This window comes from Actinomadura fulvescens (assembly GCF_039533225.1).
Taxonomy (GTDB): Bacteria; Actinomycetota; Actinomycetes; order Streptosporangiales; family Streptosporangiaceae; genus Spirillospora; species Spirillospora fulvescens.
Genome location: NZ_BAAATD010000022.1, coordinates 1 through 89253, shown reverse-complemented (window position 1 = coordinate 89253; position 89253 = coordinate 1). Strand labels below are relative to the sequence as shown.

Genomic DNA, 89253 nt, shown 5'->3' with positions numbered 1-89253 from the left:
CCAGCTCGGTCACCGGCTTCGGTCTGATCCTCGACCCCTCGGGGACCTTCTCCATCTCTCCCACGGTCGTCGGCAGGGTCTACGCCGCCGACTATGCCCCTCCCACTCCCGCCAATCTCCTGACCGGGGTGAACAACGAGGTCACTGCCTACAACGACGCGGCCGGCCGGGCGCCCGCCGACTCCCTCAACTACCTGGCAGGCGCGGTCACCGGGCCCCAGACCCTCACCCGCGGACTGTACAAATGGACCACCGCCGTGACCGTGTCGGGAACCATCACCCTCAACGGCGGCGTCAACGACGTCTTCATCTTCCAGGTCGCCGACACCCTCAACTTCACCGGCTCCGCCAACATCGTCCTGACCGGCGGAGCACGCGCATGCAACGTGATCTGGCAGTCAGCCGACCAGGTCACCCTGGCTGGAGGTGCCCAGGCCAAGGGCGTTCTTCTGGGCAAGAAGGCCATCGTCGGGCAGAGCGGAGCGCAACTCGCGCCCGGCCGCGCCCTGGCACAGACCGCGGTCACCATGATCGCCAACACCGTGCAGGCACCGACCTGCTGACCAACCCCGCCCACGACCTGACCGCACAAGCCAGGTAGGCCACCAACCCCTCACCCAGCTCTTGCCCGTTACCGAACGCGGTAACGGGCAAGACCCATCACTTGCACGTACCGCCACGGTCAGGTGAACAGCTCACGAAACCATCCCCGGCATTGCGCCGGTTGAGCAGCCCGGATGCTGGGCGCCGTGGCCAATCGGCTTGGCACCGGTGCAGCGGCCCGGTCTCGCGGGCGGGGGTGCGGCGGCGGTGTCCAGGTTTGCCGGCCCGCGCGTCTTGATGCGGGCACCGGCTTGTCGAGGTGCACCGAGGGGATGCCCGGTGCGTCAGGGGAAAGGCGCACCGGGCATCGTGTCGAGGGACCGTGCCGGCGTAAGGAAACTAGTGCGCGATGGCCGGGGTGCCCTGCGCCGGGGCGGCCAATAGGTCGGGGTGTGTGGAATCGGTTCGCCTGAGCTGGCGGGTGGGTCAGCCGGTGCAGGCGGGTACGGCGGGGACGCTGCCGACACAGTTGTTGAGGAGGTTGCCGCTGATCGGGGAGGTGGTGACCGTCATGGTGCCGCCTTGGCGATAGATGCCGCCGGCGGTGAGGGTCGCGGTGTTGGCCGAGACGGGGGTGCTGGTGGTGGAGAAGATGGCGTTGATGGAGGCGACTCCGCCGCCGCGCAGGCCCAGGTTGTTGCCGTTGATGAAGCTGCTGGTGAAGGTGGCGGTACCGCCCTGGCTGTAGAGGCCGCCGCCGTCACCTGCCGCGGCGGCGTTGCCTGACAGGGTGCTGCCGGTGAACGTGGCCGCGGCGGACGCGGCCGGGCCGCTGTAGATTCCGCCGCCGTTGCCCAGGACGGCGGTGTTGGCGACCAGGGCGCTGTTGGTCAGGGTCACCTCGCCGGTGTTGTGGATTCCGCCGCCGCCGCTGGTGGCGGCCAGGCCGCCGGTGACGGTGACCGACTTGAGGGTGAGGTTGCCGGTGGCGCCGATCTCGATGATGCGGAACGGCAGGGCCACCGCCGCTCGGGCGATGGTGTTGTTGTTGCCGGTCAGGGTGATGGCGGTGGTGATGATCGGGAGCCCGTTGGCGCCGTGAACGCCGATGTTGTCGGCGGAGGCGAGCACGTAGGTGCAACCGGGAGTGAGGGTGACGTTGCCGCCACCGGAACCGTTGGCGGTGGCGATCGCCGCGACCAGCGCCGGCCCGTTACAGGCCACGGCCGCGTGCGCGGTGGTGGGAACGAGCACGGCGATGCCGGCCGACAACACTGCGGCTCCGGCCAGGGTGGGCATCATTCGGATGCGACGCATGAGGTCTCCTTGTAAATGCGATGAGCCATTTGCGCCTGGCAGGATTCCGTACGGAACGGTTTCCCAAGACGCGGATCACGTTTTCTGCAGGAGGCATCGCCGTTGGTGGGCACCTGGAACGAACGCCTCGCCGCCAAAGGGCTAGGAGGCGGGCCGAGCCGGTGACCTGTTTCGCAGGTCAACGCCTCCCGGAGTGCACGCGGGTTCCAGACGGCCCACCAGGCTTCTTTCCTGCCTTCATTAGCGCACCGTTAAGCAATAACTGCAAATTCGACCAAGGTAGACGAAAGACAGAAATACACTGAGCATTGACCTAAAATGTTTCACTTAAATCTTGATTGGTCAGGCCTGGCGATTACCCATTGCCGGATATTCCCGTCCAATCGACACAAAGCGGCGCCGCCCCGGGGTCGGGCTCGTACCCGGTGTGCGGTGCGCTGCTGCCCGACCGGACCGGGCGACCGGGCCGCCCTCGGCTCGGTGTTCCAGGCCATGCCGCCAGGCCGCCTACCCAGGGCCGGCAGCGCGCGGGCGTCCATGAACGTCACGACGCTCAGGTCCAGCACCGGATCGAGCACGGAAGGTCAGACCAGCCGCTGGTGGACGTAGCACCATCGCCATCGCTTGCCTGGTCCCGTTCCGGCGGCCAGCGGATGGTCGGTCTCTTCGTAGTGGCCTTTGGAGTGCTGGCCGGGAGAGGAGTCGGAGCAGGCGACCCAGCCGCATGTCAGGCAGATGAGCAGCCCGGTCCAGTCGTTCGCTCGGGTCTGGCACTCCGGGCATCCCTGGGATCGGGGCACGACCGGCTGGATCTGATCGAGGTGCTCGCAGCGGGGCGCTGTCCCGTTCAGGTTGAACACGGCCCCGCCTGCGGTCCTGCTCCCGGATACCGCCATGATGCTCCTGTCCGGCGGTGCATGGTGCGCCGTCGGTTCTCAGCCAACGCTTCTGTCTGGACGGCGGAAAGGAGCAGTCGTCGCAAGCCCCATCACCGTTGTCGATGGCCGGTGGCCTGTGCGGACGTCAGATGCCGACGTCGGAGGTGGTCAGCCAGCCGAGCCGTTCGGACATGGCCCGCGCGCAGTCCACGATCGCGCGCACATGGTCGGATCTGTCCTCGGCACGCCACAGGATTGACCACGGGTAGCAGGAGGCCGGTTCGGTGAGCGGCCGCCAGATGGTGCCGGGCAGCGCGGCGATGCAGGAGGACGGCACGCAGTACAGGCAGCGGCCTTGGGCGACGAGGTCGGCGGCGGCGCGGATGCTCTCCACTGTCCCGGAGTGAACGGTGGGAGTGAACCCCGCCGTGCGGCACACCTCGACCGTGAATTGGTTGAACTCCGGTGCCTGGGCCTCCTCGGCGAGCAGCAGCGGCTCGCGGGCGAGTTCGGCGACGGGCACCGCGGTCATGGCGGCGAACCGGTGCCCAGTGGGCACCAAGACCCCCAGCGGGTCCCGGCGGAACAGAAATGAGGTCACCTGGGACGGGGCGTTGGCCGCACGGCCGATGCCGACGTCGAGGCGGCCGTCGGCGAGCTGCTGGTACTGCTCGGGGACGCCGACCTCGACCTGGTGGATGGCCAGGTCGGGATAGCGGGCCTGGACGTCGTGGAGAATCTGCGACATCGAGTCGTAGCTGGCGTCGATGATCCCGACTCGCAGCGTAGGGGCGGCGCCGGTCGTGCTGCGTGCCACCACGGTGGCCCGCTCGACCTGCGCGAGGATCTTGCGGGCCTCGACGAGGAACAGCGTGCCCGCGGCGGTCAGCGCGACGTGGTGGGTGCTGCGTTCTACGAGCCGGACCTCAAGTTCGCGTTCCAGCCGCTGGATCTGCTGGCTGAGCGCGGACTGCACGATGTGCTCACGTGCGGCCGCCCGCCCGAAGTGCAGCTCCTCGGACAAGCTCACGAAGTAGCGGAGCTGACGTATCTCCATACCGGTCCGCCTCAAGCCCGACGAGCCCGACGCCGCCGATCGCGGCACCGGAGGCCGCCGTGGTCCAGGGCGACGAATCCCCGCCCGCGCCCGGGGGCAGGAACAGGGATTTCACCCGGATTCTACGCCCGGAGAACGAACCGGCGACACCACCCGCGGGGGCCGGCCGTCCGCGGGTGGCCTACCCATACCATCGCGTCCGGTGTCACGCGCTCACATCAGCGGCGACGGTGCGCTGCGAAGCGTCCTCACCCTCCGCTGGGGGGACCCTGACCAGCACGGCTACCAGGAACACCTCAGCTTGATCCGCGTACCCGCGCGGGACCTCGGAACTCAGGCCAGCCCTTGAGGGACGTGCACCACCGCCACGGCGGACCGGCTCCATCGATGGGAGATCGGGACGTCGGCTATTGGGCTCGTTCATCTGAGGTCGGCTTCTCCTGGGCAGGTGAGGAGTGGAGGAAGCCGACGTCGATCTGCTCGAAGCCCTTGTGGCGTTCGGTTTCGGCGTAGGAGGTGTAGGCGCGCTTGTCGGCGGCGGTCAGGTCGACGCGGTCGGTGAAGCGAGTGAGGAGGCTGCGCGGCCACCTGCCGGGTCGTGAGGGGACGCGCGGTCAGGACACGGAAGGCGAAGGTGAACAGGCCCACGTTGAGCGCGACGGCGCCGATCTGGTCGCCGATGACGGGGAACTGGGCCAGGGCCGAGTCCAGCACCTGCTGCTGCAGGCCGATCTCCAGAACCGATCACCTCAACTGATGACCTCGCCCCACGGGCGCAGCACCGCTGCTCAGGCGCAAGTCCGCCCGGCGAACTGGTCGCGTTCGCCGACGCCCTCGCCCGCCTGGTCGGCCACGCCCGGCCGGGTCGTGCTGCTTTATGACCACAGGCCGGCGTTCTCCAGGTCCTGGCGTGCTCGTTGCAGGAGTTCGATGGCCGAGCCGGCGTTGTCTTCTGCGTCGTCTTCGGCGCTGGTGCCGGCCGAGTCGGGATGGACGTGCCGCAGCGCTGTCCGGAAGACGGCCGAGACGCTGCGGCCGTCATCGATGGTGTGGGCCGTCTGGAAGATGAAGGTGCGTGCCCGCGCGGCCGGGTCTTGGGCGGCCGGAGACTTCGCCGGTTGCCCGGCCAGTGTGTACCGCCCGACCGGGAGTGCGCCGGGAGTGCCGGTGAACAGCTTGCGGTGCCGGCGTTGGGCGAGCGTCCGCAGCCCCTGCCGGAAGGCGATCGAGTCGGCGCGGCAGTGTTGTTGCCAGGCGGCCGCGTCGGCGGCTCTGGCCGCCTGTGAGTGGTTGCGCTGGAGCATGTCAGCTCCACATCGATTCAGGTCTGGTTGGGCTGTCCGGGTTGGACCTTGCGCCAGCGCGCCTCGCACAGCGAGTAGGCGCCGAAGGTGATGAGCCCGGCGGCCACGGCGACCAGGAGCCAGGGACCGGCGGGGGTTGTGGCGATCTTGCGGAGGGCGCCGTCCAGGCCCTGGGCCTGCTCGGAGTCGAAGGTGGCGGCGGCGACGATCAGGAACGCCCCCAAGACGGCGAAGACGATGCCGCGGGACGTGGACCCCACCACGCCCAGGGCCTGGACGAGCGTGGTGGTGCGTGCGTTCATCTGTGCCAGATTCAGGTACTCCTCGAACTTGCGGCGCAGGCCGCCGATCGCCATCGCGATGCCCGCACCGGCAACGACCAGGCCGATCGCCAGGATCAGCCAGCGGCCACCGGCATGGGCCATCAATCGCGCGGTGACGTCCTTGGACTGGTCGTTGCTGCGCTGGGGGCCACCGGTGCCCAGCACGAACCCCACGATCCCGAAGCACACAAAGCCGTAGAACACCGCGCGCCCCAACGACGCCAGCCGTTTGGTCACCTTGTGCCCATCAGGGCCGGCCCGGCCGTAGCCGGCTTCGGCCAGCCGCCACAGCGCCAGCCCGGCGAAACCCAAGCCCAGCAGCCAAAGCACGGCCGCGCCACCGCGGTGTGCGGCCAAGGCGTGCAACGCGCCGGTGCCGTCGGCCTGCCGGACGGTGGTACCCAGCCCGATCTGGACGGCCAGGACGCCGATCAAGATGTAGTTGACGCCGCGGGCGATGAGCCCACCGCGGCCCAGCCCCTGCAACCATGAGCTCGTCGCGGCATCCCGTCCAGCGGACTGGACGCCGCGGTTCGCGCTCTTCACCGTCATCGGGTGCGCCTTGGGCAGGGAGCCATCGGCACAGGCTCATGGACCAGGCTCATGGACCGGGCGCGGGCACCCGAGGTCATCGGCGTCGTCTGCTGTACGAGCCGCGGTCGCGCCAGTTGAAGTTCGAACCCACCCCGGCCAGATGCAACGCCAGCACCAGCAGGCCCAGCACGGTCAGCCACTGCAGATTGAGGATTTCCGAACTGTAGTCGGCCAGGTCCAACAGCAGCGCCAGGCCGAACACCACGGCCGCGACGATGGCGAGCATCACTACCTCCAGATGCGCCACCGGTGTGCGGGAACCCCGCAGCTGACCGGCGACCCGAGCCACACGAGACGCGGGACCCTCATGCCCAGTGGAACCCAAGCGAGTGACTTCGGAAACCACCGATCCAAGAACGGCCCATCACCCAGGCCGAACAGCGCGGCTCCCGGCGGGCAGGATGAAGCGGTCACCGATCGGCCCGATTGCCAGCCCACTGCGAGCGCGGTGTCCCTCGGCAAGGCGCCGCGAATCCCCTCAACCGATCACATCGATATCGCCGCAGGTCGCGGCGGTATCCGACCGAAACTTCGTCGGCGCTACTGAGACCCCAACTGGGGACGATCCAGCCGTGCTCGCTCTGCCGCGTGACCTACAGTCCGACACGTTCGCCGCTGGCCCGATGTTCGTGAAGGGCAGCGCTGCCTTCCGCGTCCGTCCGACGCGAAAGGCAGCGCTCGTCCCATAGGGGGTCAGGGCGCGGTGGTGCCCCAGCGGTCGAGCGCCGCGTAGGCGGGCTGCCACTGGTTCTGGAACGCTGACCGGGCCGGTTCGGGAAGCGGCGCGAGCATGGCCGTCACGGTCTCAGCACTCGCGCCGTCCAGCAGCCACGGAACCAGGCGGGGGGCGTCGGGCCCGATCCGGCTGCCGTGGACCTGCCCGAAGTGCCGCCATTGCTTCTCGGTCACGGTGGCGTCGATCAGTGGCAGCGCCTCGCGTTCCTCGTGTTCGAGATGTGCGCGCAACCTCGTGACCAGGGAATCGAGCAGGTCACCGACGGGCTCCTCGCCGGCCAGGGCCGCGTCGATCGAGTGGATCAGCGGGTCGATGGCGGCGTGCTCCTCCTCCATTTCGGCCAGCAGGGCCAGCTCGTCCGGCTGATCGGCCAGGGCCTGGCGCATCACCGGCCAGAGCGCGTCGTCTTCGGTGGTGTGGTGGACGTGCAGCGACGTTTTGAACATCCGCCAGCCCGCGGCCGTACGCAGGATGCGCGCCGGATCGCCGGTGGAACCCGCCGAACCGGCGATCCTGGCGATGTGCTCCAGTTCACGCGGCAGCGCATCGTGCATCGCGTACATCGGGGTCATGTCGAGCTTGCCGCTCATGGTCTCTCTCCTCAGCCCTGCCACGAAGGTGAGCCCGCCACCTCGCGGACGGTGGCGTTGATCCGGTTGAACATGTTGGTGACGCCGATCGCCAGGACGAGCGCGGAAAGTCGCCGTTCGTCGAACAGGTCGGCGACCTCGTCGAAGAGCTCGTCGGGCACGGCCTCACCGGACTGGTCGGCGACCCGGGTGAGCCGCTCAGTCAGCTCAAGCGCGGCACGTTCGGCATCGTCGAAGAACGGCGCCTCCCGCCACGCCGCCACCGTGATGATCTTGTCGTCGTCGGCGCCGAGCTTGCCGAGGGCCTTCGCGAAGGCGGCAACGCCGAAGAGTTGATCGCCGACACGATGGCGCAGGCCATCGAGGTCGCCAAGCAGTTCCCGCGGTTGCGCACCCGGATCGAGACCGCCGATTACGCCGCGGCCCCCGACAGGAGCTTCGAGTTCGGCCTCGAAGCCATCTTCGACGGCCTGGAAAGCCGACTCGCCGCCCGCCACACGCCCCAGCAGGGCGTCGCCCAGGAGCGGTCGGACTGATCTTCGGCAACCCGGCCACGCGTTCGCAAACCTGCGGCACCGTTCATGCGGCCCGGTCTGGACGACCTGAACGCCGCATCATTAGGGGCGAGGCACCTGGAATCGATCGTCCGGCGGGCTGCTGGGGCCGTGCTGGAGTTCGGCTTGGAGGGTGTCGTAGGTGGGGGCAAGGGTGCGCAGGGTGCGGGCCGCGGTGCTGTTGTCGCCGGTGGCCAGCGCCTGCTGGAGTGACCCGATCAGCTGGGCCTGCCGGAACATGACGGCCGCCGCCTGGGTCCGCTCGATCTCGCGCAGGCAGGTGGCCGCGTCGGTCACGCGTCGTGCACCCACGCGGATCGCGAAGTGGACGAGATGCTCGTGCAGCCTCTCGTCGTGGCCGCTTTCCAGTGACGCCGCCAGGGCCTGGGCGGCGTCGCCATTTCCCGTACTTCCCGGCGGCATGGCGTGATCGGGCTCGGCGCGCAGCCAGTCGATCGCCTGGGGAATGGACGCGGTGAGCGCTTCTTTGACACCTACACGGCCGGCTCGCGCGAAATTCATACGCATCGTGAACGGCTCGCCGAAGTCGATGGTGTCGGCCTGCCATGCCTTGAGGAAGTCGGTCAGCGGGAGCATGGTGAAGGGATATCCCTGGGGATCGTGCGAGATCACCTGATCGTTGTGAATGCCAAGGACCGTGAGGTAGTGGTCTGCGCCTATCGGGCCGGTCATGCCCGGCTGGTAGCGCAGATATCCCATCTCGATGGGACCGACCATGACCGGGCCGTGGGCGAGGCAGGAGCTGAGACGCTCCAGCGCCACGTCGGACGGGCCTCCGCTGACGGTCTCCGCGTTCCAGCCCAGGGTGGCGAGCGCCTTCTCAATGCCGATCTCCGGGTTCCAGCCATAGGGGTCGAAGAACGGCAGCGTACCGCCGACCAATTGCATGCCGAACGGGCTGCCGGTCACCGTCTCGATGACCGCGACCGGCGGCGCCTCGGCGCCCAGCATCATGGCCAGACAGTTCGAGTAGCAATAAGGACCTGAGCCGATATAAGGAAAATTGATCATGAGATGACCCTCTCAATTTTTCGGCGAAAACGCCACCGATCGATATTCGCGTCCGCGCTGGGCGCCTGGGGGAGCAGTCGCCGCGGCACTGCCGGATCGCTGACGGCCGGCGTCCCGGAAAATTCTTCAAAGAAACCCGGGAGGCGGTGTCGGATCAGGGCCGTGGCGTTCGTAGCAGGGGTGAGGCCGCCCACAAGGGGCGGCACTAAGGCGATGGAACCGCGATCATGAAGCTGACGACCATGACTCAGGTCACCCTCGATGGAGTGATGCAGGGCAACGGCGCCGCGTCGGACGACCGCAGGGGCGGATTCGAGCGTGGCGGATGGGCCCGGGGGGCGGGTGACGACGAGACCAGGACGTTCATCACGCAGACCTACCAGCGCGCAGAGGCGTTCCTGTTCGGCCGGCGCACCTACGAGTTGTTCGCCGGCTCGTGGGGATCGATCGACCAGATGCGCGCGCATCCCATCGGCGTGGCCTTGAACGAGGCCCCCAAGTACGTTGCCTCGACCACGCTCACCACACCGCGCTGGGAGGACACGACCGTTCTCCGCGGTGACCTCGCGGCGGCCATCAGCGAGCTGAAGGCCAAGCCCGGGGGTGAGCTGCAGGTGCACGGCAGCGGCGCCCTGATCCGGTGGCTGCTGGAGAACGATCTGGTCGACGAGATGACTCTGATCGTGATCCCGGTGATCGTCGGCCAGGGCGCGAGACTGTTCCCGGCGAACGGTCCGGATCTTGCGCTCCACCTCGTCGAGTCGCACGTGGACTCGAAGGGCGTGACCATTCAGGTCTACCGGCCGGCCGGACGCCCGCGGTACGCAACCGCTTGAACTCCCTGACCACCGAGCCACCACAGGAGAAGATCTTCAGATGCGGTATCTGGTTTCCGTGATCGATGACAAGAGCAATCCCGGCAGCACGGACAGGGGGCCTGCCATCAGCGCGTTCAACGAACGACTGGTCGCCGAGGGCTACTGGGTCTTCGCGGGCGGGCTCGCGGACACCGACACGGCCACGGTCATCGACAACCGGGGCGAGCAGGCGGTGTTCAGCGACGGGCCCTTCGTGGAGTCGAAGGAGTATCTCGCCGGCGTCTGGGTGTGGGAGGCCCCCGATCTGGACGTGGCGCTCAGGCTCGGCGCCGAGGCGTCGAAGATCTGCGACCGGAAGATCGAGGTGCGGCCGTTCCAGTGAACGACGTGGAGGAGGCGATCACCCGGGTCCACCGCGACGAGTGGGCGCGGGTGGTCGCCGCCCTGACCAGGCGTTTCGGTGATCTCGACATCGCCGAGGAGGCGGCCGCCGAGGCGTTCGCGACCGCCGTCGAGAGGTGGCCGGCCGGCGGCGTACCACCCAACCCCGGCGCCTGGCTGACCACCACCGCCAACCGCAAGGCCATCGACCGGATCCGGCGCGAGAACAAGCGCGACGACAAGCACAAGGAGGCTCAGCTGCTGTACGACGACCCGCCCGAGCCTGTCGGCGCCATCGACGACGACCGGCTCCGGCTGATCTTCACCTGCTGCCACCCGGCACTGGCGATGCAGACCCGCTTGGCGCTGACGCTGCGCATGGTCGGAGGACTGACCGTGCCCGAGATCGCCCGCGCCTTCCTGATGACCGAGACCGCCCTGGAACGGCGGATCACCCGCGCGAAGGCCAAGATCAAGGCGGCCGGCATCCCCTATCGGGTGCCGTCCGCCGAGGATCTCCCGGCCCGCGTCTCCGGCGTACTCGCCGTTCTGTACCTGATGTTCAACGAGGGCTACCTGGCGACCGGCCCCGACACCGACCCGCTACGGCACGACCTGACGGCCGAAGCGATCCGGCTCACCCGCCTGATCCGTGCCCTCCTGCCGGACGACGGCGAAGTGGCCGGGCTGCTGGCGCTGATGCTCCTCATCGAGGCCCGCCGCACCGCCCGGGTGTCGGCTACCGGCGAACTGATCCCGCTCACCGAGCAGGACCGCGGAGCCTGGGACGCGGAGCTGGTCGCCGAGGGCCATCGGCTGGTACGCGAACGCCTCGCCGCTGCCGCCGCCGGGGTCGCTCCGGGCCGCTACCAGATCCTCGCCGCGATCAACGCCGTGCACACCGACGCCCGCGACATCCGCGACACCGACTGGTCGCAGATCGTCGCCCTCTACGACCAGCTCGTGCGCCTCGACCCCTCGCCGATCGTCGCCCTCAACCGGGCCATCGCGATCGCCGAACTCGACGGCCCGCAGGTGGCGCTGACCACCGTCGACCGCCTCGCCGAGGCATTGGCCGGCTATCACGCCTACCACGCCACCCGCGCCGACCTGCTGCGCCGGCTGGGCCAAAGCCAGCAGGCACGCGCGGCCTACGACCGGGCCATCGAGCTGGCCGGCAACACCGGCGAGACCGCCTACCTGACCCGCCGCCGCGACCAACTGCACTAGCGCCGCCGACCTCACCCCGCACACGGGACCGATCGTCATACGAGCCCGTAGAGCACCCGTTCATCGGACGCGATGGTTCCGCTGCTGACCGACTCCCATCGCGTCATCCGGATCGACCTGCTCGGGCACGGACAGTCGGCCAAACCAGCCGACCGCAGCTACGCGACCCGGGACCAGGCACGTCGGGTCGGCGCGGCGTTGGACCGGCTCGGCGTCAGGCGCGCCACCGTCGTCGGCCACTCCAGCGGCGGCGTGGTCGCCACCGCCCTCGCCGAGCAACGCCCCGACCTGCTGACCGCGCTTGCGCTCATCAACACCGGCCCCAGCCTGGACGCCTACATCGCATCGGCGTCCGCCACGATCGACCCCTCGCAGTGGCCACCGTCCGACGAGCAGATCCGCCGGTTCGCGAGCACCGGCTTCAGCCGCGCGGGCTACCAGATGCTGAAACATCTCCGAGAAGGTGGGCGTGCTCGCGCGCGTCCAGGAGCGGGCCACCGGCGCGAGCCGGATGACCCTCTACCGCGAGGGTGCGCGGCGGCCCGTCCGGGTGGACCTGTCCAAGGTCTTCAGCGCCACCGACCGGCACGTCGAGATCATGCGCGACGACCCGAGCGAGACCTAGCCGCTGGTCGGCGGCTCGACCTTCTCGCTCCGGCACCGCCGCAGCCGTCGCTACTGCCGTGAGACTCGGGATGCCGCGATGTCCGGCGTGGTCGGCCTAGGTGTCGTCGTTGGCTCGGGCGGTGAGGGCGGCCTCAGCGTGTAGGGCGCGTTGGAGGTGGGTGGTGGCTTCGGCGCGGGCGGCGGTGAGCGCGTCGATGGTGGCGGTCAGCCTGGCGGTGGCGGTGAGGTGGGTCTCGCGGGCGGTGTCGCGTTCTCGGTGGGCGGCGGCGACCGCTTCGGCGGCGGCGGTGCGTTCCCGCTGGGCCTGTTGTTCGGCGTTGTCGGCGCGGGCGGTGGCGGCCTGGGCGGTGTGCTCGGCTCGGGCCAGGGCCTGGCGGAGGGCGCTGATCTCGGTCTGCAGGGCGGTCAGCCGGTCGGTGCTGTCGGCAAGCCGGGCGCGGGTGGCGACGAGCTCGCCGGTGCGCTGGTCCAGGTCGGTGCGGGTGCGGGCGTGTGCGTCCTGGGCTCCGGTGAGGTCCTGACGGAGCCGGCGCAGGTCCTGTTCGGTTTCGGCCAGCCGCTGTTCGGTCTGTTCCAGGCGGTGCTGGGTGGTGTGTGCGGCGCGTTCGGCGGCCTGGCGAGCCTCGGCTTCGGTGCGGGCGGTCTGATGGGCGGCCTCGGCGGCGGCCCGGGCGGTGCGGGCGATCTCTTCGGCGGCCAGCGCGCGTTCCTCGGCCTGGTCGCGCGCGGTCTGGGCGGTGCCGGCGTCGACGCGCGCGGCGTCGGCGTCGAGTTCGGCGCGGTGCCGGGCCGCCTCGGCCTCGCGGGCCCGGGTGTCGGCCTGGGCGGCCTGTTGTTCCAGGGTCGTGTTGCGGGCCACGACGGTGTCGATGATCTCTTGCAGCCGGTCGGCCGCCTGGCGTTCGCTCTCGGCGCGTTCGCGGGCGGCGGCGGCCATCCCGGTCAGGACGGTGCGCAGCGCGGCCAGCGGCTCGGCGACGGCGGCGGCCGCCGGGCTGCGGTTGGCGGCGTGCGCCTCGGCCTGGCAGTCCTTGACCACGTTCTGGTCGGCGTCCAGCTGCGGCGGGCAGTACTCCGGGCGGCGTCCGCGGGCCTTGGGCGGCCGCGGCAGGGCCGTGTCGCAGTACTTGCACCGGCCCCACGGCGCCGCCGGGTCCGCGTCGCTCGGCGGCCGCCGTCCGCCCGTACCTCGCGCCGCGGGGATCACGCCGTCGATCGCCGGCTCAGTCGGCTGCGCTGGTGCGGAGCCGGGCTCTTCCCGGCCGTCAAGATCACTGCTCACCCCGCCATGCTCCCATTTCTTTTCTCTACAAGCAATGAAAGTCAGGTTGCTGATTTTCTGGACAAGAAAACTTGGCAGCGCATAATGACACTTATGCGCAAGACAGCTGGGACACCGGGAGGCGTCCCATCTCTCGCGCTGGACGGCGACCGCTCACCGATCCGGCCGCGCGCGACTGGGCCGCCCGTGACTACCGCGCCCACCTGCTGACGGTCCTCAAGCGCAAGCCCGCCACCGTCAACGCGCACCTGACCGCCATCGACGACTTCAACCACCGCATCGGGCTGGGACCGGCGGCCGCCAAGCGCTTGGATGTGCCCAACCTCGCGCCCCGCGCGCTCGACCCACGCGCCCAGGTCCGCTTCCTGCGTGAGGCCGAACGCAGTCCCGCCCGCGACCGCGCCATGGCCTACACCGCCTTCTACGCTGGCCCGCGCATCCACGAGCTGGTCGCCCTGAACATCGACGATCTGCGCATCTCCGCCCGCAAAGGCGTCCTGATCATCCGCATGGGCAAGGGCGGCAAGTACCGGGAGCTCCCCCTGCACCCCAAGCTCCGCGCCGAACTGCAGACCTGGCTGACCGAACGCGCCATGCTGCCCGCTTCGGGCACCGGCATCGACAGCACGGCGTTGTTCCTCAACATCCGCGGTGGCCGGCTGTCGGCGCGCGCCGCGACCGGCGTGCTCAACGGCGTCGCCGACCGGGCCGGACTCACGGTCGGCGCCGACGAGGACTTCACCACCCACGTGCTCCGCCACACCCTGGGCACCACCCTGGCACGGCGTGGCGTGGACGTCGTCACCATCGCCGAACTGCTCGGCCACTCCCTGGAGACCGCCCGCCGCTACACCCTGCCCACCCACGCCGACCGCCAGGCTGCCATCGACAGCCTCACCGTCGACGAGTAAATGTCACGGGTCGCAGCTGAGCGCCACTCAACGGCCGAGCCAGGCTGGTCGGGCGTTCTGGTCAGCCCGGTCGTAGGGCGCGGTCGCCGGTGGTCAGGGTGACGCAGTCGGTGCAGATCCACACGCCGGGTCCGCGGGCCACGGGCCGGTCGGGGTTGGTGCAGCCGCAGAATGAGCAGGCGTGGTCGCGTAGATCACCCTTGCCCTTGCGCTGGCGTCGACGTGGCCTGCGCGGGAACGGCGGGATCGCTTCGTTGAGCTGCTCTTGATCTGGCTGATGTCGATGCCGCGGTCGAAGGGAAGGGGTCCTTCGCCCGCTATGGCAGGCTCCCGCATGAGCCATCGTCGATGGCCGAGCTGGAGCGGTTCTTTCGGTTGAATCGGGCCGCGCGAGAGCAGGTGGACAAGCGGCGGCGGTCGGGGACGAGGCTGGGGTGAGCAGTTGCAGCGGGACATCGTGCTGATTGGGCAGCACCACGCTCAGATGGGCCAGCGGCGCGGTTTCATGGTTTTGCCGATGTGGTTGCGGGGATGAAGGGGCGAATCTTGCCGCCAGTGCTGATCTGTGGTCGCTCGCTGGCACGCTCTAGGCGGACGTGTCCGAGGTGGCGGCGGACCAGCAGCCCGCTCAGCCGCGCCCGGACGGTGTCCCACAGGTCATCGGGATCGATGCCGGGCGCCGGGGCCAGCCGCAGGCGCAGTGTGGCCGGGCCGGTCTGGACGATCTGGAACAGATCCAGGCCGGGCACCGTGTCCAGCACGATGGCCACCGGCCGTGTTGCCATCGTGACCGGCGTGCCGTCGGCGCCGGGGATGGTGAGCCGGTCGGCTGCACGGCCTTGGACGCGCAAAGCCGGGCCGGGAGTGCCGCAGGGGCACGGATCGGGCCGGACTGTGACGGCGTCGCCGAGGTCGTAGCGCAGGATCGGCTGGATGCGGTTGGCCAGGTTGGTCAGTAGCACGGTGTGGGACGCCTCACCCGGCGGCACCGGACGGTACCGCTCGTCGACGGGTTCGACGATGGCCCAGTCGGCGTTGACGTGCAGCCACCCCGCAGGGCAGCTGTAGCTGAGGAACGGGCATTCGTTGGCGTTGTAGGTGGCACGGACCTTTGCTCCTGCCAGCGCGCGGCCGATGCGCGCGTGCTCGGCCATCGGCAGGCCCTCGGCGCCCAGGCACACCAGAGCGGGGGCGATGCGCAGCCGCCCGGCTTCGGCCTGGCCGGCCAGCAGGACACCGAGACTGGCGGACGGAGCCAGCACCGCCGGGCGCAGATCGTTCAACGCCTCCACCAGTTCCTCCAGTGGCCGATGCACGCTCAACGCCGCCACCCGCGACCGGCCGCGAAGCCGGGCGGCCATCACGGCGCCGCCGACGTGCGCGTCGTCCGGCACCACCAGCGCCGTCCGGCCGCCGCAGGCCGCGATTCTGGCGGTATCCCGCACGGTCAGCCAGCCGGTCAGCATGCGTGTCGCCATCGCGCTGGTCACCGCCCACTGGCGGGCATCGTGCAGGAAGATGCCGCGCTTGCCGGTGGTGCCGGAAGTCGTGCTCAGCGAGTAGTGGCCGCCGAACGGCCGACCGATCAACGCAGGATCCTCAGCGAACGCCCGCGCCCGCTCCAGGGTGATCGCTGGATCGGTGACCCAATCGTCAAAGGCGGCCATCAGCTGCGACTTGTCCGTGACCGGCAATGCGGCCAGCTCGGTCACCTTACTGGGCAGACCGCGGTACAGGTGCCGGTAGTAGGGCGAGCGAGTCCGCGCGTAGGCGACCAGCTCGACCAGGCGGGCTCGGGCTCGCACAGCCATCGCCCGCTCGCCACCGCGCTTGGCCACCCAGGCATCAACCTGCAGCCGCGCCTCGGAGCTCTTCGTGCCGGCCCGCCCGCAATCGCTCGCCGGAACAGTGCTCATCCATCTCATACGCGCACTCCTTCTGCCGCCGCGCCGTCACGCCGGCAGCAGCGCGGCCGCCTGCCATGAGGTCCGGTGGACGCCACCGATCAGGAGGAGGACGTCGAGGTTCGGATTGCACTCCTTGGCGCGCACTGCCGTCCACAGCCCGGCGAAGCCGGCGCCGATCATGACCAGGCCCGCAGAACCCAACGTACTGACAGGGGGTCAGCCTGGGAACTTGCCTGGTAGTGGGGCTGTGCTCGCCGCCTTGCCATAGGCCTGTCGCAGCGTGACCGTCCCCTCGCTGTGCATCATGAGACGCTCATGATCGCGGACGGCGCCGCGAGCCGCCACCCACGCCAGCGACGCTTCCACGACCTAACGGCACGAGCAGCATCCACCACCAACCCCCTGGGCGGCGCGCGGCCGAGAGCACCTTGACTGCCGGGAAACGGGATGGTCGTGACGGCTATCCGGTGGCCTGGCGATCGGGCCGCGCTCCGTCAATGCCCCTGGCGGGCGCGGGTCTGCCGGGCAGCAGCGCGGCGATCAAGGCGGCGCCGACGGCGGCCATGGCGGCGGTGGTGATCATCACTACGCTCATGCCGTGCAGGTAGGAGGTGCGGGCGCCGACAGCGAGTGCGGCCGCGGGAGGCGGGTCGGAAAGACGGGCCGCTACGACCAGGGCGCCGGCAAGGGAGTCGCGGGCGGCCTCGGCCGCCGGGCCGGGCAAGCGGGCGGACTCCAGTACCGGTTGGAGTTTGTCGGTGTAGCCCTGGGACAGCACGCTGCCGAGCGTCGCCACTCCCAGCGCACCGCCGGTCTGCCGCAAGGTGATGGTGATCGCGATGCCGCCTCCGGCGTGTTCGGGTGGCAGGACGCCCAGCACGGCGTCCATCGCCGCGGACAGTGCCATGCCGATGCCCAGGCCCGCCACCGCCAGCCAGCCGGCCACCAGTCCATAACCGCTGTCGACCTTGGTGGTGGCGCCCGCGGTCAGCGCGGCGGCCAGAATTACCAGGCCGAGCGCGATCGGCACCCGGTAGGCGGTGCGGGCGGCCAGCCGCTCCCCGGCCGGCGCGCCGATGATCAGGCCACCGGCAAGGGGCAGCAGGCGTATCCCGGCGCCGAGCGCGTCATGGCCGGTGACCAGCTGAAGGTAGTGCGGGATGACGAACAACATGCCCAGCAGGCCGAAGCTGACCAGTCCTCCGGCTAAGCCGGCCCACAAGAACTGGGGCCGGCGAAACAACCGCAGGTCGATCATCGGCTGGCTGGTGCGCAGCTCCCACCAGGTGAATGCGGCCAGCAGCAGCGCAGCTATCGTCAGCGCGGCGATCACCGGACTGCTTCCCCAGCCGCGCTCAGGAGCCTCGATCAGCCCGTAGACCAGAGCGACCATGCCACCGGTGGACAGCAGACCACCGGGCAGGTCGAGGCGTGCTGGATTCGGGTCGCGGGTCTCGGGCATGGCCGCGGCGATCGCGGCCATCGCGACCAGAGCAAGGGGGATGTTGATGAGGAACATTGAACCCCACCAGTAGTGTTCCAGCAGGTAGCCGCCGATCAGCGGGCCGAGCGGGGCGCCTGCGGCGCCGGCCATCACCAGCACCGAGATCGCTTTGCCCCGCTCGTGCGAGGTGAACAGCGCGGCCACTGCGGCGAAGCCGACCGGCAGGAGGATCGCCCCGCCGATACCCATGGCCGCGCGGGCGGCGATGACCGTCTCGGCAGTGTCAGCCCATGCGGCGACCGCGGCCGCGGCGGCGAACACCGCCAGGCCGACCAGCAGCAGACGCTTGCGGCCGTACCGGTCGCCCAGCACGCCGCAGACCAGCATCAACCCCGCCAACGCCAGCACGTAGGCGTTGACCATCCACTGCAGCGCGCCGGTGCCGGCCCGCAGTTCGGTAGCGATGGTCGGCAACGCCACAGTCATGATCGTGACATCGAAACCCAGGGTGAGCGCCCCCAGCGCGAGCGCCGACAGCGCCCACCATCGACGTCGCGGACGCCCGAGGCCTTTCTGCCTGCTTCCTGCAAGGTCACGTGCTTGCACCTCGGCCTCCAGCCGAACAGCAATCTGAACGGAAAAGACCGTTCTCATCGTCACCCTCCGTCACGTTGGACGGGTTGGCGTACTTCATCTAACCGCTCTTAGGCCTGCCTGCCGTCTTCGACCACGCGGTCGTGGCCGAGGTGGGTGAGGAGGCGATGGGCGATTGCGGGCAGCGTTCCAAGGCTGAAGATCTCCATTCCGGACACTTCGCATTCGAAAAGTCGGCGAATTGCGGCGGCGAACTCCACGGTCAGCATGGAGTCGGCGCCGAGTTGGTCCAGACGGCGGGTTCGATCGATGTGTTCTGGGGTGGTCTGTAGGACCTTGGCCAGCAGGTCGGTCAGAGTGTCCTGCACGATGGTCGCCGCATCCTCAGCGGTCGCGGCCGCGAGAGTGTCCTTCAGGTGGACACGGCCGTTGTCCTCGTGCTGGGCCGAGGGCGTGAGAACCGTGGCGGTGCGCGGCGCGTCCAGGCGTGGCAGTGCTCGCCGCAGCAGATCGCCGTCGATGCGGCCGACCGCGACGATGTCGGCGCCGGGGTCAGCGAGCAGGTGGTTCAGTGCGGTCAGGGCATCGTGTGCGGTGAGGCGGCCGAGGCCGAGGCGGTGCATTTCGTCGGCGCGGTCGGCGCGGTGCACGTATCCGGCGTCGGCGATGGCGGCCCATTGCACGGCGAGTCCGGGCAGTCCGGCGCGGCGGCGGTCGCGGATGAGCCCTTCGAGCTCCAGATTGGCGGCGACGTACGCTGCCTGGGTGATGTTGCCGGCCAGTGCCGCCAGTGAGCTGTAGACGACGAAGAAGTCCAACCGCCGCTGCCTGGTCAGGCGATCCAGCAGCCGGGCGGCGGTCAACTTGGGTGCCAGCACGGCCTGGATGCGTTCGTCGGTCAGCTCGGTGAGCGGGGCGTCGGCGAGGACCATGGCCGAGTGCACGACTCCGGCCAGGCGGCGGCCGGTGGCGTCGATCTGTGCGAAGACCTGGCGCATGGCGTGCGGGTCGGTGGCGTCGGCGGCCAGGGCCAGCACGGTCGCATCGAGGCCGCGTAGCTCATCGATCAGCCTGTGTGCTTCGTCGGTGTTGGGGCCGCGGCGGCTGATCAGGGTCAGATGGCGGGCTCCGCAGGTGGCGAGGTGTCGGGCGGTCGCTGCACCGAATCCGCCCAAGCCGCCCACGACCAGGTAGGTCGCCGTCGGGTCCAGGGGCGGACCGGTGGGGCGGGGAAGAGGGACGGGTTCGCCGAAGGTGATGACGACCTTGCCGACGTGCCGCGAGTGCTGCAGGCAGTCGAAGGCTTGCCGCACCTGATGCGTGGGGAACGTCCGGTAGGGCAGGGGCCGGTAACGGCCGGTGCGCATGGCCTCGGTGAGTGCCGTCAGATGGGTGGCGGTCAGCTCCGTGGGAGCGGTGAGGAGCGCGGAGACGTCCACACCGAAGAACGCCAGGTTGGAGGAGAAGGCACCGAGCGGCAGCGGACGGTCGGCGAGGATGTCCTGCTTGCCCAGTTCGATGAATCGGCCATGGGGTTTGACCAGTTCCAGCCCCCGGGTCAGGGCCTCGCCGGCCAGCGAGTTGAGGACGACGTCGACGCCTTTGCCGCCAGTGAGATCCTTGACCTGTTCCAGAAAATCCAGGCCGCGCGAGTCCAGTACGTGGTCGACGCCGAGCAGGTGCAGCAGATCGCGTTTGGCCGGGGAGCCCGCGGTGGCGATGACGCGGGCGCCGACGTGGCGGGCGTACTGCAGGGCCGCCAGTCCCACACCGCCCGCCCCGCCATGGATCAGCAGCGTTTCACCGGCGGCGAGCCGGGCCAGATGGCCGAGGCTGTGGTGCACAGTGAGGAAGACCGTCGGCATGGTGGCGGCGTCGGCGAAGCCCAGCTCGGCAGGGATAGGGATCACCTGGGCCGCGCGGACGGTCATATGCGAGGCCAGACATCCGGTCGCCACGACGGCCACCCGGTCGCCAGGCGCCAGGCCGGTGACGCCCGTGCCCACGGCGGAGACCACACCGGCGCATTCCAGCCCCAGCGGCCGGGCCGGATCAGGGGCTGGGACGAGCCCGGTGGCGACCAGGACATCGCGGTAGTTCAGCCCGGCCGCCTCGACACAGACCGTGACTTCCCCCTCGTCCGGCTCGCGCACCTGCGTCGGCTGCCAGCTCAGCTGATGCTGCAGTCCGATGGTGTGCAGGGTCAGCGTGAGGGGCCCGTCCGAGGACGGGACCGACGATGCAGAGCGCGGACGGACGCGCGTTACGAAGCGACCCTCGCAGGTGAGCAGCACCTCGTCCTCATCCGAATTGGACGTCAGCTCCTGCGCCAGCTTCGCGGCCAGGCCGCGCGGATCGGATCCGGTGAGCGCGACCCGGCGAACCTTCAGCTGAGGGTGTTCGTTGCCCAGCGTCCGTGCGGCGCCCCACAGGCCCGTCCCGGACGCGGCGACCGGCACGTCCGATATGCCTTTGGTGACGATCCACACGGTGAGTCCCGGGAACGCCTCACCCGCTGCGGCGACCGCACGCAGCACCGCCAGATGCCGCACCGCCTGTTCGGTGGCGGGGTCGGTGGCGGGGTCGGTGGCGGAGTCGGCGTCCGGTGCATCGGCCACCAGGATGACACCGAGCAACCCTTCGGACAGGTGCGTGGCCCAACGGGCGGGATCGTCATAGGGGAGTACGGTTTGGGCACCCAGTACGCGGCTCACCTCAGTCGCCAGATGTCCGACGTTCTCCAGGTCGGCGACCAGCCACCGGCCGCCGCCCATGGCCTCGGCGTTCTTGGCCGTGACGTGCGAAGTGGAGGGCGGCGGCAGCTCTCTGGGCTGGCGTCCGGTAAGGATGACCGAGTGGGCGCCGCGTGCGGGTTCGGCATCGTCGCCTGTCTGCACCGTTCCGACGAAGCCGCATTCATGGAGCAGCGGCGCCCACTCCTCGCGAGAGAGCAGCGGCCGCGATCCGACCACCTCGAACAGTGGCGGCACCAGCGGCGCGTGGAATTCCAGGGCGAGCAGATGCCCGTGATCGGCCAGTAGGCCGGCCACCCGGCGCAGCGCGGCCGCCGGATCATGGCGGGAGCTCAGCGCGTGACCCGCGACGACAAGGTCATAGGAGCCGTCAGCAAAGCCCTGCTCGGCGGGATCGGCGTCCAGATCCAGGGTGCGGTAGTCGAGGAAATCGTAGAGGCCAAGGCGGCTCTGCGCCTGAGGGAAGCGGGCCGTGATGACGTCGGTGAAGGTGTAGCGGGTCAGCCGGGGCGGCAGATGCGCCAGTAGCGAAGCGGTGGTCGTACCGGTGCCCGCGCCTATCTCCAGCACCCGCAGCGGCCGGTCTGCAGGCCAGTCGGCGACCATCGCGCGCACCAGCCGACCGGCCAGCCGTCTGTGCGACCGCAGCAGCGGAAAGCTGTCGGCGAAACGCGCGGCAAGCTGATCCGGCATAGCGCACAGCAACTCCCCCGCGTCTTGTTCGCCGCGCAGTACCGCGGGCAGGTTACGGCCGCTGACACCCCAGATGTGCAGAGCCGTGCTCTGCTCGGGCAAGTCCCGCAGTGCGTCCCGGAACAGTTCGTCTGGCCGTGGCTCAGCGGCCATACGCCATTGCCCGAGTGCGGTCTGGGTCAGGACGTCACGCTCGGCCGCCGTGCGGATCAGGGTCTGCAGCAGAACGCTGTGCTCGGCGGAGACCCCGGCCGTGCAGAGATGATCGAGGGTGAAGGTGTCTCGGCCGGGCAGCAGGTCGGCGAGCGCCGCTGCAGTGAAGTGCGCGGTCAGATCCAGCAGCCGTTCGTGCACCTGGGCGTAGCCGTGGCTCCCCGCCGAGTCCAAGGCATCGTCGGACCGTTGGCGCGTACATGCGGCGAGCACGTCGGGGGGCGCGGGTAGCGGGCTAGCAGTCAGCGAAGGCAGCGACTCGGGCGAGGGAGCGGCTCGTAGGACTTCGGTCAGCTGGCTAGGTCCGGCGGGGCGAGCGGCTTCGTAGCGGCGTACCCGGCAGCCGAGGAGTTCCAGTACGACCTCGCCTTCCTGGGTGGTGACCGACACGTCCCACATCCCCTCCCAGGAGTCGGCCCGGTTGGCGCGCGCGTGCAGGAAGCCGCTGCGGGGCATCGGACTCCAGCACCGGATCGCTTCGATGGCGACCGGCAGGTAGAGCTTTCGCTCCTGCGTCAGTTCGGGCCACAGCGCGTAGAACATCTGGATCGCTGCGTCCAGGACGACGGGATGGGCCGCGTGGACGTCTTCGTAGTCGATCTGGGTGCTGTAGGCGGCCACGACAGTGCCGGAGGTGGCGTGAAGCGATCTCACGGCCTGGAAGGCGGGGCCGTGTCGTAGGCCGGTGCCGGCGATGGCGGGGTAAAGCCGTTCGGCTGCCTGCGAGCACGATGACGCCGGCGCCGGGGTCTCCAGCGCCGGAGGGGCGTCGCGCAGCAGGCGCCGGACGCGCCCGCGGGCGTGGTCGACCCAGTCACCGGCGTCGCCGTCCTTGGCGGCGATGGTGATCGTGCCGTCCTGCGCGAGCGTGGTGTGCAGGCGGACGGGTGCCTGCGTGTCATCGGGACGCAGTACCAGGGCGCGGTCGACGGCAAATCCAAGGAGCTCGACCGGGCCGTCGAGCACCTGGCGTCCGGCCGACAACCCCATGTCGGCGAATGCCGCGGCCGGCAACACGGCGTTCGGTCCGACATAGTGATCGGTCGGCCATGCCAACCGCCCGGCGTCCAGCTCCTGGCTCCAGGACGGGGTTGGATCGGCCAGCCGGCTGCCCAGCAGCTGATGTCCGGTGGGGCAGGCCTCCGGCGCCTCGTTCCACCAGTCCGGGGTACCGATGCAATGGCGTTCGCGCTGCCAGGGATAGGCAGGAAGCGCAACGGCCCGGCCTCGACGGGGGAAGACCACGTCCCAGTCGACCTGGGCGCCGTCGGCCAGCAGCTGCGCGTAGGCGGTTTCCAGGGCGTCCCTGCCGCTGTCCTCGCGCCTCATCGTTGCCACGATCGCCACCGGATCCGGTCGGCGCGAGCAGATTCGGCGCAGGTAGGCGGCGAGCACCGGATGCGGGCCGATCTCCACGAGCACGTCGCACTCCTGCGCGTCCAGCAAGGTGTCGACGGCGTCGGCGAACCGGACCGGCTCACGAACGTTGCGCCACCAGTAGTCGGCGTCCAGCTCCGTGCCTTCGATCACGTCGCCGGTGACGGTGGACACCAGAGGAGTCGCGCAGGCGGCCGGGGCCAATCCGTGCAGTGCCGAACGCAGCGGCTCGCGCATCGTCTCCATCGCCGGACTGTGGAAGGCGTAGTCCAGGCCCAGGTCGCGGAAGAACAGGCCACGGTCATCCAGCGTCGCGCCGAGAGCCGCCAGTGCCTGCGGATCTCCGGTCAACGTCACGTCCCGTGCGGCGTTGACCCCCGCGATGCAGATCTGGCCGTGATGTCCCTGCTCGGCGATCCATCGCTGGGCTTGGTCGGGGCTCAGTCCCGCCGCCGCCATGCGGCCCAGGCCCGCGGTGGGCGCCTGCGCCCGGCTGCGCTCGGCGATCACTCGGCACGCGGCCTGAAGGTTCAGCGCTCCGGCGCAGTAGGCGGCGGCCACCTCCCCGACACTGTGGCCCGCGACCGCCGACGGCCGCACCCCTCGTGCCGCCAGGGCGGCCACCAAGCCCGCCTGTACCGCGAACAGCAGCGGTTGGGCGACCTCCGTCCGCGCCCATCGGGCGGAATCGGTGGGCGCGGCGAGCTCGTCGCGCACCGACCAATCGAGCAGACCGCACAGCGCCTGGTCCACCTCGCCGACTTCGGCTGCGAATGCCGGGTCGGCGGCCAGGAGCTCAGCGCCCATGCCGGCCCACTGTGAGGCGTTGCCGCTGAATACGTACGCCACCCGGCCGCCCGGTACCGCGGTCGCCGACGCTGAGCGTACGCAGGGGCGTCTCTGGGCCAGCGACCGCAGCGCCGCGGCCGCCTCCTTCGGGCCGTCGGCCAGCATGGCTACACGGTGCTCGTGCCGGGCCCGGCGGCGGCACGAGGTGTAGGAGATGTCGTAGAACTCCTCCTCATCGGCCTTCTCCAGCCGCGCGGCCCAGCGTTCCGCCGCCTCGTCGAGCGCCTTGCGGGTACGAGCCGAGACCAGCACAGGAAGCCGCGTGGACGCGGCCTCAGCCGATTGCGCGTCCGCCTGTTGTGCTTCCGCCACCTTGGTCGCTGTCTCGGGTGGGGATGGGGACGGCGCGGCCACCACAACGTGGACGTTGGCGCCGCCGAAGCCGAACGAGCTGACGCCGACGACGCCGCGGCCGACCGCGTTCAAGGGTCGTGGCGTGGTGACTGGTTCCAGGCCGAGGCCGGTGAAGTCGATCGCGTCGCTGAGGGCCTCGGCGTGCAGATTCGCCGGAATCCGCCCTTCCCGCAGCACCGTGATTGCCTTGCACAGCCCCGCCACCCCTGAGGCGGACTCCAGATGCCCCATGTTGGACTTGACCGATCCGATCGGCAGCGGCCTCCCGCCCCGCCGCTGCCCCAGCACCTGCCCCAGAGCCCGGCACTCGGCAGGGTCCCCGGCCTGGGTGCCGGTACCGTGCGCTTCGACGTAGGCGACCTCCTCGGGCGTCACACCGGCCTGCGCGTACACACGTTCCAGCAACGCGGCCTGCGTGCGGGCGCTGGGCAAGGTCAGACCCATGGTGCGGCCATCGGCGTTGGCGTCGCTCGCCAGGATCACGCCCAGCACCCGATCGCCGTCACGTTCTGCCGCCCGCAGCGGCTTGAGCACCACCACCGCAGCGCCCTCCGCACGCACGTACCCGTCGGCGCGGGCAGAGAACGGGCGGCACCTGCCCGTCGGGGACAGCATGGAGGCCTGGGAGAAACCCACATAGGGATACGGCGACAGCAAGACGTTCACGCCCCCTGCCAGAGCCACCGGGCTACGGCCAGAGCGCAGTAGCGAGCAGGCTTGGTGCACCGCCAGCAGGGAGGACGAACAAGCGGTGTCCACCGTGTGCGAAGGGCCGTGCAGATCGAAGAAGTAGGAGATGCGATTGGCGAGGTTGCACATCGCCATACCGCTCATCGTGTAGGGCGTGGGCTGGACCCTGCGTGCTTGGAGAGTCTCGTAGTCATGCAGTGACGCCCCGGCGATGACGGCCGCGTCACTGCCCCGCAGGTCAGCGGGATCGATCCCGGCATCGTCGAACGCTTCTACAGCGCATTCGAGCATCAGCCGCTGCTGCGGGTCGATCTGAGCGGCCTCCTTCGGCGAGATCTCGAAAAACGCTGCGTCGAACGCCCGCACGTCGTCCAGAAAGGCACCGGACGTCGTGCATGATTTCCTCGCTTGCCTCCTGCCTGCGGTCGCCCAGAGCGAGGCGTCGAAGCGATCGGGCGGGATCTCGCCCACCAGATCCCGCTGGTCGGCGACCGCCACCCATAGATCGTCGAGTGACTGGATCCCTCCGGGGAAACGACATCCTGTTCCGACGATGGCGATGGCGGTGTCGGCGGCGGTGTCTGGCAGGTTCGTCCGCCCTGCGGGGAGGGTGTCATTGCTCATCTCGGTTCCTTACGCAGCGACCGTGGTCAGGGCCCGGGGACAGCAGTCGGCCAGTCGCGTCATGCACTCGGTGAGACGCCGGCAGGACGGTGTTCGGGGAAACATTCGAGGGAGGCGAGATAGGGCAGACCCTCGAGCGGTTGATCGGTGATGAACCGGCGCACGAGGTCGGCGACCTCGTCGATGCGTTCCAGATGCGCCATGTGATCGGCCTGCCGGATCGTAGCGAAGACCGACTGAGTGAGGGTGGCGGCGAATTCACGACATGCCTGGGGATGAGTCATGGCGTCGAGTTCACCGGTGAAAACCAGGGCGGGGCCGTCGTATCGCCCGTCAGGATCGCTGGAAAGAGCAGCGAGCGCCCGCCAGCGTCCAGTAAGACGCGTCAGCTCAGCGCGCGTCATCTGCCCGAACATCTCGGTCAGCCGATCCCGGACCACATCTCGCCCGATCACCGCACTGTCGGGTGCCTGATCCACCAAGAGCCGCAGGATCGCGTTCGCTTCGTCCTGCGTGAGCTCATGGTCCTCTCTCTTCAACGCAGCCGCCGGGCCCGGATTGAGTCGCAGCATGTCCGACGCCGACGCGACCGTGGCGACCAGCACCAGCCGACGCACCCGCTCGGGATATCGCCGGGCGAACTCATAGGCCAAGGGTCCTGTGGCCGACCCACCGACGAGGTTGACACGCGGCAACGGGACTTCATCCATCACCTGGAGCAATGCGCGAAGAAAGAGATCGGAAGTCACATCAGAGGGAAGATCGTCCGAATGCCCCGAGCCCGGCAGGTTCACCTGAACCTGGGTGGCAACGTCACTCAAGGGAATCGAAAGCCCCCGAGAATGCATCCGCGCGAACGCATCGTGCGTATAAAGCACAGGTACCGTTTGAGGATCGTCGTCATTCCACAGGATCCGGCAGGTGTAGCGCAGGCCGTCGACAGACAGGGTCAGAAGCTCGTCACGGGGTGGCGAAGGAATGTCCATCGAAGATCCCATCACTATCCGAAGCGGGCCTTTTCTATCAACGGCCATCGCAACGACAGATTCACCCGAAGACCGTTCTCGTTGACCGCCGGAAACTTGGATACCCAGCCATCACTACCCTAAGCGAGCGAGTGATCACAAACAGCAATATAACGCTGGTGTCTACTCAGCGTGGAACCACGCAGCGTCAAGAAGATCGGCCTCTGCCCAGGCCACACGTACCTTTACGGTCGCGGACGCGACCAAGCTCGGCGTGCGCGCGTTCAGGCACGTCGCGCCCTTCAGCACCGTGCACGCGTCCTCGACCGACGCCACCGCCGAGGACGCCGCCACACATCCCCGCGGCCCGCAGGCCCTGGACGCCCTGCGCGACGCGTGCGTGAACACCGTGCTCACCTGACCGAGGCCGGATGCGACTGTGCGGCGTAGCAGGTGGACGGTTGCGATCTTGATGCCGGGCACAGACAGCACCCGGCAGATCGACTCGACCCCGAATACCTTCTTTTGAACGCGTCGATGAATGCGATCAGTAATTGTGTGGCCGGTCAAGCTCGGCCGCGAAGAGGACCACCGAAGCCTTGAGGATCTCGTTCGCCCGGCGCAAGTCGGCGCTCTCGCCCTTGCGCCGCTTGAGTTCCGCCGACCCCTCACTCGTGGTGCCCCACCGGACACCGGCGCCGGCTTGATCCCGAATCGCCGGGTCCCGATCGACTGTGGGACAGGCGTCGGTTCCCCTTGCGCGCGTTCCGACTTCATCCTATTTGCACGTGAGCGCCGACCGGAGGACGCCGGAGAGGAAGGACACCCGTCCGCGGTTTATGGGCGTCCTGTGTCTCCTCGCACGGTGCCGCTCCTGGGAGCGGGCTCGGCTGCATCGTTTCCGCAGCTGATAAGCCGATTCTCTGGGTCGACAAGGACCACGCGCGGGAGGAGCTCCTCGACCTCCTCTCCCGAGCAGATCCCATACCCGAGGATGGTGACCAGGTCACCGGGTGCGAAGAGCCGGGCGCTGGCGCCGTTTACCCCGATGATTCTCGATTCGGACGGGCCTTCGATCGCGTAGGTCGACATTCGGGATCCGTTGTTGATGTTGGCGATGTCGACTCGTTCCCCGGGAAGCAGATCAGCGGCCCTCATAAGGTCGCGGCAGATCGTCAGTGAGCCGACGTAGTGGAGATTGGCATGGGTGACGGTGGCGCGGTGAATCTTGGACTTCAGCATGGTCCGGTACATGAGTTGTCCCGTCAGGTTCGCAGGGGGTCTGTCAACGGGTGGATCTCGAACTCGGAGCGAAAGTGGCATTGCGAAGGCAGCACCGTCGCTCCGGGTCCCCTTAGGCTCATCTAAGACCAGGAAGAGCGCCCCGAGGTCTTCTTTGCGGAGTCCTGGCGGACAGATCGGGCGCAGAGGGTGTGTTGTCTCGATTTGAGACGAAATGCACTGCGGGTGACTGGCCTCTGGTTGCGGTGCCAGTAATGATGAAAGCTTCACCCTCGATGTGTAGATGGAGATGTAATGGCCGATCTGTCTGCCGCTCGTACACTGGTCGTCGATAATGCGATCGTGCGGCATTACGCCGTTCTTCAAGGTCTACTTCGTGCACAGGTCGGTGATCGAGACGGCGCTAAGCATTTCTGTCCCGGGTGGGAGTTGCCACCGCTTTCTGCGGAGATGGTCGACTTCTTTTCCCCATCTAGTATGGCCGTGCATCACCTGCACGGCCCTGGCACGCAGAAGCTCCGCCGACATGCGGGTCATAGGCTTGCGTTGTTGGACATGATGCGCAATCCCGCTACGCGCACCACCAAGTCACTGGCCTCGCTGCTGATGGTGGCGCGGGCCGTGCAGTACGTGCGTCGGTCCGGGCGCCGGGTGATGCTGCTGACCCCGTCCTCAGGCAATAAGGCCACGGCCCTGCGCGATGCGGTGCTGCGAGCCATCGACCTGGAGCTGGTCGCGGCAGACCGACTTCACATCACCAGCCTCATCCCGGTGGGGTCGGCCGGCAAGGTGTGGTCGTCACGCCTGAGTACCGATTCCGATCTGCGCAAACGCAACCCGGTAGTGCTCTACCCAGGCCGAGAGCCCTCGGATGTCAGAGATGTGTGCCGGCAGGTCCATGCGCTGATCGCGGCTGAGCTGCGAGACGGTGCGCAGGTCGACGTCTGGTACACCACCGACGTCGACAACTACCGGTCTGCCGACGCACTGCGAGCCATGGTCGAGTACGAGGTCCACCCTCCGCCATCAGACCGGGGAAGACTGCACATCCAGGCCGTTTCCAGCGCCTATGGCCTGTTGGGGCACCAGCTGGGGTATCAGTCTCGAACGCATCCTGGTCACGGCCGGGCCCCCCGTTACTTCCTCGTACAGCAGCTCGGCGCGCCTGACATGGTTCTCGATCTGCTGCGCGGATCAGCGGCTGAAGAGGTGTTGCCCTCCTATGGCTACGACCCGGGCAGCGGCCTGTACCGCCAGGACACCGATCCGCGCTTTCCGGCCACCGCTTTTGACCCCGCTGAACGCGTCGACGCTACGTTCTACGCCAGGCGGCCGCCCACCGCCGCGGCGATGACCGAGGTGATCCGGCGTCAGGGCGGTGGTGGGATCGTGGTCTCCCTGCACGAATGCATGATTCGGTACGGTCAGGTACGAGACCTGCTCGCGCCAGCGATCGAGCTGCCCTCTGACCCACGCGACCTGCGCGAGTGGGCCTTGGTCATGGTGATGACCGGCCTGCTTAACGCTCTTGACCGCGGTCTCATCACCGATGATGACGTCTTGGTTCATGGCACCGGCTGCTATTCGGCGGACGACTTTCGCCCGATCACCGGCCTGGCGCCCTGCAGCCAACCGGAAGAATTGCGGCGGCTGATCATCGACGCCGCTCTGCCCTCTTCGTAGTGAGGTCGGCGAGAGCGGCCTGGGTGCCGTCCAAAGTCAAGGGAGACCGGAATGAGGCTGATACTGCTGCCAGGTAGCGACACGAGGTCACCCAACTGGCGGACGCCGAACCGGGGTCAGTGCGCCGCGCTGTGGGCACGGCAGTCATCGAAACAGGTCGCCGGCCTCGTTGGCGTCACGACCGGCCCCGGGCCGCACGCACCGACCGAACGGCACGATCGCGGGAAGCCGGGGACGCGGTGGGCGGCTAGAGACGGGAGTTCTCCCAGGCCACCCTGGCCCACCCCGCAGAGTAGCGGTGCCGTTCATGGCGCTATGCCCGCCGGGCTAGACGAAAACAGCCGCAGGGCCGGTCACATGCGCCATCAGCCTCAGGCATCGTGACTTTTAGTGAATTGCCAATCACGGGGAAGCGGTGGTGAAGAGGTTCGGTGCAGCCCGCGGCTGGGGCATCGTCACTCATCAGGCATGCCGGTGCGCTGCCGCGCGATCCGATGAGCTGGTTGGGGCGGTACTGGGGGCCCGATGGGCGCTGGAGGCGCGGGTCGCGGGCCAGCGGGCTTACCCCGGTCTGTGATCCTGAGGTGCTGAAGTCCACGATGACCGATCGGTTTCGCGCTTTTGACAGGGGCGGGCTTACGGTCGAACGCGCCTGGGGCCTGCTCGACAATGGGCTGGGCACCTGTCCGAACATCGAAGGCAGCGGCGGTTGGTGCAGCCGGCGTGCTCGCCGCAGCGGCTGGCGGAGGCTGGGGAGGTGACGGCTGAGGAGGCGTCCGCCGCAATTGCGGCCCGGCACCCCGGACGGCCGGTGCAGGCGACGGGCTGGATGAGTCGTCTAGCTCTCCGCGTCGCTATCCGTAGTCTGCTGCCGACACTCGGACTGGCCGAGGTCAAGCGGATGGCGGGGGCTTTCGACGTAGCGGCGTCTCGTACTGGTCGACGGCCTGATCGCTGCGCTCTGCCGGACCGCCGCCGCGCGTCCCCATACCGCAGCCGACCGCCTCGTCTACCAGCTGATGGTCTTCGGCTACGGCGTCAGCCTCACCGCCAGCACCATCCTGTGGGCTTGAGCGATGACCTGACCAGCCTGGCCAGGCGCCTGCGCCCACACCTGCCTCCCCTAGAGGACACATGCCACGGCCTCCCGCACCCGCGAAGCTTCCTTCCCTGACCGTGCTGCGGTTCCCTCTAGCCACGGCGGTACTGCTGTACCACACAGCCCTGTACTTCGCCGGGCCTGTCAGCACACTCACCTTCATGGCCTATCCACTGGCGTTCGGGGCCGTGAGCGGCTTCTTTGTGCTGTCGGGATTCATCCTCACCTGGGTATCCACCCCCCAGGACCGGCCCAGGGCGTTCTGGCGCCGCAGATTCTGGAAGGTGTTCCCCAACCACGCCCTCACCTGGACCGTGGCGGTGGTGTTCTTCGCGCATCTGCTCAACCCACCACTGGTCGAGGACAGCCCGCCCTATGCGAGCATCCTCGGCCTGCTCCTGCTGCAGAACTGGGTTCCCAGCGCAGAAGTCTTCCTGGCCTTCAACGGCCCGGCCTGGTCGCTGTCGTGTGAGGTCTTCTTCTATGCCTTGTTCCCCGCATTGATCGCCGCCGTCCGCAGGCTTCCCGCGCGACGCCTCCAACCCGTCTGGGCCGCCACCGCCGCGATGGTGCTGCTCATGCCCGCAGCGGCGGCCTGCATTCCCGGCCCCACGCTGGTGCCTGGGATACCGCTCAACGAGTACAGCTTGTGGTTTGTGTATGTTCTGCCGCCGGTTCGGCTGCCCGAATTCCTGCTCGGAATGCTCACCGCCCGACTCCTGCAGACCGGCGATTGGCCGCAACTCTCGCGTGTGACGATCGCCGTCGCCTTCGCCGTCGCCTTCGCCGTCGCCTTCGCCGTCGCCTTCGCCGTCGCCTTCGGCGCCGCGTGCGCAGCGTTCATGCTGCTTCCCTTCACCTATGCCTTGGGAGCCACCTTCGCCGTCCCCTTCGCCCTGGTGACAGCAAGACTGGCCAGAGCTGACTTGCACGGCCGCACGCATCAATGGGTCGGTCCCATGTCAATGAAACTGGGCGAGGCTTCTTATGCGCTGTATCTGGCGCACATACCCCTCCTGATGGTCGCTGCACCCGTGCTGGCGGCCAAGGACGCCTTCGCCCCCTGGTCAGGGATACTGCTCGCGGCGACGTTCGTGCTCGCGGCCCAAGCGCTGGCTCTGCTGCTCTACCGCTTCTATGAGCGACCTCTGATGAGAGCCATGGCCCGCCGGCGCACGCCCTGCAGCCCCCCGGTATCGACTCCGCTCGGCTCCGGGCCTCGGGAAGAACGACCGTGACGCGCCCGCGCTGTGGCGCAAGCGATCGCCGCCGCACTCCGATCAGCCCCGATTCCATCAAGATCGCGCTGCGCAGTGCCGCCAGCACGCTCTCGCGGCTCGGGAAGTCCGGCGTCACCGCCACACCGCAGATCGCGTCGGTCGCACAATCGATGAACCACGTCACCCACGGCCGGCGCAGCATCCCCCCGACATCAACCTGCACCGGAGCCTCGACATGGTCGCCCTCCCACACCAGATTGCGGTGGCTGTCGACCTGACCCAGCCCCTTGGCGCGCCGCAGATACACATCAAACGCCCGGCGGGCCTTCTCACCCTTACGCAGACCAGCCCGCACACCCGGGCTCAGATCACGACGCAGCGCCCGATGCAACGTCGCCAGGCTCGGCGCCGTCGGCCCACCGGCCCGCTCCGCCGCCACCAGTTCACGGTGCAGCCGGGAGGCATTACCGCCCAGCAACGCCAGCTGAACACGCAGCTCATCGGTGATCTCCAACCGCCGGCGGACCTTGCGTTCACACCGGCCGTCCAGCCGCGCCTGACTCAGCCACCGCCACACCGTCCGCTCCCCGGCGCCCAAACACGCCGCCAGCAGCCGCACATGCGCACCGGTCAGCTCACCCCGCTGATCAAGCGCCAGTAGCCGCCGGGTCGCCGGCCCCCGCACCTCATGCAGCGACCCCACCCCAGCACTATCGCCCCCAGGGTGCGCCGCAGTCCCGACCGGGGAATCAGGCATTGCTCCGCCCTCCGACCCGGCGGCGCAGCCCCCTTCAAGAGCCGACCCCGCCGTCCGTGGCCGCCGCCCAACGCCAATCCGTACAGTGAGGCAGGGCAGCCGCCGAGTAAGGCGCGACCAACCGATGGTAACTCCGCAAACTCACCTGGTTCCAGGAAGTAACAGGATGAAGTCACAGGACCCCGCCGACCCCGCCGACCACAACCCGCGGCTCCTCCTGCCCGAATCGGCCACCACAGCCTTCGAACTCCTCAGCCGCCGATGGGTCCTGCAACTGCTCTACCTGCTCTGCCAAAGCGAAGCACGCTTCAACGAACTCGCCCACGCCATGCCCACCATCTCCCACCGCGTCCTCATGGAACGACTCCGCACCCTCCAACACGAAGGTCTCATACATCGCAATGTCGACCCAGGACCCCTAACCCGCATCACCTACCGAATCACCGACCTGGGCAGCAGCCTGTGGCCCAGCCTCCAACACGCCAACACCTGGGGCGCCCAATACCTCACCACCAACCACCCCACCTGACACCTCCCCGGCCCAAACCACCGCCCACGCCGGCGCAAGTTGAGATCATCAGACCAGGGAGGAGAACCCCCGCGTGCCGAACACCCCCGCGTGACCAGCGCACTGCCACCCAATGACGAACCAGCACTGCCAGAGACTTGCAGAATCGCACCTTGCGGCTCAGCGGCGGCTGACGGCGCGGGCGACTCCGGCGGCGATCGTGGTGGCCAGAATCCAGCCGGCCGCGACGAACGTGTACGACAGCCACTGGTGGGCCCCGACGGGGTTGAACGCGAGTTCCTGCCCGAGGTTGATGAGCGGGATCATCAGGTCGAGCGTGTAGACGACCGGGTTGAACTGCGGAGCCTCGCCGGGCTTGAGCGGGGCCGGTGGGTGCAGCCCGTAGACCACGCTGCCGACGGTCAGCAGCACCGCCGACCACAGGAACGCCCGCCATGGCCGGTACCCGAACCCGGTGGTGAGGTCCTGCAACCGGCCCCAGAACCAGATGAGCGGGGTCTCACCGTCGAGCCGGTGGCGTTCCTTGGCGCACAGGACCGCGCGCGCATCGGCGTGCAGGCCCAGCGTGGTGTAGTGAGCCGCGAGCTGCTCGTACGGCTGCGACTCAAAGCCGTTGCGGTCGCCGTTCAGCCAGGCCAGCCGCTGCCTTGCCGGCAACCGCGGCTCCAGCGCCCGGTAGGTGAGGCCGTTGGCGTCCAGCACGGCCGGCCAGCGGTCCGGGTCGTCGCGGAGCAGACCGATCTGCGCGTGCGCCAGCACGATCGTGCCATCGAGCGGTGCGGCGGGCAGCAGCGACAGTTCACCGGCCACCAGCCCCTGCGCGTCCAGCGCCACGCCATCCCGCACCGACAGGCGCAGCCCGGTGAGATCCACGTGCTGGCCGACCCGTGTCCCGTAGAGCCTGAGCTCCCCGTCGATGAGCAGGTTGTGCGCGATCAGGTCGGCGCCGATCTCGCTGCCGGAGGCACGCAGCGCCGGGCCATGCGGGACGTGCAACTCGGCGTCCATGAGCAGCAGCCGGACGTTGATCCGTGTCGCGCGGATCATCACCTCGCCGTGCGCTCGCAGCCGGCACAGGGACACCAGGCCGAGCTCGGCGTGATCGACGGCGAGGGTGCGGTGGCCGCCGGAGTTACGCAGTTCCGCGTCGTCCAGGTCGACCCGCCCGGCGACCCGGGTGTTGCGCATGCTGATCTCGCCCGCCGTCACGGTCAGATTGACGCCGCTGACCTCGCTGCACGTCGCCGAGTCCAGGTCCAGGGCCTTGCCACCGGGGTGGTGCAGCCGGGCGTCGTCGAAGGTGAGGTTCCCGGTGATCTGCGTGCCGATCAGCCGGATCCCACCCTCGGCGCTGAAGCCGCTCCGGCAGAAGAATCCTCCGCCCACCGTCGCGCCGGCCGCGTTGAGCACGTCATGGCCGGGCGCGCTCAGCCGTGCCCGGTGGAACGCGATGGTGCCATCGATCTTCGCGCCCCGCAGCAGGACGGCCCCGGTGACCTCGACCTCCGCGGCCCGGAGCTGCCCGCCGATCGTGACCGCGTCGCCGTGCACGGCGGCTCGCTCGCCGGGATTGCTGAACCTCCCGCCCGCCAGGACGAGATCGCCGGTGATCTGGCCACCGCGCACGTTGAACTCTCCGCGCACCGTGATCGCGGCAGCGTTCAGCCTGCCCTGGATCTCGACGTTGTTCGCGATCACCTTGCCGGCCGTGACGTCGGCCAGCCGGACCTCGCTCTCCAGCCGTGCGTGGTCGAGCCGCACACCGCCGTCGATCGACGAGCCCTCCAGGGAGACCAGCCCGGCCGCGCGCAGCCGCGGTGCCTTGAACGCCCGGAGGCGGCTGTTCGTGATCCGCAGCGTGCGCAGGTCGGCCTCGGCGAGGCTGACCGTGTCCTCAAAGACGCAGCCAGCGCAGTCCAGCAGGGTGTCGAACGCGGTTCCGTCCAGGTCGAGCCGCCCGATGATCCGGGCTCCGCGCAACCGGACACCGGGATAGCGGCCGGGCGTGGGCTCGGCCGCGCCGAGCAGCAGCGCCGCGACCACCTCGGCGCGCACGGTCTCCCCACCGCCGAACGTCACGATCGCGCCGCTCGGATAGGCATCCCAGAGCCGCAGCTCCGCGCCGGTCAGCTCGTGTCGTTCCATATCAAGACCAGACGTGGTCCGGCTGCGGCCGGTTCCGCGCCGGCCCCGGCTGGAAGGGCTCCCGCCACTGACGTGCCGCGACGCAGCCGGTGACCCGAGAATCGGTCCTCCTCGCACGCCCTTGCCGGTTGCTCACAGGGCGTTTGGTCCTGCGGAGTCTGGTTGAGCTGAGGGGTCAGGTGCCGCGCCAGGTGGGGGTGGATTGACTGGTGAGGCGGCGGCTGAGCAGGTCGATCGAGGCGAGGTGGATCATGGCTTCGGAGCGGGCGGGCAAGGCTTCGTAGTCGCGGGCCAGGCGGCGGTGTTGCATGAGCCAGCCGAAGGTGCGCTCGATGACCCAGCGGCGGGGTAGCGGGACAAAGCCGCGGGTGGCTGGGTCGCGGCTGACGGTGTGGATGCGGATTCCCAGGTGGGCGGCGTGGTCGATGAACCGGGCGCGGTAGGCGCTGTCGGTCCAGGCCATGGCGATGGTCGGGTGCGCGGCGGCGGCGCTGGTCAGCAGCTGCATGCCGGCGGGTGCGTCTTGCACGCTGGCGGTGGTGACCAGTACCGCCAGCAGCAGTCCGAGGGTGTCGGCGGGTGATGCTGCGTTTGCGGCCGACGATCTTCTTGGCCGCGTCGATGCCTTGGGTGGTGGCGGGCACGGTGGTGGCGGTCTTGACGCTTTGGGAGTCGATGATGCACGCGCTGGGCTCGGCGTCGCGCCCCTGCTGCTGGCGGGCCAGACGGCGCAGCAGGCCGTTGAGCTGGGCGAAGACGCCGTCTTTTTGCCAGGCGGCGAAGTAGGAGTAGACGCTGGCCCAGGGCGGGTAGTCGTGCGGCAGGTAGCGCCAGGGAATGCCGGTGCGGTCCACATACAAGATCGCATCCATCAAGGCGCGCAGGTCGTGTTCAGGTGGCCGGCCGATGTCCAGGGCGTACTGGCGGCGCGCGGCGCGCCAGGCGGTCAACGTGGGTTCGATCAGCGCCCAGCGCTCGTCGGACAGATCGCTGGGATAGCGCCGTGATTGCCTCATGTCCTTGGCCTACGCCGTCCACACCGACATGCCCAGCGGTATACATCCACCCAGCCAGCAAGCCACGCATCAGACCCCATCTTGGGACCAGACAGGACGAAGTGTGCATGACAGGCAGAACGCAACGTGCTCACGCCACCGGACGCCCAGCCACCCCACCGACATCTCACGCCACTCGATAATTGCCCGGCAAGACACCACATAGCAGACGCAACCTGAACCAAACGCCCTGTCAGTGCGTGTTGAAGAACTGTTGATCTCGCAAACGGCCGGGGAGTGTCGGTCGGCATCGGGCTAAAGGGGTAAAGAGCCGATCATGATTGATGAGAGCAGGGTCGCCCTTGTGACGGGTGCGTCCCGGGGCCTGGGGGCCTCCATGGCCCGGCGCCTGGCCGCGGACGGGTGGACGGTCGCGGTCAACAGCCGCTCCGGCGGCGCGGCGGCCGATCAGGTGGTCGACGACATCCATGCCGCGGGCGGCTCCGCCGCGGCGTTCACCGCCGACGTCACCGATGAGGAGGCGACGGCGGACCTGGTCGCCCGGGTGACGCGGCGCCTCGGCCCGGTCACCGCCCTGGTGATCAACGCGACAGGCCCGCAACCCCTCGTGGCGATGGAGGACCTCACCTGGCAGACGCATCTGGACCAGCTGGCCTTCTTCGTGAAGAGTCCGACGCTGCTCGTGCAGGCGGTCCTGTCCGGCATGAAGGAGCGGAACTGCGGCCGGATCGTCCAGATCGGCTCCGACATCGTCGACCGTGCTCTGCCGGGAATGTCGGCCTACGTGGCAGCCAAGGAGGCCCAATTCGGACTGACCCGCACCTGGGCCCGCGAGCTGGGCCCTTCCGGCATCACGGTCAACCTGGTGGCGCCCGGCTGGATCCCGGTCGAGCGGCACTCGCAGGTCCCCGAGGAGGAGCTGCTCGCCTACCGGTCGGACGTCGCTCTCGGTCGCATGGGAAACCCCGACGAGGTGGCCGCGGTGGTGGCGTTCCTGGTCTCGGGGGCCGCCACGTTCATCACGGGGGAGCGGATCACCGTCAACGGCGGCCACACACTCCGCTGAGACTGGGCAGGCTCAGGCGGAGGCGGAATCGGGGGGCTTGATGCTGGCAAGAGTCGTTGATTCAGTGATCTGCATTCGGATCCGGCGTCCCAGCGTTGATCACTCAGAGTGGTCATGGGGAGCGTAGCGGTTCCAGATTCCGCCTGCCTGCAGAGCCAGGTACGGGTAGTTAATTCTGCAGAGCTGATCAGCGTGTTAGCTCTCGTGGAGCTTCCCTAGGACCGTTCGAAACGTCACCGACACTCGCCGACGGCGGGGAACTCGCCGGTCGGGGCCGGGGTCGGTCTTGCGTGCCGGGATGGCGTGCCGCCAGGTGAATCGAGCCGGGCCGGTCATGACGCACAAGCTGCCGGGTTCGAGGCGTACGGGCGCGCGGGTCTTGTCCTGTGGGTGGGTGAACTCCATGACGCACGCGGACAGCAGGCTGACCGAGGCGACGACCGGGCCGAAGGAGGGGACGCGGTCGACGTGAGCGCTGATGCCCTGACCGGGCAGGTACTCGTTCACGATGACCTGGTCAGGTTGTCGTTCGAAGTAGCCGTCCTCGTGCAGCCGCCGGGCCAGCGTCAGCGCCCAGCCGGGGAGCGGCGGCGCTGGGGCCCCGCTCATACCGCGACTGCCGTAGTCGTAGCGGTGCCCGTAGTGCTGGACACGCCGCCGCAGCTGCGACGACCAGGGCGCGGCGTCGATGTCCGCAGTCAGTCGCTGCTGGGTGTCCGTGTCCAGCCAGTGGTGGACGCACAGAAGACCCGGAACCATGATCGAAAACATATTCGATCACGCCTATCCGGTCCAGAGGCTCGTCGAAGCCACCACAACCCCGCACGTTTATCGGCTCTGTCGCTGATCTTGTGACGTGGAACGGTCCGGTAGTTGATCGTGTCCGGAGTGTGTTGAGGATCTTCTCCCGCATCTGGCCGGGGTCGTGGTGGAAACGGTGGAACGGACGCTGAGGGTCGTCACCCTCGATGCCCGTGTCCGAGCTGACGATGGGACGTGCCCGCACTGCGGCGAGTCGTCGGCCCGGGTGCATGGCCGCTACGTTCGGCGGCTGGCCGATGCCGCGCTCGGCGGGATGACGACGGTGCTGGCTTTGACGGTGCGCCGATTCAAGTGCATCAACGCCGGATGTGCGGCAGTGACGTTCGCCGAACAGGTGGTCGGGTTGACCAGCCCGCATGCCCGATACACGCTGCTGCTGCGCCGGATGCTGGGCAGGGTCGCGGTGGCAATGGCGGCCCGTGCGGGTGTCCGGCTGGCGGCCCGGCTCGGGTTGCCGGTGGCCAAGGACACGCTGCTGCGGATGGTCCGAGCGCGACCCGAGCGGCCCGCCGGTCAGGTGCGGGTGGTGGCGGTGGACGAGTTCGCACTGCGCAAGCGGGACCGGTACGCGACGATCATCGTGGACCTGGAGGCCCACCAGCCGATCGAGGTACTGCGTGGCCGGGAATCGGGCCCTGTGACCGAGTGGCTGGCGGGACATCCCGAGATTGAGATCGTCTGTCGCGATAGGGCTCGGGCGTTCGCCGAGGCCGCCCGTGTTGGTGCACCTCAGGCCCGGCAGGTGGTGGATCGGTGGCATGTCTGGCACAACCTGGCCGAGGCGGTGCAGAGAACCGTCGGCACCCACCACGGCTGTATCAAGACCGCCTACGCTGACCTGCCCGCCAGCCACGAACCACCCGAGTCGCAGGACGTGACGGAGCCCGACGACCATCTCGATGTTCGTGGCCGCCCGCGCAAGCTCGTCGCCCGGACCGCCGAGCGGTACGCCGCAGTGCAGGACCTGGTCACTCAGGGCCGATCCCTCAAGGGGATCAGCCGGGACCTGAACCTCGACTACTACGCCGTCCGCCGCTACGCCCGAGCCGCGAGCTTGGACGAACTGCCGGCCAAAGCCGCCCACCGCCCCAGCCTGCTCGACGCCTACAAGCCCTACCTCGCACAACGCGTCAACGACGGGTGCCACAACGCCCTACAACTGTTCCGGGAGCTGCAGACTCAGGGATATCGCGGCAGCTCGAGCACCGTCTACCTCTACGTTCGCCAGCTCAAACACGGCATCACGCCCCCGCCGCCACCTCGACCGGTCCCGCGCCCCCGCAGAGTCACCAGCTGGATCATGGCCAACCCCGACACCCTCGATCCCCGCGCCGCGCTGGACCTCAAGCAGATCCGGGCCGGCTGCCCCAACCTCGACGCCGCCGTCCGCCACGTCCGCACCTTCGCCGTGATGATGCGTCATCTACGCGGCGACCGGCTGCCCGCATGGATCGACCAGGTCGCCGATGATGACCTGCCCGCACTGCGGCAGTTCGCCGACGGGCTGCGCTACGACCTGGACGCCGTCATCGCCGGCCTGTCGCTGCCGTGGAACTCAGCCCAGGCCGAAGGCCAGAACACGAGAGTGAAGCTGCTCATGAGGCAGGGCTACGGCCGCGCCAACTTCGACCTACTCCGCACACGCATCCTCGAACGGTCGTAACCGCCCATCACAAGATCAGCGACAGAGCCCGTTAAGCCGTACTCACTTCTGCACTCCAAGCAGTACGCCGACAACCTGGCCATCCAATCCTGCTGGCCACCTTCATCGCCGACGAAACCGCCGCCCGCTCGGCCGTCAACGAAGTCATCGCGGCCGAGTGACCAGCCACAAACCCATCGTGATGGCAGCATCGACACCAGGGCCACTCCCGACCCCGGCTCCCTGCCCACGAGCCCCGTAGCCATCGAGCTGTTCCAGCTGACCTTCTACCTGCTGGACACGCTCGACGCACGAGCGCCCGCCATGACCCCCGCCGCTCGCTGCCAGCACACCGCCCACCGATGCCGGGAACTGGCCGACCGCGAACTTCTGGGCATCATGCCTCCCACCACCGCCGCATCATCGCCCAGATGGCCGTCCACCTGGCAGTCAACGCCGAATGGGCCACCGTGGTCTGCCAACCCCACATCACACCCCTCCACACCCTGAACTCCCAAGCGGCCGCAGCCTGGACCTCAGCCCGCGACGTGATGCGCTACACCACCTTGGGCATCACCCAAATGCTCACCCACCACGACCCCGGCCAACTCTGACCCACCCCGGCGACACGACGAACACCAAGCCGACACCCTGCACACCAAGGCCCTGCCAGAACCACCCGGCAGGGCCTGCCCACACCTACCCGTCCTCACCACCAACGACGCCGCCATCCTCATCCTGAGTGATCGCTAACACATGGTCCGGGGTGTCCGCCGTTGTCACCGGCGCGCGGCTGGCTGGGCTCATGGAGGCGGTGTCATTGCCCGTCGCGCCGCTGTGCGGCCGGCGCGGAAGGGGCTTATCCAATGCCGAAGTGTTCGCGAGTCCAGGTATCGATCGCGGTGCGGAACGCTTCGGGCTCTTCGAGATAGGGGTAGTGGCCGCTGTGGTCGAAGACGCGCAGTTGGGCGTGGGGGATTGCTTCGGCGATGCGCTGGCTGTTGGGCAGTGGACACATCGGATCGTGCCGTCCGACCAGCACCAGCGTCGGGCAGTTGAGCGTGCTCAGCCGGGGCTCCAGATCGAACTCGTCGAGCTCGGTCATGAAGGCGTTCAGGCGTTCAGGCGGAGTTATGGCCGTCCTCGCCCTCGGGCGGTTCGGGGGTGCGGTGCGGGTCGGCGACGCTGAGCCGGAACATCGCTGTGCGGAAGGCGGCCATGCCTTCGGCGCCTTGGGCGGCGGACGTCCGTGCCGCCGCTACTTCGGCGGCACGGGGGTGGGCGGGATCGGCGAGGCTTCCGGTGATGAACTGCCTGCTCGCCGCACTGCCGATGAGAACAAGGCCGCGAACGGCTTTGGGGTGGCGCAACGCGTGTAGCAGCGCGACCATGCCTCCAGTCGAACTGCCCACCACCACCCATGGCGGCAGGTCAAGTCGATAGCGGAAGTCCTCCAGGTCGTCGGCGAAGGACTCCATGGTCAGGTCGTGGCTCTCTCGCGGCGCGCTGGAGCCTCCGAGACCGACCGGATTGATCGCGTGCAACCGGAAGTGTGGTGTCAGGGCGTTTGCGAGGGGCCCCTTGGCGGTCACCTCCCGGTACTGGTGGATCAGGCACGCGGACGGTCCGGTCCCTTCTACGTCGTAGGCCAGTTCTCCGCGGGTGACCTTGACTGTCGACGGCATGCGCCCTCCCATGAGCAAATTACTGATCGTCAGTAAACTGACTATATGGGAGTCTGGGATGATGTCCAAGTGTCCGCGCATTCAGTTCCGCCCAGGCTCAGCTTCCTGCTCGTGGCGTTGCACGCCCGGGCGCGCAGTGGCGTCGAGCAGCAGGTCAGTGGCCTGGACGTCGCCCCCAAACAGGCCGCCTCGCTGGTCTGCCTCGGCGAGTACGGGCCGATGTCACAGCAGGAGCTGGGGCGCCGGATCGGCGTCGACCGCACCACCGTCGTCGCCGTGGTCGACGGCCTGGAACACGCCGGCCTCATCGAACGGCGCCGCAATGCGGCCGACCGGCGCGCCTACGCCCTCCATCTCACCGCCGAAGGCCGCCGTCACCAGCGGGCCGCCGCCGACGCGATCGACCGTGCCGAAGGGCAGCTGCTGGGCCCCCTGGGAGCCGAAGAACGCGACCAACTTCTTACGCTGCTCGCCCGCCTCGTCGACTGGGAGCCTGCTGAATAAGGGGTGATGCGGGGCGGGAAGAGCGCCGACAATGCCGTCTGTGTGGCGTGAGATTCGAGCCCTGTGGGCTGTCTCAGTGGTCGCTGTTCCCGCCGGTTTCCAGCTTGGTGGCGGTCGGCAGCGTGTGCAACTGGCCCTAGGGTTCGGTCCTGACCCACTGAGCAAAGTCCGAAGGCTTCACCGACTGCAGCGGGCGTCCCGCCGTTCCACGCTGTCGGCTCTGCCCGGCGTATTGGGCTTGACGCTGACGGTGCAGGCGACGTTCACCGTGTTGCTGGTGCTCGGCGCCTATCTCGCGCTCGGCGGGAACATCGGCGCGGCGAAGATCCTGGCCGCCCGCTGCGCGGACCCGCTGCTGTCGCTGGTGGACATGGGTGGTCGGCTCCGCGGCGCACGCTCCGAGCTGACCAGGCTCGACACGGTGTTGCGCACCCAGCCTTTGCCGGAGCCCAGCGACCCGCCAGCCGCAACACCATGATCTGGAGTTCGAGTCCGTCACCTTCCGGCATGGCGACCGCACGGTCATCGACAATGTGTCGTTGTCCGTGCCGGAGGGACAGCGGCTCGCCGTCGGGCGCTGGCAAGAGCACATAGCTGCAGTTGCTCGCGCGCTTCTGCGACGTGGGCGCCGCATAGGAGGTGTGGACGTGCACGCCATCAACACCGAGGTGGTGATGGCGCAGATCGCCATCGTCTTCCAGAGTGTCCATCTTCGACGGCACGATCGAGGAGAACGTGCGTCTCGGCCGTCCCGCGAGGTGCGTTCGGCCGTGACCGCGGCGCGGTTGGGCGAGGTGATCGAGCGACTGCCCGCCGGATGGATGGCGAATGTCGGCGAAGGCGGTGCACTGCCGTCGGGTGGTGAGCGCCAGCGCGTCTCGATCGCGCGAGCGCTGCTGAAGAACGCGCCCATCGTGCTCCTGGACGAGGTGGCCTCCGCGCTGGACCCGGTGAACGAGGCGGCCGTCCACGAGGGAATCGAGCGTCTGATGGCAGGCCGGACGGTGCTGATGGTCGCGCACCCGGACGCGGACCATCCAACGTGCCGATCACATCGCCTTTCTGGACGCCGGCCGGATCGTGGAGGAAGGCGGCCGCGACGACCTGGGGTGTCGGTAAGAGTCGTGCATTCAGGTACACGCGATTGAGTTCGCCCAGCTCAGCGGTGGCGCTTGCGGCCCGTTGGCGGATCTTTCTTCCGATCGGTGGGCGTCGGTGAGCGGGTCGCCGTCTGGGCCGCTTGCGTCCGGCCAGGCGCGGAGGGTCCGCACCCGGGTTTGTAGAGGTTTCCAGTAGCACAGAGAAGGGGTTGGTCGGATAGCGCCGTAGCTTGCGGTGATATCGCGATGTGGTGGTGCCGGATGGTCAGCTTCAAACGCAGGGCCATCGGGTCCGCGTCCAGCGCCTGGTTCGGCTGTCGCTGATGGTCAGCCGGCACCTGCGCAGGCGCCCGGGCCGGCCCGGCGATCTGGTTGGCTTTTGGCCGGGGGTTGTAGGTTGATCTGCGGTTGCTGAGGGGGCTTTGAGAGGCGGATGAGTGGGGTTGTCGGGGCGCCGGGCCGCGCTGGGTTCGGCGGTTCTGGACCGTTTCCAGCATCCGGCGCAGGTAATCGTTGGTGGTTTCGGGCTGGCGGTGCTGGTCGGCGCCGGGTTGCTGGCGCTGCCGGTGGCGACCGAGTCGGGTGAGTCGGCGGGGCCGTTGACCGCGTTGTTCACCGCTACGTCGGCGGTGTGTGTGACCGGTTTGGTGGTGGTGGACACCGGTGAGCACTGGTCGGTTTTCGGCGAGGTGGTCATCTTGTTGCTGATCCAGGCCGGTGGGCTGGGGATCATGACGTTGGCCACGCTGTTCGCTGTGCTGGTCTCGGGCAAGCTGGGGCTGCGGGCCCGGCTGCTGGCGCAGGCGGAGACCAAGACCCTGCACGGTGCCGGGATGCGCCGGGTGGTTCGCAACGTGGTGCTGTTCAGCCTGGTCTCTGAGGTGATCGTGGCGGTCGTGCTGTCGCTGCGGTTCGCGTTCGGCTACGGCGAGCCGGTGGGGCGTGCGGTCTACATGGGGGTCTTCCATGCGGTCTCGGCGTTCAACAATGCCGGGTTCGGGTTGTGGCCCGACAGCCTGTCGAGGTTCGTGGCCGATCCGTGGGTCTGCCTGCCGGTCGCGGCCGCGGTCATCGTCGGCGGGCTGGGGTTTCCGGTGGTGTTCGAGCTGGCCCGCAGCTGGCGCCGGCCGAGGCGGTGGTCGGTGCTGACCCGCATCACCCTGGGCACCACCGCCGCGCTGCTGCTGGTGGGCACGGTGGTCCTGGCCAGCGCCGAACGCGATAATCCCCATACTCTGGGGCCGCTGTCGGATTCGGCCAAGTTGCTGGCCGGGTTCTTCGCCGCCGTGATGGCGCGCACGGCCGGGTTCAACAGCATCGACATCTCGCAGATGCGCCCGGAAAGCTGGTTGTTCACCGACATCTTGATGTTCATCGGCGGCGGCAGCGCGGGCACCGCCGGCGGTATCAAGGTGACCACGTTCGGGCTGCTGGCGTTTGTGATGTGGGCCGAGTTGCGCGGCGAGGATCGGGTGAACGTCGGCCACCGCAGGCTGGCCGGGCCGGTGCAGCGCCAGGCGCTGACGATCGCGCTGATGGGGGTCGGGCTGGTCGCTGTCTGCACATTGGTGTTGTTGTCGATGGTGCCGCACAGCCTGGACCGGGTGCTGTTTGAGGTGGTGTCGGCGTTCGGCACGGTCGGGCTGTCGACCGGTATCACCGGCCAGCTGCCCGACGCCGGCCAGGTTGTGATCGCCCTGTTGATGTTCATCGGGCGGATCGGGCCGCTGACTCTCTTTTCCGCGCTGGCGCTGCGGGAACGTACCCGTCGTTACGAACTGCCTGAGGAGCGACCCATCGTTGGCTGACAGACGACACGACCCCGTGGTGGTCATCGGGCTGGGCCGGTTCGGCAGCTCGCTGGCGCTGGAGCTGGCCGAGCAGGGCACCGAGGTGCTGGCCGTCGACCACCGGCCCAAGATCGTCCAGGCGCTGGCCGGGCAGCTCACCCACATCGCCACCGCCGACTCCACCGACATCGAGGCCCTGCGCCAGCTCGGCGTGCCGGACTTCTACCGCGCGGTGGTGGCCATCGGCAGCGACATCGAGGCCAGCATCCTGACCACCTCGCTGCTGGTCGAGCTGGGCATCGACGACATCTGGGCCAAGGCGATCAGCCGCCAGCACGGCCGCATCCTGGAACGCATCGGCGCCCACCATGTCGTGCTGCCTGAACATGACATGGGCGAGCGCGTCGCCCATCTGGTGGCCGGCCGGATGCTGGACTACATCCAGGTGGATGAGAACTTCGCCCTGGCCAAGACGCATCCTCCCAGGGAACTGGTCGGCGTGTCCCTGGGCGAGACCCGGCTGCGCAGCAAGTACGCCGTGACCGTGGTGTGCGTCAAGAGCCCGGGCGAAGACTTCACCTACGCCACCACCGACACCGTCCTGCGCTACGACGACATCATCATCGTGGCCGGACGGGTCGACAAGGTCGAACGGTTCGCCGAACTCTGAGACCGCCCCTGGCCACATCCCGCGCGACGGCTTACTGACGGCGACCACCGGCACACACCGGCCTGTGGTGGCCTCGGCGTCACGGCTGGAAGCGGTAACCCATGCCGGGCTCGGTGAGCAGGTGGCGGGGCCGGGACGGGTCGGTCTCCAGCTTGCGGCGCAGCGAGGCCAGGCAGGCCCGCAGGTGATGGGCTTCCTTGAGCGAGTGGGAACCCTGAACCTGGGCGAGCAGCCGGCGTTGCGAGATCAGCTTGCCGGGACTGCCGGCCAGAACCTCGACGATACCCCACTCGGTCGCGGTGAGGTGCACGGCGACGCCTTGGAGGTCTCCCGCGACTGCGGTCACGGTCTTGCGCGTCAGGTCGATGAGGTAGGGGCCGAGGCGCGCCCGTGCTGGCCTTGATGCGGGCGAATAGCTGGTCCACGTCGAAGGGTTTGGTGAGGTAGTCGCCAGCGCCGGCGTCGGCGTCGACCTTGTCTCTGCTTCCGGTCCGTCCCGACAGCACGATGATCGGTGCCTGGCTCCAGCCGCGCAGGGCGCGGATGACCTCCACACCATCCAGATCGGGTAGTCCGAGATCAAGGATGATCAGGTCCGGATGCCAGTCCGCGGCCCGGGCCAGGGCCTGCCCGCCGTCGAGCGCGACCTGGACGTCGTAGTGACGGGCCTTCAGGTTGAGCCGCAGGGTCGCCAGGATCTGCGGCGAGTTGTCGACCACCAGCACACGTGTCACGGCCGTTCTCCTCGCTGGCGCTCAGTGCGGGTCCGGGTCCCGACAGGCGGCGACCCGGTGGGGTGCAGTATCGGTGACCTGCTTCCCATTGGGCTCGTCACTCACCACGACCAGCAGTCAAGCACAGCGTCCGGCCGTCGCGGCCGCGTGTCAGGGACGGGATTTGGTCCGCTCGGCCTGCCAGCGTTCCACCAGGGCGGGCAGGTGAGCGAACATGTAGCCGTAGAAGTCGCGCATCTCCTCCAGCCGCCGGGCCGCTGGGCTGTCGGGCCCGGCGGCCTGGATGCCGCGGTCGGCGGCCTGGAACATCGCCTGCACCATGCCGTTCTGGGCCGACATCAAGGTGGCCCAGGCGCCCTCGCGCACCCGGTAGTGCTCACGCCGGCTGCCCGGCGCCGCAGCGCGCTCGATCAGCCCGACGGTCGACAGCATCTTGATCGCCCCCGACACGCTGCCGGAGCTGATGCCCAACCGCTCGGCCAGGTCCGGTGCGGTGACACTGTCCTCATCGGCGAACATGAACGCCGCCAGCACCCGCGCGGTCGCCTTCTGCAGCCCGCCCTGGGCCAGCACCAGCGCCAGATGCTCGGCCGCCTCGGTGGTGTCCGCCAACGTCACTCCCCTCGCCAAAGTTCGTGGTGAAATCCTAACAGCTTCAAGCCTTCAGAAATCTCTGAAGACTTTGTACAGTTTGCGGCATGACGACCACGGCGATCGAACTCGACCACCTCAGCAAGGACTACGGCACCCGCCGCGGCCTGGCCGACCTGTCCCTGCAGGTGCGTTCCGGCGAGGTGTTCGGCTACCTGGGGCCCAACGGGGCGGGCAAGTCCACCACCATCCGGCTGCTGCTGGACCTGATCCGCCCCACATCCGGGACCGCCCGCGTGCTCGGGCTGGATCCGCGCGGTGACGCGGTGCGGCTGCACCGCCGCATCGGCTATCTCGCCGGTGACTTCGTCGTCGACGGCCGGCAGAAGGCCGGTGAGTGCCTGACCTTCCTGGCGGGCCTGCGCGGCGGTGTCCCCGCGCACCGGATCGCCGCGCTGGCCGAGCGGCTGGAGCTGGACCTGGACGCGCGGATCAAGAGCCTGTCCAAGGGCAACCGGCAGAAGGTCGGCCTGGTGCAGGCGTTCATGCACCAGCCCGAACTGCTGATCCTGGACGAGCCCACCTCCGGCCTGGACCCCCTCGTTCAGCAGACCTTCCTGGACATGGTCACCCAGGCCCGGGCCGACGGGCAGACGGTGTTCATGTCCAGCCACATCATGAGCGAGGTCGAGGCCGTCGCCGACCGCGTCGCCATCATCCGCCAGGGCCGCCTGGTCACCACCGACACCGTCGCCGACCTGCGCGCCCGCTCATTCCTCCACGTGCAGATCACCTTCGCCGCGCCCGTCCCGGCGGCCGAGTTCACCGGCCTGCCCGGCGTCACCGACCTGGCCGTCGACGGCACCACCCTGACCTGCCACATCGACGGCAGCCCAGATCCTGTGATCAAGGCCGCCGCCCAGCACACCGTCACCGCCCTGCGCGCCGACACCCAGGACCTGGAAGAGCTCTTCCACACCTACTACACCGGCCAGGCCGACCAGCCGCGCAACGGCAGCGCCGCCTGACCGGCCCCTATCGACACCATCACGAACGGCGGCACCCATGACCACCACCCGTCCCGAAGCCACCGCCACCGCGATTCCCGGCGCGTCCGGACTCGCCCGCGCCTTCAGCGGCTCGATGTTCACCAAGACCTTGTACGACAATCGGCGCATCTTTACCGTCTGGGCCCTCGCCACCGGCCTGCTGGCGGCGATGTACGGCAGCTTCTACCCCCAGATCTCGGCCGACTCCATGGCTTCGGTCCCCCAAGCCATGGAGGGCTTCGGGCTCAACGACGCCTCCAGCGCCGCCGGCTACCTGCAGGGCGCGGTGTTCGGGTTGCTGGTCCCGCTACTGGCGACCTTCTACGGTGCCGCCACCGGCGCCCGCATGATCTCCGCCGACGAGGAGAGCGGCTACCTGGACCTGCTGCTGGCCCACCCGATCGGCCGCACCCGCCTGCTGCTGCACCGCCTGGCCGCCCTGACCGTCGGCGCCGTCGCGATCGCGGCGGTCGTGCTGGCCGCCATGCTCGCCATCCGCTCCAGCGCCGAACTCCACAGCATCAGTCCTGCGAACTTCGCCGCCCAGGCCCTCAACCTGGCGCTGCTGGCCACCATGTTCGGAGCGTTGGCCACCGGCCTGGGCGCCGCCACCGGCCACAGCCGCCCCACTGTCTTCGGTATCACCGCCGGCCTGGGCGTGGCTGCCTACGCCCTGCACGGCTTCGCCCCCCAGATCGGCGCCGACTGGCTGCGCAAGCTGACGCCGTACCACTACTACATCGGCGGCCAGCCCCTCAACAACGGCCTCCAGATCGTCGACGCGGCCGTCCTGACCGGCGCCGTGATCATCGTGACCGCAGCCGGCGCGTGGCGCCTCAACCGCCGCGACCTCGGCCGCTGAACCACCGTGACCGGCCTCCCCATGCCCGGATACTGCACACGCTCAGCGCTGCCGGTCTGGAGTTCGAGGGGTTCCGGACTGGCGGAGTCGCCTATTCAACTGTCGCGAGTTCTCAAGAGGGTCACCGCGTTGATGACGTTCCGTGACAACTGCCGCCATGAGAGCGGTATCTTCGCGTCGAAGGTGATCAGTGACTCCAGAGTTGAAGACTGCGCTGAACGAACTGCGGCGGGTGCGAGCGATGCGGCCTCAGGATTCCGCCAGCGCCGCGGCGTTCGCTGAGTGGCGTGAAGCGATCGCACTGGTTCTCGACGAACTCGCTGGCCATCTGCTCTTTCCGGAGGACCGTCTTCGTGCTGCGGTTGAAGCCGCCACGGCGAGAGACGAGGCGGCCCAGTTGAGGTTCCCGCCCACCTAATGTTGCATGGCCGTCCTGCAGAGACGCAGGTCAGGCGGCACTTGTAGCGCTGACGAAGTTTCGGTCGGATACAGCCGCGATCTGCGGTGATATCGACGTGGTTGGTTTTGGGGGAGTTCGCGGCGCCTTGTCGAGGATGGCGGCTGTACTTGGATCCGGTAGGCCGTCCTGCTCTTCCAGGACAGCTGAATCGGTGCTTGGGCACCAACCGAGCGGCCCGTAGCGTCAGGGCGTTGGCTCGGGTGGGGTGACCGCCGCTGGGCGTTGCGATGCGGGTGGGTGATCGGAGTCAGTTTCTGACCGCGTCGTCGCCCAGTGTCGCTACGCGGGGAAGTGCCAGGGCCAACGCCGGCACGATGATGGCCGCGACGACGACATGGCTGATGGCCAGGACGACTTTGGTCGCGGTGCTGGCGTCGCTGGTGATGGGCAGGGAGAAGGAGGCGATGAGGCCGGTCATCGCGACCGCCATGAACAACCGTCTGGGCCGCCTGGCCCATCTGCGGCACGCATATGCCAGTGCGGTGCCGGCTGCTCCGCCGTCCAGGAGAGCGCCGAACGCCATGTTCGTCACCGGCATGCGCGCGAACTCGTTGTCGAATATCTCGGTCAGCTCCATCGGCACGCCGGCGGCCCGGGCAGCCCCGTACACCAGGACGCTGGCGGCCGCGGCGGCCAGCGCCGCGGCCAGGCCCACCTGCCACAGCGGCCGCCCGGACCACGGGCGGTGCGGGGCGGCGTCTGGGCTGGTGGCCATGCCTCTGTCCTCTCGCGCGGGTGGTCCCCAGGAACGGTTTCGCTGGGAGCAGCGGCGGGTCATCGGTTGACGTCTGCTGGGAGCACGCTGATGCACTGCCGATTTGAGGTCAAGATGGTTGATGAAGATCTTCGCCGCGGGGCTGGGCCGTGGCGTCGGCGAGTTCGCGCAGGAGTCCGGCCTTGGTGGTGACGTCGGTGATGCGCGTGGTCTGGTGTCCGTCGATGAAGACGATCAGGGTGGGCAGCGCCATGATCTGGAAGCGGCGGGCCAGGCCGGGGTTGTCGTCGAGGCGGACGGTGGCCACGCGCAGCCGGCCGGTGTGTTCGGCGGCGATCTGTTCCAGCACGGGGACCAGGGCTTTGCAGGGTCCGCAGCCCTCGGCCCAGAAGTCGACCAGCAGCGGCTCGGTGATGCGGGTGCGTTCGGCGTCGAAGTCGGCTTGGGTCAATGCGATCAGCGGCGTGCGCGTGGTGGTGTTCACGGTGGGGCTCTTTCCTGGGGTCAGGGGCGGGTGGCGGTGCCGCGGATCTGCGGTGCCGTGGGGAACGGCAGACCGGTGTCGGTGCTGGTGAGGATGTCGAGGTGGTCGATGGTGAAGCCGGCGTTCTTGATGGCGGTGAGGGTGTCGCGGGAGCAGTGGCAGCCGCCACCGAACCAGGGCCAGGCGCGGGTGGTGTCCAGGGTCTGCTGGAGGCGGCGCCGTGCGGGTCGCGGATGGTGGACGTGTTCGAGGAACCGCAGTTGGCCGCCGGGCTTGAGGACCCGGGCGATCTCGGCGAGTGCGGCGTCGGGGTCGGGCACCGAGCACAGGACCAGGGAGGCGATGGCGGCGTCGCAGGAGGCGTCGTCGGCGGGTAGCCGGTCGGCCCAGCCGTCGACGATTTTGATCGGCACGGTGGCGGTGGTGTCGGCGAGGGCCTGGGCGAGGGCGCGCAGGTGGGGTTCGGGTTCGACCGCGATGACCTCGGTGACGGTGCCCGGGTAGTGCGGGAAGTTCAGGCCGTTGCCGGCGCCGATCTCGATGGCGCGCCCGGTCAGCCCGGCCAGCAGGGTGCGGCGGTGCGCGCCGATCCTGCGTTCCATCAGCAGGCTGGTGCGGGCGTAGAAGCGGGCGAACAGGGGGTGGCGGTGGCTCATGGCGTGCTCCCGGAGGCTCGGGCTACCCTTCTTTTCGGGAGGCTACAACATAGTGAAGTATGTACACAATGAAGCGAGTGTCCAAAGTGTGGCCGGGTCCGGCGCTGGCGCGTTGGAGCGGTTGTTCGAGCTGGCGGTGATGACGTCGGAGTTCATGGAGCGCGGGATGGCCGCGCGCGGGTTGACGCGGGCGCGGACCTCGGTGTTGTGGGCCCTTCATCAGCGCGGACCGTCGACGCAGAAGGCGCTGGCCGACCTGATCGGCGTGACGCCGCGCAACATCACCGGACTGCTGGATGCGCTGGAGGCGGACGGTTTCGCTGAGCGCGGCAGGCATCCGACCGACCGGCGGGCCACGTTGGTGTCGTTGACCGCCAAGGGCGTCGAGACGATGACCGGCCTGACCGAGGAGTACCGGGCGGGCTACGACTTCCTCTTCGACGGCGTCCCGGCCGCCGATCTGGAGTCGTTCGTGTCGGTGGCCTGCACGGTCATGGACCGGATCCGGTCCATCGAGTGCTGAGCGTCAGGCGCCCAGGTGCCAGGGCGTGTCCGGGCGGGTGGGGCGGGCATCGGCGGTGACGCGCAGCGCATATCCCGGGGTCCCGCCGGCGGGAGGGATCGGGCCGAGGTAGTGGTGGCCGGTCAGATGGCACCAGGCGGCCAGGTCGAGGGGGGCGGCCGGGTCGGTGGCCAGCAGGTGCACGAGCGTTCGGCCGGGCAGCAGGGCCAGGTGTTCGCGCAGCTCGAGCAGGAGCCGGACGCAGGAGCGATCACCGCCGTCGATGACCACCGGTGTCTCGTCGGTGTTCTGGCCGCTCACCGTCCGCTCACTGCCTGTTCGCTGTCTTGTTTCCCCGAGTGGCCGGGGTCGAGGTGAGCTTGTCCACGGTGGCGGCGATCGCGTCGGCGGCCCGTTCGATCTGTTCGGGGGTGGTCCAGCGTCCGACGCTCAGGCGCAGCGCGGACAGGGCCTGGTCGTGGCCTTGGCCCATCGCCAGAAGCACGGGTGAGGGTTCGCGGGAGCCTTCGTGGCAGGCCGAGCCGGTGGCGCCGGCGATGGCGGGGGTGGCGGCCAGAACGTCGTCGCCACCGGCGCCGTCGATGGTGATGTGCAGGGTGGCGGGCAGCAGGTGGTCGGGGTGGCCGGTGCGGGTGAGGAGTCCGGGCAGCAGGCGGTTCAGCCGCCGCGCCAGCAGGTCCCGCAGACGAGCCATGCGGTCGGGGCCGCCGTGGTCGAGTTCGTGCTGGGCGAGGTCGGCGGCGGTGCCGAGGGCGACGGCCAGAGCGACGTTCTCGGTGCCGGCGCGCAGCCCGTGTTCCTGCCCGCCGCCGGGAATGAGGGGTTCGAGCAGCACACCGGTGCGCACGTAGAGGGCGCCGATGCCCTTGGGGGCGTACAGCTTGTGCCCGGCCACGGTCAGCAGGTCGACGCCGAGCCGGGCCGCGTCGATGGGGATCTTGCCGACGGCCTGGGCGGCGTCGGTGTGCAGCAGCGCGCCGTGCTCGTGGGCGGCGGCGGCGAGTTCGGCGATGGGCTGGAGCACCCCGGTCTCGTTGTTGGCGGCCATGATCGACACCAGCGCGGTCCGCGGCGTGAGCGCTCGCGCGAGATCGGCCGGGTCGACCCGCCCGTGGGCGTCGACGGGCAGGTAGGTGATCGCGGTGCCGTGGCGGCGCTGCAGCGCCCGGCAGGCTTCCAGCACGGCCGGATGCTCGGTCGCCTGGGTGACCACGTGCACCTGGCCGGGGTCGCGGTGGGTGAGCACGGCGCCGATGATGGCCAGCGCGTCGGCTTCCGAGCCGCTGCCGGTGAACACGACCTCTTCCGAGGCGGCGCCGATCAGCGCGGTGAGCCTGCCGCGGGCGACGGCGAGGGCGCGGTGGGGGCGGTCGGCGTAGGGGTGGCCGCTGGAGGGGTTGCCGAAATGCTCGGTCAGGAAGGGCAGCATCGCCTCGGCCACCCGCGGGTCCACCGGTGTGGTGCTGTTGTAGTCCAGGTAGATCGGGCCTTCACGCAGGCCGGCTGGGACCGGCGCGTCCAGGCCGGCCAGGGCGTCGCCGGTGGTGTTCGGGCTGGCGGAGTTACTGCCTGGGCTGTTCATGGGCTGCTCCCGGCGGTGACCGGCAGGCCGGCGCGGTGCCATTCGGGCAGCCCGCCGTCCAGAGGGTGGGCGGTGTAGCCGCGCTCGCGCAGCAGCCGGACGGCGCGGGGGGCGAACACGCAGTACCGGCCGCGGCAGTAGGCGACGATGTCGGTGCCCGGCGGCACCTTGTCGGTCAGGTCGGCCAGCCTTGTCGCCAGCTGGTCGTGCGGCAGGTTGACGGCGCCGGGGATGTGCCCGGCCGCGTACTCCACTGGGGGCCGGACGTCCAGCACGACCACGTCGCCGCCCTCGATGCGGCGGGCCAGTTCGTCGCGGGCGACCGGTTCCAGGGCGTCCAGATCGCCCAGGTAGTCGCGGGCCGCGCGTTCGGCTTCGGCCAGCCGGGCCGCCGCGAACGCCTTGACCTGCTCGACCAGCTCGGCGACGCCGTCGTCGGCGAGCCGGTAGAACACCTTGGCGCCCTCCCGCCGAGCAGCCACCAGCCCCGCCTCGGCGAGCGCTTTGAGCTGTGCGGAGGTGTTGGCGACCTTCATCCCCGCCGCCTGCCCGAGCTCCTCCACGCTGCGCTCACCCTGGGCCAGCAGATCCAGCAGCTCCAGCCGGGCCGGATTGGCCAGCGCCTTCCCGACCCGCGCGAACTGCCCGTACAACGCGGTCTTGCGCTCGCGGTCTTCTGCCAGGGCGCCGGTAGGCCCGGCGGTGGGCCCGGCTGCGCTGTCGGCTGCGGGCATCATGTCCTCCGGTGTTCGAGCGGCCGATGTTCCAGCGGCGTCCAGATTCACGGCGCGGCCGGGGGCGTCGCTGGGGAACCGCCAGCACGTTCGCCTCGACTTAACTTTCTAATATTCTTTTGAATATTGTAGGTTGCGAGGTTAGCAGCCCGACCCCGCAGTGGCAAAGGACGATGAGATGAGCGGCGAGATGAGCGGCCAAGAGCCTCGATCACCAGCCATATCGCTGGTCAGCGCACTAGTGGACGAGGGTCTGGGCAACAGTGCCTACCTGGTCGATCTCGGTGACGGGCGGGCGCTGGCCGTCGATCCGCCGCGCGATGTGCGCGGCCTGCGGGCCCAGGCCGATCGGGCCAGGCTGCGCATCGCGTTCGTCGCCGACACCCATCTGCACGCCGACTTCCTGTCCGGTGCGCGGCAACTCGCCGCCGATACCGGCGCGCAGGTCCTGGCCTCGGCCGCGGGCCGTCGCGCGTTCGACCACACGCGGCTGGCCGACGAAGACGAGGCCGACCTCGGCGGGCTCACCATGCGGGCGCTGGCCACTCCCGGGCACACCGACGAGCACCTGGCGTTCCTGCTGCTCGACGGGCCCCGGCCCCTGGGGGTGTTCACCGGCGGATCGCTCATCGTCGGCGCGGCCGCGCGCACCGACCTGCTCGGCCCAGGCCGCACCGAGGAACTGGCCCGCGCCCAGTACGCCTCCCTACAGCGCCTCGCGACGCTGCCCGACCATGTCGCGGTGTGGCCCACGCACGGCGCCGGATCCTTCTGCTCGGCCCCGCCCGGCGCCGACCGCACCTCCACCATCGGCGCCGAGAAGGCCAGCAACCCGCTGCTGGCCGCCCCCGACGCCGACACCTTCGCCGCCCGGCTGATCGACAGCCTCGGCTCCTACGCCGCCTACTTCGACCGCCTGACCGAGCTCAACCGGCGCGGCCCGCAGATCCTGACCGGCCCGCCCGCCCTGGCGCCCCTGCCTGTCGACCAGACCCGCGCGCTGCTGGCCGACGGCGCGGTGGTCGTCGACGTACGGCCGGTCGCCGACTTCGCCGCCGGGCACCTCCCCGGCGCGCTCTCCAACCCGCTGCGGCCACAGTTCGGCACCTGGCTGGGCTGGCTCACCGACCCCGCCACCCCGATCGTCATCGTCCGCGACCCCGACCAAGACCCCGCCGACATCACCTGGCAGGCCCTCACCATCGGCCACGAGAACCTGGTCGGAGAACTGGCCGGCGGCGTCACCGCCTGGCGCGCCGCCGGACACCCGCTGCACAGCCTCGGGCTGACCGACGCAGCCCACATCGGCGAGCGCCCGATCGTCGACGTGCGCCAGGACGCCGAATACGCCGCCGGCCATGTCCCCGGCGCCGTGCACGTCGAACTCGGCGACCTGCCCGCCCACGCCGCCGACCTGGACCGGCGCCCGTATGTGGTGATGTGCGGGCACGGCGAACGCGCCGCCACCGCCGCCAGCCTGCTCGCCCGCGCCGGTCACCGCGACCTGGCGATCCTGGCCGGTGGACCCGACGACTGGGCCAAGGCCACCGAGCGGGCCCTCAACCAGGGCCAGCTTGAGGGCCCGGAGCAGGGCCTGGAGCTGGGGCGGTGACCGCGCACGCGCCGGTCAAGGCGACCGCGCTGGGGATCCGCACCAATTTGGCCCAGTTCACCCTGCTGGTCGCGGTCAACGCGCTGGTCGGCGGGATGCTCGGCCAAGAACGCGCCGTCCTGCCGCTGCTGGCCGAACACACCTTCCACCTGACCGCCTACACCGCCGCCCTCACCTACATCCTGGCGTTCGGCGTGACCAAGGCCGCCGCCAACTACTTCGCCGGCGCCTGGTCCGACCGGTACGGACGCAAACCCGTCCTGATCGCCGGATGGCTCATCGGCCTGCCCGTCCCGCTCATTCTCATCTTCGCGCCGTCATGGAGCTGGGTGGTAGCCGCCAACGTGCTGCTCGGCGTCAACCAGGGGCTGACCTGGTCGGTCACCGTCATTATGAAGATCGACCTGGCCGGACCGCAGCGGCGCGGCCTGGCCATGGGCCTCAACGAAGCCGCTGGATATCTCGCCGTCGCCGCCACCGCCATGGCCACCGGATGGCTGGCCGCCGAACACGGGCTGAGGCCCGCGCCGTTCCTGGTCGGCGCCGCCTACGCCGCCCTGGGCCTGGGCCTGTCGCTGCTGGTCGTCCGCGAGACCCGCGGCCACGCCCACCACGAAGCCGCCATCACCACCCAACCCTCCGGACCCGCCCTGACCAGCGGGCAGATTTTCACCCGCACCAGCTTCACCGAACCCGCCCTGTCCTCGGTCAGCCAAGCCGGACTGGTCAACAACGCCAACGACGGCCTGGCCTGGGGACTGTTCCCCCTCCTGTTCGCCGCCCACGGCCTGACCATCGGCCAAATCGGCCTCCTTACCGCACTGCTGCCCGCCGCCTGGGGCGCCGGTCAACTCCTCACCGGCGCCGCCTCCGACCGCTACGGCCGCAAACCCTTCATCGTCGCCGGCATGCTCACCCAAGCCGCCGCGCTCGCCCTGGTCGCCCTGGGCACCACCTTCTGGGTGTGGGCCGTCGCGCTCAGCCTGCTCGGCGCCGGCACCGCCATGGTCTACCCCACCCTGCTGGCCGCCATCGGCGACGTCACCCACCCCACCTGGCGCGCCCGCTCCGTCGGCGTCTATCGCCTGTGGCGCGACGGCGGCTTCGCCGTCGGCGCCCTGCTAGCCGGCATCATCGCCGACCTGTACGGCATCACCACCGCCATCTGGACCATCGCCGCCCTCACCGCCGCCAGCGGCCTGCTCGCCGCGATACGCATGTACGAAACCCATCCCCGCACCTGAGCGCCCTCACCGAACAGGCCCCGCCCGGCGGACCCGCACTGACGGCCCGCTCTCAGCCGAGCACGTTGCGGGGTTTCTATCAAGGCATACGCAAGTCCTTCGACGGCCGAGAACATCGCGGCGTGCGCCAGGCGGCGACCGGTGCGCCTTTCGACCTTGGCCAGCAGGGCTCTCCCGCACGCTAGGAGGGGATGCGAAAGGTCGCCGCCATCACCGTCCAACGCATGAACAGCGGTGGGTCCACTCGGGCGGTGCGGGCCTGTGCGGAGCGCCGCCCCGTGGCGCCGTGTTTGGCCTGGAACACTCGCCGTCACGGCAAGGGGAACCTACGGCACCTCAATGACGACCTTCAAGGTGCCCAAACGCAAACCGGATCCACGACTGGGCGCCGTCTGTCCTCGCTGCGGAGTCTCCGCCGGGCATCCCTGCATGAACGGCAAGGCCCGTCTACTACCGGATGGCCGACGACGCCTGGGCGCAGGTGGTCCGCAAGCAGATCACCGGCATCGCTTCCTTCCTCGACATCACCCGTGACGGCCTGGATCTGATGGGGCCGGATGATGAGCGGGCCGCCCGCGTCCATCAGGCGCACGCCGCGTTCGAGTGGATGGCCAAGGTGTTCGACAACGCGCCGCCCCTGAACCCCGGCGGCGGCAATGAACTCGACAGCACTGAACTCGACGGTGCTGGGTCCCACGATGCTGGGTCCCACGGTGCTTGGGCCGATGGTGAGGAGACGTAGTGAGCAGGCAAGCGATCGTGGTCGGTGGCGGTATCGGCGGACTGGCTGCCGCCTTGGCCCTGCGTCGGATCGGTTGGCAGGCCGTCGTGCTGGAGCGGGCGGCCGAGCTGCGCGAGATCGGCGCCGGTATGTCCCAGGCGCCCAACGCCATGCGCGCGCTGGACGAACTCGGCGTCGGCGAGCAGGCCCGCTCGGCGGGTGTGCCTACCCACGCATCCGGCAACCTGCGCACACCCGATGGGCGCTACCTGCAACGTGCCCGGCCCGGCGATCCGACCGCGATGCTGGCCTTTCATCGCGCCGACCTGCACCGGGTCCTGCTGGAGGCGGTACCCGACGGCTGGGTGCGCACCGGCGCCGAAGTCACGGCCGTAGCGCACCAGGGAGACAAGGTGTGCGTGGAGTACGACGGCGGCCAGGTCAGCGGCGACCTGGTCGTCGCCGCTGACGGCATCCACAGCACCGTGCGCCGCCTGCTGTGGCCCGACGCGCCGCCGCCGCGCTTCCTGGGCCGCACCGCCTGGCTGGGCATCGCCGAGATCGCCGATCCGCCGGGCAGCATCACGCTCGGACCCGGCGGCTACTTCCTCATCCACCCCGTCGGCCGCGGCCGCACCTACTGGGCCTACGTCACCACCGCCGACCAGCCCGACGTCCGCTACCCGGGCCAGGAGAAGAGCGAGGTGGCCCGCCGGACCGCGACCTGGCACGACCCGATCCCGGCACTGATCCAGGCCACCCCGCCAGAGGCGGTGATCCACATCGACATCCGCGACCTGGACCCCCTGCCGACCTACGTGCACGACAAGGTGGCGCTACTGGGCGACGCCGCACACGCCATGAGCCCCGACCGCGGCCAAGGCGCCGGACAATCCATCGAAGACGCGGTCGTCCTCGTCGCCGCGCTCGCCGGCGAACCCACGATCCAGACCGCCCTGCACCGCTACGACACCGACCGCCGACCGCGCACCCAGGCCACCGCCCGAGGCGCCCGCAAAGACGGCCACCGCACCACCTCCAAAGCCGCCCACCGGACGATGACCACCATGATCCGCCTGATGCCCGCCCCGCTCTGGCGCAAGGGCATCGCCGCTGACAGCAACCCCACCTGGCGATGGCAGCCACCACACCTACCCTCACCCACCACCCGCCACTGACGCGAAGCCGCCGCACCACACCGGCTGCGCACCGCGCCGGGCCCAACCATCAGCCCAGCCCGGCCCGGCGTGCGCCTCACCCATCAAGCGGCCAAAGCCCCCACTCATCCTGTCGGCCGCGCACCGGTGATCGCGTCTGACGGTGCACCCGACCCGTGAGCCACCGGACACAAGGAATGATCATGGATCGCTCGCAGCAGCTGCGTCACTGGATGTTCGCCCGGCACGCCCACCCGGTCAGTGCCTGGACCCGGCTGTTGACCACACCGCTGGTCGTCGCACCGTTCTGGACCCGGCGCGCGGACGTGACCGCTGGAGTTGTGATCTGGTTCGCGATCAACCCGATCATGACCCCCGAGCCGGCTGACCGCAGATCGCTCGCCACCCGCGCCATCCTGGGCGAGGAGCGCTGGCTGGCCCACCCCGAGCTGGACCGGACGATGAGCGCACTCAACGCGGTAGGCCTTCTCACCCTCGGCGCAGCCGGCCTCGCCGCCTGGCACCGCCGCAAGGTCCCGACCATCCTCGGCGTGGCCGCCACGATGGCGCTGACACTGTACGGCTGGCGGCGCTACGCCGACCTCTACGACGCAGACCGGCATACCGTCTGACGTCTCGTTGCAGACCGGGAAGACCCGCGGTCCGGCGCGGCTACCGCTTCGGCCACCTCGACCGGGTCCAGCTCAAGCCGTCTTCGCCGGATACGTCGCCGCCGCAGTGATCGGTGCGATCTCGGCTGCCCGTGGCCCGGGTGGGTCCCAGAAATGCGCGTGTCACTTCCTCCCAGATCCTCACGAACGTGTCGCTCCGGTAGGGGCGGCGGCGTGCCGGTCGCAGCAGCGACGCAAGCTCAAACCCGGGAGCCAACCGGCACCACGCCCCGACGGTGCACCAGGCGAATACCGCGCCGCCGCCACGCTGAAAGGCCGGCACGTTCTGCGAAGGCCCGACTGCTCGCCCGACCGCATGACCGCCGTCGTCAAGGTCATCCTGGTCCTGGTCCTGCACCAGCGGGCTCGACAAGGCCGGAATCAGCTCTTTGTTCTCGCGGTCAGAAGGGCAGCTGTCCCGTGCCGGCCGCGGCGCGCAGGGCCGCGGCCAGCGAAGGGTCAGCGGGCGGGGTCAGGGCGGAGAAGTCCAGGGTGGCGTCAGGGGAGCGGTTGTCGGTCAGTTGGCGGAACAGGGTCGCTTGCTGTGCTGAGGTGGGCCGGGGTCGGGCGATGGCCAGGACGTCGGCGAAACGTAGGCCCCGGCCGGGTTGGTCGTAGGTGTCTGCGGCCTGCTGGGTGTAGAGCTTTTTGACCGCGTCGGCCACTCCGCGCTGTACCGGTTTGGGGACGGGCCGCCCGTAGGTGGTGACCCAGTAGCCGAGCAGAGCGCCTGGCTCGTCGGGGCGGCGCAGCATGATGGCGATGATGCCGCGGTTGTCGCTGCCTCCGTTGAGCAGGCGGACCCGGACCAGCTCGGCTGCCGCGACTATGGCTGCCGGGGCGAGCGTGGTGGTGGTGCGCAACCAGCCGATGCAGCGCAACAGCCATGCGCGGTCGCTCACCGCCAGTCTGGCGATGAGGGCGGCGAACCGGTCGTCTGCCGGGCTATACCAGACGGTTTCCTGCATGGCGCCGTCAGCCAGCTGGTGCAGCAGTTCGACCTTGGCTTGGGTATCGGGACCGCGCAGCGGTGAAGCGGCCGGGCCGGGCGGGGAAGCGGACATGAGCGCTCCACGGTCAGGTTCGTGCACGGAGGGGCGACAAGCGGCGTGCGGTGATCGGCCGTTTTCAGGCCATCGCGCGGCAGGTACACCGCAGCCGTGCTCGCGGTGCAAGGCCTGCTCCACGGCCATGCTCATTACGGCTAGCGGTGGACGCCAGAGCGGACGGTGTGGCACGGGCCTCCTGAGGCAGGAAGAAGCACTGCCGACCAGATTTCCCGGCACACCTATCGGGGACTGTATCAATCACGCTCGCGCGAGGTGGGGCGATCACAGCCGGTGGGTGACGAGGCCGCTTTGGGGATCTCAAGCGCGTCGCGGGACGCGCCGGGAGGTGAATCGCCTGGCCGGGGGACGTCGACGGGATCGGTGACGCCGGGCTCCTTGCGGTGGAGGCGGCGGCAGGTGATCTCGGTGACAACGATGATGCCCATGACGAGGATGCTCGTCGCGGCTGCGGCGAGCAGGCCTTGGTCCAGCAGCCACCCGATCATCGCGCCGCACGCCAGCGCCGGGGCCAGAGCGGCGATGTTCCACCAGGCGCGGCGCGGGCGGCGTGCTGACAACGGGGGCTCCCTTCACCAAGGGCACTACAGGTAGCGCAGCCACAGGTAGGGCGTGGCCAAGCCGACGGTGACCACGGTGACGACCAGGCCGTACTTGGTGAAGTGCCAGAAGCTGATGGGTGCTCCGTTGCGGGCGGCGATGCCCAGCACGACCACGTTGGCGGATGCGCCGACGGCGGTGGCGTTGCCGCCCAGGTCGGCGCCGAGCGCCAGCGCCCACCACAGCACCTGGGCCTGGTCCTTACCGCCGTTCTGCTGGACCAGGTCGCCGACGATCGGGCTCATGGTGGCGACGTAGGGGATGTTGTCCACGATCGCCGACAGGCCCGCCGAGGCCCACAGCAGCAGCATCGTCGCGAAGCCAAGGCGGCCTTCGGTGGCGTCGGCGGCGGCTTGGGAGATGTCGCCGATGACGCCGGTCTCGACCAGGCCGCCGACCATGACGAACAGGCCGGCGAAGAACACCAGGGTGGGCCATTCGACCTCTTCCAGTGCCTGTTCGGTGGTGACCTTGGTGGCGGCGACCAGCAGCCCGGCGCCCAGCAGCGCCACCACCGAGGGGTCGTAGTGCAGTACCGGGTGCAGTACGAACGCCGCCACCACCAGTGCCAGGACGGCCAGGCATTGGATCAGCAGGCGCCGGTCGGTGATGGCCTCGCGCTCTTCCAGGGTCATGATCTCTTCGGCCAGTGCCGGGTCGTAGGTGAATGCTGAGCGGAACAGCCAGCGGCACAGCAGGCAGAACACCACCATGAGCACCACCACCAGCGGCGCCAGGTGGATCAGGAAGTCGTTGAAGGACAGGTCGGCGCGGCTGGGAGCGGCGATGATGATGTTGGGCGGGTCGCCGACCAGGGTGGCGGTGCCGCCGATGTTGGAGGCCATCACCTCGGCGATCAGGTAGGGCGCCACTTTGAGGTTGAGGCGTTCGCAGACCAGGAAGGTGACGGGGGCGATCAGCAGCACGGTGGTGACGTTGTCCAGCAGCGCCGAGGCGACCGCGGTGATCACCACCAGCATCACCATGAGCCGGTAGGGCTTGCCGCGGGCGCGTTTGGCCGCCCAGATCGCCAGGTACTCGAACACGCCGGTCTGCCGCAGCACCGACACGATCACCATCATCCCCAGCAGCAGGAAGATGACGTTCCATTCGATCCCCGACTCCTCGGAGAAGAACGCACTGTGCGCGTCGGTGATGTGGAACAGCAGCATCAGCGCCGCGCCACCGAGCGCGACCTTGGTCCGGTGGATCTTCTCCGACGCGATCAACGCATAAGCGGTCACAAAGATCGCGATGGCGAGGGTGGCAGCCAAGAACACTCCTGTCAGAACGGTTTGCGCAGAAGTTCGCCGATCAGCCTTCGCGGTGTGTCTGTCACCACGCTAGTTCGATCGATCACTGAGAGTCCTCATCGGGGGTGGGCTGTGGGGTCTGGCCGGGACGGCGGACCAGGGTGCGTGCCTTGCCGTACCAGGCGGGGACCTCGTGTTCGTCATCGAATCCGCGGGCCACCACGACGTCGGTGGAGGAGTGCGCCAGGATCGACAGCACGATGGTCACCGCGACCAGATGGAAGATCTCATCCGCCGCGGGGATTCCTGATTCGAGCACCAGCAGGCCGTACACCACCGAGGCGAAGCCCTTGGGCCCGAACCACATGGCCGCGCCCTGCTCGCGTGCGCTCAGTCCCGACCGCAGGAACGACACCCACAACGCCACCGGCCTGGCGGCCACCAGTGCCAGCACCGCGAACACCCAGCCCGACACGCTGACATCGCCCAGGAACGCCGGCGAGATCAGCACTCCGAACACCAGCAGCGCGGCGAGCTTGAGCAGCTCGGCGACCAGCTCTCCGAATTCGGAGAAGGCCTTGCTGTGCTGGTCGCCGATGGTCGCGACGGTGATGCCGGCGGCGAACGCGGCCAGGAACAGGTTGCCGTGCGTGGCCTTGCCCAGACCCAGGACCAGTAGTCCGATCGCCACCGCGTTCAGCGGCTCGTACTTGGGTGAGATCGCGAACAGCCGGGTGCGCTCCAGCATGATCGCCGCCCATGGCACCGCCACCCCGATCACCACACCGAGCGCCAGCTCGCTGCCCAGTTCCCCCAGATGCAGATCGTCCGAGCCTTTGGCGATCGCCAGGAACAGCACGACGAACGGCAGGATCAGGCCGTCGTTCACCCCGGATTCGACGTTGAGCAGGTGCCGCAACCGGGGCGGCACCCGGTCGTTGCCCACCAGCGCGGCGGCGAACACCGGATCGGTCGGCGTCAAGATCGCCGCGACCAGCAGCGACTCCACCACACCGAGCCCGGCCACAAAGTAGGCCAGCAACGCCGTCACGGCCAACGTCAGCGGCAGTCCCCAGCCCAGCGCCCGGCCGGGCAGCCGCCACGCCGCACGAAGGTCCTTCCAGCCGGCGTGCATGCCGTCGGTGAACAGCACCGCGAACAACGCCAGCTCCGCCAGCCCGGCCACCAGCGAGTCACCCGGACTTAGCGACAGCACCCCGGTGACGCCGTCCCCGAGCACGAAACCGCCGACCAAGAACAGCGCGGCTGTCGACAGCATGGTGCGGTTGGCCAGACTCGACAGCAGGACGGCGAGCAGCAGCAGTGCCGCGAACGCCAGCAACAAGGCAGTCATGGAGGCTCTCGGGGTCGGTCGGCTAAGGACATGCCGACCAGGCTTCCCGGCTCACCTGCCCATGACCATAACGGGATTGTCGCGCCGTTTCCACGCCGCCCATCCGCCGACCCGCCAAAGATCACCGGTCTGGGCTAACGTCGATGACGTGCGCGCACACCAACTGGCCGTCGACTACCCGACCGTGACCCTGGACAGCAGTGCGCTGGTGGCCGCCCGCCTGCTGGCCGAGCACCGGCTCCCGGGACTGATCGTCGTCGATGACGACCGCCGCCCGGTGGCCATCCTGCCCGGCTCCCAGCTGCTGCGGTTCATGATCCCGCGCTACGTGCAGGACGACCCCGCCCTCGCCCGCGTTTACGACGAAGCCCACGCCGACAAGCTGTGCGGCAAACTCGCCGACAAGACGGTCGCCGACCTGCTGCCGACCGAAACCAAGGCACCGCCGATCGTCGACAACCACGCCACCGCCATCGAGATCGCCACCCTGATGGCCAACACCCGAAGCCCCGTCGTCGCCGTCTCCGGCCACCCCCAGCGAACCGACGCCCCCATGATCGGAGTCGTCACCGTGGCGCAACTCCTCACCCGCCTGCTCCCCCCGCCCTGACCACCACCCAGCACATCGCGGTCACCCGCGCCCCTCAGCCGATGACGCCTCTGACCCGCCTACAACCTTTCGTGAATGTGCCGGGCGCCCCGCTCGAACCCGGCCTGTTCGCAATCAGCTCATGAGCGTCAGTCCGATGACGGAGGTCGCGCAGGCAGGAGGCGACGTAGCCGCCGTGCCATGCCGAAGATCCAGGCGGCGAGCGCGACCACCGAGAGCACCAAGAAGAACACCAGGAGGAACGCGGTGCCGACGTACCGGTCGGCATAGACCTCGCGTCGGGCACCGGTGTCCCACGCGCGGACGCGATCACCGACATGCTCCACTCGGACCGTATCTCCGGTCAGGCGCACGTTGTCTCGTCGCTGACGGCCGTCCTCAGAAACGTAGTCTCCGTCCCAGTGGCAGCCCCGGCCGCAGGTCTTGGCGGTGGCGGTGAACGTGCCCGGCGTCCCGGATCCGGTCACCGCTGCGACAACGGCGGGTCCCTGTAGTACTCGGAAAACAACGGGCGGATATAGAAGCTGTCTGAGAATGATGATCTTGCTTTGCGTGACTGAACGGGTTGGCTCCGCGGCCACAGTGGCCAGGCCAGCGCGCTGGGTGCGCCGATGAGCAGCGCGGAGGGGCCGGAGCAAGCGGCGATCTCCAGCCCGGGGAAGAGCTGCGGACTGGAGATCATCGCGCGTGAGGCCGAGCTCCAGGCTCAGGCCCTTGAGCAGCAACCGATCGGTGAACGGCGGTTGGCGGGCCGGACCTGGCGGACCCCCCGTTCTGTCGGGCTCGGCGGGGCCGCTCGTACGGGTTGATCCCACCCCCAATGGGCAGACTGTAACCAACTGTATGCAAACCGTGATCGGAGCTGCTGCTCATGCGCACCCCCCGCCCGCTCATCCGCACCGCTACCGCCACGGCCGCCGCCGCGCTGGCGCTGGCCGCCCTGGCCGGCCCGGCCCATGCCGCACCCACCGCCGCGGCAGCGCCCGCAGACTTCGACTTGTGCAAGACCGTCGAGGACGTCCCCGTGGTCGGGAACGCACTCTGCAGTCTGGTGCCTTCGCAGGCCTCCGCGGGTGCCCCCTCGCCCGAAGACGGCTAGATCGCGGGCAGCGGCGGGGGGCGCCCTCCAGACGGCCCGAGTAGCCGGGCCGTCCGGCCAGTGACCGCAGCACACCGCGGAAGAACGCCGACTCTGTCCGGCCCTTGGAACCACACCGCCGCAGGTCACCGGACCGGCAGCAGTCCCCGGGCGAATTCGGCCCCGTGCGCCGCACCGCGCCCTCCGCCGAAACCGGGACTCACGGACGGGCTGCATCGAACCGCACCGCCGTCCCCACGACGACCCGCACCGGACCGGTGAAACGGCCTGGCCCGACCGGCAAGCGCCGCTCACCGGCCGGTTGCAGGTCACGCCCGCTCAGCGCAGCGCGTTCGGCCACGACGCCGCCGGATTCCCCAGGAGCAACAACGCCCCCACCTGGCTCGCCCGTGCCGCGGGCTCTGCCGATTGGGCGGGGCGCGGTGTCCTATCCGGTCAGCACTTGGTGTTGTGGTGTTCTCTCTCCGGTCAGGTCACGGTGATGGTGACGCGGGTGCGGGGGATGTCGTAGATCTCGGTGCGCCAGCGGACGCCGTTTTTGGCCCAGTAGCCGCCTTTCTTTTTTCCTTTGCTGCCGACGAAGCGGTAGGTCTGGCCGGGCTTGACGTCGTGGATGGCGAGCTTGCCGTAGATCTTGCCCCAGTCGTCGATGACTCGCTCGGAGAATTCGGTGGCGGCGACGTAGGTGTCGCCGCGGTAGGCGGTGATCCGGCCCTCGAACTGGGCTTCCCACTTGGCCTGTTCGTGGTACCAGGCGGCGCCCCAGTAGTACTGGAACTTGCCGCCGTAGAGGGCCTCGATGTAGCGGTTTCCGTTGTCGTCGCGTTTGACCTGGGCGCAGACCTCAGTGCGGGCCCAGGCCCAGCGGTCTTTGCCGTAGGAGTCGTCGCTGCTGCCGCAGGTCTCGCCGCGTTCGCCGGCGGTGGCGGCGCTGGCCTGTGCGGCGGTCAGGGGGTCGGCGGAGGCGGCCGGAGTCGGGGCCAGGCCGGCCGCGATCGTCGCGAACACCGCAGCGCAGACGGTCGGCCACAGCTGGGGGCGTGTCATGGGGACCTCCCGGGGGTCGAATCGAAGTCCCAGGGATTATCTCCCTCTGTGTGCGAGTAATTACGGAGCGAAGTTAGATTGTTGGAGATCCGCCGCACATCACCAGCCCCTCAGCGCCCTCCTGATATGGCCTGTCGTTAAGAAGGTGCCTGAGAAGGATGATCTTGGTTCTGAGGGCTGGTGACCTGCCTGGTGTTGGGCGCAAGCTGGGTATGGCCGTGAGCGGGACGGCCAGGAGGGACGATGCGGTGGTCGGGGCCGGGTTCGCCGGGTGCTGGTGAGTGTCTGCGGCGGGTCTGTCCGGGGTGCGGGGATGTGTTGTTGCCGGGCACACGGCGGGACGCGGTGTTTTGCTCGGACGCGTGCCGGGCGCGGCATTGGCGGTGGAAGCAGAGGATTGCGGGGAACGGGGCTCCGGGCCTCTACTGACGGGTAGCTACGCTAAGCACTGGGCCGAGTCTGTTCGTGCGGTCCGCGCTGTCGTTCGCCCGGCCAGGGCGTGCGAACGGGGGGACAATGGGGTCATGCCCTTGTCCCCGGCGTCCCGGCCCGACTACCCACGGTGAGCAGATCTTCCTGGCGGTCTGCCGCGACACCACGCCGGCCGGTGAGCCGGGCGTCGATGAGCCGGGCCGGCACCGTCCGCACACGCTCGGCCCGCCGTTTCGCAATCAGGCGATCGCGCGGCTGTGGCTTTCCAACTATCTGGCGGCCTCGGCCGACAGCCTGGAGCTGGACGGCGACCACGACGGCACGGCCGCCGCTTACCGCGAAGCCGTTCCCCAGATGCGCAAGCACGGGCACGCCACCATCGGCACCGTCTGCTACGAGGTCATTGCCAAGGACTGAGGTGGGGGCATGTCCGCGGCCGTGCAGGCTCGGCCGCCCCGCGGGTGGGCGGTTCAGCAGGGTGGTTCGGGCAGGTGGGTGGCGATGGGCAGGTGCTGGTCCAGTGCGGTGCGGCACAGCACGGCGGCGACCCGGGGATGGGGCCGCAGCAGGAGGAGCTGGCCGCCGGCGCGGGTGGTGCGTTGCCAGGCGCGTACCAGGGCGTTGACTCCGGTGGAGTCGCACAAGCTCACCGCGGTCAGATCCAGCGCCACCCAGGGCGCGGCCGTCTCGGCCCAGACGTCGTACAGGTCGGCCTGAAGCGCTGGGACGCTGGCCAGGTCCAGCTCACCGGTCACTGTCAGCACGTGCCAGCCGCCCTGGCGCGCGACGGTGACGATCAGCGGGTCGGGCCGGGGGGACCATCCCCACGGTGAGATCGGCGGGCGCGGTGGGCGGGGTGGGGTGCCGGCGGGCGGCGGGTTCAGGGGCGCCGCGCCGGAAGGTGGTGTCATAAGGCGCCTTGTCTGCTTCTGGCTACTGGGCGGATCGGAACCATTACGGCGTGCGAGGCGAAGGTCTCACGGGCCCACGGCGTGCCGCAGTAAACACCCGATTTACTGCGGCAGCGGCCCGCGCCCTGCCATCCTGACCTGGACCCCACGCGGGCGCGAGCAGGGCCCAGGTGTACGCGTTTACTGCGACAGATCCGAGGGCGAGATGACCACCGAGCCGATCACTCCTCCGGTCACCGGCTCCGGCCCCGGCGCGACGGTGCTGCCGCTGGCCGGCGACCGGCCCGCCCGCTACACCGACGCCGTGCAGGCCTACCTGACCGCGGCCGGGATCAGCACCGCCTCCCGCCGCGTCTACCGCGTCTCCCTCACTACCTGGGCGTGGCTGATCGCAGGCGACCAGCCGCCGGCCGGCCGAGCCCGGCGCGGTGCCGTCGCGCCCGCCGTCGCGCTCGCCGACCTGGACGCGCCCGGCATCGCCGCGGTGCTGGCCACCTCGTTCGCCGTCCGCGCGCAGCTGGCCGACGCCGACACCGTCAACCGCGAGCTGTCGGTGCTGCGCGCCGCGACCGCCTGGTGGCGCGCCCGCGGCTGGCTCACCACAGATCCCGTCGCCGGGCTGGCGCGGCGGCCCGCGCCGCCCGACCTGACCCGCGCCCTGTCGCGCGACCAGGTCACCGCCCTGCTGGAGGCCAAGGCGCCGTTGCGGGAGAAGACCTTCTACCGGCTGCTGTATGAGTCGTGCGCGCGGGCCGAAGAGATCCTCACCCTCGACATCGCCGACCTGGTCCTGCCCGACAAACGCGCCCGCGTCATCTCCAAAGGCGGCGCCACCGAATGGGGGGTCTTCTCCCGAACGTGTCCCCAGGGCCAAAGTAGCTCTCGCGGAGGTCTCCCGCTGGGCCCCGCCCTGGAGCGGGGGCCAGGGCGGGTCGGGCGGGTGGTCAGCGGGGGCGGTGGCCGTCCAGGAACGCGCGGACTCCGGCGGTTACCAGAGCGGTGGTCTGCTGGCCGGTGAGCGGGATCGCGCCGTGGTAGGTGCGGGTGGCAACGGCGGCGACGGTCAGCAGCAGCAGGTGTTGGGTGGCTTGCGCGGCGCCGTCGTCAGGCTCGCCGCGGCCGGCGCGGCTGGCCGACGCGGGGGGCTGGTGCAGGTGCAGCAGGCCGGTGCCGGCCAGCCGCCGCAGGTGGTGGGCCAGGTGCTGTTCGGCGCGCTGGGGTCCGGCGGTGCTCCATGCCTGCAGCAGGTCGGGGGGCAGGTGGGCGGCTTCGGCGTACAGGTGGCCGACGATGGCGAAGTGGTCGGTGAACTCGGCCTGGGGGCCGGCCCATTGGCAGCCGAGGGCGACCAGGGCCGGTTGCAGGGCGCCGGGGGTGGTGACGCCGGTGAGGTGATGGTCGATCAATCGGATCAGCGCGTCGGCGACCTGGGTGGAGCTTTCGATGATCACCGCCGTGAACAGCTGCTGCTTGCTCTGGAAGTGGTTGTAGATGGTGCGGCTGGACACCCCGGCCGCCGCGGCGATCGCCTCGATCCCGGCATGGGTGTAGCCCTCGCGGCCGAACACCGTCTGGGCGGCCTGCATGATGGCCTGCCGCTTGGCCACCCGGCCCCGCCCGGTGCCCGTCTGCACGCCCGCCCCGGCTCCCGGCGCCGGCCGGGCTGCAGGCCTGCGGCCTGCCTGGACCTGGTTGTCGACCAATGCCGCCACCCTCAATCTGCCATTACCTTACTTTTCTGCTATCGCCATTGTACTTTGCTGGGATGGGGATGAGCCAGCCAGAACATGCCGGTTCGCCTGCCCGCGCCGCTGCAGGCGACCAGTCCGGACCTGGGGCCGGTAGCGAGACCGCTGCCGGGGTGCGGGGGCGGACGCGGTGGGCGACGGTGGTGACCTCGGCGCTGGCGACGCTGGTGGTGGCCAGCGAGCTCAGCATGGCGGCGCTGGCGCTGCCGCTGATCGCCGATCGGTTCGGGGTGGACGGCGGCGCGGCGGCGTGGGTGCTGCTGGCCTACCAGTTGCCGCTGGCCGCGCTGGCGCTGCCGGCGGGCCGGTGGGTGGACCGCGCCGACGTGCGGGTGGTGTTCACGGTGTCGCTGGCGGGGATCGCCGCGGCCAGCGTGCTGGCCGCGGCCGCCCCGGTGTTCGCGGTGCTGCTGGTGGCGCGGGTGCTGCAGGGGGCGGCGTCGGCGCTGTATCTGGGGGTGTATCTGCCGGTGGTGACGGCCGCGGTGCGGCCCGATCAGCGGGGCCGGGCGATGAGCTACCACGCCACGATCATGATGGTCGGCAGCGTCGCGGTGGCGCCGCTGGGCGGCTGGCTGGCCGAGGCGCTGGGATGGCGGGCGGTGTTCGCGGTCAAGGTGCCGCTGCTGGTGCTGGTCATCGCGCTGGGGATGGCGACGGTGCCGGCGCCTGCGCGGCCGGCGGGGCGGGCGCTGCCGTGGCCGGGCCGGGCGCTGCTGGCCGAGGTGGCGCTGGTGGGCACGGCGGTCACCGCCGCGCTGCTGGCCGTCGAGCAGTACCCGCGCCGCTGGAGCATCGCCGTCGCGCTGACGCTGGCCGCGGTGGTGCTGGCGGCCTGGTGGACGCGGCGGCCCGCGACGGCGCCGGTGCTGGCGCTGGCCCGGCGCCGCCCGTTCGGGCTGCCGGTGCTGGCGCTGCTGCTGAGCGCTCAGATCATCGGGTTGATCACCTTCACCCTGCCGTTCTTCATCAGCCAGGTCCTGCACCGCGGCCCGGCACTGCTGGGCACCGCGATGGTGTTCTTCGTGGCCACCGGAGCGGTGGTCACCCCGCTGGCCGGGCTGCTGGCCGACCGGTACGGGCCGGTCCCCATCGCCGCGACCGGCGCCGCGCTGACGACCGCGGCGATGGCGACCATGCTCACCCTGGACGCCGGCACCGGCGCGGCCGACCTGGCCTGGCGGATGGGGGTGCTGGGCGCGGCGATGTCGCTGCTGAACTCACCGATCATGACCGCGATCCTGGCCGCCACCCCCGCCGGCCGGGAAGGCACCGCCGGCGGCGTCACCAACCTGGCCCGCACCCTGGGCACCACCCTGGGCCCCGCCGTCGCGGCCCTCGCCTGGACCACCGCCGGCGGCGGCACCGCCGGACTGCGCGCCGGGGTCGTGGCCATGGCCGCCCTGGCCGCCACCGGCTTGGCCGCCCTGCTGGCCACTCCCCGCCATCGCACCGGCCACCGCACCGGCCACCGGACGGGCACCGGTGTTCACTGACCGGCCCCGCCTCGACGATCAGGAGGTCGACCGTCGTGACCACTCCCGACCAGCCCGCGCCCGAGCCGCAGGCCGCGGGGTTCGAGGTGTTCGGCACCTGGCGGGTCCCCGCCCCCGGCCACCGCCAGGCGGCGGACGTCATCGCCGCGGCCTGGCGGACCCGGCCCTGGCCCGCACCACACCTGCTGTCCCTCCAAGTACTGACCAGCGCCGACGCCGACGCCGACTCCGGCGGCGGGTCCGGCGGCGGGTCCGGCGGGCGGGTGCTGGTGCTGCACTCACGCTGGACCAGCGAAAACGCCTGCCGTTCCACCTCCCTGGACCAGGACTGGAAACGGCAGGTCGATGCCCAGGTCCCTGGTATCCAGCGGACCGGGGTCATCGGCGCCGCCCCCTACCGCAGCGCCCGGCACGCTGCCGCCGAGCCCGGCTGCGTGGTCCTGGTGACCCGCCGCCTCTGCGGCCCCGATCCGGCGCGGGCCCGCCGCCTGGTGGACGCGCTGTTCACCGGCGCCGCTTGCACGCCCCCGGCACCGGGCCTGCTGCAGGCCCGCTTCCTGATCAGCCCGGACGGCGCCTGCGTACTCAACCACGCGCACTGGACCAGCGCCGCCGCCCACCACGCCGCGATCACCGACGTCCCGCCCGGCCTGACCGGGGACCCCCACTGGCGACAAGCCCACACCTGGCCCGGCCTGGCCAGCACCACCTTCCAACGCCTGGATCCGGCCCTGGTCCTGCACAACCCGCACCCACCGACACCCACATGACCCACACCGGACCCGGCGTTGCCCCGGTGTGACGGGAGTCTCTCCCACCACCGGCAACTCTCCCCTAACGTGAGAGTAGAGTTTTGCTCGTCGCGGTCACCGGCCTCCTGCGCCACCGGCCAGACCCGCCGCCGGCCGGACCGCCACCAGCGGTGACCCGCCCCACCTCGTACCCGACCCGGGAAGACCTGTGCCTTCTGCCCCCGTGCCCGCCGTCCGCCCTGCCCGCTTCGCCGGGTACCGCGCGCCGCTGCCCGGGCAGCCCCGGCCCCTCCGGTCCGCCGAGGCCGAGCCGATGTGATCCTTCCCGGGCCGGCCGCCGCGCGGCCGCCCGCCCCACCGGCCCGTACCGCCCCGCGCACGCCCGCTGATACCGGGCCGCAGGCCTGAGGAACGCCGGTGACCTCGATCTTCGCCTGCCCGGCGGCGTTGCCGGGCCACACCGAGTTTCGGCGCACCCCCTGGTGCGCACACCCGCGACCTGATGTCTGGACGTGCTTTGCCTGTTCTCACACCGCTGACCGCTCCGCTGGCACGCCTGACCGGCGGAGCACCGATCACCCCCAAGTTGCTGCGCACCGAGGTGCTGGCCGGCCTGGTCGTCGCCCTGGCACTGATCCCCGAGGCCATCTCGTTCTCGATCATCGCCGGGGTCGACCCCAGCGTCGGGCTTTTCGCCTCGTTCACGATGGCCGTCACCATCGCGATCGTCGGCGGACGGCCCGCGATGATCTCCGCCGCGACCGGCGCCATCGCGCTGGTCGTCGCGCCGCTGGCCCGCGAGCACGGCCTGGGCTATCTGGTGGCCGCCGTCATCCTGGGCGGCGTCTTCCAGGTCGCGCTGGGCGCGCTGGGGGTGGCCAGGCTGATGCGGTTTGTGCCGCGCAGCGTGATGGTCGGGTTCGTCAACGCGCTGGCCATCCTGATCTTCATGGCCCAGGTCCCCGAACTCATCGACGTGCCCTGGCCCGTCTACCCCCTGGTCGGCGGCGCACTGACGCTGATGGTGTTCTTCCCGCGCCTGACCAAAGCCGTCCCCGCGCCACTGGTGTCGATCGTCATCCTCACCGCCCTGACCATCGGCGCCGGCATCGCGGTGCCCACCGTCGGCGACAAGGGCGCGCTGCCCTCCTCGCTGCCGGCACCCGGCCTGCCCGACGTGCCCTTCACGCTCGACACCCTGAAGCTGATCGCGCCCTATGCCCTGGCACTGGCGCTGGTCGGGCTGATGGAGTCGCTGATGACCGCCAAGCTCGTCGACGACATCACCGACACCCACTCGGGCAAGACCCGCGAGTCGATCGGGCAGGGCATCGCCAACATCGTCACTGGGTTCTTCGGCGGCATGGGCGGCTGCGCAATGATCGGCCAGACGATGATCAACGTCAAGAACGGCGCCCGCACCCGGATCTCCACCTTCCTGGCCGGCGCCTTCCTGATGATCCTGTGCATCGTGTTCGGGCCGATCGTTTCCGACATCCCGATGGCCGCCCTGGTCGCCGTCATGGTCCTGGTCGCCTTCGGCACCTTCGACTGGCACTCGGTCGCCCCCGCCACCCTCAAGCGCATGCCGATCGGCGAGACCACCGTCATGGTCGTCACCGTCGCGGTCGTGGTCGCCACCGACAACCTGGCCATCGGGGTGGTCGTCGGCTCCATCACCGCCATGGTCATCTTCGCCCGCCGGGTCGCACACCTGGTCAACGTCTCCGCCGTCCACGACCCCGACGGCACCCAGGCCGTCTATTGCGTCACCGGCGAGCTGTTCTTCGCCTCCAGCAACGACCTGGTCTCCCAGTTCGACTACCCAGGCGACCCCGACCACATCGTCATCGACCTCACCGCCGCCCACATCTGGGACGCCTCCTCCGTCGCCGCCCTCGACGCCATCACCACCAAATACGCCGCCCGCGGCAAGACCGTGCAGATCATCGGACTCAACGAACCCAGCGCCAGAATGCACGACACCCTGTCCGGCGAACTCACCAGCGGCCACTGACCCGCGCGACCCGGCGACCGGTTCTGCACCTGCGCGCGCGATGCACGCTTGATCGACCGGCACCGCCCCACTCGACCCGGCCCGCCGCTCACCCGGCGGGCCGGCCCACCCCGGGAAGGAACCTGTGATGGCGCGCCAGCACATGCAGATCGGCCAGGTCGCCGAACAGACCGGCCTCAGCCTGCGCACCATCCGCCACTACGAAGAGGTCGGCCTCGCCCCGCCCACCGCCCGCTCGACCGGCGGGTTCCGCCTCTACACCGACACCGACATCGCCCGCCTGCGCGTCATCATGCGGATGAAGCCCCTGGACTTCACCCTGGACCAGATGCGCGACCTGCTCACCATCCTCGACCATCTCGCCGACCCCGACACCGGCGACACCGACCGCACCGAACTGACCGGCCGACTGGCCACCTACCGCGACCAGGTCCAGGCCCGCTGCGCCAAACTGCGCGACCGCCTCGCCGCCGCCGAGAACTTCGCCGCCGAACTCGGCGACCAGGTCCACGCCCACCAGCCACCCGCTACCTGACCCCCGGCTGCACAACACGGCAGAGCTCGATGTGACACAGAATCTGCGGTCCTACGCCGGGAGGTGGCCGTCTGCTGTTCGGCCAGGCCGAGGTCGAGGTGCCTGTTCATGTCCAGTTCCAGGCGTCCGTACAGGTTGAGGTGGGTCCAGAACAAGGCCGACAAGCCTCGGAGGTCTTCGTTACGCAGCCCCGGCCGGCGTGTCCGGCCGGGGCTTCTTGGGCTGGCGGGGAACCGTTTCGGTGGTCAGGTGCCCGTACACCGTCGAGCGCGGCACCCCGAACAAGTCGGCGATCTGCTGCACGGTCTTGTCCCGCTCGTCGTACAACTGCTGCGCGAGCGCGGCCTGATCCGCGGTGAGCCTGGGACGGCGGCCGCCGACCCGGCCACGGGCGCGCGCGGCGGCCAAGCCGTCGTTGGTGTTGGCCACGATCAGCTCGCGCTGCAGCTCGGCCAGCACCGACAACATGCCGAACATCGCGCGGCCCTCCATCGTGGCGGTGTCGATGCCCTGCTCGATCACGTGCAGGCCGACGCCGCGCTCGCGCAACTCGGCGCCGAGCGTCACCAGATGCAGCACCGACCGCGACAACCGGTCCAGCCGGGTGACCTTCAACGTGTCGCCCTCACGCAGCAGCCGCAGGACCAGATCGAGGTTGGGCCGGGACGCCTTCGCACCACTGGCGGCGTCCAGATGGATGTTGTCGCGCTCGACGCCGGCCCGCAGCAGCGCGTCGATCTGGTGGTCGGGGTTCTGGTCGGCGGTGGAGACCCGCGCGTAGCCGATGAGCATGTGTCGGAATCTATCGGCCGGACTGTTCACCGACGTTGATTATCGACACGAGTTCCCGACACATCTCACCTGCGCGTTCGCGATCGGCCCGTCAAGTGTCGGCAGACGCTCGTTTGTCGACACTGGGATTGACCGTCGACGGCGTAGCCGACAAGCTCTACGACCCGGAAGCGCACTGCGGTGATCATCTTGCTGCATGAGCCATGAGGGGGACGACGTCGTTGACGGACGCTCAGGTGCGAGCACAGGAGGCGGCCGACCGCCTCGTGGAATCCGGCCAGGAAACGGGTCTGCAGGTCGCGGCCTATCTTCGTGGCGAGTTGGTGGTGGACGTCTGCGCCGGGTTGGCCGATGCCGCCAGTGGCCGGCCGGTGGATGGTCAGACGCTGTTTCACAGCTTTTCGGCCGGCAAGGGGGCGGCCTCGACCGTGGTGCATGTGCTGGCCGAGCGCGGCCTGGTCGACTACGGCGCACCGGTCGCTGAGTACTGGCCGGAGTTCGGCGGCCGCGGCAAGCACAAGGTCACGGTGGCACAGGTGCTCACCCACTCGGCTGGTGTGCCGCAGACGCCGGTCGGTACGACGGCTGCGGGCTTGGCCGACTGGGAGCTGATGTGCGAACGGATTGCCATGTTGGATCCGCTGTGGGAACCGGGGACCGCCAGCGAGTACCACGCAGTGACCTTCGGCTACATCCTCGGCGAAGTTGTCCGGCGCGTCACCAGACGTCCGATGTCCCAGGTACTCGCCGAGCAGGTCACCGCCCCGCTGGGCATTGCCGACAGCCTGTTTTTCGCCGTTCCCGATGAGGCGTTCCCCAGACTGGCTCGGCTGGAGGACAGCGACTGGACACGCATGCTGGCGGCACAGCCCGACAGCTCGACGTTCTTCCGCACCCTCCCGCGCTCGCTGCTGCCCAGCGCCGGCCTGGGCAACCGGCCCGGCCACCTGACCGCCGACAATCCCAGCGCCGGCACGATGACCGCCCAAGCCTTCGCCCGCATGTACGCCGCCCTCATCGGTGAGGTCGACGGTGTTCGGCTGATCTCCCCTGAACGCACCACCAAGATCACAGCTGTGGCCGCGGAGGGCTTCGACCACACCCTCGGCCGACCCATGTCCAAAGGACTGGGCTACTTCCTGGGCATGCCCGAGATGGGACACCGCCGCGAGGCGTTCGGCGTCAAGGGCAGCGGCGGCAGTATCGCCTTCGCCGACCCCGCGCACGGCTTCGCCTTCGCCCTCACCAAGAACCGGTTGACCGGGCAAACACCCGACATCGCCGACCAGATCCGAAAGTCCCTCGACATCAGCGTGTAGGGGTCCTGGCCTGACCGTCGATGTTCGGGCCTCGCCGCGGGTCAGGCGACTCCAGGCCTGGCTCAGCAGCTACCCGGCGCGCGACCCACCCCGCTCGCCCGCGCCGATACCCGCCCCCCTCACACTCAGCAACGACGACTACCCCCAGCTACCTTTCGGGTGGTGACGCGGACCCGAGTGGAGGGCCTTCAAGAAAGCCTCAACCGCACTCGGTCCACACCGGGACGGTTGGGCCCTGCACCAACTCCGCCACTCAGCGCTCACCCACCTGGCCGCCGACCGGCGCACCGCCGCCGAACTCCAGGCCAAGAGCCGCCACCCGCACCTGGGCAGCCTCGGCTTCTACATCAAGCTCGGCGAACAGACCTCCGCCCGCGTCACCACCGAAACCGACCCCGCCGCCCGCCGCCGCACCCACTGAACAAACCGCAGCCACAAACCCTTCTACTTTGGCCCTGGGGACACGTTCGGGAGAAGACCCCCGAATGGATCCACTGGCAGTCGGGCACCGCCCAGCTGCTGCCCCGGCTGCTGAGCGGCCGCACCCGCGGACCGGTGTTCCTCACCGACCGCCGCGCCCCCGCCCGCACCCCCGCCTGCGACGTCTGCCCGGTCACCGGCCGCGCCCGGCTGTCCTACCGGCGCGCCGCCGAACTGTTCGACACCCTCACCCGGCCGCTGGCCCACCCCGACGTCCCCGCCGAACACCTGCAAGCCCACCCCGAGCGGTACGCGGCGTGGACGCCGTCGCCCACCACGTAGCCCACCGCGACCCCGCCGCACGCCGCAACCACTGACGCACCCCCACCAGCCCAGTTTTGAAAACCAACCTCGGTGGATCCACAGCTGTTGCTCAGTAGAGCCCAAGAAGTCAACGCGGCGTGAGGTCGAACGGAATCCGCCGTTAAGCCACCTCGGCGGGTCCCGCCGAACCCTTGCCTTCGATCTGCGGGAACCCCGCTAACGCCGATCTCGTTCCGATTCACCCTGAACCCGGACAACGATACATTTCCGGATAGCGACAGCTTGACGTGGTCGCTAGCACAGCGTTCGGTGCTCACCGCTAGCTTGATGGCTGCTTGGACGCCTTAGCCCGGCGGGGCTGGCGTGCACATCACCACTGACGGCAAGTCGATGTGTTCCTGGAGCATTAATGTCCTAGCTGTAAGTGGTGATTTTGACTCACGGCGCATATCCGCTGGCTTCTTCGGGAACCTTTCCCTCGGTCTCAGCATGCAGACGCGACCGGATGGAGTTTCGCCATGCGGCGACTTGTAACGATTGCCGTCTGTGCGGCGCTGTCGCTGACGTTGGCTTCGTGTCCGAGTCGGGCACAGACCTCGTCGACGCGGCTGTTGCCTGGACGGGTCTGCCTGATGTATGCGCCGGTCCCCGTGATCGGCCATGTCGGATGGGCGGTGCGTGCCGAAAACGGGCTGTGGTACGGCGGCGGTACAGATCCGTCGAACCGCTGGTTCCAGCCGATGAGAAACTGGATCGCGGGCCCTTACAGTTTCCGCCGTCTGCTCGCAACTTTCCACGGGCAGAATCCCATCTCTGCTTATCGGTCTTTTCGGTGTCGCAGCGTCCGGAGTCGAGGGTCGCTGGCCGCTCTGGCCGAGTTCCGGTCAGTGGCCCGCTGGCCGTATGACGTGGTGAGCAGTAATTGCTTGACCAGGTCCATCCGAACGCTGAAGGCCTACTCCGGTGATCTCAGTGAAATGCCTTCCGGCATCGCCCAAAGACCGTCGGATTACTATCACAGAACCTTGACCGTGATCGGCTGGGAGAACTCCCGCAACTGGTGACGATGAAGTGCTTCCAAGGGGCTCTGAGGTGAAGGGATCGGGGCTCGTTGTTTGAGGTGCAGCCGCTGCCCCGGCTGGAGCGACGGTGGACGGACGCAGGAGGCTGATGAGGCAGTGGGACCCATGCGCGCAAGGAATGGATGGACGGCATCGACCTCAGCGACGTGCGGTTTGCGCAGCGTACGCCGGAGGAACGGGCGGCCGCTGTTCTCCCCGATCCGACGGTTGCTTTCGCCAGGCGACTATTCGCGTAGGGGTGTTTCTGTTGGTGTGGTCGTGACTGGTTGGTCGGCGAGGGGCAGGTGAGCGATGGGTGAGGTGCTCGACGTCGCCGGCAAGGTGACACAGACGATGGCGCGGTTGCGTTCGGGATCGGGACGGCAGGACCCGTATCCGGGGTATGAGCTGTTGCGGGCTCAGGGGCCGCTGCTGCCGACGTTGTGGGGTGGGCTGCTGGCCACTGACCATGCGACTTGTGGTCGGGTGCTGCGTTCGCCGCAGTGGGGTGAGCCGGATCCGGTGTGGAAGGACCGATGGATACCCGGGTGGCGTGAGCATCTTTCGTTGACCTACGCTGCCCAGACGGTGATGCAGCTCAATCCGCCCGAGCATGCCGATCAGCGGGCGAGGGCCGCTGCGTGCCTATCGGCCGGGCGCCTGGCCGGGCTGGAGCCGGTCATCGAGCGGATGGTGCAGGAACGGCTGCAAGCTTTGGTCGCCGAACTGGCCGAGCGGGGTCGGGCGGACTTTGCGCGGCTGGTTGCTGATCCTTTGCCGATGATGGTGATATGCGCGCTGGTCGGGCTACCCGAAGACGACGCCTGGTGGTTGGTCGGGGTGGTCCGGAAGTTCACTTGCGTCATGGAACTGTCGCCGAGCCGCCACGAGTTGGAGGCTGCCGATGACGCGGTCGCGGTTCTGCAGGAGTACGGGCTGAAGGCGCTGGAGCGGCAGCGGCAGGCCCGCGCACAAGGGCGGCCAGGCGCGGGCCTGCTCGGTGACCTGGCGGCGCAGCCACTGAACGAACACGACGTTCAGCGGACCGGGCTGCTGATCATCACGTTGCTCATCACCGGATGGCAGACCACTGCGTCGCTGCTGGGCAGCATCGTCTTGGCGCTGGACCGGTTCCCCGACCAGGCCGCGTGGCTACGACGCCACCCCGGTCAGATCGGGCAGGCCGTGGACGAGGTGCTGCGCTGGGATCCGCCCATCCAGGTGGTGAGCCGGGTCGCGCTGTGCGACACCGAGCTGGCCGGGACACCGGTGCCGGCCGGGCAGCTGGTGCACGCGCTCGTCGGATCGGCTCACTATGACCCGCTGGTGGTGACCAACCCTCAGCGGTTGGACTTTTCCCGGGCCCAGCGGGGGTTGCTGGCCTTCGGCCGAGGGCCGCACTACTGCCTGGGCGCCCAGCTGACTCGCTGTGAAGGTGCGCTGGTGCTGTCGCAGCTGCTGGAGCGCTTTGATCGGTTGCGGGTGGCGCAGATCCCCGGACGCCCTTGCGGGATCGCCTTTCGCGGCATCACCAGCCTGGTGGTCGAGGCGGGCTGACCTGTCACCCATCGCCTGGTTGAACTGCGGTGGCCGCGGTGGAGGTGTCGTATCGACTGGGATCGTTTCTGCGGCATCGGGAGGAGATCACTCGCGTCATGAGTTGAGCGGGCGTCGGCATGGCGGCGCTGGACGCCCTTGCCGTGCGATGACCGTCACTCTGCCTGGTCGTGTCGCCGGTGATGGTGCAGCGGCCGGTGGGGAAGGGAAGTCGGGCTTGGCCGCCTGATGTCGGGCCGGTACCGAGTGATCACGGGCCTGTGGTGGCACATCGACTACCGAGAGTGACCTGTCGGGCGCCATGTGGAAGCGGGGACCATGAGTTCGAGCGGGTTGGGGGATAGGGCGGTCGCGATCGTCGGGGTGGGGTGCCGTCTGCCGGGGGGCATCACGGGGCTGGAGGGCCTGTGGGCCGCGCTGGAGCGAGGCGAGGACCTGGTGGGGCAGGTGCCGCCGGACCGGTTCGACGTCGACCTGCACGTCGACGAGCGTGGACCTCGGCTGGGCAGGAGTTACACCGGTGCGGGCGGTTTTTTGGACCTGGACGTGGGTGCCTTCGACGCGGCCTTCTTCGGGATCTCGCCGAAAGAGGCCGCGGCGATGGACCCGCAGCAGCGGCTGTTGCTGGAGATGGCGATCGAGGCGCTGGAGGACGCCGGCATCGATCCGGAGGCGTTGGCCGGCTCGGACACCGGGGTGTTCGTCGGCATCTCCGATACCTCCTACGGCACGCTGCAGATGCTGGAGCCAGGTGGGACCAATCCCTACACGATGTCGGGCGTGACGCTGTCGATCGCCTCCAACCGGCTGTCGCAGGTGCTGGATCTGCGCGGTCCGAGCATGAGTGTCGACACCGCCTGCTCCTCGTCGCTGCTGGCGGTGGAGCGCGGCTGGCGGACGCTGGTGGAGGGCGGCAGCAGGGTGGTCTTGGCCGGAGGCGTGAACGTGCTGCTCAGCCCTGGCCCGTATGTAGGTTTCAGTCAGGCGTCGATGTTGTCGCCGACCGGCCGGTGCCGGGCGTTCTCGGCCGAGGCCGACGGTTTCGTGCGGGCCGAGGGCGGCGGCGTGGTGGTGCTCAAGCGGCTCGCCGACGCGGTCGCCGACGGCGATCGGATCCATGGGGTCGTCGTGGGGGCCGGCACCAACAACGACGGCCGCACGATCGGCCTGTCGATGCCCAATCCCGATGCCCAGGAGGATCTGCTGCGGCGGGTCTACGCCGAGGCCGGGGTGGCGCCCGACGACGTGGTGTATGTGGAGGCGCACGGGACCGGGACGCTGGTGGGCGACCCGGCCGAATGCCAGTCGCTGGGACGGGCCCTGGGGCAGAGGCGTTCGTGCGGGCCGCTGCCGATCGGGTCGGTGAAGACCAACATGGGGCACCTGGAGCCGGCATCGGGCATGCCGGGCCTGTTCAAAGCCCTGCTGGTGCTCAAGCACCGCGTGGTCCCGGCGTCGTTGCATGCCGACACCCTCAATCCCGGCATCGATTTCGAGGGGCTGGGCCTGCGTGTGGCCTCGCGAACGCTGCCGCTGCCGGCATCGGAGGGGCGGGCGGTGGTCGGCGTCAACTCGTTCGGGTTCGGCGGCGCCAACGTGCACGTCGCTGTTACCGCTCCTCCTGCTCCTGCGCAGGCGGGCGAGGCGCCGACGCCGGCGGCGGGCCTACCGGTGGTGGTGACGGCCCGTACCCGTCCCGCCCTGGAGCAGGCCGTCGCGTCGGCCGCGGCGGCCCTGGCGGCGACCGACGAACGGGACTTCTATGACCTCGCCTACACCGCCTCGCGGCGGCGCGGCAAGTATGCCCACCGTGCCGCGGTCGTGGCCGACTCGGCCGCCGCGGCGGCCCGGGCTCTGGCAGGACCGGTGAGCCAGGAGCCCGGTGAGCGAGCATCGGGGCAGCCCGACCAAGCCGGCGCGGTGGCGGCCGCCGGTGCGCTGGCCGGCGCGGTGGCGGTGGAGGAGGCGACCGAGCATGGCCGGGTCGCGCTGGTGTTCTCTGGCAACGGCGCGCAATGGGCGGGGATGGGTGGCGACCTGCTGGCCGATGAGGTGTTCGGTGCGGCGGTGACGGCGGTGGACGCCGAGCTGGCCGCGCTGCTGGGCTGGTCGGTGCGCGAACGCCTGGCGTTGCCCGCCGAGCGGTGGCGGCTGTCGGCGACTGAGGTCGCCCAGCCGCTGTTGTTCACCGTGCAGGTCGGCGTGGTGGAGATGCTCCGGGCGGCCGGCGTGCGCCCCTGCGCGGTCCTGGGGCACAGCGTGGGGGAGGTCGCCGCCGCTTACGCAGCCGGGGCGCTGTCGCTGCCACAGGCGGCCACAGTGATCGCCGAACGCGCGAAGGCGCAGGCGCTGACACAGGGTCTGGGGAGGATGGCCGCGGTCGGGCTGCCCGAGGCCGAGGCCCGGCGGCTGCAGCCCGCCTACCCGGGAGTGGAGATCTCCGCGGTCAACACCGACCGCGACGTCACCGTGGCCGGTCCCGCGCAGTCGGTGCGGCGGCTCGGCGAGGACCTTGTCGCCCAGGGCGTCTTCTTCCGAGAGCTGGATCTGGACTACCCCTTCCACAGCGCGGCCATGGACCCGATCCGCACAGGACTGGAAACCGGGCTGCAGGGCCTTCAACCAGGACCTGCCCGCGTTGGGTTGGTGTCGACGGTGACCGGTGCCCCGGTGCAGGGACCGCACCTGGACGCGGCGTACTGGTGGCAGAACGTCCGCCGACCGGTAGCGTTCGCGGCCGCCGTCAAGCACGTCATCGACCAGGGCTGCGATGTGCTGGTCGAGGTAGGCCCGCACCCGGTCCTGCGTTCCTACCTGACCCGCATCGCCAGCACCGCCCAGGCGCGGGTGGTCGTCGGAGCCACGCTGCGACGCGGCGAGCCCGGGCCCGCGCGGATGCGCACCGCGATAGCGCACATGATCGCGGCGGGCGCGCAGCTCGATTGGGACGGCTACTTCCCCCGGCCGGGGGTCGTGCGGCCGCTGCCGGCCTATCCCTGGCAGCGGGAGCGGCACTGGATCGGGCGTCCCGCCGCCTGGTCGGCCCAGGCCGCAGCCGCGGCCGCGGAGCATCCGATGCTGGGCCAACGGCTGATGTCACCCAAACCGGAGTGGGGCGGCGAACTTGATCCGGGCCGGTTGCCCTGGTTGCACGACCACCGCGTCGGTGGTGTCCAGGTCCTGCCCGGCACCGGCTATCTGGAGATGATGATCGCGGCCGGTCGGCTGGCACTGCCCGAGGCCGCCGAGGCGATCGAGGTCGACCGGGTCGACATATCCCGGGCCATGGTGCTGCCGTCGGCGACCGACACCCTGCCGTCGTGCGTGGCCGTTGCGCTGGATCCCCAGACCGGCGTGGTCACCGTGGCGAGCGCCGAGGACAAGAGCAAGCATCCTCGCGAGAACAGCCGTGGGCGGGTGCGGCCGCTGCTGCGTTCAGCTCCGCCGCAACTGGACGTGGACGCGCTGCGCGCCCGTATCACCACCCCCATCGACGTGGCCGACTTCTACGCCCGGACCGCCGAGGCGCACATGGCGTGGGGGCCGCACTTCCAGGCCCTCACCGGCCTGTGGCACAGCGGCCCACAACCTCATGCAGACAGCGGGGGCAAGGAGGTGCTGGGTTCCTACTCTTGCCCGGCGCAAGAGGATGACCGCTATCACGCCCATCCCGTCGTGCTGGACGTCGCTTTGCAGGCCGGGGTGTCATGGCTGGTGGAGGAACTGGCGTCGGGCACCGCGTACATGCCCGCGGCCATCGGTGCGGTGCGGGTGTGGGGACGCCCTGCGGCCCAGGGCCTGGTACATGTGCGCGAACGTTCACGCACGCAGGAGGAGTTCTGCTGGGACATCACCCAGACCGACCTGCAGGGTCGCGTGACCGTGGAGATCCGCCAATGCCGGCTGCGCCGCGTCCGCGGCTGGCTCAACGCGCCGCTGGCCCGTTACCAGATGGTGCTGCGCGCCGCGCCGCGTAAGGCAGACCGGCCGCCGGCGGCCGCCGGCTCGGCCGCCACCCCGGCCGAGGTCTTGGCCGCAGCCAGTGCATCCATCGATCGGGCACGGTCGGCATGGCATGAACTGGAGTACCAGCCCTACGCCGAACACGCCGAAGAAGCCTTCGCCCACGCCCTCGCCCGCGCGCTCACCGATGACCGCGCGCTCGGCGCGGCCGACAACGGCGACCGCACGGCCACGACCTTCACGCCGCAACAGCTCGCGCAGACCTGCCGTGCGCCGCACCACCGCCAGATGGTGCACGCGGCGCTTCCGCTGCTGGAGCGGCACGGGCTGCTCGAACGCGTGAGCGGCACGCACCTGCGCTGGGCGGCGCCGCCGCGCGACATCAACACCCTGCATCAGAGGTTGATCCGGCACGGTGCCGACTTTTGTGCGCACACAGCACTGACGGTACGGATCGGCAGCCGGCTGCCCGAACTGCTGAGCGGGCGGCGGACGGCGGGCGATCTGCTGGCCGGCGGCGGAGGCGCCGACCTGCTGGAGCAGTTCCATGACATCGGGCCCGTGTCATCGTTCGTCAACAAGATCGTGCGGGCTCTGATGGAGGAAGTGGTCTTCCAATGGCCCGCCGACCGTCCGCTACGCGTCCTGGAAGTGGGCGCCGGGAGCGGCGGGACCACCGCCGTGGTGCTGCCGGTCCTGCCCGCCGACCGTACCCGCTACACCGTCACTGACGTCGCCGAGACGGCCCTGACACGGCTGGGGCAACGGTTCCGCGACCACGACTTCGTCGATTGCGGCCGGTTGGACCTGGATCGAGATCCTGGCGGTCAGGGGCTGCCGCTGGGCGCCTTCGACGTGGTGATCGCGGTCGACACCCTGCATCTGACCGAAGATCTCACCGCCTCGCTGGGACGCCTGTCGGCGCTCCTGGCCCCCGGCGGCCGGCTGCTGGCCGCCGAGCCGCATCGGGCCGAGCTGTTGCTGCCGGTGTACGGCCTGCTGGCCGACTTCTGGCGCCTGCGCGACCATGACCTGCGCCCGCAGTCGCCACTGCTGTCCCGCGACCAGTGGCCCGCGGTGCTGGCCGAGGCCGGCTTCACCGGCATCGTCCAAACCGGCGACGACCGTGAGCCGGGCCGCAGCGACTTTTCGGTGCTGCTGGCCGCCGCGCCGGCCGCCCCCACCGGTCCGGCCGCTTCGACGGTTGCGCCACAGCCGGTGCCCGCCCAGGCAGCGCCGAACGAGCCGGGACCCAACGGCGCCGACGTGTGGATCATCGCCGCCGACGACGACGCCGCTCTGGCCACCGAACTGGAATCGGTGCTGGCCAAACGCGGCGGGCACATCGGCCGCTCGGTACTCAGCAACGACCCCGACCACTGGGTTTGTCAAGTGCCGTCGCACGCCCGCACCGCCACGTTCACTCTCCTGCTGGGCGACCCACCACCCACCGAGCCAGGGACCGGTGAGGGCACCGACTCCCAACCGGCCCTCGACCAGATCACCCGGCGTATCGCGGCGCTGCGCGCCATCGCGCTGGCGTGCGAGCAACTGCCCCGCGACATGCCGGTCTCGCTGTGGCTGGTGGCCCGTCCCTGCGGCGCCCTGCCCGAACCCGACCTGCCCAGCGTGCAGACCTACCCGCAGGACGCCGCCGTCTGGGGCGCCGCGCGAACGCTCGGCAACGAACACCCGCAGCTGGCGGTACGTTGCCTGTGCCTGCACTCCACGGGCCACACCGCCCAGGACGCCGCTCGTCTGGGAGCCGAGTTGCTCGCCCCCGGTGAGGAACACGAAATCCTCCTCACCCGCCAGGGCCGCTTCGTCCCCCGCTTGCAGCAGGCGCCGGCCGCGACCATCGCCGCCTCGGGCGCCGTAGCGCCCGATATGGGTTTCCGGCTGGCGGTGCATGATCCCGGCCTGTCCTACCAACTGGCCTGGCACCAAGCCCGCAGGGCGGCACCGGCACCTGGCCAGGTGGCCATCGACGTGCGCGCCGTCGGCCTCAACTACCGCGATGTGATGCGCGCGGTGAACCTGCTGCCGACCGAGGCGATCGAGTCGGTCTTTGGATGGCACGAGTTCGGCCTGGAATGCGCCGGCATCGTCAACGCGGTCGGCCCCGGCGTCAGCCACCTCAAACCGGGCGACCGCGTCGCCGCGACCGGCCCGGTCGGCATCGGTGACCACGCCGTTCTTCCAGCCTGGGCCGCCGGTCCCATCCCCGATACCGAAACCTTCACCCGAGCCGCCGCCAAGCCGCTGGGACTGGCCACCGCCTATCACGCACTCGTCCGCTGCGCCCGTCTCAAAGCCGGGGAGACCGTCCTGATGCACGGCGGCGCCGGCAGCGTCGGATTGGCCGCCTTGCACATCGCCCGCATCATCGGCGCCCCCGTGATCGCCACAGCCGGCACGCCCGCCAAGCGCGACCTGCTGCGCGCCCTGGGCGCCGCCCATGTGCTCGACTCGCGAAGCCTGCACTTCGCCGAGCAGGTGCGGGACCTGACCGCGGGCCAGGGCGTGGACGTCGTGGTCAATTCACTGGCCGGGGAGGCCCTCGCCCGGGGCGTGGAGGCTCTGCGGCACGGCGGCCGGTTCGTCGAGCTGGGCAAGCGCGACTTCTATCAGAACCACCCGCTGCTGCTACGCCCCTTCGCCGACAACCTCTCCTTCTACGGCGTGGACATCGGCACCCTGATGTGGAAGGACCCCGACGCGATGGCCACGGAGATGGCGGAAATCGCCGCCTTCTTCCTGTCCTTGGGCACCGGTGCGCAGACACCGGGCATCCACGACAAGCAGGACACCGCAGACGCCGCCCTAGAGGAAACCAATGCCGCCGACTTCTACCGCTGCGCCACCACCGGACCGCTGCCGCTGACGGTCTTCCCGGCCTCACGCGTGAACGAGGCGTTCGCGCTGACGCGCCACTCGCGGCACATCGGCAAGATCGTCATCTCCTTCGACCCGCACGACGAACCGGTCCCCGTCCAGCCCGAACGCACCGCCCCACGCTTTGATCCCGATGGCACCTACCTGGTCACCGGAGGGCTGAGCGGCTTCGGCGCGGCGACGGCCCGCTGGCTGGCCGCCCATGGCGCCCGCCGCCTGGCCCTGGTGAGCCGCCGCGGACCCCACACCCCCGAGGCCTCCGGCCTACTGGAGGATCTGCGCGGCGTGGGAGTCACCGTCCGCGCCCACGCCGCCGACGCCGCCGACGCCACCGCCATGCGCCAGATCCTGGACGACCTCGACAGCGAAGGCCACCCGGTACGCGGCGTCGTCCACGCAGCGATGCAGCTGGACGACGCACCACTGACCGATCTGTCCGACGAGCGCATCCGAGCCGTCCTGCACCCCAAGATCGCCGGAGCGATGGTGCTGGACAAGCTCACCCACGACCGGCCGCTGGACATGTTCGTGATGTACTCCTCGGTCGCCGGCCTGGGCAACATCGGCCAGGCGCCGTACGCCGCCGCCAATCTCTACCTGGAGGCGCTGGCCCGCCACCGGCGCCGCCACGGCCGGCCGGCACTCACCATCGCCCTGGGTCCCTTGGCCGAGGCAGGTGTGCTAGCAGACGGTACCCGCCCCCAGGTGCTGGCGCGGTTCGGCGGCCACACGATACGTCCCGTGCAGGCCTTCGCCGCCATCGCCGACATGCTGGCCGAGCAAGCCGAGGTGGCCATGGTCGGCTGCCTGGACTGGGGCCGCCTCAGCCAGAACCTGCCTGGTCTGCGGCGGCCGATGACGGCGGCGCTCCTGCCCAGCGGCCTGGACGAGGAGGCCGGACAGCCGCAACCACTGGAGATCCTCAGCCGACTGGACAGCGACCAGGCACAGGCCTTCCTCGTCGAACAACTCACCCACACTCTCTCGGAGGTCATGCTCATCCCCGCCGACCAGATCGACGACGCCCAACGACTCAACGAGTACGGGATGGACTCGCTCATGGGCGCCCAACTCTTGGCCTCGGTACGAGCGCGCTACGGTGTCGACATCCCGCCCATGGAACTGCTGCGCAGCGGCGGAACCGTCACCGAGATCGCCCAAGTCCTCATGCTGCACCTAGGCCTCACCACCAGCGACACACCCGTGCCACAACAACCCGCAGCAGCCGCACCAGCGCCATAACGCCACCACATCGCCCAAGCACCCGCAACCATCGGTCATCCCAGCGGCGCGGAATCTTCCCCCAAGGCGACCCGCGAGCCAACGTAGCGGTGCGCAGCCCGCCTCCCACACGCCGGCGAGCAGTACTTCCGACACGACGACGACTCCAACGGCAGCCGCGTCCCGCACACCACACACTTCCGGGCCCGCCCACACCAGCACTTATCCCGGTCAGACCGCTGCGGCCCAACCGGGTGAGACAACACCGCGCGCTGCTGGTGACTCCGCCAATCGCGCACGGATCCTCACCAGCCGCTCAGCGGCCTCGGCAGCACGTTCCAGCGTCTCTTGCGCCCGCCCCAGCTGCCGCTCCTCCGCAGGGTCAAGTTCCACAGCAACAGCATCCACCGCAGCACCATCGCGACCACTGCACGGAACGACCGAATGCCACTTCTCCGGACCGCTGGCCTGGCCTGCGGCGATTGTCGGCAGCGAACGAGACAGAGCTCCATACCGTCCGGGCTTTGGCCTGCTTCCCAACCGCCGATAGTTATCGAAAGTAATCCGATGGTGACAGAGGGGCTGATGCGACTGGTAAAGACCAGATCACCAATCAGGGAGAACCATCATGCTCAGTGCCCAGCTCGGCGGCGTGGTTGGCGCCGCCATCGATGCAGTGACCAGCAACATCAACCTCACAGCACTGAGTGCTCTCCTGGGCTGAGCTTGCCGTACCCCCGGGCGGCTACCCAGCGCAACACCCCGAGCGCGGCCTCCCGAACCGACGCCGGCCCGGGCGCAGGCTGACCTGCTGCAGCGGCGCGCCGAGTTCCTCACTCGGATTCCGTACATTCGGCCCGCCGAGCACCACCTGCACCTGCCCACCACATAGCGCGCCGTGAGCACTGACCGAACTGTCGATCACCACGGCTCGATCACCATGGCGGTCCGCGGGTCAGCGCGGGGCGTCGCGCAGGGTCCATCCGTGCTTGGTGGCGAGCGTGGCCAGTGCGGCGCGTAGTTGGTCGATGCGGTGCTGGGCGTCCGGGCCGGCGATGCCGATCGTGATCGCGGTGTCGGTGGCGTGGTAAGTGGTGTGGCGCTGTTCGGCGGCGGTGCGGGCGGCGGCGTGGATGCGGCCGCGTAGCCGGGTTGCCTTGGCCGGGTCGCTGTGGTGGTCGAGGCCGTCGATGGTCAGATGGCACAGGAACCGGCCCGGCGCGTCCGCCGCGTCAGGGGGCTCGGCCTCTAGGGCGTGTTTCGAAGTGCGTGTAGCCATTCGTTGATGGCGGCGACGTGGAGTGTTGCCTGGTAGCGGACGGCGAGCTTTTCGTATCGGGTGGCCATGGCGCGGTGGCGTTTGAGCCGGTTGATG

At 69.5% G+C, this 89253-nt stretch carries 79 protein-coding genes and 3 pseudogenes; 42 read left to right on the top strand and 40 right to left on the bottom strand.

What is annotated here, in order from left to right:
* The coding region (locus ABD333_RS44985; protein WP_344549055.1) for an ice-binding family protein at positions 1–563 on the top strand (563 nt) is incomplete at its 5' end.
* A gap of 466 nt (positions 564–1029) precedes the next feature.
* Here ABD333_RS44985 and ABD333_RS44980 read toward each other — a convergent pair.
* The 9 genes from ABD333_RS44980 to ABD333_RS44940 all read right to left on the bottom strand — a co-directional run bounded on the left by ABD333_RS44980 (position 1030) and on the right by ABD333_RS44940 (position 8928).
* A complete protein-coding gene (locus tag ABD333_RS44980) occupies positions 1030–1860 on the bottom strand; it encodes a hypothetical protein (RefSeq protein ID WP_344549054.1) in 831 nt (276 codons plus the stop codon).
* A gap of 584 nt (positions 1861–2444) precedes the next feature.
* Positions 2445–2756, bottom strand: a complete 312-nt coding sequence (locus ABD333_RS44975; protein WP_344549053.1) for a UBP-type zinc finger domain-containing protein — start codon at positions 2754–2756, stop codon at positions 2445–2447.
* A 127-nt stretch (positions 2757–2883) separates the two neighbouring features.
* Positions 2884–3795 carry a LysR family transcriptional regulator gene (locus tag ABD333_RS44970; protein WP_344549052.1) on the bottom strand — a complete coding sequence of 304 codons (912 nt, stop codon included), beginning with the start codon at positions 3793–3795 and terminating at the stop codon, positions 2884–2886.
* An 875-nt stretch (positions 3796–4670) separates the two neighbouring features.
* A complete protein-coding gene (locus ABD333_RS44965; RefSeq protein WP_344549051.1) occupies positions 4671–5099 on the bottom strand; it encodes a hypothetical protein in 429 nt (142 codons plus the stop codon).
* A 17-nt stretch (positions 5100–5116) separates the two neighbouring features.
* Entirely contained in the window at positions 5117–5974 is an 858-nt protein-coding gene (locus ABD333_RS44960) for a DUF1206 domain-containing protein (protein WP_344549050.1), read from the bottom strand.
* Between the two features lie 76 nt (positions 5975–6050).
* On the bottom strand, positions 6051–6242 hold the full coding sequence (locus ABD333_RS44955) for a hypothetical protein (RefSeq protein ID WP_344549049.1): 192 nt from the start codon (positions 6240–6242) through the stop codon (positions 6051–6053).
* A 467-nt stretch (positions 6243–6709) separates the two neighbouring features.
* Complete coding sequence (locus ABD333_RS44950; RefSeq protein WP_344549048.1) at positions 6710–7342, bottom strand: hemerythrin domain-containing protein; 633 nt, start codon at positions 7340–7342, stop codon at positions 6710–6712.
* 11 nt (positions 7343–7353) lie between these two features.
* Positions 7354–7839, bottom strand: coding sequence for a carboxymuconolactone decarboxylase family protein (locus ABD333_RS44945; protein ID WP_344549047.1), 486 nt, complete (start codon positions 7837–7839; stop codon positions 7354–7356).
* Positions 7840–7959: 120 nt separating this feature from the next.
* A complete protein-coding gene (locus ABD333_RS44940; RefSeq protein WP_344549046.1) occupies positions 7960–8928 on the bottom strand; it encodes a hypothetical protein in 969 nt (322 codons plus the stop codon).
* A gap of 227 nt (positions 8929–9155) precedes the next feature.
* On the opposite strand from ABD333_RS44940, the gene ABD333_RS44935 reads away from it, so the two are divergent.
* The 4 genes from ABD333_RS44935 to ABD333_RS44920 all read left to right on the top strand — a co-directional run bounded on the left by ABD333_RS44935 (position 9156) and on the right by ABD333_RS44920 (position 12044).
* Positions 9156–9764, top strand: coding sequence for a dihydrofolate reductase family protein (locus ABD333_RS44935; protein WP_344549045.1), 609 nt, complete (start codon positions 9156–9158; stop codon positions 9762–9764).
* Positions 9765–9804: 40 nt separating this feature from the next.
* A complete protein-coding gene (locus tag ABD333_RS44930) occupies positions 9805–10128 on the top strand; it encodes a YciI family protein (RefSeq protein ID WP_344549043.1) in 324 nt (107 codons plus the stop codon).
* Positions 10125–11357 carry an RNA polymerase sigma factor gene (locus ABD333_RS44925; RefSeq protein ID WP_344549041.1) on the top strand — a complete coding sequence of 411 codons (1233 nt, stop codon included), beginning with the start codon at positions 10125–10127 and terminating at the stop codon, positions 11355–11357. The genes ABD333_RS44930 and ABD333_RS44925 overlap by 4 nt, the downstream gene beginning before the upstream one ends.
* Before the next feature lie 72 nt (positions 11358–11429).
* The gene (locus ABD333_RS44920) at positions 11430–12044 is read left to right on the top strand and encodes an alpha/beta fold hydrolase (RefSeq protein WP_344549040.1); all 615 of its coding nucleotides are present in this window, start codon (positions 11430–11432) and stop codon (positions 12042–12044) included.
* Between the two features lie 34 nt (positions 12045–12078).
* Here ABD333_RS44920 and ABD333_RS44915 read toward each other — a convergent pair whose 3' ends face one another.
* Positions 12079–13266, bottom strand: coding sequence for a coiled-coil domain-containing protein (locus tag ABD333_RS44915; RefSeq protein WP_344549039.1), 1188 nt, complete (start codon positions 13264–13266; stop codon positions 12079–12081).
* A gap of 71 nt (positions 13267–13337) precedes the next feature.
* On the opposite strand from ABD333_RS44915, the gene ABD333_RS44910 reads away from it, so the two are divergent.
* The gene (locus ABD333_RS44910; RefSeq protein WP_344549038.1) at positions 13338–14177 is read left to right on the top strand and encodes a tyrosine-type recombinase/integrase; all 840 of its coding nucleotides are present in this window, start codon (positions 13338–13340) and stop codon (positions 14175–14177) included.
* A gap of 503 nt (positions 14178–14680) precedes the next feature.
* Here ABD333_RS44910 and ABD333_RS44905 read toward each other — a convergent pair.
* The 5 genes from ABD333_RS44905 to ABD333_RS44885 form a co-directional block, all read right to left on the bottom strand.
* The gene (locus ABD333_RS44905; RefSeq protein WP_344549037.1) at positions 14681–16093 is read right to left on the bottom strand and encodes a phenylacetate--CoA ligase family protein; all 1413 of its coding nucleotides are present in this window, start codon (positions 16091–16093) and stop codon (positions 14681–14683) included.
* A gap of 36 nt (positions 16094–16129) precedes the next feature.
* On the bottom strand, positions 16130–16285 hold the full coding sequence (locus tag ABD333_RS44900; protein WP_344549036.1) for a hypothetical protein: 156 nt from the start codon (positions 16283–16285) through the stop codon (positions 16130–16132).
* 259 nt (positions 16286–16544) lie between these two features.
* Positions 16545–18182, bottom strand: coding sequence for an MFS transporter (locus ABD333_RS44895; protein WP_344549035.1), 1638 nt, complete (start codon positions 18180–18182; stop codon positions 16545–16547).
* Positions 18183–18232: 50 nt separating this feature from the next.
* Entirely contained in the window at positions 18233–25675 is a 7443-nt protein-coding gene (locus tag ABD333_RS44890; protein ID WP_344549034.1) for an SDR family NAD(P)-dependent oxidoreductase, read from the bottom strand.
* Positions 25676–25734: 59 nt separating this feature from the next.
* Complete coding sequence (locus ABD333_RS44885) at positions 25735–26661, bottom strand: alpha/beta fold hydrolase (RefSeq protein ID WP_344549033.1); 927 nt, start codon at positions 26659–26661, stop codon at positions 25735–25737.
* A 253-nt stretch (positions 26662–26914) separates the two neighbouring features.
* On the opposite strand from ABD333_RS44885, the gene ABD333_RS44880 reads away from it, so the two are divergent.
* Positions 26915–27061 carry a hypothetical protein gene (locus ABD333_RS44880; RefSeq protein WP_344549032.1) on the top strand — a complete coding sequence of 49 codons (147 nt, stop codon included), beginning with the start codon at positions 26915–26917 and terminating at the stop codon, positions 27059–27061.
* 416 nt (positions 27062–27477) lie between these two features.
* Here ABD333_RS44880 and panD read toward each other — a convergent pair whose 3' ends face one another.
* Positions 27478–27894, bottom strand: a complete 417-nt coding sequence (gene panD / locus ABD333_RS44875; protein ID WP_344549031.1) for an aspartate 1-decarboxylase — start codon at positions 27892–27894, stop codon at positions 27478–27480.
* Positions 27895–28176: 282 nt separating this feature from the next.
* Here panD and ABD333_RS44870 point away from each other — a divergent pair, with 282 nt between their 5' ends.
* From ABD333_RS44870 to ABD333_RS44855, 4 genes are all read left to right on the top strand, one after another.
* Entirely contained in the window at positions 28177–29565 is a 1389-nt protein-coding gene (locus ABD333_RS44870) for a DUF6002 family protein (RefSeq protein WP_344549030.1), read from the top strand.
* A 1134-nt stretch (positions 29566–30699) separates the two neighbouring features.
* The gene (locus tag ABD333_RS44865; RefSeq protein WP_344549029.1) at positions 30700–31902 is read left to right on the top strand and encodes an acyltransferase family protein; all 1203 of its coding nucleotides are present in this window, start codon (positions 30700–30702) and stop codon (positions 31900–31902) included.
* Between the two features lie 244 nt (positions 31903–32146).
* The gene (locus ABD333_RS44860; RefSeq protein WP_344549028.1) at positions 32147–32545 is read left to right on the top strand and encodes a hypothetical protein; all 399 of its coding nucleotides are present in this window, start codon (positions 32147–32149) and stop codon (positions 32543–32545) included.
* Positions 32546–32807: 262 nt separating this feature from the next.
* Positions 32808–33170: a winged helix-turn-helix transcriptional regulator gene (locus tag ABD333_RS44855; protein WP_344549027.1), complete on the top strand. Its 363-nt coding sequence runs from the start codon at positions 32808–32810 to the stop codon at positions 33168–33170.
* Positions 33171–33329: 159 nt separating this feature from the next.
* On the opposite strand, the gene ABD333_RS44850 is transcribed toward ABD333_RS44855, so the two are convergent.
* Both ABD333_RS44850 and ABD333_RS44845 read right to left on the bottom strand, forming a co-directional pair.
* Positions 33330–35315, bottom strand: a complete 1986-nt coding sequence (locus ABD333_RS44850) for a translocation/assembly module TamB domain-containing protein (protein WP_344549026.1) — start codon at positions 35313–35315, stop codon at positions 33330–33332.
* Between the two features lie 175 nt (positions 35316–35490).
* Positions 35491–36331 (bottom strand): annotated as a pseudogene (locus ABD333_RS44845) (IS5 family transposase).
* Positions 36332–36647: 316 nt separating this feature from the next.
* Between ABD333_RS44845 and ABD333_RS44840 the strand changes: the two are divergent.
* Positions 36648–37397 (top strand): SDR family NAD(P)-dependent oxidoreductase, encoded by a 750-nt coding sequence (locus tag ABD333_RS44840; protein ID WP_344549025.1) that lies wholly within the window; start codon positions 36648–36650, stop codon positions 37395–37397.
* A 195-nt stretch (positions 37398–37592) separates the two neighbouring features.
* Here the strand turns inward: ABD333_RS44840 and ABD333_RS44835 are convergent, their stop codons facing one another.
* Positions 37593–38156 carry an alpha-ketoglutarate-dependent dioxygenase AlkB gene (locus tag ABD333_RS44835; RefSeq protein ID WP_344549024.1) on the bottom strand — a complete coding sequence of 188 codons (564 nt, stop codon included), beginning with the start codon at positions 38154–38156 and terminating at the stop codon, positions 37593–37595.
* 178 nt (positions 38157–38334) lie between these two features.
* Between ABD333_RS44835 and ABD333_RS44830 the strand changes: the two genes are divergently transcribed.
* Together ABD333_RS44830 and ABD333_RS44825 are read left to right on the top strand one after the other, a co-directional pair.
* Positions 38335–39882, top strand: a complete 1548-nt coding sequence (locus ABD333_RS44830; RefSeq protein WP_344549023.1) for an ISL3 family transposase — start codon at positions 38335–38337, stop codon at positions 39880–39882.
* A gap of 410 nt (positions 39883–40292) precedes the next feature.
* Positions 40293–40475, top strand: a complete 183-nt coding sequence (locus ABD333_RS44825) for a hypothetical protein (RefSeq protein ID WP_344549022.1) — start codon at positions 40293–40295, stop codon at positions 40473–40475.
* Between the two features lie 284 nt (positions 40476–40759).
* Here the strand turns inward: ABD333_RS44825 and ABD333_RS44815 are convergent.
* Positions 40760–41546: pseudogene (locus tag ABD333_RS44815) on the bottom strand (alpha/beta fold hydrolase); the annotation flags it as partial.
* Between the two features lie 69 nt (positions 41547–41615).
* Between ABD333_RS44815 and ABD333_RS44810 the strand changes: the two are divergent.
* The 5 genes from ABD333_RS44810 to ABD333_RS44790 all read left to right on the top strand — a co-directional run bounded on the left by ABD333_RS44810 (position 41616) and on the right by ABD333_RS44790 (position 45610).
* Positions 41616–42050 (top strand): MarR family winged helix-turn-helix transcriptional regulator, encoded by a 435-nt coding sequence (locus tag ABD333_RS44810; RefSeq protein ID WP_344549020.1) that lies wholly within the window; start codon positions 41616–41618, stop codon positions 42048–42050.
* 238 nt (positions 42051–42288) lie between these two features.
* Positions 42289–42528 carry a hypothetical protein gene (locus ABD333_RS44805; protein ID WP_344549019.1) on the top strand — a complete coding sequence of 80 codons (240 nt, stop codon included), beginning with the start codon at positions 42289–42291 and terminating at the stop codon, positions 42526–42528.
* A gap of 169 nt (positions 42529–42697) precedes the next feature.
* Complete coding sequence (locus ABD333_RS44800; protein WP_344549018.1) at positions 42698–43198, top strand: ATP-binding cassette domain-containing protein; 501 nt, start codon at positions 42698–42700, stop codon at positions 43196–43198.
* Positions 43199–43593: 395 nt separating this feature from the next.
* Positions 43594–44958, top strand: a complete 1365-nt coding sequence (locus ABD333_RS44795; protein ID WP_344549017.1) for a TrkH family potassium uptake protein — start codon at positions 43594–43596, stop codon at positions 44956–44958.
* Positions 44951–45610, top strand: coding sequence for a potassium channel family protein (locus ABD333_RS44790; RefSeq protein WP_344549016.1), 660 nt, complete (start codon positions 44951–44953; stop codon positions 45608–45610). The genes ABD333_RS44795 and ABD333_RS44790 overlap by 8 nt, the downstream gene beginning before the upstream one ends.
* A gap of 79 nt (positions 45611–45689) precedes the next feature.
* On the opposite strand, the gene ABD333_RS44785 is transcribed toward ABD333_RS44790, so the two are convergent.
* From ABD333_RS44785 to ABD333_RS44775, 3 genes and pseudogenes are all read right to left on the bottom strand, one after another.
* Entirely contained in the window at positions 45690–45956 is a 267-nt protein-coding gene (locus ABD333_RS44785; RefSeq protein ID WP_344549015.1) for a winged helix-turn-helix domain-containing protein, read from the bottom strand.
* Between the two features lie 112 nt (positions 45957–46068).
* Positions 46069–46329 (bottom strand): annotated as a pseudogene (locus ABD333_RS44780) (response regulator); the annotation flags it as partial.
* 165 nt (positions 46330–46494) lie between these two features.
* Positions 46495–46956 (bottom strand): GbsR/MarR family transcriptional regulator, encoded by a 462-nt coding sequence (locus ABD333_RS44775; RefSeq protein ID WP_344549014.1) that lies wholly within the window; start codon positions 46954–46956, stop codon positions 46495–46497.
* Positions 46957–47042: 86 nt separating this feature from the next.
* Here ABD333_RS44775 and ABD333_RS44770 point away from each other — a divergent pair, with 86 nt between their 5' ends.
* The 3 genes from ABD333_RS44770 (at position 47043) to ABD333_RS44760 (ending at position 49264) form a co-directional block, all read left to right on the top strand.
* The gene (locus ABD333_RS44770) at positions 47043–47963 is read left to right on the top strand and encodes an ABC transporter ATP-binding protein (RefSeq protein ID WP_344549013.1); all 921 of its coding nucleotides are present in this window, start codon (positions 47043–47045) and stop codon (positions 47961–47963) included.
* 37 nt (positions 47964–48000) lie between these two features.
* Complete coding sequence (locus ABD333_RS44765) at positions 48001–48846, top strand: ABC transporter permease subunit (RefSeq protein WP_344549012.1); 846 nt, start codon at positions 48001–48003, stop codon at positions 48844–48846.
* Positions 48847–49036: 190 nt separating this feature from the next.
* A complete protein-coding gene (locus ABD333_RS44760) occupies positions 49037–49264 on the top strand; it encodes a hypothetical protein (protein WP_344549011.1) in 228 nt (75 codons plus the stop codon).
* 289 nt (positions 49265–49553) lie between these two features.
* On the opposite strand, the gene ABD333_RS44755 is transcribed toward ABD333_RS44760, so the two are convergent.
* The 3 genes from ABD333_RS44755 to ABD333_RS44745 all read right to left on the bottom strand — a co-directional run bounded on the left by ABD333_RS44755 (position 49554) and on the right by ABD333_RS44745 (position 51161).
* A complete protein-coding gene (locus ABD333_RS44755; RefSeq protein WP_344549010.1) occupies positions 49554–50021 on the bottom strand; it encodes a DUF6069 family protein in 468 nt (155 codons plus the stop codon).
* A 109-nt stretch (positions 50022–50130) separates the two neighbouring features.
* Positions 50131–50505 carry a thioredoxin family protein gene (locus ABD333_RS44750; RefSeq protein WP_344549009.1) on the bottom strand — a complete coding sequence of 125 codons (375 nt, stop codon included), beginning with the start codon at positions 50503–50505 and terminating at the stop codon, positions 50131–50133.
* 20 nt (positions 50506–50525) lie between these two features.
* Positions 50526–51161 carry a class I SAM-dependent methyltransferase gene (locus ABD333_RS44745; protein WP_344549008.1) on the bottom strand — a complete coding sequence of 212 codons (636 nt, stop codon included), beginning with the start codon at positions 51159–51161 and terminating at the stop codon, positions 50526–50528.
* An 88-nt stretch (positions 51162–51249) separates the two neighbouring features.
* Between ABD333_RS44745 and ABD333_RS44740 the strand changes: the two genes are divergently transcribed.
* On the top strand, positions 51250–51684 hold the full coding sequence (locus tag ABD333_RS44740) for a MarR family winged helix-turn-helix transcriptional regulator (RefSeq protein ID WP_344549007.1): 435 nt from the start codon (positions 51250–51252) through the stop codon (positions 51682–51684).
* Between the two features lie 3 nt (positions 51685–51687).
* On the opposite strand, the gene ABD333_RS44735 is transcribed toward ABD333_RS44740, so the two are convergent.
* The 3 genes from ABD333_RS44735 to ABD333_RS44725 are packed head-to-tail and all read right to left on the bottom strand — an operon-like array spanning position 51688 to position 54003.
* Positions 51688–51984, bottom strand: a complete 297-nt coding sequence (locus tag ABD333_RS44735) for a sulfurtransferase TusA family protein (protein WP_344549006.1) — start codon at positions 51982–51984, stop codon at positions 51688–51690.
* 7 nt (positions 51985–51991) lie between these two features.
* The gene (locus tag ABD333_RS44730; protein ID WP_344549005.1) at positions 51992–53266 is read right to left on the bottom strand and encodes a cysteine desulfurase family protein; all 1275 of its coding nucleotides are present in this window, start codon (positions 53264–53266) and stop codon (positions 51992–51994) included.
* A complete protein-coding gene (locus tag ABD333_RS44725) occupies positions 53263–54003 on the bottom strand; it encodes an ArsR/SmtB family transcription factor (RefSeq protein WP_344549004.1) in 741 nt (246 codons plus the stop codon). The genes ABD333_RS44730 and ABD333_RS44725 overlap by 4 nt, the downstream gene beginning before the upstream one ends.
* 175 nt (positions 54004–54178) lie before the next feature.
* Between ABD333_RS44725 and ABD333_RS44720 the strand changes: the two genes are divergently transcribed.
* The 5 genes from ABD333_RS44720 (at position 54179) to ABD333_RS44700 (ending at position 59366) form a co-directional block, all read left to right on the top strand.
* Complete coding sequence (locus tag ABD333_RS44720; RefSeq protein WP_344549003.1) at positions 54179–55612, top strand: rhodanese-like domain-containing protein; 1434 nt, start codon at positions 54179–54181, stop codon at positions 55610–55612.
* Positions 55609–56856 carry an MFS transporter gene (locus ABD333_RS44715; protein ID WP_344549002.1) on the top strand — a complete coding sequence of 416 codons (1248 nt, stop codon included), beginning with the start codon at positions 55609–55611 and terminating at the stop codon, positions 56854–56856. The genes ABD333_RS44720 and ABD333_RS44715 overlap by 4 nt, the downstream gene beginning before the upstream one ends.
* Positions 56857–57313: 457 nt before the next feature.
* On the top strand, positions 57314–57598 hold the full coding sequence (locus tag ABD333_RS44710) for a hypothetical protein (protein WP_344549001.1): 285 nt from the start codon (positions 57314–57316) through the stop codon (positions 57596–57598).
* A complete protein-coding gene (locus tag ABD333_RS44705; RefSeq protein ID WP_344549000.1) occupies positions 57598–58755 on the top strand; it encodes an FAD-dependent monooxygenase in 1158 nt (385 codons plus the stop codon). Before ABD333_RS44710 ends, ABD333_RS44705 begins: the two co-directional genes overlap by 1 nt.
* 182 nt (positions 58756–58937) lie before the next feature.
* Positions 58938–59366: a DUF6653 family protein gene (locus ABD333_RS44700; protein ID WP_344548999.1), complete on the top strand. Its 429-nt coding sequence runs from the start codon at positions 58938–58940 to the stop codon at positions 59364–59366.
* A 440-nt stretch (positions 59367–59806) separates the two neighbouring features.
* Here the strand turns inward: ABD333_RS44700 and ABD333_RS44695 are convergent, their stop codons facing one another.
* The 4 genes from ABD333_RS44695 to ABD333_RS44680 form a co-directional block, all read right to left on the bottom strand.
* Positions 59807–60469 carry a hypothetical protein gene (locus tag ABD333_RS44695; RefSeq protein WP_344548998.1) on the bottom strand — a complete coding sequence of 221 codons (663 nt, stop codon included), beginning with the start codon at positions 60467–60469 and terminating at the stop codon, positions 59807–59809.
* A 239-nt stretch (positions 60470–60708) separates the two neighbouring features.
* Positions 60709–61032, bottom strand: a complete 324-nt coding sequence (locus ABD333_RS44690; protein ID WP_344548997.1) for a hypothetical protein — start codon at positions 61030–61032, stop codon at positions 60709–60711.
* A 24-nt stretch (positions 61033–61056) separates the two neighbouring features.
* Positions 61057–62352 (bottom strand): ArsB/NhaD family transporter, encoded by a 1296-nt coding sequence (locus ABD333_RS44685; RefSeq protein WP_425546969.1) that lies wholly within the window; start codon positions 62350–62352, stop codon positions 61057–61059.
* Between the two features lie 76 nt (positions 62353–62428).
* On the bottom strand, positions 62429–63679 hold the full coding sequence (locus ABD333_RS44680; protein WP_344548995.1) for a cation:proton antiporter: 1251 nt from the start codon (positions 63677–63679) through the stop codon (positions 62429–62431).
* Positions 63680–63827: 148 nt separating this feature from the next.
* Between ABD333_RS44680 and ABD333_RS44675 the strand changes: the two genes are divergently transcribed.
* The gene (locus ABD333_RS44675) at positions 63828–64289 is read left to right on the top strand and encodes a CBS domain-containing protein (RefSeq protein WP_344548994.1); all 462 of its coding nucleotides are present in this window, start codon (positions 63828–63830) and stop codon (positions 64287–64289) included.
* Between the two features lie 128 nt (positions 64290–64417).
* Here ABD333_RS44675 and ABD333_RS44670 read toward each other — a convergent pair whose 3' ends face one another.
* Complete coding sequence (locus ABD333_RS44670) at positions 64418–64756, bottom strand: hypothetical protein (protein WP_344548993.1); 339 nt, start codon at positions 64754–64756, stop codon at positions 64418–64420.
* 144 nt (positions 64757–64900) lie between these two features.
* On the opposite strand from ABD333_RS44670, the gene ABD333_RS44665 reads away from it, so the two are divergent.
* Together ABD333_RS44665 and ABD333_RS44660 are read left to right on the top strand one after the other, a co-directional pair.
* The gene (locus tag ABD333_RS44665) at positions 64901–65098 is read left to right on the top strand and encodes a hypothetical protein (protein WP_344548992.1); all 198 of its coding nucleotides are present in this window, start codon (positions 64901–64903) and stop codon (positions 65096–65098) included.
* Positions 65099–65160: 62 nt separating this feature from the next.
* Entirely contained in the window at positions 65161–65388 is a 228-nt protein-coding gene (locus ABD333_RS44660; protein WP_344548991.1) for a hypothetical protein, read from the top strand.
* Positions 65389–65856: 468 nt separating this feature from the next.
* Here the strand turns inward: ABD333_RS44660 and ABD333_RS44655 are convergent, their stop codons facing one another.
* A complete protein-coding gene (locus tag ABD333_RS44655; RefSeq protein ID WP_344548990.1) occupies positions 65857–66435 on the bottom strand; it encodes a hypothetical protein in 579 nt (192 codons plus the stop codon).
* A gap of 516 nt (positions 66436–66951) precedes the next feature.
* On the opposite strand from ABD333_RS44655, the gene ABD333_RS44650 reads away from it, so the two are divergent.
* Positions 66952–67284, top strand: coding sequence for a hypothetical protein (locus ABD333_RS44650; RefSeq protein WP_344548989.1), 333 nt, complete (start codon positions 66952–66954; stop codon positions 67282–67284).
* 53 nt (positions 67285–67337) lie between these two features.
* Here the strand turns inward: ABD333_RS44650 and ABD333_RS44645 are convergent, their stop codons facing one another.
* The gene (locus ABD333_RS44645) at positions 67338–67778 is read right to left on the bottom strand and encodes an STAS domain-containing protein (protein ID WP_344548988.1); all 441 of its coding nucleotides are present in this window, start codon (positions 67776–67778) and stop codon (positions 67338–67340) included.
* A gap of 205 nt (positions 67779–67983) precedes the next feature.
* Between ABD333_RS44645 and ABD333_RS44640 the strand changes: the two genes are divergently transcribed.
* The gene (locus tag ABD333_RS44640) at positions 67984–68796 is read left to right on the top strand and encodes a site-specific integrase (RefSeq protein ID WP_344548987.1); all 813 of its coding nucleotides are present in this window, start codon (positions 67984–67986) and stop codon (positions 68794–68796) included.
* Here the strand turns inward: ABD333_RS44640 and ABD333_RS44635 are convergent.
* Complete coding sequence (locus ABD333_RS44635; protein WP_344548986.1) at positions 68723–69481, bottom strand: TetR/AcrR family transcriptional regulator; 759 nt, start codon at positions 69479–69481, stop codon at positions 68723–68725. The genes ABD333_RS44640 and ABD333_RS44635 overlap by 74 nt on opposite strands.
* Before the next feature lie 158 nt (positions 69482–69639).
* Between ABD333_RS44635 and ABD333_RS44630 the strand changes: the two genes are divergently transcribed.
* From ABD333_RS44630 to ABD333_RS44615, 4 genes are all read left to right on the top strand, one after another.
* The gene (locus ABD333_RS44630; RefSeq protein ID WP_344548984.1) at positions 69640–71022 is read left to right on the top strand and encodes an MFS transporter; all 1383 of its coding nucleotides are present in this window, start codon (positions 69640–69642) and stop codon (positions 71020–71022) included.
* 35 nt (positions 71023–71057) lie between these two features.
* Positions 71058–71792: a hypothetical protein gene (locus ABD333_RS44625; RefSeq protein ID WP_344548983.1), complete on the top strand. Its 735-nt coding sequence runs from the start codon at positions 71058–71060 to the stop codon at positions 71790–71792.
* 484 nt (positions 71793–72276) lie between these two features.
* Positions 72277–73791: a SulP family inorganic anion transporter gene (locus ABD333_RS44620; RefSeq protein WP_344548982.1), complete on the top strand. Its 1515-nt coding sequence runs from the start codon at positions 72277–72279 to the stop codon at positions 73789–73791.
* Positions 73792–73918: 127 nt separating this feature from the next.
* Positions 73919–74326 carry a MerR family transcriptional regulator gene (locus ABD333_RS44615; RefSeq protein WP_344548981.1) on the top strand — a complete coding sequence of 136 codons (408 nt, stop codon included), beginning with the start codon at positions 73919–73921 and terminating at the stop codon, positions 74324–74326.
* Between the two features lie 180 nt (positions 74327–74506).
* Here ABD333_RS44615 and ABD333_RS44610 read toward each other — a convergent pair whose 3' ends face one another.
* On the bottom strand, positions 74507–75118 hold the full coding sequence (locus ABD333_RS44610; protein ID WP_344548980.1) for a recombinase family protein: 612 nt from the start codon (positions 75116–75118) through the stop codon (positions 74507–74509).
* Between the two features lie 236 nt (positions 75119–75354).
* Between ABD333_RS44610 and ABD333_RS44605 the strand changes: the two genes are divergently transcribed.
* A complete protein-coding gene (locus ABD333_RS44605; RefSeq protein ID WP_344548979.1) occupies positions 75355–76437 on the top strand; it encodes a serine hydrolase domain-containing protein in 1083 nt (360 codons plus the stop codon).
* Positions 76438–76690: 253 nt separating this feature from the next.
* Here ABD333_RS44605 and ABD333_RS44600 read toward each other — a convergent pair whose 3' ends face one another.
* Entirely contained in the window at positions 76691–76855 is a 165-nt protein-coding gene (locus tag ABD333_RS44600) for a hypothetical protein (protein ID WP_344548978.1), read from the bottom strand.
* 137 nt (positions 76856–76992) lie between these two features.
* On the opposite strand from ABD333_RS44600, the gene ABD333_RS44595 reads away from it, so the two are divergent.
* From ABD333_RS44595 to ABD333_RS44580, 4 genes are all read left to right on the top strand, one after another.
* A complete protein-coding gene (locus ABD333_RS44595) occupies positions 76993–77199 on the top strand; it encodes a hypothetical protein (protein WP_344548977.1) in 207 nt (68 codons plus the stop codon).
* Positions 77200–77699: 500 nt separating this feature from the next.
* On the top strand, positions 77700–78245 hold the full coding sequence (locus ABD333_RS44590; RefSeq protein WP_344548976.1) for a hypothetical protein: 546 nt from the start codon (positions 77700–77702) through the stop codon (positions 78243–78245).
* Between the two features lie 309 nt (positions 78246–78554).
* Positions 78555–79799 carry a cytochrome P450 gene (locus ABD333_RS44585; protein ID WP_344548975.1) on the top strand — a complete coding sequence of 415 codons (1245 nt, stop codon included), beginning with the start codon at positions 78555–78557 and terminating at the stop codon, positions 79797–79799.
* A 318-nt stretch (positions 79800–80117) separates the two neighbouring features.
* Complete coding sequence (locus tag ABD333_RS44580; RefSeq protein WP_344548974.1) at positions 80118–87899, top strand: SDR family NAD(P)-dependent oxidoreductase; 7782 nt, start codon at positions 80118–80120, stop codon at positions 87897–87899.
* 934 nt (positions 87900–88833) lie between these two features.
* On the opposite strand, the gene ABD333_RS44575 is transcribed toward ABD333_RS44580, so the two are convergent.
* Positions 88834–89157, bottom strand: a complete 324-nt coding sequence (locus ABD333_RS44575) for a hypothetical protein (RefSeq protein ID WP_344548973.1) — start codon at positions 89155–89157, stop codon at positions 88834–88836.
* Positions 89158–89253: the final 96 nt, after the last annotated feature.

What these genes read in the sequence shown, in the direction of transcription:
- ABD333_RS44935 (WP_344549045.1), top strand. Translation starts at nt 9,156, where the DNA reads ATGAAGCTGACGACCATGACTCAGGTCACCCTCGATGGAGTGATGCAG.
- ABD333_RS44745 (WP_344549008.1), bottom strand. Translation starts at nt 51,161, where the DNA reads ATGAGCCACCGCCACCCCCTGTTCGCCCGCTTCTACGCCCGCACCAGC.
- ABD333_RS44660 (WP_344548991.1), top strand. Translation starts at nt 65,161, where the DNA reads ATGCGCACCCCCCGCCCGCTCATCCGCACCGCTACCGCCACGGCCGCC.
- ABD333_RS44665 (WP_344548992.1), top strand. Translation starts at nt 64,901, where the DNA reads ATGAGCAGCGCGGAGGGGCCGGAGCAAGCGGCGATCTCCAGCCCGGGG.
- ABD333_RS44835 (WP_344549024.1), bottom strand. Translation starts at nt 38,156, where the DNA reads ATGGTTCCGGGTCTTCTGTGCGTCCACCACTGGCTGGACACGGACACC.
- ABD333_RS44765 (WP_344549012.1), top strand. Translation starts at nt 48,001, where the DNA reads ATGACCACCACCCGTCCCGAAGCCACCGCCACCGCGATTCCCGGCGCG.
- ABD333_RS44970 (WP_344549052.1), bottom strand. Translation starts at nt 3,795, where the DNA reads ATGGAGATACGTCAGCTCCGCTACTTCGTGAGCTTGTCCGAGGAGCTG.
- ABD333_RS44615 (WP_344548981.1), top strand. Translation starts at nt 73,919, where the DNA reads ATGGCGCGCCAGCACATGCAGATCGGCCAGGTCGCCGAACAGACCGGC.
- ABD333_RS44895 (WP_344549035.1), bottom strand. Translation starts at nt 18,182, where the DNA reads ATGAGAACGGTCTTTTCCGTTCAGATTGCTGTTCGGCTGGAGGCCGAG.
- ABD333_RS44650 (WP_344548989.1), top strand. Translation starts at nt 66,952, where the DNA reads ATGGGGTCATGCCCTTGTCCCCGGCGTCCCGGCCCGACTACCCACGGT.
- ABD333_RS44855 (WP_344549027.1), top strand. Translation starts at nt 32,808, where the DNA reads ATGAAGTCACAGGACCCCGCCGACCCCGCCGACCACAACCCGCGGCTC.
- ABD333_RS44905 (WP_344549037.1), bottom strand. Translation starts at nt 16,093, where the DNA reads ATGAGCACTGTTCCGGCGAGCGATTGCGGGCGGGCCGGCACGAAGAGC.
- ABD333_RS44850 (WP_344549026.1), bottom strand. Translation starts at nt 35,315, where the DNA reads ATGGAACGACACGAGCTGACCGGCGCGGAGCTGCGGCTCTGGGATGCC.
- ABD333_RS44755 (WP_344549010.1), bottom strand. Translation starts at nt 50,021, where the DNA reads ATGGCCACCAGCCCAGACGCCGCCCCGCACCGCCCGTGGTCCGGGCGG.
- ABD333_RS44770 (WP_344549013.1), top strand. Translation starts at nt 47,043, where the DNA reads ATGACGACCACGGCGATCGAACTCGACCACCTCAGCAAGGACTACGGC.
- ABD333_RS44965 (WP_344549051.1), bottom strand. Translation starts at nt 5,099, where the DNA reads ATGCTCCAGCGCAACCACTCACAGGCGGCCAGAGCCGCCGACGCGGCC.
- ABD333_RS44825 (WP_344549022.1), top strand. Translation starts at nt 40,293, where the DNA reads ATGGCCGTCCACCTGGCAGTCAACGCCGAATGGGCCACCGTGGTCTGC.
- ABD333_RS44890 (WP_344549034.1), bottom strand. Translation starts at nt 25,675, where the DNA reads ATGAGCAATGACACCCTCCCCGCAGGGCGGACGAACCTGCCAGACACC.
- ABD333_RS44575 (WP_344548973.1), bottom strand. Translation starts at nt 89,157, where the DNA reads ATGGCTACACGCACTTCGAAACACGCCCTAGAGGCCGAGCCCCCTGAC.
- panD (WP_344549031.1), bottom strand. Translation starts at nt 27,894, where the DNA reads ATGTACCGGACCATGCTGAAGTCCAAGATTCACCGCGCCACCGTCACC.
- ABD333_RS44950 (WP_344549048.1), bottom strand. Translation starts at nt 7,342, where the DNA reads ATGAGCGGCAAGCTCGACATGACCCCGATGTACGCGATGCACGATGCG.
- ABD333_RS44720 (WP_344549003.1), top strand. Translation starts at nt 54,179, where the DNA reads ATGAGCGGCGAGATGAGCGGCCAAGAGCCTCGATCACCAGCCATATCG.
- ABD333_RS44940 (WP_344549046.1), bottom strand. Translation starts at nt 8,928, where the DNA reads ATGATCAATTTTCCTTATATCGGCTCAGGTCCTTATTGCTACTCGAAC.
- ABD333_RS44865 (WP_344549029.1), top strand. Translation starts at nt 30,700, where the DNA reads ATGCCACGGCCTCCCGCACCCGCGAAGCTTCCTTCCCTGACCGTGCTG.
- ABD333_RS44590 (WP_344548976.1), top strand. Translation starts at nt 77,700, where the DNA reads ATGCGGCGACTTGTAACGATTGCCGTCTGTGCGGCGCTGTCGCTGACG.
- ABD333_RS44840 (WP_344549025.1), top strand. Translation starts at nt 36,648, where the DNA reads ATGATTGATGAGAGCAGGGTCGCCCTTGTGACGGGTGCGTCCCGGGGC.
- ABD333_RS44885 (WP_344549033.1), bottom strand. Translation starts at nt 26,661, where the DNA reads ATGGACATTCCTTCGCCACCCCGTGACGAGCTTCTGACCCTGTCTGTC.
- ABD333_RS44870 (WP_344549030.1), top strand. Translation starts at nt 28,177, where the DNA reads ATGGCCGATCTGTCTGCCGCTCGTACACTGGTCGTCGATAATGCGATC.
- ABD333_RS44680 (WP_344548995.1), bottom strand. Translation starts at nt 63,679, where the DNA reads ATGACTGCCTTGTTGCTGGCGTTCGCGGCACTGCTGCTGCTCGCCGTC.
- ABD333_RS44695 (WP_344548998.1), bottom strand. Translation starts at nt 60,469, where the DNA reads ATGTCCGCTTCCCCGCCCGGCCCGGCCGCTTCACCGCTGCGCGGTCCC.
- ABD333_RS44930 (WP_344549043.1), top strand. Translation starts at nt 9,805, where the DNA reads ATGCGGTATCTGGTTTCCGTGATCGATGACAAGAGCAATCCCGGCAGC.
- ABD333_RS44920 (WP_344549040.1), top strand. Translation starts at nt 11,430, where the DNA reads ATGGTTCCGCTGCTGACCGACTCCCATCGCGTCATCCGGATCGACCTG.
- ABD333_RS44710 (WP_344549001.1), top strand. Translation starts at nt 57,314, where the DNA reads ATGGCCGACGACGCCTGGGCGCAGGTGGTCCGCAAGCAGATCACCGGC.
- ABD333_RS44640 (WP_344548987.1), top strand. Translation starts at nt 67,984, where the DNA reads ATGACCACCGAGCCGATCACTCCTCCGGTCACCGGCTCCGGCCCCGGC.
- ABD333_RS44725 (WP_344549004.1), bottom strand. Translation starts at nt 54,003, where the DNA reads ATGATGCCCGCAGCCGACAGCGCAGCCGGGCCCACCGCCGGGCCTACC.
- ABD333_RS44655 (WP_344548990.1), bottom strand. Translation starts at nt 66,435, where the DNA reads ATGACACGCCCCCAGCTGTGGCCGACCGTCTGCGCTGCGGTGTTCGCG.
- ABD333_RS44580 (WP_344548974.1), top strand. Translation starts at nt 80,118, where the DNA reads ATGAGTTCGAGCGGGTTGGGGGATAGGGCGGTCGCGATCGTCGGGGTG.
- ABD333_RS44975 (WP_344549053.1), bottom strand. Translation starts at nt 2,756, where the DNA reads ATGGCGGTATCCGGGAGCAGGACCGCAGGCGGGGCCGTGTTCAACCTG.
- ABD333_RS44955 (WP_344549049.1), bottom strand. Translation starts at nt 6,242, where the DNA reads ATGCTCGCCATCGTCGCGGCCGTGGTGTTCGGCCTGGCGCTGCTGTTG.
- ABD333_RS44980 (WP_344549054.1), bottom strand. Translation starts at nt 1,860, where the DNA reads ATGCGTCGCATCCGAATGATGCCCACCCTGGCCGGAGCCGCAGTGTTG.
- ABD333_RS44960 (WP_344549050.1), bottom strand. Translation starts at nt 5,974, where the DNA reads ATGACGGTGAAGAGCGCGAACCGCGGCGTCCAGTCCGCTGGACGGGAT.
- ABD333_RS44610 (WP_344548980.1), bottom strand. Translation starts at nt 75,118, where the DNA reads ATGCTCATCGGCTACGCGCGGGTCTCCACCGCCGACCAGAACCCCGAC.
- ABD333_RS44645 (WP_344548988.1), bottom strand. Translation starts at nt 67,778, where the DNA reads ATGACACCACCTTCCGGCGCGGCGCCCCTGAACCCGCCGCCCGCCGGC.
- ABD333_RS44700 (WP_344548999.1), top strand. Translation starts at nt 58,938, where the DNA reads ATGGATCGCTCGCAGCAGCTGCGTCACTGGATGTTCGCCCGGCACGCC.
- ABD333_RS44620 (WP_344548982.1), top strand. Translation starts at nt 72,277, where the DNA reads ATGTCTGGACGTGCTTTGCCTGTTCTCACACCGCTGACCGCTCCGCTG.
- ABD333_RS44585 (WP_344548975.1), top strand. Translation starts at nt 78,555, where the DNA reads ATGGGTGAGGTGCTCGACGTCGCCGGCAAGGTGACACAGACGATGGCG.
- ABD333_RS44730 (WP_344549005.1), bottom strand. Translation starts at nt 53,266, where the DNA reads ATGAACAGCCCAGGCAGTAACTCCGCCAGCCCGAACACCACCGGCGAC.